Here is a 114,830-nt window from a genome sequence, read left to right as displayed (position 1 = left end):
GCCCAGCTCTCCCGGGGTCCAGCCTCCGCCTCAAGAAAGCGGAGAATCTCCTCGTTGCGGAGTTCCTCTCCTCCCTCGTTCCAAAGCCGCAGCACACAGAGGACGCCCCGGTCCGACGCCTCGCGGCAAAACGCCCAGCACTGCTTGAGGTAGGGGACCATATCCGCGCCGCCGTTGCCCTCAAAGCTGTGGAGGGAGACGGACACCTTGTGAAGCGCCGGCGCGTCCAGCAGCTCTCCCTCCCGGCGGGAGAGCAGCGTACCGTTGGTGGTCAGGCAGACCCGAAAGCCCTCCTGGTCCGCCAGGGCAAGGAACCGTCCCAGCCGGGGATGGAGCAGCGGCTCGCCCATCACGTGGAAATAGAGATAGCGCGTCTTTCCCCTCAGGCGGGAGAGCACCGTGGAAAACTCCCCCTCCTCCATGTCCCGGAGGGGCCGCGCCGTGCCGGGGCAAAACGCGCAGCGGAGGTTGCAGCGGTTGGTGATCTCCACATAAATCCGTTTGAACATGCCGCTCCTTCCCGGCTCCAGCAGCTGGAACCTTTTTGATGCTGTTTTTGATTATATCAAATCCTGAAGTCTTTTTCCATTCGCATTTTCCCTTTTCTCTTTCCCGCCGGTGCGTTGAAGGGCCAAAATCCGGCAATCCGCCGCCTTGGGTCGGTTTTTTCTCAATTTATAAAATTTCTCTTGACCTTCCCCCTTCTGGAAGGTATATAGTTAGGTCAGCCAAGGAGGTGAAGAAGCTGAAGATCAACGAAGTGGAGGCGCTGGTGGGCGTCACAAAGAAAAATATCCGCTTTTACGAACAGGAGGGCCTGCTGACCCCCCGGCGCAACAGTGAAAACGGGTACCGGGACTATCAGGAAGAGGATGTGGAAGCGTTGCAGCGGATTAAGCTGCTGCGGAAGTTAGGCCTGCCCCTGGAAGAAATCCGGAAGATGCAGAGCGGCGCCCACACCCTGAGCGACGGCATGCGCCGCCACCTTGTGACGCTGGAGCGGGAGACCAAAAATCTGGAACAGGCTATGGGGCTGTGCGCCTCATTGCAGGAACAGGACCAGCCTCTGAGCAGTCTGGACGCCGGAGCGCTGCTGGTCCGGCTGGAGCAGATGGAACGGGAGGGAACCACCTTTATGGATAAGCAGAAAAACGATACCAAACGCATCCGCTACGTGGCGCCGGTGGTCATTACGATTTTGATGACCGTCCTGATGGGCGCCCTGGTCTGGCTCTTCGTCTGGGCCGCGGAAACCGATCCCCAGGGCGCGCCGCCCATGCCCCTGCTTGTGCTGTTTATCGCCATCCCCGTGGCGGTGATCTTAGGCGTGGTGCTGGCCATGATTCTGCGCATTCGCGAGATCGGAAAGGGGGAGGAAGACGATGCCAGAAACTATTGAGTCCGCGAAACGCCACCGCCGCCGTCAGGCCGTTTTGTCCACTCTCATCAACGGCTTTTTGCTGCTTTTTTCCGCGTTTGTGCTGCTCATAGTGCGCGGCAGGTTTGACTTAGGCGGCTTTTTATCCGGCCTGCTGGTATTTTTCGCGGCCGTCAACACAATCTGCATCCTTCCGCTGGCGTACAGCCTGCGGGAGAGATTACAGGAAATTCAAGGAGGAGAAGAAGATGAAGCTTGTCACTATTGATTACATTCCCGGCCAGGACTTTGAGGCCATGGACATTGTGAAAGGCACCGTGGTCTACAGCAAAAACTTCGGCCGGGACTTTATGGCCGGCATGAAGACTCTGGTGGGCGGTGAAATCGTGGGCTATACGGAGATGCTCAATGAGGCCCGCCAGATTGCCACCAAGCGCATGGCCGACGCGGCCGAGGCCCTGGGCGCCGACGCCGTGGTCAATGTCCGCTATGCCTCCTCCTCGGTGATGCAGGGCGCCGCCGAGGTGGTGGCCTACGGCACGGCCGTCAGATTCAAATGATCCGCGTCACCTACATCGGCCACTCCGGCTTTCTGGTGGAATGGCCGGAGCAGTACTGGCTCTTTGATTACTACAACGGCACGCTCCCGCCCCTTTTGCCTGATAAGCCCCTGCTGGTCTTTGTCAGCCACCGCCACGCCGATCATTTTAACCCGGCCATCTTCCGGCTGCCCCACCCGGATGTGCGCTATATCCTGTCCAAAGACATCCGCCTGACGGAGCGGAAGCGGGAGGAGTACAGCGTGCCGGAACACGCGGAGATTTTATTTGTAGGCCGAAGGGAGACGGTGAACCTGGGCCCCCTGAGCGTCCGGACCCTCCCCTCCACCGACGAAGGCGCGGCTTTTTTGCTCACCTACAACGGCCGCCGGGTCTACCATGCCGGCGATCTCAACTGGTGGGCCTGGGCCGGGGAGAGCGAAGCTTACAACCACAATATGGAGGCCAACTTCAAGCGCTTCATCGAGCCGCTTCGGGGGACTCATCTTGATCTGTGCTTCGCCCCGCTGGACCCCCGGCAGGAGGGGGACTACGCCCTTGGCCTTGTCTACCTTCTGGAGATAGCCCAGGCCGACCGCGTTTTTCCCATGCATCTCTGGGATGACTACGGCCTGATCGAGACCTTCCGCGCCGACTATCCCCAATTGAGCGCTCCGGTGGCCTCCATCACCCACCGGGGCCAAAGCTGGGACCTGACATAAAAAGAGCCGCCGTGAGTTGTTTCACGGCGGCTCTTTTCTGAGCGGGTCTTTTTTCAAAACGCACTTTACAGGGCGGGGTATGCCCTGCGCACATAGCTGTTGCGGCGCAGCACACCGGTGAGCAGCGTGGCGGCCACCAGACCGAAGGCCCCCTGAAGAAGATTGGCCGGGATGCCCACTGCCGCGCCCAGTCCCTGGCCCAGGAGCGCCGCCTCAAAGAGGAAATAGCCGAACACCATGATGAGCTCGGAGGGCAGTCCGGAGAGGATCAGCCCCGCCTTTTTGTGGCCCACGGCGCGGTACATCAGTCCAGCCGCCAGACCCATGCAGCCCTTGATAATCAGCGTGGCCGGCACCCAGGCCATATAGCCGGCCCAGAAGTCCGCCAGCGCGGAGCCGACGCCCCCGGCTATCATGCCGTACACAGGCCCAAGCAAAAAGGCCGACAGCAGCACAATGGTGTCCCCCAGATTCACATACCCGCCGGTCGGCGTGGGAATCCGGATCACATAGGTGGCCACCATGGTCAGGGCCGCCAGCAGCGCGGTCATCACGATTTTTCTTGTCTTGTTCTCTTCCATTGCAGCGCTCATTCCTTTCCCTGCCCCGGCGTTTAATCGGGGCTGGATCATTTTGGTATGGCTATTTTAGCCCAGATGTGGTATGATTGAAATGCCCACTTTGCAAATATTTTATAAGGTCAGATAAGGAGGCGCGGCAGATGCTGACATATGACATGGACAGCCGGGGGACGGAGACGCTGCAAAACCATCTCTACCGCTGCATCCGGGAGGACATCCGCAGCCGGCGCCTCTCCCCCGACCAGCGGCTGCCCTCCAAGCGCGGCCTGGCCCGCCACCTGCACATCAGCGTCATCACGGTGGAAAACGCCTACGCCCAGCTCTCGTCGGAGGGCTGGATCTACGCCATGCCCCGGAAGGGCTTTTTTGTCTCCCGGGTGGAGCATCCGCCGGAGGACCCCCACTCCTCCCCGCCCGGCGTTGCACCTCAGCCGGCGGCGGAATACCGGCTGGACCTGGGCCGGGGCCGGGTGGATCCCTCCCGCTTCCCCTTTGCCACCTGGTCCCGGCTGATGCGCCAGGTGCTCTCGGAGCAGGACAAAAAGCTGCTTCTCCCCATTCCCAGCCAGGGCGTGGAGGAGCTGCGCGGCGCCATCGCCGCCTACCTTCGCAGCTTCCGGGGCATGGAGGTCTCACCGGAGCAGATCATCGTGGGCGCCGGTACGGAATACCTCTATCAGATGATCACCCTCCTGCTGGGCAGGGACCGCCGCTTTGCCGTGGAGGACCCGGGCTACTCCAAGCCGGAGCGCATCTACCGCAGCAACGGCGTGGACTGCGTCAGCGTGCCCCTGGACGAATGGGGGATGAGCGTCTCAGACCTGAGCCGCTCCGGAGCGCAGGTGGCTCATGTCTCCCCGTCCCACCATTACCCCACCGGCATCTCCATGCCCATCGGACGCCGCCAGGAGCTGCTGCGCTGGGCCGGCGCGGAGCGCTACATCCTGGAGGACGACTACGACAGCGAGTTCCGCTTCACCGGCCGCCCTGTCCAGACTCTCCAGAGCATTGACCGCCAGGGCAGGGTGATCTACCTGAATACCTTTTCCCAGACCATCGCCCCCTCCATGCGCATCAGCTACATGGTGCTGCCCCCCCTGCTGGTGGAGCGCTACCGTCGGGAGTTAGGGTTTTACGCCTGTACCGTGCCCAGTTTTGAACAGTTCGCCCTGGCCAAATTCATCGCCGGCGGATATTTTGAAAAGCACCTGAACAGGATGCGCCTCTTTTACCGCACCCGGCGGGAGCAGGTCCTCTCCGCCTTCCGCTCCAGCCCCTTTGCCCACCGGATCACTCTGACGGAGCGGGGCGCCGGGCTCCACTTCCTGCTCAAGCTCCAGACCGGGCGCAGCGACGGGGAGCTGCGCCGCAGGGCCCTGGCCCTTGGTATCCATCTGAGCTTTCTCTCGGAGTACACCCGCCGGGGCGGCTTTGAGCACACACTGGTGATCAACTACGGCGGCGTGGAGCGCCCGGAGGAGGCGGTATCGGCACTGGCGGAGGTCTTTGAGGAGTGAAAAAAGAGATGCGGAAGCGTTCCGCATCTCTTTTTTATCACTTTGCTTACGGCAGCTCCAGATAGTCTCCGCTCTCCAGCGCCGTCCCCTCCATTACCAGCGTCACCTCATCGGAGACCGCGGCCACGCGCTCTCTCAGCGCCGCCGCCTCTTCCGCGGGAGCCGCAACGTAAATCCTGTCCACTATGGCCGCGGCGTCGCTCAGGGTCTGCCCCGACGCCTGGTCAGACCCGGTGGAGACGGTCTGGGCGCTCAGCTCCACAGAGAGCTTTACGTCATACTCCTTCAGCGCATCCGCCATGCCCTGGAGAAAGAATCTCAGGTTCACGGACTGCTCCGCCGGCCCGTACTCGATCTTGTTCAGCTTTCCCTCGGTGGGATAGCTAAAGTCCGTCAGGAGAATTTCGTCAAAGCCCAGAGCAGCGCACTCCCGGGCGATCTCATAGAGATAGGTCCGGGCGCCCTCCTTGCCGGGGTCCAGCCACTGGGTGTTGTTCCCGTCGTAAAAAATATATCCGCCCGTGTTCTTCAGCCCCGCGCCGTCCATGTTGGCATTGGCATAGAGGCTGTCGTGAAAGCAGGAGAGCCTGGCGATGCCGTAGAACTCCTTGCCGCCCAAAAGCCCCTCCAGAGCGGTCATGGCCTGTTCATTGCCCTTTACGGCGCCGGAGGAGACGGCCGCCTCCACCTTGGAGTCGTACAGCAGCTGTCCGCCCGTGGCCTTCATGGTCACCGCAAAGGCATTCCGGCCGCCCGCACTGAGTGCCGAGACAGCCTGGGTCCAATCGCCTTCCAAAATCCCGTCGGACAGCTGGAGAATATGGAGCTCCTCCACGTCTTTGCTCTCAGGTTCGGAGATGATGATCTGCAGATCCTCGTCGCCATCCGGCGGCAGGACAGAAGAACCGGCCGGCTTCATCCAGGGAAGCTCCAGCCGCATGGCGCCGCTGTCGTCATAGACGATGTACTTTTGGAGGAATAAAAAGGTGCAGGCCGCCAGAAGGATCAGCGTCAGGAGGATACCCAGCGCAATTTTCCAGCGGGGCACCCGTCCCCGGTAACTGCTGTAGCCCTTCGGACCTGCCATAGAATCTCTCCTTTATTCCCCGATGGCGTCCAGTTCCGCTACGCGGCGGGCATGGCGCCCTCCTTCAAATTCCGTGGTCAAAAAGACCTCCACCATCCGCTCGGCCAGATTCCGCCCGGTGAAGCCCGCGCCGATGGCCAGCATGTTGGCGTTGTTGTGGCGGCGGGTCATCTCCGCCTCCAGTGAGTCGGCGCAGTGGGCGCAGCGGATGCCCTTTACCTTGTTGGCGGCAATGGAGATTCCGATGCCGGTGGTGCAGATGACAATGCCCAGTTCGCACTGTCCGGAGGCCACCGCCCGGGCGGCCGCCTCGCCGTAGATGGGGTAGTCGCAGCTCTCGGTGGAGTAGCAGCCGAAATCCTCATAGTCGTAGCCCCATTTTTTCAGCAGCTCCGCGATGTGGCACTTGAGCTCATAGCCGCCGTGGTCAGAACCTAACGCGATCTTCATGTCGGTTTCTCCTTTATTTCTTACACAATGGTTCGTTTTTCCCATTTTATCCGCTTTTTCGGCAATTTGCAAGCAGGATGTTTTTACAGGTCATGCCACTGGGGCCTTCTGCGGGAATAGCAGCAAAAGCGGGTGAACCCGCACGCCTTCAGCAGCTCCTGATTTTGGCGGAGGGCGCAGCCCACATATTCCGGCGTGTGGGCGTCGCTGCCAAGGGTGATGCGCTCGCCCCCCAGACGGCGGTACATCCGCAGCCACTTCTCACCTGGCAGAGGCTCGTTTCCCCGGTTGGTATTCAGCTCAATCCCGCAGCCGTTGGCAATCAGCGCCTGGAAAATAGCCTCCAGGCGCTCTTCAAAGCCGTCAAAGTTCATGTGCATGCCGTGCTTTTCATTGAGATACCGCAGCGGCAGCGTCAGATGGCCCAGCACGTCGAATTGGCCCCACCGGGCCAGCAGCAGCACCTGGTCCAGGTAGTCCCCGATGGCCAGCCGGGCCTCCTCTTCGCTTTCGCAGTCAAAGTAATAAAGGCTCCTCCGGCCGTAGGCCCCGGACAGGGCATGGATGGAACCGATGACAAAATCCAACTCCGGCGACTGGGACATGATCCGCTCCGCCGCGGCAAAATCCGCGTTGGCGCCCCCCAGTTCCGCGCCCAACTTCAAAACAATGGGCTGGCCCTCCATCTCCCGGCGCGCCGCTTCAAAGGAGTCCTCCAGGGCGGACCAGTCGCAGCTGGGCCTGATCTCCCCAATGGGCGCTGTCTCTATGTGATCGGTAAAACACATCTCCTGCACTCCGGCGGCCGCTGCCGCCCTGGCCATATCGGCCATGGAGAAGCGGGCGTCCGGGGAGCACAGGGAATGGGTGTGATAATCTGCAAGGTACATGCCGTTCCTTTCCCGCGTATCCTTCACGCCTGCCCCGCCGCGATCCGCCCTTTCGGGGGAGGGGTCCGGGGGATGCGTTTTCCTGAAGGCCGCGAAAAGACTGGTTCTCTATTTCTTGAACTTCTTGAAGAAGTTCCGGCGCTGTTCGTAGTTGTTCTCCCCAAGGGTGTCGGCAAACTTTTTCAGCGCCTCCTTCTGCTCCCGGTTCAGGTTGCGGGGCGTTTCGATATACACGGTTACGTATTGGTCGCCCCGGCCACGGCCGTTGAGGGAGGGGATGCCCTTGCCCTTCAGCCGGAAGGTGGTGCCGCTCTGAGTTCCCTCGGGCAGGTCGTATTTTACCTTGCCGTCGATGGTGGGAATCTCCAGCTCCGCGCCCATGACCGCCTGGGCAAAGGTGATGGGCGCCTCGCACAGCACGGAGGTCCCCTCCCGGCGGAAGATGGCGTGGGGCTTTACGGTGATGGTGATCAACAGATCGCCGCTGGGGCCGCCGTTTCGGCCCGCGTCGCCCTGACCCCGGATGGAGATGGTCTGGCCGTTGTCGATGCCGGCCGGGATGGTGGCCTCAATGGTCCGGCGCTTGCGCACCATGCCGCTGCCGTGGCACTCCTGACAGGGCTGGTGGATGATCTTGCCCGTGCCGCCGCACTTGGAACAGGGCGACGTGCTGGCAAAGACGCCCATGGGCGTCTGGCGCCGGGTCTGGACCGAGCCGGTGCCGTGGCACTCCGGGCACACCTCCGGCGTGGAGCCCTCGGCGCAGCCGTTGCCGCGGCAGGTGGGGCAGGCCTCCATCCGCTCCGCCGTCACCGCCTTCTGACAGCCAAAGGCCGCCTCTTCAAAGGTAATGGCAACGGACATGCGGATGCTGTCGCCCCGCTGGGGCGCGTTGGGGTTGGTCCGGCGGGCGCCGCCGAACCCTCCGCCGAAAAAGCTGCCGAAGAGATCGCCCAAGTCTCCGAAATCGAATCCCGCGCCGCCATAGCCTCCGCCGCCGGCCCCGAAGTTGGGGTCCACACCGGCGTGGCCGTATTGGTCATACCGACTCTTCTTCTCCGGGTCGGACAGGATTTCGTAAGCCTCATTGATCTCCTTGAACCGAGTCTCCGCCGCCTTGTCCCCAGGGTTCAGGTCGGGGTGGTTCTCCTTGGCTAACTTTCTATATGCCTTTTTGATCTCGGCATCAGAGGCGCCGCGGCCCACGCCCAGCACCTCGTAATAATCTCGTTTTTGTTCTGCCATTTGTCACGCAAGGTCTGCCGCGCGGCCGCTCACACGGAAGCCGCCGCCCGCCTCCCCGCTCCTCCTCTCTGTCCCGGTTCCGCCGCGCTGGGCTTTGGACCGGGAATATACAGGGGATTATGCGGAGCCGCTGACGCGGCTCCGCATAATACATTACTTGTTCTTGTCGTCCTCATCCACGACCTTGTAGTCCGCGTCGTAATACTGACCGCCCTGCGCGCCCGCGCTGGCGTCCTCGCCGCCCGGCTGCGCCCCGGCCGCGCCCTGGGGATTGGCCTGCTGGTACAGCTTCTCGCTGACCGCATAGAAGGTCTGGGTCAGCTCTTCGGTGGCGGCCTTGATGGCGGGGATGTCCGTGCCCTTCAGGGCCTCCTTCAGCTTGTCGATACCCGACTGGACCTTGGCCTTCTCATCGGCGGGGATCTTGTCGCCCATTTCAGAGAGGGTCTTTTCGCTCTGGTAGACCATCTGGTCGGCCTGGTTGCGGGTCTCCACCTCTTCTTTCAGCTTGGCATCCTGAGCCGCGTACTGCTCCGCCTCCTTGACCGCCTTCTCAATGTCATCCTTGGACATGTTGGAGGAGGAGGTGATGGTGATGTGCTGCTCCTTGCCGGTGCCCAGGTCCTTGGCGGAGACGTTGACGATGCCGTTGGCGTCGATATCGAAGGTCACCTCGATCTGGGGCACGCCGCGGCGGGCCGGGGCGATGCCGTCCAGGTGGAAGCGTCCTAAGGATTTGTTGGCCGCGGCCATCTCCCGCTCGCCCTGGAGTACGTTGACCTCCACGGAGGTCTGGTTGTCGGCGGCGGTGGAGAAAATCTGGCTCTTCTTCACGGGGATGGTGGTGTTGCGGTCAATGAGCTTGGTGAACACACCGCCCATGGTTTCAATGCCAAGAGACAGCGGCGTGACGTCCAGCAGCAGCAGGCCCTTCACATCGCCGGTCAGCACGCCGGCCTGGAGGGCGGCGCCCATGGCCACGCACTCATCGGGGTTGATGCCCTTGAAGGGCTCGGAACCGGTGAATTTCTTCACGGCATCCTGCACGGCGGGGATACGGCTGGAGCCGCCCACCAGCAGGACCTTGGAAAGGTCGGCGGGCTTAAGGCCGGCGTCGGACATGGCCTGGCGCACGGGTCCCATGGTGGCGTCCACCAGATGGGCGGTGAGCTCGTTGAACTTGGCCCGGCTCAGCGTCACATCCAGGTGCTTGGGGCCGGTGGCATCGGCGGTGATATAGGGCAGGTTGATATTGGAGGTGGTGACGCCGGAGAGCTCGATCTTGGCCTTCTCGGCGGCCTCCTTCAGGCGCTGCATGGCCACCTTGTCGGTGGAGAGGTCCACCCCGTCGGTGCGCTTGAACTCGCTGACCAGATACTTCATGACGCACTCGTCGAAGTCGTCGCCGCCCAGGCGGTTGTTGCCGGCGGTGGCCAGCACCTCGATGACGCCGTCGTCAATCTCAAGGATGGAGACGTCGAAGGTACCGCCGCCCAAGTCGTAGACCATGATCTTCTGTGCGGACTCCTTGTCCACGCCGTAGGCCAGGGCCGCGGCGGTAGGCTCGTTGATGATGCGCTTGACCTCAAGTCCGGCGATCTTGCCGGCGTCCTTGGTGGCCTGACGCTGGGAGTCGGTGAAATAGGCGGGGACAGTGATGACTGCCTCGGTCACCGGGCTTCCAAGATAGGCCTCCGCGTCAGCCTTCAGCTTCTGCAGGATCATGGCGCTGATCTCCTGGGGGGTGTAGGACTTGCTGTCCACGGTGACTTTATAGTCGCTGCCCATCTCCCTCTTGATGGAGGCGATGGTGCGGTCGGGGTTGGTGATGGCCTGGCGCTTTGCCACCTGGCCCACCATGCGCTCTCCGGTCTTGGAAAACGCCACCACGGACGGCGTGGTGCGGTTGCCCTCAGCGTTGGCGATGACGACGGCCTCGCCGCCCTCCATCACCGCCACGCAGGAATTGGTTGTACCTAAGTCGATGCCGATTACTTTAGACATAGCTGGTTCCTCCTATTTGAATCATATATATTATTCATTTTTCTATTTCAAACTGCCTTTTGAAGGCGGCGGTTAACAAATTCAGTTGGCCACCCGCACCGTGGCAAAGCGGAGCACCCTATCTCCAAGCATGAAGCCGGCCTGGAACACGTCCGCCACCACGTTTTCACCCAGGGACTCGTCGTCGATGTGCATGACCGCGTTGTGCCTGGCCGGGTCAAAGGGCTGGCCCAGGGCCTCGATCTCCGTGACGCCCATGGCCTCCAGGATTCCCTTAAACTGGGCAAAAATCATCTCCATGCCCTTTTTGTGGGGAGAGTCGCTCTGGTCATCGGTCTTCAGTGCCCGCTCCAGATTGTCGTACACGGCCAGGAATTTTTCAATGGTGTCGCCCTTGGCGTCCTGATAGATGGTTTCCTTTTCCCGGGCGGTCCGCTTTCGGTAGTTGTCATACTCGGCGGCCAGCCGTGTGTACTGGTCCTTGGCGGCCTCCAGCTGCTTGGCGGCCAGCTCCATCTGCTCCATCTGTTCCCGGGTCAGGGTGTATTTCTTCTCCTTGCTCTTTTTGGGCTTTGCGGCTTTGGCCTCCTCCTTGGGCTCCTGCGTCTCCTGGCCGCCCTCTTTGCTCTCGGGAGATACCGGCTCCTCCGGCGTCTGGTTCTTGTTCTCTTCACTCATGAGATTTATCCTCCGGTAATTCGTTTTTGCCAAACATCCGGCTCAAGCCGTCGGCAAAACAGCTCAGCCGCGCCGCCACCGTGGCGTAATCCATCCGGGTGGGCCCCACCACGCCGATCAGGCCCCGCATGTTGTCGCCGATGTCATAACTGGCCACCACCACGCTGGTGTCCTGAAGCGCCTCGCTGACATTTTCCGGGCCAATGAGAATTTTCATAGGATCGTCCTCATCCGGCCCCGGCAGGTTTTCCTTGTCCTCCGAGAGGAAGCTCATCAGCTGGTGGGCCTTGTCTGCGTCCCGGAACTCCGGCAGCTTCAGAATCTGGCTGGCGCCTAAAGTCTTGACTTCCTTGCGCACCGCGTCCTCCAGAACACGGGTGGCGTAGGCCACAATCTGGCTCAGCAGCAGGAAAAGCGGCGGCGGCACCTGGTCGGAATCATCCATCAGCCGGCGGTTCATCTCCTCCGGCGAGGCACCGGTAAATCGCTTGTTCAAAAGGTTGACCAGCACCGGCAGCTGATCGCCGCCCACCTTCAGCTGCATGCGCAGCAACTGGGACTTCACCCGGTCGTCGTTGGTCATCAGCACCAGGATGCAGTTGGAATCATCCACGCTCAAAAGGTCGAACCGGCGCACCCGGATCTGGCCTTTGCCGGTGGTGGCCACATAGGCCGGATACCCCTCAAAGGAGGAGACCACCTGGCCCGCCTGGGCGATCACCCGGTCCAGCTCCTCCATCTTGATCTGGAGGGCCTGGTTGATGCGCCGGGTCTCCTGCATGGAGAGGCGGTGCTGCTCCATCAGCTCATTGACGTAAATCCGGTAGCCCCGGGGGGTGGGAATCCGGCCGGCGGAGGTGTGGGGCTGCTCCAGATAGCCTGACTCCACCAGGTCTGAAAGCTCATTGCGGATGGTGGCGGAGCTGACCCGCCCCTCCATCTGGGCCGCAATGGCCTTGGAGCCAACCGGCTCGGCGGAGGCCACATAGTCCTCCACCACGATCTTCAGTATTTGCTTTTTCCGGTCGCTTAACTCCACGGCACTTCCTTCTCTTGCATCAAATTGAATTAGCACTCCATCTTCCTGAGTGCTAAAGTTAATTTACCACCACTTCCCGTCCTTGTCAATGCATGGATATAAACAAATTGTAAACAAAAAACAAGGAAAGCGTGAACATTGCAAAACTGGAAAATAACCCCTTCTTTTGGCCCGCCGGCCAAGGTTTCAGTGGCAATAGCTAAGCGGTTGTGCTACGATAAAGATACCACTCTCCCGCAGGGGGAGCACTTTGATTGAAGGGGGGAACTTCCATGAAACTTGTGGATCTCAACTGCGATCTGGGGGAAAGTTTCGGCGCCTACACCATCGGCGCCGACGAAGAGGTCTTAGGCTGTGTCTCCTCCGCCAACATCGCCTGCGGCTTTCACGCCGGGGACCCGCTGGTGATGGCGCGCACCGTCGCCCTGGCGGGGGAGAGGGGAACGGCCGTGGGCGCCCACCCCGGCTTTCCGGACCTGATGGGCTTTGGCCGGCGGAACATGTCCCTCACGCCCGACGAGGCGGAGGCCTGCGTGGTCTACCAGATCGGCGCCCTCTTGGCATTTGCGCGGCGAGCCGGCCTGCGATTGCAGCACGTAAAGCCCCACGGGGCCCTCTACAACATGGCGGCAAAGGACAACTCCCTGGCGGACGCCATTGCCCGGGCGGTCTCTTCCGTGGACAATGAGCTGATTCTGCTGGGCCAGGGGTGCCTTCTTGACGCGGCCCGCAGGGCGGGTCTCCGGTCCGCCAGCGAGGTCTTTGCCGACCGGGCCTATCAGCGTGACGGCACCCTGGTGCCCCGGAGCCGGGAGGGTGCCGTCATCCACAGCCGGGACGCGGCCATTGCCCGGACCGTCCGCATGGTGGAGGAGGGGCGTGTCACCGCCGTCACCGGAGAGGACATCCCCATCCAGGCCGACTCCATCTGCATCCACGGGGACAGCCCCTCGGCGCTGGAGTTTGCCCGCTCCATCCGCTCCGCTCTGGAGAGCCGGGGCGTGACGGTCGCCCCGCTGAGCCGGGTGGTCTTTTAAGGAGGCGGCGGATGGAACGGTTTTTGCCCGCAGGCGACAGCGCCGTCACCGTGGAGTTGGGCGGCGCCATCTCTTCCAAGGTCAACGCCCGGGTTCGTTCGCTCCAGGCGGCCGTTGAGAGCGCCGGCATTCCCGGCATCCGGGAGACGGTGCCCGCCTACTGCTCCCTCACCGTCCACTACGATCCCTGCCAAATTCTCTTCGGCCCGCTGGTGGCGCGTCTGCGGGAGCTGACCGCCGCCCTGGACGCGGCGGCGGCCACGCCGTACGTGGTGGTGGAGCTGCCGGTGCTCTACGGCGGGGAATTCGGGCCGGACCTTGGCGCCGTGGCCCGGTTCGCCGGAAAGTCGGAGCAGGAGGTCATCGCCCTCCACAGCGAGGTGGAGTATCTCATCTACATGCTGGGCTTCACCCCGGGCTTCCCCTACTTAGGAGGCCTGAACCCGGCCATCGCCGCGCCCAGGCTGGAGACGCCCCGGCTGCGCATTCCGGCCGGCAGCGTGGGCATTGCCGGGAGCCAGACCGGCGTCTACCCCGTGGCCTCCCCCGGCGGATGGCAGCTGATCGGACGCACTCCGGTCTCCCTCTATGATCCCGCCCGGCCGGAGCCCATTTTGCTCCGGGCCGGAGAGTACGTCAAATTCCGGCCCATTGACGGGGAAACCTATCGCAGCATCGCCGCCCAGGGTGCGTCCTATGTCTGCCGCCGCTCCATTTGTGAGGAGGTGGGGCTGTGAGCATCCGTGTGGAACAGGGCGGCCTTTTGACCACGGTGCAGGACATGGGCCGCACCGGCTATCAGCAGTACGGCATGTCCGTTGCCGGCGTGCTGGACCAAAGGGCCGCGGCTTTGGCCAATTTTTTGGTGGGCAACGTGGAAAATGAGGCCGTGCTGGAGGTCTCCCTCCTTGGGCCCCGGCTGCTCTTCACCCAGGACAACTGCATCGCCCTCACCGGCGGCGACCTGGGCGCGGAACTGGACGGCGCGCCGGTGCCCCTGTACGCGGCTGTGGCGGCGAGGAAAGGTCAGATTCTTTCCTTTACCGGTCCCAAAAGCGGCTGTCGGGCCTATCTGGCCTTTGCCGGCGGGCTGGACATCCCGATAGTCATGGGCAGCCGCTCCACCTTCCTCAAGTCACAGTTGGGCGGCTATCAGGGCCGGCAGCTGAGCTCCGGAGACGAGATCGCCTTCCGCGCGCCCAGACCCATCCTGCCTATGATGAGCAGGCGGCGCCTGATGGAGCGGACCGCCTCTTCCTTGCTTCGGGTAGTCCTTGGTCCCCAGGACGATGCCTTCACCCCGGAGGGGCTGGAGACCTTCCTCTCCTCCGAATATACGCTTACCAACCAGTTTGACCGCATGGGCTGCCGGCTGGACGGGCCGGTCATCGCCCATCGGGCCGGGGCGGACATTCTCTCCGACGGCATCTCCTTCGGCGCCGTGCAGGTGCCCTCCAGCGGGAAGCCCATCCTCATGCTGGCGGACCGCCAGACCGTGGGCGGCTACACCAAGATCGCCTGCGTGATCTCCGCCGACTTCTCCGCACTGGCCCAGGCCAAGGCCGGGGACCGGTTCCGCTTTGAAGCGGTGAGCATGGAACAGGCCCAGGCTTTGTACATCGCCCAGCGGCAGGAGCTCAGCGGCATCAACCGCAGCCTCAACGCCGGAGTGTTCCGCCGCCTTTTCCACCGATGAAAGGAGCGATTGGATGGAACAAAATCTCACCCCCCTAAAGGTCCGGCACATGGCCCGCAGCGGCCGCCTGACCTCTCCCACAGCTGGTCTGTGCCCGGGCTACGCCCAGGCCAACCTCATCATCCTGCCCGGCCGGTGGGCCCGGGACTTTCGGGAGTACGCCCGGCGCAACAGCGCCCCCTGCCCGGTCCTTGAGGTGTTGGAGGGCTCTCCCAAAACCCGCCTGATGGCCTCCGACGGGGACATCACCACCGACTTCCCCGCCTACCGCATCTATCGCGGCGGCGTCCTCTGCCAGGAGGAGACGGACGTATCCGCCCTCTGGCAGCCGGACTTTGTGGGCTTTCTCATCGGGTGCAGCTTTTCCTTTGAGGAGGCCCTGCTCCGCGCCGGAATCGAGATGCGCCACATCACCATGGGCCGCAATGTGCCCATGTACAAGACCAGCATCCCGACCCACCCGGCCGGCCCCTTCCGGGGGCCCATGGTGTGCAGCATGCGGCCGATGACCCCGGAGCACGCACGTCTTGCGGCGGAGATCACCGCCCGGTTTCCCCATGTCCACGGCGGCCCGGTACAGATCGACCGCCCGGAGGAGATCGGCATCCCGGATCTCTCCCGCCCGGACTACGGCGACGCGGTGGAGGTTCGGCCCGGAGAGGTGCCGGTCTTCTGGCCCTGCGGCGTGACGCCCCAGGCCGCGGTGGAGGCCGCAAAACCGCCCATCGCCATCACCCACGCCCCGGGCCACATGTTCGTCACCGACGTGAAAAACGAATCGCTGGGCGATCTGCTCTCCGCCCATCAGCCATAAAAAAAGCTCCGGGCCGATCGGCCCGGAGCTTTTTCGCCGGCGCGCTGCCGACTGCAATTTATCATCCGCACAGTGTCTCCTGTTCCTTCAGCAGCTGCATAAGCGCCCTGCGGACCTTCAGGTGCGCGGACAGCTCCAGGCCGTCCACGCTCATGGTCCGCCGTCCGGTGCATCCGTCCACCGCCCCGGCGCCGACGATGGCCCGCAGCAGCTCCGTCTCTCCCTGCTCCGAAAGCATCAGCTCCCGGCCCGTGGCGTGGGACAGCAGCGCCGCAAGGCCGGCCCCCCACCAGTTGGACACCCCGGCCGCCAAAGTGAACTGGGCCGGCTCCACCGCGGCGATCTCCACACCGTGGGGCACATGGGCGCACACCTCACCGTAGAGCGCCCCCATCCCCAACTCGTTGCCGCCGTCGCCGATGGCCACTGTTGTGATGGACCGCTGGCGTGCCAGTTGGAGGCAGCTGTCCGTATCCGCCGTCATGCGGTCGATCACAGCGCCCCGCATGTTGTGGAAGTGGCCGTCCATGCCCTTGCCCGGCCGCTCGATGGCAAGTACCAGGTCGGGCTGACAGCGGTCAAAGAGCCTTCTGATGAACCGCCCTGTCTCCAAAAATGGAACAACCGTCAGCCCCGCCTCTGGCGATGCAAGCTCAAGAGCTTCCTCCACGCTCCGGTAGGACGGCGCATCCGTGGCCACTTCCACCTGGCATCCTATAGCGGTCAGCGCGCCCGCGATCTCCGCCGCGCCGATGGGGCCGTCCGTCTCGCCCGCCACGGTGCCGCAGTCCACCGGGAATCCGGTCAGCACCAGCGCGGAGCGGCTGCGCAGCAGCACCCCGCTCAGCTCCCGCAGCGCCGGCATGGGCGCGCGAAGCCCCCGGCTCCCCTGCCGCAGCTGTTCATACAGCATCTGCTCAAAGTCCATTGCAGAGTCCTCCCTATCGGCGGGCGCAAAAAAAGACCCACCAATTTAAAAATTCGTGGATCTTGTCTACGTCGGGACCAGCCGGGCAGGCGTCCCCATAAACAAAAGAACTGATTCTTCTATTCCTTAGAATACGTCGCCGCCCGCCGTTCGTCAAGTCAAATTTGCGGAGGGCTGTGGAAAATTTTTCTCCTCTGTGGTATGCTGTTTTCATAGGAACGGAACCATGGGAAAGGAGCTTTTTATGCGTTATCCGGAGCAATCCCTCCTGGTGGTGGGGATGGCCAAGCCCAGCCGGGAGGACGCCATCTACGCCACCCACGGGGAGTTTTACATCAGTCTGGTGCTCTGCCGGGAGACAGGGGAGATTCTGGACATGGGCTGCAACACCATCGTGGGCGTCACGGCGGAATTTGTGCGCCAGCTGTTGGTGGGAAAGCGGCTGCCGGAAGAACTTCCGACGCTGGAGCGGGAAATCCGCACCCGTTACTTTGCCCTGACCCAAAAGCCGCTGATCGCCGCGCTGAAGGACGCCTCCAACCGGTATCTCATCGCAAGAGGACAGTAAGTGAAAAGAACGCCCCCGGACGAAAGTCCGGGGGCGTTGCTTATTGCTTGCTTGCAGCTAATCTGAAGTCAGATTACTTAGCGAGCGGTGGCGTCGGTAACGAACAGGTAGGACACCTGGCCAAAGCTGCTGGAGCTGGAGTTGCCGTTGTAGATCACAGCAATCTCAACCTCGGTCAGCTTGCTGTCGTTGCCAGGATCATCGGAAGAGGTCAGGGCATCCTTGATCTCGCCGATGGAGCCCAAGTTGTAATCGGTCAGGTCAATGACCTCAGCCTTGGAGACGTTCAGATCCATATCCTGGCTCTGTGCATCCTGGACCAGGCCAACCAGGTAACGAGTGCCAACAAACTGATCGGCAACAGTGTCCAAAGTCAGGCCAGTAGCCACGGAAGTGGTGTTGGTAGAGCTGGTGTAAGCCTTCAGGGTATAGACGTTATCGTCGCCAGCAGCATAAGTAACGAACTGGCCAGCCAGACCCTGATTCTTGGAGATGACACCCTCAGTCTTCACACCGTCAATATACAGGGTGTAAATGTCAGCAGCCTTGTTGCCCACGCTGGTCTCACCAGTCTTCTTGGAAACGAAGGCCACGTTTGTGCCGGTGGCATCCTCAGCATCGCCGGTAATGACCACATAAGTGATTTCATCATCCTTGTTGAAGACCAGCTTAGCAGACAGGCCGGAAACCTTCTGGACTCCCTCGCGGACGGTGACCTTATCGATCTCGCCGTCATTCACGCTCAGATACACGAACTTCACGCCGGAAGCATAGTAGCCCTTAGAGGGGATGTTGGTGGCGCTGGCGTTCTGAGTCAGGGTCAGGCCGGTATTGTCAACATACTTTCTGCCATCAGAATCATTAGTGGACTCAGCCGTGGTGATCTTATACTCACCGTTGTTCTTGGAGCCGCTGGTGCTGTAGGCATAGATGGTGCCCATGGTCATACCAGCGGGCAGGACACTGGTATCCTCATCATTGGTACCGATGTTCAGGGACACAGCATTGCCCTCCAAGTCATAGCCCTGGGCAACGTGAACCAGCTTGCCATCGACCAGAGTGTTGTACATGCTGCTGTAGATGAAGAAGTCGGTGCCGGTGGTGACATCGGTGATGTACATGGCATAGCCGTACTTATCCAGATACAGAGTGCTGTCCTTGCTGGCGTTGACAACGCTGCCAGCATTCAGATCAGCAAAACCATCGTTGATGGCGCTCAGCTTGTAAGCGGTGCCGTTCAGGGTGACGCCGTTGACATCGCCATTGGTCTTCATGGAGACCTTGGACAGAGCGCCGGAGTCGGTGGTGGCCTTGTAAGCAGCAGCCACTTCCACATCACCGGAAGCAGAAGCCTTAACCGGGGTGATGACCACATAGTCGTCAGCCTTCAGCTGGGACAGGACGGGATAGTAATCGTTGTCCTCGTCAACAGCGACAACGGAAACAACATTGGTATTCTCAGACTCGACCTTCTTCAGGGAGACAGTCTTGGCAGTGGTGCTGACGCGGTTGACCTGCATCAGCTGAGACTTGACAACCACGATATCGGTGATCAGATCAGCGGTATCATCGTCGGTGTAGACCTCAACAACAGTGCCGTTGGCGGTCAGCGCGGGGATGTCAGTCAGCTTGGTAATGCTCTTGTCGTCCAGACGACCGTTGGTATAAGCAGTAAACTGCACGCCATCGGTATCGCTATCCTGGTCAGCCAGCTTGTAGTTCTTCAGGCCCATGTTCTTGACCTTATCAGCAGCATCGTCGCCAGAGGCGGCAGCAGTGTAGGTGAAGGTGGGCTGCTTGGCATAGGTGCCAAAGGTCACGTTCTTGTAGCTCCAGGAGTTGGAGGGACGGCCGAAATCATCGCTGTCGTTGCTGTTGCTGATCTTCAGAGCGCCGAAGTGCTCCTCAGCAAACTGCATGTAGCCGTCATCCTTGATGTTGCCATCAGAGGAACCGTTGTTCTCAACCTTGTAGGCCTTCTGGGAGCCAACGATGACCTGAGCGTCGCCGGTGGTGACGGAAACGGTGGTGCCGTCATAGGTAACCTGGGTAGCCTTCAGCATGTTCAGAGCGTACAGGCAGGCCTCCTCACGGGTGACCTCGCTGTTGCCGCCGAACTCGTCATTGCCGTTGGTCAGGCCGATGCCGTTGGAGACCTTGGCAACGTTCAGGGTCCAGCCGGAGCCGGTGAACTTCTCGGTCTCGGAGCTGTAGCCCAGAGCGGTCAGCAGCATCTTCACGAACTGATAGCCGGTCAGGGTAGCGGTGGGACGGAAGGTGCCATCGCTGTAGCCGTCCAGAATCTTCGCGTTCTTGCAGTAGGAGATGTAGGCGGCGGCCCAGTAATCAGCGGCCACATCCTTAAAGGGAGCGGCGCTGACGGTCAGCTTGTCAGCCGTGGCCTGGGTCAGCAGCAGGCCGCACATGATCTTGGCAGCCTGGGCGCGGTTCAGAGCGGTGTCGGGCTTGAAGGAACCGTCTTCATAGCCGGAGATGATGCCAAGCTTGTTCAGCACGGCAACAGCCTCGGAGTAGGTGATCTCGTCCTTGTCGGTGAGATCCTTGTACTCCGCAGCGCTTGCAACGGTGAACAGGGACAGCGCCATCACCAGAGCAAGTGCCAGAGAAAGGAACTTCTTCATTGGATTTCCTCCTTTAAAATTTACCGGATTCCCGGCGTTTTCGAACATCCGGTTCGCCGCCCCATTCTTTGACACGGCACACATACCGTGGCATGCCGGTCCTGTATCTGTGCCGGGCCCACGGGGTGGTTTCCCCTCTGTTCACGTCGTATCTTACAGGAATCATTTTTGTTTGTAAAGCCTTTTACCTTTACAGACAAAGTACAACAGGTTATAAGGCCACGATTTTTTGACTGCTCAAGTCCCGTGGCTCCGCTCGTATAGCTATAAAAACGCCAATCCATCCCTTGCTGTGAGAGTGACTTTTGCGCGAAAAAGCGCAATATACCTATTTAAAAATCAAGTCGCAAAGGCAGGTGTCCTGAACCGCAAAGAAATAGACCGGATAGGAGAAGCTTGCCGCCAACGGCAAATATGAGGGCTATACCTTTGAGCGTTGCCCATGACTTTTTCCCGCTTCCCGCCCCCGGCCAACTGTATGAGCCGCTGTGTTACAGTTATGTTACAAGTGGGCGAATCCTCTCCATACAAAAAGAACTCCCCGGCAGCAGGGAGTTCTTGGGGTGGTCTATATTCAGATTTTCCATTCAATGCATAGCGTTTCGCTGGTGGCGCGGATGGAGGAGATCAGCAGGTCCACCGTCAGGCGCTTGTCTCCAAAGTCAACGTCTTCCCACTCGCCCAACTGCCGGGCCAGCTCCTCCACCGTCTCCGGCGTGACCGCATCGGCGCTCAGCTGGCTGATTTCCCGGGCCAGTTCCTGGCGGCGGCTGTCCAACTCCGCCACACGGGCGTTCACATAGGAAAGCAGCACGGAGTTGGCCTGGGCAAGAGCGTCCACCAATCGCTCGATCTCCTGCTCCACCCGGAGCCGCTCCGCCTGCAGCGCGGTCATCCGGGGATTGCCCACCCCGGAGGCCTGTCCCTCCCGCCGGACCAGTGCCACCTTTTCCGCCATCTCCTGAAAAATCCGCTGTTCCAGCTCAGCGGTCCGGATTTTCCCGCAGCCCACACAGCTCTTGTTGTCCAGCCGCTTGGTGCAGCGCAGATACTGCACCCCGGTCCGGCCGGTGACGCTGGTGAGGGCGTAGCCGCAGTTGCCGCACTTGATCTTTCCGGCCAGCCAGGTGTGGGTTGCCTTCCGGGCGGATTGAATCTTCATGTTGTTCATCAGCTTTTTCCGGCACCTGAGCCACAGCTCCGCCGGGACAAAGCCCGCGTGGGGCGCCAGGACCAGAAGCTGGCCGTTGAGGTCGTGCAGCTTGTTCCCCTTGGCCTCCCGGCCCTGGTAGAGGTAGCAGCCGTTGACACCCGCAAACTCCTCCGGGTCGTTGGCAATCACGGCCCCCTGAGACTGAAAGAAATTGTAGATGCTCCGGTCCGCCTGGACGTAAACCGGGTTTCGCAGCATCTGGGCCAGGGTGGCCCGGCTGAGCTCCCGGCCATGGAAGAGGACGCCGGAACGGGTGAACTGCCGGGTGATGTCGCCGTAGGAGACCTGGGGCTGGGCATAGAGCTCAAACATCGTGCGGACATGGTCGGCCTCCTCCGGGTTGACCACCAGCTTTTTTGTGTGGATGCCGTCTAAGACAACGGGCTCGGCGTGGAAGCCGTAGGGCGGCTTGCCGCCCATGCGGAAGCCCTTTTGGCCTCGGGAGTAGTAGGCGTCGGTGATGCGCTTCTGGATGGTCTCCCGCTCCAGCTGGGCGAAGACGATGCAGATGTTCAGCATGGCCCGGCCCATTGGCGTGGAGGTGTCGAACTTCTCCGTGGAGGAGACGAACTCCACGTTGTGCTCCTGAAAGAGCTCCATCATGTTGGAAAAGTCCAGGATGGAACGGCTGATTCGGTCCAGCTTGTAGACCACCACCTTGGAGATCAGGCCCCGTTTGATGTCGCCGATCAGCTCCTGGAAGTTGGGGCGGTCGGTGTTTTTGCCGGAGTAGCCCCGGTCCACGTATTCGCGGCAGGAGTCACCCTGCAGCTCGAACCGGCAGAACTCGATCTGGCTCTCGATGGAGATGCTGTCCTTCTTGTCCACGGACTGGCGTGCATAGATGGCGTTGAAGCGGTGATTCATCACTTGGGTTCTCTCCTCCCGGGAAATCCGCCCTTTCCGGCGCGGCGTCAGGACGCGCAAGAAGAGCCGGTTATGGAACTCGCCGTTTTCCGGCTATTATAGCGCATCCGGAAGGGCGCTGACAATCCAATTGTCGAAAAAGGGCGAAAAAGCACCCCGGACGAAAGTCCGGGGTGCTTTTGGGGTTATGCTGGGTGCTAATAGGAAGTTGGATCAGTCGGTAACAACGTTGGTGTCAACCACAAACAGGTAAGACACGGTGTTGTAAGCAGACGCGCTGGTGTTGCCGTTGTAGATATAAGCCAACTGGACATTGTTAACGCTCTCGGTCTTCAGCAGGTCGGCGATATCAGAGATAGAACCGATCTTGTTGTCAGACAGGTCGATGACCTCGGCATCCTTGGCGTTCAGCTCAGTGCTGTTGACGACAACGATGCGGTTGTCGATCAGGGCATCAATCTTACCATCAGAGCTGGTGTCGTCGATCACACCGATATCAACGGAAGTGGTCTTATCGGTAGCGGCGTACACCTTCAGAGTATAGACATTGTCGTCATTGGCAGCATAGGTGACGAACTTGCCTTCCATGCCCAAGTTGGTGGAAATCACGTCCTTGGTCTCGACGCCGTCAATGTACAGGGTGTACACGGCAGCGGCCTTGGTGCCCACCTTGGTGGTGCCGGTCTGAGCGGAGACATAGGCCACGCTGGTGCCGGTTGCGTCGGAAGCCTCGTCAGCGACAACCACGTACTTGACGTAACCGTTCTTGTCGACGATCAGGCTCATATCAGTGTCCTTCACTTCCTGGACGCCATCCTTGACCGTGACAGACTTCACGTCAGTCTTGGCAGTATCGTCCCAATTGATGAAGACGAACTTCACACCGGAGGCAAAGTACTGGCCGTCAATCTTGGTGGCACCGGCAGCAACGTCCTTGACGCTGGTCGCAACATAGTGATCGTCACCCGCTTCGGTGGCCGCAGCGGTCACCACATACTCGCCGTCGTTGACAGGATTCTCGGTGGTGTAGGAATAGACATTGCCCGGATGCAGACTTTCTGCACCGCCTGCATCCTTATCGGTACCGACGTTCAGGGAGACAGCGTTGCCGGCCAGGTCGAAGCCCTGGACAACATGCACGATCTTGCCGTCGGACAGGGAGGAATAGGTGGTGTCATAGACAAAGAAGTTGGCGGAAGCGTCCACGTCCTTGATGTACACGGCGTAGCCGTACTTATCCACATAGACGGTGCAGTCCTTCTTGGAGTTCAGAACGGTGTTGGCCTGATTCAGGTCAACGAAGCAGTTGCCCTTGGTGGCAGCCAGCTTGTAAGCGGTGCCGTTCACGGTGACGCCGTTGGTAGCACCGGAACTGTTCAGGGAAACCTTGGTCAGCAGGCCGGTGTCCGTGGTGGGCTTGTAGGCAGCGGCAACTTTATAGCCATTGCCATCCCGAACGGGAGTGATCATGACATAATCGTCGGCCTTCATCTGGGACAGAACAGCATAGTAGTCATTGTCCTCATCGGCAGCGGCGACAGACTCACCGGCCTCGTTGACCTTCTTCAGGGATACGGTCTTGGCGACAGAGTTGACCTTGTTGATCTGCATCAGCTGAGACTTCACGACAACCACGTCGGTGATCAGGTCGGCGGTATCCTCATCCACATAGACCTCGACCACGGTGCCGTTGCCGGTCTGGGCAGCCAGCTCTTTCATGGTGTTGATCTGGAAGCCGTCCTTGTTAGCAGTATCGCCTGCCCCGGTTACTTCCTGGCCATTGACCACGGCATTGACAGCGGAAGCGTAGGAAGCAGTCTCGCCCTCAGCGGCGATATTGCGGGTAGCGAATTTGTAGCCCTTCAGTCCCAGAGCCTTGGCGTCCTCAGCCTCGGTGTTGTTGGCATAGGAACCAACGCCGGAGGTATAGACGAAGTCAGGCTGCTTGGCAAAGGTGCCAAAGGAAACGTTGCGATAGCTCCAGGTGTTGGAGGGACGGCCGAAATCGTCCTCGTCGTTGCTGTTGCTGATCTTCAGAGCGCCAAAGTGCTCCTCAGCAAACTGCATGTAGCCATCGTCCTTGATGTTGCCGTCGGAATCGCCGTTGTTGACAACATTGTAAGCCTTGGTATTGTTGATGTTCACCTGGGTGTCGCCGGTGGAAACGTCAACAGACAGGCCGTCATAGGTGACCTCGGTGGCCTTCAGCATGTTCAGAGCATACAGGCAGGCCTCCTCACGGGTGACCTCGCTGTTGCCGCCGAACTCCACGTTGCCCTTGGTCAGGCCAACGGTGTTGATCTTGCTGGCAACGTTCAGGGTCCAGCCGCGGCCAACAAAGCCTTCCTTGGCAGAATCATAACCCAGAGCGGTCAGCAGCATCTTGCAGAACTGATAGCCGGTCAGGGTAGCGGTGGGCTTGAAGGTGCCATCGCTGTAGCCGTCCAGGATACCTGCGTTCTTGCAGTAGGAGATGTAGGCAGCGGCCCAGTAGTCGGCGGCCACATCCTTGAAGGGAGCGGCGCTGACGGTCAGCTTGTCAGCTGTAGCCTGGGTCAGCAGCAGGCCGCACATAATCTTGGCAGCCTGGGCGCGGTTCAGAGCGGTGTCGGGCTTGAAGGAACCGTCTTCATAACCCTCGATGATGCCAAGCTTGTTCAGCACGGCAACAGCCTCGGAGTAGGTGATCTCGTCCTTATCGGACAGATCCTTGTACTCCGCAGCGCTTGCAACGGTGAACAGGGACAGAGCCATCACCAGAGCAAGTGCCAGAGAAAGGAACTTCTTCATGGGATTTCCTCCTTTAAAATTTACCGGTTTACCGGCATTTTCGAACATCCGGATCGCCGCCCCATCTTTGACACGGCACACATACCGTGGCATGCCGGTCCTGTATCTGTGCCGGGCCCACGGGGTGGTTCTCCCTCTGTTCACGTCGTATCTTACAGGAAGTGTTTTTGTTTGTAAAGTGATTTCGCCCACTTGTAACATAACTGTAACACAGCGGCTCATACAGTTGGCCGGGGTGACACCTTATTAATAAAAAGGCCGCATTGACAGAACCGCTTCTTTTATGTTAGAGTGATCTCAATTTCTTCCGGCTGCGGCCGCAAGCTTGAGGAGGCGATGGGATCATGTCCTGCTCCTATGAGGACTATCAGGAAATCGCAGCATTTTTAAAACAAAAAATTGACTTCACGCCGGAGGTTGCCTTGGTTTTGGGCACCTCCCTTGGACCCTTTGCCTTGGAGATTGAGAACAGCGTCTGCGTGGATTACGCCGACATCCCCCACTTTCTCCGCTCCACCGCCCCGGGCCACGCCGGAAAGCTGATTTTCGGCACCGTGGCCGGAAAGCGGGTGGTCTGCATGTCGGGCCGCTTCCACTCCTATGAGGGCTACACCTTTGAGCAGCTTGTGCTGCCGGTCCGGGTATTTAAGCTGCTGGGCGCCAAAACCACCATTCTCACCAACGCCGCCGGGGCCGTCAACACGATCTACAAGCCCGGCGACATCATGCTTTTGAAAGACCACATCAAGTTTACCGGGGCAAGCCCTCTGCGGGGGCCCAACCTTGATGCGTTCGGACCCCGGTTTTTCGACACCTCCGGGATGTACACCCCGGAGCTTCGCCAGCTTGCCCTGCGCTGCGCCGAGGGCTCCGGCCTCACCGTCCACGAGGGCGTCTACTTCTTCTACACCGGTCCCCAGTTTGAAACGCCGGCGGAGATCCGGGCGGTGCGCCTGCTTGGCGGCGACGTGGTGGGCATGTCCACCGTCACCGAGGCGCTGACCGCCGCCCACTGCTCCATGCCGCTGCTGGCCATGTCGGTTGTCACCAACATGGCGGCCGGCGTCCTTCCCCAGCGGCTGAGTTCCGAAGAGGTTGAGGCGGCTGCCATGGCTGCGGCGCCAAAATTCAGCGCTTATGTGAAGAAGATCATACAAGCCCTGTAGAAAAGCAGCCGCCTCTTGGGCGGCTGCTTTTTCACATCATTTCGTTAAACCGGGAAAATAGTAACGTTTCCCGGCTTCCGCCTTGGCCCGGTCCCACTCCGTCAGGATGCGGACCGCCTCGGCCCCGGCAAGACACGCGGATTTCTCCGCCTCCGGGTCCTCCTTCCACTCGCCGGTGAGGCGGTGGGAGACCACGGTGGCGCACATGCCCGAGCGCTTTCCGAAAAGGCGGCTGAGGGTGGTGACGGTGGCGCCCTCCATCTCAAAATTCAGCACCCCGGCGGCGCGCATGTCCGCAAACATGGCGTCGCACCAGGAGGGGTAGAAGCCGTTGTACGCCGGGCGGCACTGGCCGGCATAGAATGACCCGCTGGTGCAGCCGGTGCCCACATGGTAGCGCAGCCCCAGGTTTTCGCAGGCTTGGATCAGGGCCAGCACCACCTCATAGGAGGCGGAGGCGGGATACTCATCCCGGACATAGAGGTTGGCGGCCCCGTCCAGCCGGACGTTGGAGTCGTTGATGATGATGTCGCCCACCTGAATGCCCTCCTGAATGGCGCCGGTGGTCCCCACGCGGATCAGCGTGTGGGCGCCCCAGCGGAAGAGGTCCATCAGGGCAAGCTCCGTGCTGGGCCCGCCCATGCCGGTGGAGTAGGCGCCGATGGGCGCGCCGCGGTAGGTGCCGTGGGCGCCCTTCTGCTGCCGGGCCAGGGTGAACACCTCCGCCCCCTCGTCCCACTGGGCGGCCATCCGCTCCACCCGGTTGGGGTCGCCGGGGATCAGAATATAGCCGGGCACCTGCTCCGGCGCGTTTTGATCCACATGGCCGATATCCGCTGCGCAAAGCGTTTTCATCGAATTCCCTCCTTTATTTTGTCTCTTCATTATAAAAGTCCGGACAGGGCCTGTCAATCCGCGGCTTTTCTTCGCAGCCGGGCCGCTGCCCGGGCATACTACAAAAAGGAGTGATCTGATATGAATGAGAAAACACGTCAGGCTGTATACGACACTGTGGCGATCTTGGGCGGCTCTTTGCTGTTGGACGCCGGACTGGTCATATTCACCATCCCCAACAACATCGCCCCGGGTGGCGTCTCCGGTTTGGCCACCGCTCTTGCTCAGCTGCTGCCGCTGTCCATCGGCGTGCTGGCCCTGCTTTTAAACGCGCCGCTGGTCATCGCCGGAGTGATTGTTCTGGGCTGGAAGCCCCTGGCCAAAACACTGGTGGCAACGGTCCTCTGCTCCGTGTTCATCGATGTTCTGACGCCGCTGCTGCCGGTCTACACCAACAATGTGCTCCTGTCGGCGGTCTTGGGCGGCGCCATGATCGGCGGCGGCATAGGGGCCCTCTTTTTGCGGGGACTCAGCTCCGGCGGAACGGACCTTCTCACGCTGATGCTGCAGAAAAAATTTCCCAATCTTCCCCTGGGCATGCTGATGATGTGCATCGACGCCTCTGTGGTGGTGTTCGCCGTTCTGATCTTCAAAGACCTTGAGGTGGCTCTCTACTCGGGCGTCACCATTTTCGTGTGTTCCAAGGTCATCGACAGCGTGATGGAGGGCGTGAACTTTGCCAAAGTGGTCTATATCATCACGGACATGGGTGGCACCATGACCGCGGCTCTCAACGCCCAGCTGGACCGGGGCGTCACCGTGGTCCCCGCCAAGGGCGGCTACAGCGGTCTGGACAAGACCGTTCTGATGACTGTCACCCGCCGCAACGCCCTTGCTCAGACCCTGCGGCTGATCAAGCAGACCGACCCCCACGCCTTTTTGTTCGTGGTCAACGCGGCGGAGGTCCACGGCGAGGGGTTCCGCGCGCTGGAGGGCTGAGCATCCGGTTTCTTTTGGGGAAAACGGAGCATGCTATCCTTATCTCTCATCCGCTGTAAGGGGGGATTCCACTGCATAGAAAACTGAAGTTCACCGCCACCCGGACGCTGTCGCTGGGCTTTGCCGCCATCATCTTGTTTGGTGCGCTGATCCTGATGCTGCCGGTCTGCAACCGCAGTGGAACATGGATTTCCTTTTTTGACGCGCTGTTCACCGCCACTTCCGCCACCTGCGTCACGGGCCTGGTGGTCTTCGACACCTACACACAGTTCACCTGTCTGGGCCAGGCCGTGATCCTCCTGCTCATTCAGGTCGGCGGGCTGGGCTTCATGTCTCTTGCCCTGTTTTTCCCGCTGGTCCTCCGGCGGCGGATCGGCCTCAAGGAGCGTTCCTTTCTGATGGAGGCGCTGAGCACCCAGCAATTAGGCGGCGTGGTCCGGCTGGTGAAGCACCTGCTCTGCGGCACCTTTTTGGTGGAGCTGTTGGGCGCGCTTTTGCTGATGACCCGGTTTGTCCCGGCCTTCGGCCTGCCCCAGGGCGCCTGGTACGCGGTTTTCCACTCCGTCTCCGCCTTTTGCAACGCCGGCTTTGACCTGATGGGCCGGTTTTCCCCCTACGCCTCTCTTGCCCCCTTTGCCGGTGACGCGGTGGTGAACCTGACCATCTGCGCCCTCATCGTCATCGGCGGCATTGGCTTCATCGTCTGGGAGGACGTCCTGCAGCATGGACTTCAACTGCGCAGGTATTCCTTCCACGCCCGGGTGGTGCTGCTGGCCTCCGCCGTGCTGATTCTCTCCGGCACAGCCCTCTTCTATCTGACAGAGCGCCGGGGCCTGCTTGCCGGGCTCCCCCTTGGACAGCAGCTGCTGCGCGCCCTCTTTCTCTCCGTCTCTCCCCGCACCGCCGGATTCAACACGGTGGACATGGGCGCCCTCTCCTCAAGCGGATACCTGCTGACGGTGCTCTTCATGTTCATCGGCGCGGCTCCCGGCTCCACCGGCGGCGGCATCAAGGTCACCACCTTTGTGGTGCTGGGCTGCGCGGTGGCCGCCCATATGCGCGGCTCCTCAGACACGGACCTGCTGGACCGGCGGGTAGACCCTCTCCAGGTGAAAAAGGCCTTCTGCTCTGTGACATGGTATCTGTCCCTGGCGTTCACAGGCTGTTTTCTGATTTCGCTTGAGCGGGACCTGCCCATCCACTCCATTGTTTTCGAATGCTTTTCCGCCATCGGCACCGTCGGACTTTCCACAGGCATTACCCGGATGCTGGCCCCCGCCTCCCGGCTGGTGCTGATATTGCTGATGTTCGCCGGGCGGATCGGCAGCCTGACGGTCTTCATGACCATCACCGAGCGGCAGGAGCGGCGGCTGCGCAACCCTGTGGAAAAAATCATCATCGGTTAACGGAAGGAGCTGATACAATGCGTTCCATGCTGGTCATCGGCTTAGGCCGCTTCGGCAGCAATCTGGCCCTCAAGCTCACGGAGCTTGGGAATGAGGTCATGGTGGTGGATAAGGACGACGCCGTCATCGAAGAAATCGCCCCTCTGGTCACCCGGGCCCAGATCGGGGACTGTATGGACGAGTCCATCCTCCGCTCGTTGGGCGTGCGGAATTTTGATGTGTGCTTTGTCTGCATCTCCGACGATTTCCAGTCCTCCCTTGAGATCACCTCTTTGCTCAAGGACCTGGGCGCGCCCTATGTGGTGGCCAAGGCCAACCGGGACATCCACGCCAAATTCCTGCGCAAGATCGGCGCGGACGAGGTGGTTTACCCGGAGCGGGACATGGCCAAGCGGGCCGCCGTCCGCTTCAGCGTGGCCCACGCCTTTGACTACATTGAGCTGTCGGAGGAGTACGCGCTTTTTGAGTTGGAGGTTCCCTCCTCCTGGGTGGGCAAAACCCTGAAGGACCTGGACATCCGCAGCCGCCACAGCGTCAACGTCATCGGCGTCAGGGAAAACGGGCGCGTCACCCCCATCACCAACGCCGACCGGCCCTTTACCACACAGGAGCACCTGCTGCTGTGCGGCGGCAAGGAGGACGTGCTCCGGCTGACCAGCGGAGCCTCCCGCTGATTTACAATGACAGAGTTTCCATCCGCGGCCCAAAAGGCCGCGGATTTTTTTCAAAAAAACGCTTGACATGCCGTTCATACTGTGTATACTGTATATGAACAGTAAAACAAAAGGAGGCGTCAAGTTGAAGCTTTACATCAGCAATGCCTCCGGCCAGCCCATCTACGATCAGATTTACACCCAGATCAAAGCCAACATCATCTCCGGCGATCTCACCCCGGGCGAAGCGCTGCCCTCCATCCGGTCCCTGGCAAAGGACCTGCGTATTTCCGTCATCACCACCAAGCGGGCCTACGATGAACTGGAGAACGAGGGATTTTTGTACACCGTGGCCGGCAAAGGCAGCTTTGTGGCGGAGCGGAATACGGAACTGATCCGGGAGGAGCACCTCAAGCAGATCGAATCCTGCCTGCAACGGGCAGTGGAGCTGGCCGCCGCATGTAATCTCACTCATTCGGAGTTGGAAGAGATGCTCCGGATCCTACTGAAGGAGGACTAATCATGGAAAACGCATTGGAGTTGCGGGGCGTCAGCCGCGCCTTTAAGGGCTTTGCCCTGCAGGATGTGACGCTGGACCTGCCCGCAGGCACCATCCTGGGCCTGATCGGAGAAAACGGAGCGGGCAAGTCCACCACCATCCGCCTCATTATGAACGCGCTGGCACGGGACAGCGGTGAGATCCATGTGTTGGGCGTGGACAACCGCAGCCGTGAGTTCCTATCGGTGAAGGACGACATCGGCGTGGTGTTGGACGAGGCCCACTTCCCCGAGCTCATCACCGTCCGGCAGGTGAACGCCATCATGAAGGACACCTACCGCCGCTGGGACGAGGCCCTCTATTTCCAGTACATCCAGCGCTTTGAGCTGCCGGAGAAAAAGCCGTTCAAGGACTTTTCCCGGGGCATGACCATGAAGTTAGCCATCGCGGTGGCTCTCTCCCACCACCCCAGGTTTTTGATCCTGGACGAGGCCACCAGCGGCCTGGACCCCATTGTCCGGGACGAGATTCTGGACCTTTTCGCGGAGTTTACCCGGGAGGAAGACCACTCCATTCTGATCTCCTCCCATATCATCAGCGATCTGGAGAAGATCTGCGACTACATCGCTTTCCTTCACCAAGGAAAGCTCCTGTTCTGCGAGGAAAAGGACCGGCTTCTTGAGACCTACGGCATTGTCCAGGGCGAACTGGAGCTGCCGGAGGAAGCGGTGGCGGGGCATCAGCGGGGCAAGTACGGCACCAAGACCCTGGTGCGCCGGGACCTGGTCCCCTCCGCCATTCCCGTGGAGAAGGCCGGCATCGAAGAGATCATTTTGTTTTTGGTAAAGGGGGAGCAGATTCAATGAAGGCTCTTTTGAAAAAAGACTTTTACGTTCTTTCCAAACAGCTGCGCTTTTTCCTGGTAGCCATGGTGGTGTTTGCCGCCCTGCCCAGCAGCTCCACCTCCCTGTTCGCCGTGGTCTACGCCAGCATGCTGCCCTACTCCACCATGGCCTACGACGAGCGGTGCAAATGGGACCGGCTGGCAGCCATGCTGCCCTACTCCACCTGGGACATCGTGCTGTCCAAATACATGTTGGGCTATCTCTGCTGCGGAGGCGTGGCCCTGGTGGCCGTCGCGGCCAAGGTCATTTTTATCACCCTGGGCGTTGCTGCCGGCGGCGATTCCCCGCTGGTCGTGCTTGTGGCCCTGTCCGTGGCCACGATTCTGATGGCCCTGACCCTGCCGCCCATGTTCCGCTTCGGCGTGGAGCGGGGCCGGATGTTCTACATCATTGTCATCGTGGCCATCGCCACCAGTTCCCTCACCATTTTAGACGTTGCGGATACGGCGGCCGCGGCGCCCGCCATGCAGCTGGCCGGGATCGCGGCGCCCATTGCCGCGGTGGTGATCAACGCGGTCTCCATCCTCCTCTCCGTCCGCCTCTATCCCCGCAGGGATGTGTAACAAAGAAGAGCCGCGCCTTCTGGCGCGGCTCTTCTTTGTTTTCTTTTAACCCCACAGGGCGGACAGGGCGGGAATGACCTGCTTTTTCCGGGACATGACTCTGGACAAAAACACGGTGTTGCCCGCGGGCTTGCTGTTGAAGGCCTGCTCGATGGTCTGCTCGTCGCCTAAGAACAGGATCTGGGACCCCTCCCGCAGCACGTCTGTCAGCATCAGCAGCAGCATGTCGTAGCGGCGGCGGGACTTGAGGTCCGCCATCACCTTCAAAAACTCCTCCTTGCGCTCCAGGAGGTGCTTGGAGTCCAGACAGGTGATCTGGCTGACGCCCAGGTAGTGTCCGGCAATGTGGAACTCCTTGAAGTCGGTCTTGAGCATCTCCTCGGCGGACTTCTCGTCGCCGCTGCTTGCGGAGAAAATCTGCTTGCCCAGCTCCTCCAGCGACACGCTGGCAATGCGCGCCAGACGCTGGGCCACCTCCACGTCCCGCTGGGTGCAGGTGGGGGATTTGAACATCACTGTGTCGGACACGATGGCGGAGGCCATCAGCCCGGCCATCTTCTCCGTGGGCATCAGCCCCTTGTCCTGGTACATCCCGGCGATGATGGTGGTGGTGCTGCCCACCGGCTCGTTGCGGACATAGATGGGATTGGCTGTCTGGATGTCCGCCAGACGGTGGTGGTCGATGATCTCCAGAATCTCCGCCTGATCCAAGCCGCGGACCGACTGGGCCGCCTCGTTGTGGTCCACCAGCACCACCCGCTTGCGGCGGGGGCGCAGCAGGTGGAAGCGGGACAGCGTGCCCACCACCTTCTCGCTTTCATCCAGTATGGGATAGGAGCGGAAGCGGCTTTGCAGCACCGCCTCCCGCACATCGTCGATATAGTCGTCCAGATGGAAGCAGACCAAATCTTCCCGTTTGCACACCCGGCTCACCGGCAATGAGTGGCAGATCAGCCGCACCGTGCGGTAGGCGTCGAACGGGGTGGAGATGATGCAGGTATTGCCCGGAAGCTTCAAAAGCTCCTCATCCAACTCCGCCTGGCAGATGATGACGCATCCCACGCCCACCTCAAGGGCGTGGCGGATCATCTCAGGCTGCTCGCCGCAGACCACGATGCTGTCCCTGCTGGAAAAGAGCAGGTTGCGGCGGCTGGTGGGCAGGGCGATGGTCACCTCGCCGGAAACCGTGTCCACCGTGTTGCTTCCCTCATTTAAAATCCGGCCCTCGATGACGGACAGCAGGTTGTACACCGGCACGCCGCTCACATAGGGGTTGCGGACGGAGGACATGTCGTAGGCGGCGATATCTCCGGCGGAGAGCATGCCGTAGAGGGTTCCATCCTCATTGGCCACCGGGATGGCGGAGATGTGGTCGTCGCCGTGGATGGTGTGCCAGGCCCGGCTGACGGTGACTCCGGCGCTGAGGGTGGGGGGCGTATCGTAGTCCAGGTCCCGCACCTGGGTACGGACATTCTCGATCAGCTTGGGGGGGCGGAAGCCGAACCGGTCCAGCACGGCCTGGGTCTCGTCACTGAGCCGGCCGAGACAGGCGGCCTGGTACTCCCGGCTACCCAGGGCGTTCTTCAGCGCCGCATAGGCCATGGCCGATACCACGGAGTCCGTGTCCGGGTTGCGGTGTCCTGTAATGTAAATGGTATCCATCGTTCCTCTCCCTTTTTGAAAGATGCACTCCGATTATGGGGCCAAATGTCCGCCTTGTCAATAAATTCCGCCGCATTTGAAGAAAAACCCCCTGTTTTTCTCCTCCGTGTTTCCGCCTGAGCCGAAAAACCCGCGGCGGCGCGGCCCCAAGTCAGGGCCGCGCCGTACGTGCTTACAGAATGGTCAGTTCCCGGGGCGCGCGGGTCAGGTCCCGGCAGCCGTCCTCCGTCAGCACCAGAAGGTCCTCGATCCGCACTCCCATTTTTCCGGGCAGGTAGATGCCCGGCTCCGCCGAGATCACCGCGCCGGCGCTCAGGGGCGTCTTTGCACTGGGGGAGGCGTTTGGCGATTCGTGAATTTCCACGCCCACGCCGTGGCCAAAGCTGTGGCCGAAGTACTCGCCATAGCCCGCCCCGGAGATGACCCTGCGGGCGGCTCCGTCCACCTCCGCGCCGGTGACGCCGGCCCTGGCCGCGGCGATTCCCGCCCGCTGGGCCTCAAGCACCGTCTGGTACACCTTCTGCATCTCGCCGGTGGCGTAGCCCACCGCCACCGTCCGGGTCATGTCGGAGCAGTACCCCCGGCAGACGCAGCCAAAGTCCATGGTGACAAACTCCCCCTCGCCGATCCGGCGGTCCGTGGGCACGCCATGGGGCAGCGAGCCATTGGGTCCGGAGACCACGATGGGGTCAAAGGACATCTTCTCCGCGCCGAAGTGCAGCATCAAATACTGCAGCCGCGCGGCAATCTCCTGTTCGCTGACACCGGCGCGGACCTCCTCCACAATCTGGGCAAAGGCCCGCTCCGTGATCCGCTGGGCCTCGGTGATGGCGTCGATCTCCGCCTCGTCTTTCACCCTGCGCAGCTCCAGCAGCAGCCGGGTGGCCGGCGCCAGTTCGCAGGAGAGCTTTTCCCCGTAAAAGCGCCAGTCCGCCACCGTCATATAGGCGTCGTCGAAACCCATGCGGCGGATGCCGTGTCCGTCGATCACCTCGCCGATGAGGTCGGTGTAGCTGCGGCCCCGCCCCATCAGCGCCACCTCGGCCCCCTCCACCTGCCGCTCAGCGGACTCGATATACCGCGAATCGGTAAAATAGTAGGCCCTGTCCAAAGTCACCAATGCCACGCCGTCGGTGCCGGAAGAGTGAAAGCCGGAGGCATAGAAGCGGTTGGCCTCCTCGGTGAGGAGCATGGCGTCCAGGCCCTGGGACGAAAGGGCGGCGCGGATTTTTTTAAAGTGATTCATAGTTCTCCTTTTTCAATCCCGGGCGCGGCACTCTGCCGCCGCGCGCACAAATCCGAAAAACAGCGGGTGGGGACGGTCTGGGCGGCTCTTGAATTCCGGGTGGAACTGGACGCCCACAAACCAGGGGTGGCCGGGCAGCTCCACAATCTCCACCAGCGCCCCCGACGGGGAAAGGCCAGCCGGCACCAGGCCCTTTTCCGCAAAGAGCTGGCGGTAGCTGTTGTTGAACTCAAAGCGGTGGCGGTGGCGCTCGGAGATCTCCGCCACACTGTAGAGCTCCCGGGAACGGGTGCCCTCGGCCAGCATGCAGGGGTATCTGCCAAGGCGCATGGTGCCACCCTTGGCCGTGACGCCCACCTGGTCGCTCATCAGGTGGATCACCGGGTTGCGGGTGGTCTCGGAGAACTCCGCGGAGTTGGCGTCAGGGAGGCCGGCCACATAGCGGGCAAACTCGATCACAGCCACCTGCATGCCCAGGCAGATGCCAAAATAGGGGACCTTGTGCTCCCGGGCATAGCGCACGGCGCAGATCATGCCCTCGATGCCCCGGTCGCCGAATCCGCCGGGCACCAGAATGCCGCCGCAGCCTGAGAGCTTTTCCGCCGCGTTTTCCCCGCTCAGCTCCTCGGAGTCCACCCAGCGGATGGAGACCACCGCGTCGTTGGCGGTGCCCGCGTGGGCCAGGGACTCCACCACGGAGAGATAGGCGTCGTGGAGCTGGGTGTATTTGCCCACCAGGGCGATCTCCACCTTCCGGTGAGCATGTTTCGTCCGCTCCACCATCTTGGTCCAGGCGGTCAAATCCGGCTCCGGCGTATGCAGGTTCAGCTTGCGGCACACCACCCGGTCCAGTCCCTCCCGGGCCAGCAGCAGCGGCACCTCATAGAGGGTGGAGGCGGTGGCGTTCTGGATCACGCAGTCCATCTCCACGTTGCAGAAGAGGGCGATCTTCCTTTTGATCTCCTCAGAGATGGGTTCGTCGGAGCGGCACACCAGCACGTCGGGCTGGATGCCAAGGCTCAGCAGCTCCTTGACGGAGTGCTGGGTGGGCTTGGACTTCATCTCCCCGGAGCCGGGAATCCGGACGATGAGGGGCACGTGGATGAAGAGCACGCCCTCCCGCTCCGAGGCCACCTGCCGGATGGCCTCAAGGAAGGGCTGGGACTCAATATCTCCCACCGTGCCGCCGATTTCGCAGATGACCACATCCACATCCGGCGACTCCATGGAGTAGATGCGGCTTTTGATCTCGTTGGTGATGTGGGGGATAATCTGGATGGTGGCCCCCAGATAGTCGCCCCGGCGCTCCCGGTTCAGCACCTCCCAGTAGACCTTGCCGGAGCTGACGGAGGAGTTGCCGGAGAGGTTTTCATCCACAAAGCGCTCATAGTGGCCCAGGTCCAGATCGGTCTCGGCCCCGTCCTCGGTGACAAACACCTCCCCGTGCTGGTAGGGACTCATGGTGCCGGGGTCCACGTTGATGTACGGATCAAACTTCTGATTGCGTACCCGAAGCCCACGCTGCTTCAGCAGCCGGCCCAGGGACGCCGCGCAGATCCCCTTGCCAAGGCCCGAGACCACGCCGCCTGTGATGAAAATAAATTTTGTCGCCATACGCACCCATCCTTCTCTATTGTAAACTGTAATATCCCTCTTTTGCCACAAAATCATTCGCAGAATACGGCGGCTGCACCGGAAAAACAAAAACACCGCCGGACCTCTTTTGCGGCGAAAAGCCCCTTGGGGCCCTTTCGCTGCGATCCGCGGTGTCGCTTCTATTGACGCTTTTCCGTGCGGCCTTCACGCCGCAAATCGCCGCCATGGTACCTGGAAAAAACATGTAGGTATTATAAGACCCCCTTTTCCAAAAGTCAATTGTCCGGTCCATCAAAATTCAGCTCATTATTTTTTCCTTTTTATGGAGAAATTTTGCGTTTTTTCCCTCATGTTGACATTCTGCACAGAGCTCTCCAGTTTTTTCTTGTTTTTCCTTTGTCACTTTGTGCACAATGCTACTTGACTTTAGCCCTTTAAAGTTCTATACTCCTAAACAAGATCAACCGGAAGGGAAAGGGGCGGTATTGCATGGCGCTGTTTCAGGAGAACATCTGCCGTATGGGTTCCTATCGCCGCCAGGTCCGCTCTTTTTTTGCGGGCCGCTCCTTTTACGCCTATTTTTACTTTAGAGGCACGAAAGATGGCCGGCTGACGGACGCGCAGACGCTCTGACTTTGGACAGGAAGCGGCTCCGCCTGGCAGGCGGGGCCGCTTTTTATCAACTGAAAACAAGCATGAAAAGGAGAATTTGTATGAAAAAGAAGATCCTTGCATTGGCCCTGACCGTCGTTATGGCGCTTGGGCTGGCCGCCTGCGGCAACAGCGGAAGCTCCTCCAGCAGCGGAAGCGGCAGTGCCTCCGGCTCCGGCGCGGAGGGTGCCACCTACACCGTGGGCATCTGCCAGTTCGCTCCCCACCCCGCGCTGGACGCCGCCACCCAGGGCTTCATGGACGCGCTGAACGAGGCCATGGGCGAGGGCGTTGTGGAATTTAAGAAGCAGAATGCCTCCGGCGAAATCCCCAACTGCACCCCCATTGTCAACGAGTTCGTCTCCGCCGGCGTGGACCTGATCCTGGCCAACGCCACCGCTCCCCTCCAGGCCGCCGCGGCCGCCACCACGGAAATTCCCATCCTTGGCACCTCCGTCACCGACTACGGCTCCGCCCTGGAACTGAGCGACTGGGACGGCAAGGTGATCGGCTCCAACGTCTCCGGCACCTCTGACCTGGCTCCGCTGGACCAGCAGGCCGCCATGATCCAGGAGCTGTTCCCCAACGTGGAGAAGGTGGGCCTCCTGTACTGCTCCGCCGAGGCCAACAGCCAGTATCAGGTGGATGAGATGACCAAATATCTCACCGATCTGGGCTACACCTGCACCCCCTATGCCTTCACCGACTCCAACGACGTGGCCTCCGTGGCCCAGACCGCCTGCGACGGCTCCGACGTGCTCTACATCCCCACCGACAACACCGCCGCCAACAACACCGAGGCCATTGCCAACGTGGTGCTGCCCGCCGGCACGCCGGTCATCGCCGGCGAGCAGGGCATCTGCTCCGGCTGCGGCGTGGCCACGCTGTCCATCGACTACTATGAGCTGGGTCAGATCACCGGCCAGATGGCCGCCAAGATCCTCAAGGGCGAGGCCCAGGTCTCCGGGATGGCCCTGGAGTACGCTCCCAACGTGACCAAGATGTTCAACGCCGACAATGCCGACGCCCTTGGTGTCTCCATTCCCGACGGCTACACCGCCATTGAGGCCGAATAACTTTCCCTCCGCCGAAAAAGTTGAAAAAGGAGCGAAAAAGGGCTTCCCTTTTTCGCTCCTTTTTGATAGACTAATGACGTATATCGGCTTTTGTCCGAATAGTTGGAGGGAAGAATCGCTATGGATTTCTTAACGTCGCTGCTCAATGCCATGCCCGGTGCCGTGGCTCAGGGTCTGATCTGGGGACTGATGGCCATCGGCGTCTATCTCACGTTCCGCATCCTTGATGTGGCCGATCTGACGGTGGACGGCTCCCTTGCCACCGGCGGCGCGGTGTGCGTGATGCTGATCCGCTCCGGGTGGAGCCCGTGGATCGCCCTGCTGGGCGCCTTCTGTGCCGGCCTTGCCGCGGGACTGGTCACCGGAGTCTTCCATACCCGCTGCGGCATCCCGGCCATCCTGGCCGGCATCCTGACCCAGCTGGCTCTATATTCCGTCAATCTGCGGATTATGGACAGCAAGTCCAACCAGCCGGTCAGTGTGGATAAATACGACCTGCTGACCTCCCAGCGGTATGTCCGGAACCTGAGCCTGGATAATCCTTTGCCGCTGCTGCTGGTCTTTACGGCTGTGCTGGTGCTTGCGCTCTACTGGTTTTTCGGCACGGAGCTTGGCAGCTCCATCCGCGCCACCGGCGCCAACCCCCACATGGCCAGGGCCCAGGGAATCAACACGGACTCCAACATCGTGCTGGGCCTGATGCTCTCCAACGGTCTGGTGGCCCTGTCCGGCGGTCTTCTGGCCCAATTCCAGGGCGCCTCCGACGTGAACATGGGCCGCGGCGCCATTGTCATCGGCCTGGCTGCCGTCATCATCGGCGAGGTGGTGTTTGGCAAGCTGTTCCACAACTTCGCCCTGACGCTGCTCAGCGTCTCCTTAGGCGCCATCATCTACTATATGGTCATTCAGGTGGTGCTGAAACTGGGCCTGAACACCAACGACCTGAAGCTCATCACCGCCCTGGTGGTGGCGCTGTTCCTCTCCGTCCCCTACTGGAAGAGCAGGCACTTCCACGGGAAGGTAAAGCCTGTGCCGGCGGCGGAGGGTGCAAATGGAGGGAACGAACATGCTTGAGCTCAAACATATCTATAAGACCTTCAACCCCGGCACTGTCAACGCCAAGACCGCTCTGTGCGATTTGAGCCTGACCCTTGCGGAGGGCGATTTTGTCACGGTCATCGGCGGCAACGGCGCCGGAAAGTCCACCATGCTCAACGCGGTGGCCGGCGCCTTCTCAGTGGACGAGGGCACCATCCTCATCGACGGCCAGGACGTGACCCGTCTTCCGGAATACAGGCGCGCCTCCTTCATCGGCCGGGTGTTCCAGGACCCCATGATGGGCACCGCCGCCACCATGCAGATCGAGGAGAACCTGGCCCTGGCTGCCCGCCGGGGCCAGCGCCGGGGCCTCAGGTGGGGCATCTCCAAGACTGAGCGGGGCGACTACAGGGAGCTGCTGCGGACACTGGACCTGGGGCTGGAGGACCGGATGACTTCCAAGGTGGGCCTGCTCTCCGGCGGACAGCGCCAGGCAGTCACGCTGCTCATGGCCGCCCTGAAGCAGCCCAAGCTCCTGCTGTTGGATGAGCACACCGCGGCCCTGGACCCCAAGACCGCCGCCAAGGTGCTTGCCCTCTCCGACCAGATCGTGGAGGAAAACCACCTGACCACACTGATGGTCACCCACAATATGAAGGACGCCATTGCCCACGGCAACCGCCTTGTCATGATGAACGCCGGCAAGGTGGTTCTGGACATCGCCGGGGAGGAGAAGAAGAAGCTGACCGTGGAGGACCTTCTGGAGCGGTTTTCCGCGGCCTCCGGCGGGGAGATGCTCTCCGACCGGGCCATCCTTTCCTGATTGGACGCAAAGCGCCGGAGAATCCTTCTCCGGCGCTTTTTCCGCCCGACTGAACCGGTTTACTTCTCTTGCGCAAACGCGTACAATACCCCTGAACAGACTTTTCAAAAAGGAGGATTTCCTTATGAAACTTGTCACCTTCCGCTCCGGCTCCAACACCCAGGTGGGCATTTGGGACAAGACCGGCGTACAGCCTCTGTCCTGCTCCGATATGATGGAGTTGATCGAGCGGGACGGTCTGCCCGCTCCGGTCGGCGCGCCGGTGCCCCTTGACCAGGTGGAGCTGCTGGCCCCCATCCCCCGCCCCCGGCAGGATGTGATCTGTCTTGGAATCAACTACCAGTCCCACGCCGACGAGACGGGAAAGACCTTTACGGACGGGGCGCCGGTGCCCATCTTCTTTTCCAAGCGGGTCAACGAGGCGGTGGCCCCGGAGGGCCGGATCGACAGCCACCCCGGCTTTGTGGAGGAGCTGGACTATGAGGCGGAGCTGGCGGTCATCATCGGCCGCGCGGCCAAACACGTATCCCCGGAGGACGCGTCGAAGTATATTTTTGGCTACACCATCCTCAACGACGTGTCGGCCCGAAAGATCCAGACCCGCCACAAGCAGTGGTATTTCGGCAAGAGCCTGGACGGTTTCACGCCCATGGGCCCCTGCATCGTCACCGCGGACGAAATCGCCTTCCCGCCCGCCCTGACCATCCGCTCCTATGTAAACGGAGAGCTGCGCCAGGAGTCCAACACATCGCTGCTGCTGACCGACATCGCCCACATCATCAGCACCCTGTCCCAGGGCATGACGCTGCTGCCGGGCACCATTCTCTCCACCGGCACCCCCTCCGGCGTGGGCCTCGGCTTTGACCCGCCCCGCTACATGCACCCGGGCGACGTGGTGGAGTGCGAAATCGAGGGCATCGGCCGACTGCGCAACCGGGTCCAATGAACGGGCTGTCCGGGACCGGCGCTTTTTGAGCCTTTGCGGCCCGTGAAAGCCCCCCTTGCCGGTTCGTGAAATGCATCTTGGATCAAAAAAGGACTCCTGAATTCAGGCAATGTCATTAAGTTAAGATAAAAAAGGTACCCCCGCCTGTTTGCAAGGAACAGGTGGGGATAGCCATGTTTATCGAAAAATCCCGCTATGTCTGCCGCAAAAGGCCGGGGGATTGTGCCAAAATCGCTTAACTTAACGGCACTTTCCCCATTTCCCGTTAAGTTAAGGTTTTGTTTTCCCCCCTTGACAAAGCCGCTCTGCCTGTTGTATCATAAAATCACAGCAGAAAAGCACACAAAGGAAGTCGAAATTCGGCAAAGTCACCGCTAAAATTGCAAAAAAGTACATTTTAGGACACGCCATCTATCTCTACAAATAAGGAAGTTGAAAGAAGAGTGCAGTAAACGCCGTGGGCGTTGCTGTACTCTGTTGTTTTTTCACGCTGAATATCAAGGCATTGGAGAAAACAGCTATGGCCTATCCTGAAATCGTATTGTCTAATTTAGATGAAATCATCAATTATGTAGAAAAAAACAGTACCTTTGCCCGGTCGGACAAACCTGAACGAAACCGCAAGGTTTCCCGGGCGGACATCATCAAGGCCCTGATTTTCATGCAGGGCGGCAGTCTGCAAAAGGAACTGCATGAGTTGGGGCTGGACATCAGCGCGTCCGCCTTTGTCCAGCGCCGCCGTCAAGTCAACGCCGAAATGATGGCGGATATTCTCACCGAGCTGTACGCCCGCTATGACGCCCCTAAGACCTATCAGGGCTATCGGGTGCTTGCGATGGACGGAACCACCGTCAATATGGCCTATGACCTAAACTCCCCCTGTCTCGTCAGCAATCCAAGCACACCAAAGGGCTACTGCCAACTACACGCCACTCCACTCTATGACATTCTCAATAAAAGCTATATGTGCTGTACGATACAGCCCCAGCCGCAGCAGGACGAAATCGGCGCATTGGACGGTCTGCTGGCGTGGTATGACTTTGACGAAAAGACACTTCTCGTGGGCGATAGAGGCTTTGCCAGCTATCACCTGTTTGCCACGATACAGCAAAAGCCCAACGCGGATTTTCTGATACGGGTCAAGCAGGGGCGTGGAGCCATGCGGGAAGTAGCCAAACTCCCCATAAAAGAACTGGATACGGAAATCAGCTTTACCATCACGACGACGCAGACAAAGGAGGATAAAGAAAAGGGATATATCTTTCTGCAAACGAGAAAGAAGAAAGACCGCATATACAGCGCCAACACACGGGCGGGGCGGTGGAGCTATCATTCCCCTTATCCTATGAAACTGCGAATCGTACGCGTCCTACTGGATACTGGGGAATATGAGACGCTGGCGACCTCTCTGCCGCCCAGCTTTACGGCTCAGCAGATCAAAGAGCTGTACCACGCCCGCTGGGGGATAGAGACAGCCTTCCGGGAGCTGAAATACAATTACGGCCTTGTCAATCTCCACGGGCGGAGCGAGAAGTTTGCCCGGCAGGAGATTTACGCGTCCATGATTACCGCGTCGCTCTGTTCTCGTATCATCAGCCAAGCGGTCATTGAACAGCACACAGGAGCGGCACACCTCTATCAGGTCAATCAGAAAATGGCAGTCTACCTCTGCAAAAAGTTTTTCAGGACACCCGGCGCAGACGGAGAAAAACTCATGCGGGAGATTGCAAAATATATCGAGCCAGTCAGGCCGGGGCGGCAGGACAAGCGGAATATCAGGGCGAAATCCTTTGCCGGGTTTCTTTACCGGGTGGCGGCGTAAACACGGAAATACGGGCTTGGGGATTACACGATTTTTCCCATAGGAACAGGCCGTCCTCTGTCCACCTCACCGAAAATCAAATTTGCGGCGTATATTTCTTTTTCGGGACAGCGGTAAAAACCCCCGGAAATAGCGGCTTACAGAGGTTAACCGAATCAAAAAACAACAAAACCCACGATTTTTGTGTACACGATTTTAAAATCTACCCACTAAAATAAGAGAAAAAAAGCACACGATTTTTCTCTAATCAAGTGATTTTCGTATAGACTTGTTGAGATTTTTGCCTATTGCGCTTTTTGAAGTTTGCCGCAGATTTTTAGGACATGGCCGGGACAAGTTGAAAAAAGTACCCCGTCATTCCAAATGGCGGGGTACTCGTGTCGTTTTATCGCTGTTACTTGGCGGGCAGGACGATGACCTGACCTTCATAGATGGTGTTGGCGTTCTTCAGGCGGTCGTTGTTGCGCTCGAAGATGGCCTTGTACTTCATCACATCGCCATAGGTGGCTTTGGCGATAGCGCCGAGGGTATCTCCGGCCTTGACGGTGTAGAGGGTTTCACCCTCACCAGCCACGGGGGCGGCAATCAGGACGGCCTTCCCCAACTTTTCGGGCAGGACAATGCTCTTACCGGCGTCCAGTTTGACGAACTTGTTGGCCTTCTGCAAAGCGTAACGCTGGGCGTTGTCGCCGTAGAAGTTGGTGCAAATGCTGCCCCAAGTGTCGCCCTTCTTCACGGTGTAATTACCGGGGGCGGTGGGCTGAGCGGGTTGCTCAGGCTGAACAGAAGTGGCAGGCTTCTCCGGCTGAGTCGGAGTAGCAGGCTTTTCAGGCTGGGCAGGGGTGGTGGGCGTAGAAGGTTCGCCGCTGTCACCCAATTTCAGATAGATTGCATCGGAATAGCTTAGCTCAAGAATAAGTTTGTAGATGTCATAACCTACAAAAGCATCATCTACCACCCCGGTGCTAATGCCATCACCGGTCGGCTTCATGCCATAATTGCCACTTTCATACAATTCGTATGTGTAAGCACTATAGAAGTCATTTGATACTGTGACCTTAGAGCCGGGCTTCAGATAAAGCACGGTAACCTCTCGGGTTTCCGGGTCACCTTCCATCTGAGCAAATGTAAGTGTTTCTTTTGCGGCAGAAGCAGCCTCAAAGGTTATAGTCACATCTTCTCCTGTATCAATATTTTTCCCATTATAGGTATAGGAACTATACTCCGCCGCAAATGCGGGAACAGCCAGCCCCATGCACAGGGTCAGCGCCAAAAACAGGCTTGCTAATTTTTTCATATTATGGACTTCCTTTCCTTATATTTGGTGTGCCGATTTACGAGCCTTTTCTCCTTTCTCTCCGGGCCTATCTCCCACGGCACAGCAAATATTATTCAGGTCAGCCCGTATATTTCCGACGGACGGGCCTTGCGTGGCGGGGGAAAATCCCCCGCCACAGGCTCTCCGCCGGAAACATAAAAAGCGGTGTTGAGCGTATAACTCAACACCGCCTGACTGTATATCAATCAAAGCGTAACACACAACTTCCAAATTCCGCTGTTTATACTTGAAAAGCAAGCGTCACAACGGTATAATGGAAAGTACGGTGCGGATTAAACCGTGGTGTTGAGTGGCATAGACACTCTTCATCGGAGCATAGCGAGTTCGCACCTCGCTATGCTCTGCCGCTATTTATGTTTCCAATCCAATTTTAACCGATTGCGTACAGAAAAGCAAGTGCTTTTCGACAACATATTGCAAAAGCTACCCCCGGCCATTTCACCAAATGACCGGGGGTGTCTTTTTTTCGCAAATAAGGCCTTAACTTAATGACATTGTGAATTCAGGAGTCCTTTTTTTCCACCTCCCGGACCGTGAGTACGTCCCGGTCCACCGAGAATTTGACCTCCAGACCGCCGAAGGCAAATCCATAGACCCGGTCCGCCCTGCGCTGATAGGCCGGCCGGGGGTCGTGGGACAACACGCCCAAAAGAGCCTGGCGCTTCTCCTCCGGCACCTGCTCCAACAGGGGCTGGGGAAAGTCCACCTCCAAAAGAAGGGGCGGGGCCTGGTCTGCAAAGCCGCCCACAGCCTCCGGGCGGCAGTCCGCGTAGGGCAGGTAGGGCTTGATGTCATAGATGGGGCTGCCATCCATCAGATCGGCGCCGGAGACCACCAGCGTCGGACCCTCCGCCGTCTGCTCCACCGCCTCAAGCCGCACGCAGGAGAGGCCCACGGCGTTGGGCCGGAAGGGCGAGCGGGTGGCAAACACGCCAAGCCGCGTGTTGCCCCCCAGCCGGGGTGGGCGCACCGTCGGAGACCACTCCCGGCGCACCGCGCCGGAAAACTGCCAGATCAGCCACAGGTGGGAAAACCCCTCGATGCCCCGCAGCGCCGAGGCGCTGCGGTACTCCGGCTCGAACACCACCCGGGCGCGGAGCTGATCCACTATCCCGCTCTGGCGGGGGATGCCGAACTTGGTGGGAAAATCGCTGCGGATGCGGGCGATCACCCGGATGGTGTGCTGTTCCATGGCTGTTCCTCCCTGTGCGGCGCACCGCGATTTGATGTTTAGTGTAGCACCGGCGCTCCAAAAAGGCAAGACGCCGTAAAAGCAAAAAGTGCCGCTGCGCGGCATGCCTGAGCTACGGGCAGCTGCCGTGCGGCGGCTTGTTTTACGCGGACATACCATGGGCCCACAGCGGGCGCAGACCCGCCTTGCCGGCGGCGCATTACACGCTTCCTTCAGGGCTGTATCAAAAACGGGGCTCTGCCCCGCGCACTGATCAAACATGCCGGAAAAAACAAAAAACCCACGCTACCTCAATAGCGTGGCCTTCTCTTTTTGCTGCTTACCGCTCGCTGGGCTTCAACTTCGCGTCGCCGAAAATCATGTCGTCCAGGTCGGTGCCGATGTACTTGTCGTTCATCATCATTACGCTATCACTTCCTTTCTTCTGTTTTTACAAGTATTAGTATAGCAGGGCTCTGTCCATTTTGCAAGCGCATTTTTGACAAAAATCACAAAAATTTACGTTTAATTTATGTAAAATAGACACAATTATTTTTGTTTTTTTGGTTGCAGAGCACCATAGCGCCGCGTATAATACACACTATGAACTACTTTTGCACAGGAGAGGAGCGGCTGTATGGAAGTTTTGGCACTGCGGGAGGCGCTGATCCGCTCCCTTGGGGATATCTACCGCCTGGAGGCCTTTTCCGCCCTGGGCGACCTGCTGCAGGGCGAGTCCATGGTGCTCCATTTTCTGCTGGCCGCCAGGGGGGCCCCGATGTTTCCCTCCGCCTTGAGCCAGGAGCTCCGGCTGTCCCGCTCCCGGATTACCGCCGCGGTCAACTCCCTGCGGCGCAAGGGGCTTGTCGCGACCGAACCCTGCCGGGAGGATCGGCGTATGGTGCTGGTCTCCCTGACGGAGAAGGGCCGGGAGCTGATTGTGGAAAAAGAAGGGCGCATGGCGTCCTATTTTGACCGGATGATCAAGGGGCTGGGCCCCGCCGATACCCAGCGGCTGATCGAACTGATCCACCGCTGCGTCGACGTGATGGGAGGGCAGGAGCAATGAGCGCCTTTGTCACATTTGAAGAGGTATCCAAGGTCTACCGCATGGGAGAAATCACCATACGGGCGGTGGACAACGTCAGCTTCTCCATTGAAAAAGGGGAGTTTGCCGTGATTGTGGGCCCCTCCGGTGCCGGTAAGACCACGGTTTTGAATATGCTTGGCGGCATGGACGGCTGCTCCGGCGGCACCATTCGGGTGGACGGCAGCCTTATCAGCGGCATGACGTCCCGGCAGCTGACCGCCTACCGCCGCCACGACATCGGCTTTGTCTTTCAATTTTATAACCTGGTGCAGAACCTGACCGCCCTGGAAAATGTGGAGCTGGCCTCCCAGATCTGCCGCCAGCCCCTGGACGCGGCCACAGTGCTTCAGGAGGTGGGGCTGGGGGAGCGGATGAACAATTTCCCGGCCCAGCTCTCCGGCGGCGAGCAGCAGCGGGTGGCCATCGCCCGGGCCCTGGCCAAAAATCCCAAGCTGCTGCTGTGCGACGAGCCTACCGGCGCGCTGGACTATCAGACGGGAAAGTCTATCCTGAAGCTGCTTCAGGACACCTGCCGGCAAAAGGGCGTCACCGTGGTGGTCATCACCCACAACAGCGCCCTGACACCCATGGCGGACCGGGTGATCCGCATCAAAAACGGCACCGTGGCGGATATGCGGTGCTGCCGTCAGCCCACACCGGTGGAGCAGATCGAATGGTGAGTCTGCGCATCTGTTGACAGGAGGAGGTGAACGCAGTGAAGGCCATCACAAGGGACTTTACCCGGGAGGTCCGCAACACCCGCAGCCGCTTTTTGTCCATTTTGATTCTGGTGGCCCTGGCGGTGGCGTTTCTCTCCGGTCTGCGTTCCACCGCCCCGGACATGAAGGCCACCTGCGACGCCTATATGGACGGCCACCAGGTGATGGACATTCAGATTCTCTCCACCCTTGGCCTTACGGAGGAGGACCTTCAGACCTTGCTCATGGAGGATGGAATCTCCGGCGGCGAGGGCGCCTATGTCATCGACGCCTTTGCCTCCTCGGCGGAATTGGACATTGTGGTCAAGGCCTATTCCCTGCCCCAGCAGCTGAACCTCCTCCAGCTGGACCAGGGGCGGCTGCCCCGGTCGGAGGATGAGTGCGCCGTGGACCGGAACATTCTTGACATTCTTGGTCTTGACATAGGGGACTCCCTGTCGCTGAAGACCGAAGGGGACTACAAGGACGCGCTGCTCCGGCGCAGCTTCACCATTGTGGGCGTGGTCACCAGCCCCCTGTACATCAGCGTGGAGCGGGGGGCCTCCACCCTTGGCACCGGCAAGGTCTCCGCCTATCTCTACCTCCCACGGGAGGCCTTTGACATGGACTACTACACCGCCATCTACCTTCAGGTGGAGGGCGCGGAGGCGGAAACCGCCTTTTACGACGGGTACGAAACCAAGGTGGACGGCGTCATCGACAACCTGGAGCCCCTGGCGGACCAGCGGGCGGTGCTGCGGCGGGAGGGTCTGGTGGACGAGGCCAACGACAAGCTGAGCGAGGCCCAGCAGGAGTTGGACGACGCAAAGGAAGAGGCCCAGGAGGAATTGGACGACGCCTGGGCGGAGCTTGTCAGCGGACGGCGGGAGTTGAACGACGGATGGGGTGAGCTGCGCCGTGCCAAGGCCACTCTGGCCGATGAAACCGCCGATGCCCAGCGCCAGATCGACGACGCCAAATCGGACCTGACGGATGCCCAGATCAAGTTGGACGACGGCGAGCAGGAATACGCCGAAGGGTATTTTGCCTATGAGGACGCGATAGAGGACTACAACGACGGCGTGGCGGAGTATGAAGATGGTCTTGCGGACTATGAGGAGGGCCTTGCGGAGTACGCCAAGGGCAAAAAGGAGCTGGACGACGCCTGGGCGGAGCTGAGCGCCGGCGGAGACGCCCTCTCCGACGCCAAGCACCTTTTGGCCACCAGCCAGGCCCAGTTTGACGCGCTGATGGAGGCACTGGTGCCTCTGGTGAGCCAGGCCACCGGCATGGCCTTTGAAAGTGGCGACGAGCTGCTTGCCGCCATGGCCGATGAGGAGGAGGGCTTTGTTCTCTGCGCCGCGGTGGACAACGTGCTCTCCCAGATTTACGGCCTGACCTCCCTCTCCTCCGCTGAGCTTCTGGCCCTGGCCGCCGGCGGTGACGGAGCGCAGGCGTATCTGGCCGCCTCCATGGTGTTGGGCGGTGTGAACTCCGCTCTTGCGGAGCAGGGCATGTACTTCTCCGACGCGGGGGAGCTGCTTGCCGCCATGGCCGATCCCCAGACGGGCCCCGTGGTCTGCGCCGTGGTGGACGCGGTGATGCCCAAAATTCATGAGAGCTTTACCGACGCGGACTCCGGCGGCCCCATCGGCTCGGAGTATCTTCTGGACGCCAAGCACCAGTTGGACAGCGGCCGGGACCGCTACGAAAGCGGCGTGGAGGAGTTCCAGGCCGGCGAGGCCCAATACCTGGCCGGCAAGAAGAAATTGGAGGAGTCCTGGGCGCAGCTGGAGGACGCCAAGGCGCAGTTGGACGATGCAAAGAAGCAGTTGGACGAGGGCGCCGAGGAACTGGACGACGCCAAGGCGGCGCTCATCAGCGCCCGGATGGACCTGGACAACGGCTGGGAGGAGTTTGAGGACGGACTCCAGGAGGTGGCCGACGCCGAGCAGGAGCTGGCGGAGCAAGTGGCCGACGCCAACGCGGAGATCGCCGACGCCCAGCGGGAGCTGATGAGCGGCGAGGCCGACTACAACGACGGTCTGGCCAAATACTACGACGGCAAGGCGGAGGCGGAGGATAAGATTGCCGATGCCCAGCGGGAGCTGGCCGACGCCCGGCGGAAGGTGGCCGACATCGGGACCTGTGAGTGGTACGTGCTCAGCCGGGACTCCAATCCAGGCTACCTTGGCTTCGGCCAGGACGCGGACCGTATGGGAAACCTGGCCTCCGTGTTCCCGCTGCTCTTTTTTCTGGTGGCCGCGCTGGTGTGCCTCACCACCATGACCCGCATGGTGGAGGATCAGCGCACCCAGATCGGCTGTCTGAAGGCCCTGGGCTACGGCCGAATGGCCATCTCCCGCAAGTATCTGGGCTACGGGCTGCTGCCCGCTCTGATCGGCGGCATTCTGGGCCTGGTCATGGGGTACACGCTGTTTCCCAAGATGATTTTCACCGCCTATCAGATCATGTATCAGATGCCGGATATCCTGCTGCGGCAGTATCCCTCCATCAGCGTCTTCTCCCTGCTCTCCGCCGTGGCCTGCACCTCTCTTGCCTCCTGCGCCGCCTGCCTCTCCACCTTGGCGCTCACCCCGGCCAATTTGATGCGGCCCAAGTCGCCGAAACCGGGCAAGCGGGTGATTCTTGAGTACATCCGGCCCCTTTGGCGCCGCATGAGCTTCCAGCGCAAGGTCACGGCGCGGAACCTGCTGCGCTATAAGAAGCGGTTCTTCATGACCGTCATCGGCATCGGCGGCTGCACCGCGCTGATCATCGCCGGGTTCGGCCTGCGCTCTTCGCTGATGGTGACCATGAACCGCCAGTACCAGGATATCTACCACTATACTGCTCAGGCGGCGCTGGCCGGCAATGTCCTTGAGGAGGAGAAGGCGGACATTGACCGCTACCTGGGCGCTGAGGCAGACATCGTGGACTTCATGCCCTGCCGGCTGGGCAACGCCACCGCTGAATCCAGCGTCTACAGCACCACCGCCTATGTGGAGGTGGTGGACCCGGAGGAAATCGCCGGCTTTGTGGAGCTGCGGGACTATCGCACCGGCGAGCCCCTGCAAGTGCCGGAGGACGGCGTCATCATCGACCAGAAGCTTTCGGAGCTGCTGCACGTGGGCGTGGGCGACTCCTTCACCCTGGACGGAGACTCCAGGGCCACGGTCACGGTCCGGGCCGTCAACGAACACTACCTGGCCCACTTTGTCTACATGACCCCGGCCTATTATGAGGAGGTCTTCCGCCAGTCCTATGCGGAGAACGCCTACCTTTTGACGTTCACTGAGGACACGGAGCAGCTGTGCGACCGGATTTTTTCCGATCTGATGAGCCTCCACGGCGTGGCCTCCGTGTCCCGCATCGCCGAGACCCGCAACACCTACCTTCACTCCATGGAGCGGATTGACTTCGTGGTGGTCATCGTCATTCTCTCCGCCGCCGCCCTGGCGCTGGTGGTGCTCTACAACCTCTCCAACATCAACATCACCGAGCGTAAGCGGGAGCTGGCCACCATCAAGGTCCTGGGCTTTTTCGACCGGGAGGTCTCCGCCTATGTGAACCGGGAGAACGTGGTGCTGACGGCGGCGGGCATCGGCCTTGGCATCCTGTCGGGCCATTATCTCCACACCTGGCTGGTGAAGTCGGTGGAAATCGACCTCATGATGTTCGGTCGGGAGACCGACCCCATGGCCTATCTCTGGGCCGCTGTGCTCACCGCGGGCTTCTCCATCCTGGTCAACCTCATGTCCCACCGGAAGATGAAAAAAATCGACATGGTGGAATCCCTCAAGAGCGCGGAGTAACGCGCGCCGCGCAGGGCCGCCCCGGCTGGCGGCCCTGCGCTTTTTTTGCGGAAAGGGCGATTTTTGTCTCACTTTTTCTCGCCATTTCACTCTTCTTTGTGGTATACTAATCGTTATATCACAGAAGGAGCAAATCATGGCAAGACATCCTCATCCCGCCCGCCGTTTTTTTAAAGCGGCCATCCCTGTCCTGATCGTCGGCGCGGCCTTCCTCTGGTGGAGCAGCAACAGCCTGCAGACCGACGCCTTCACCTTTTCCTCCTCCCGGCTGCCGGAGTCATTTGAGGGCTTGCGGATCGTGCTGCTGTCCGATCTCCACGGCAAGGAGTTCGGGAAGGGAAATAATTCTCTGCTGAAGGCCGTTCGGGAGCAGGCGCCGGATCTGATCGCCGTCACCGGCGACATCCTGGATCGGTTCCGCCAGACGCCGGTCTCCTATGCGGGTGACTTGGGCGCCGCCCTGGCCGCCATCGCGCCCACCTATTTTGTCACAGGAAACCACGACTGGGCCATGGGCACCAGCGTGGCGGAGGAGCTGAAGACCGCCCTGCGAAATGGGGGCGTGACCGTGCTCTCCGACGAGACGGTCCCTTTTGAGAGAAACGGACAGCGCATCCTTCTCTCCGGCGTGGACGACCCCAACGGCTATGCCGACCAGCCCACACCGGAGGATGTGGCCCTGTCTTTAATAGAGCGGTACGGCAAGAACGACTTCCGGCTGCTGCTGGCCCACCGCAACGACCGCTTTGCCTCGGAGTATTACCGGCTGGGCTACGACCTGACCCTCTCCGGCCACGGCCACGGCGGCCTTTTCCGCCTGCCCTTCACCGACGGCCTGGTGGGCACCAATCACGACCTCTTCCCCTCCTACACCGCGGGATTTTATGAGGTGGAGGGCCGGCGGGTGCTGGTCTCCCGGGGGCTTGGCAACTCCGGCCCTACCTTCCGGCTCTTCAACCGTCCGGAGATCGTGGTGCTGACTCTGACACGGGGCTGAGCGCTTTTATTCCATGTATTCGAGGAACTGAGTATGCAGACCTTTCACGCAGGAGAATTTGATATCGCGGTGATCGGCGCCGGCCACGCGGGCATTGAGGCCGGACTGGCCGCCGCCCGGCTGGGCTGCCGGGTGGTGGTGTTCACCATCAACTTGGACGCAGTGGGCAACATGCCCTGCAACCCCGCCATCGGCGGCACCGGCAAGGGCCAGCTGGTGCGGGAGTTGGACGCCCTGGGCGGCGAAATGGCCCGGGCTGCGGACCAGTGCTGCATCCAGTATCGGCTTTTAAACCGGGGCAAAGGCCCTGCGGTCCATTCCCTCCGGGCCCAGGCGGACCGGCGGAAGTACCAGGACGTGATGAAGCACACTCTGGAACGGCAGGAAAATCTGACGCTCCGCCAGGGCGAGGTGGTGGACATCGGCGTGGAGGACGGCGCGGTCCGCTCCGTGACCCTCTCCACCGGTGCCCGGTTCCGCGTCCAGGCGGCGATCCTGGCCACCGGCACCTTCCTCTCGGGCCGCACACTGGTGGGCGAGTGCGTCCAGGACTCCGGTCCCGATGGCATGCATGCCTCCCTTGTCCTCTCGGACTGCCTGCGGGCCCTGAACCTTCCCCTGCGTCGGTTCAAAACCGGCACCCCGCCCCGGATCAACGCCCGCAGCGTGGATTTCTCAAGGATGGAGCTTCAGGTGGGGGACGAGCTGCCGGTCCCCTTCTCCTACTCCACCCGGGAGGTCCCCCGGAACAGGGCCGTGTGCCACCTCACCTACACCAATGAGCAGACCCGCCGGGCCGTGCTGGAAAACCTGGACCGCTCCCCCATCTACTCCGGCGTCATCGAAGGGGTGGGACCCCGGTACTGCCCCTCCTTTGAGACCAAGGTCATGCGCTTTCCGGACAAACAGCGCCACCAGCTGTTCATCGAGCCCATGGGGCTGGACACGGAGGAGCTGTACGTCCAGGGCTTCTCCTCCTCCATGCCGGAGGAGGTGCAGCTCAAAATGCTCCACTCCATCCCCGGCCTGGAGCACGCGGAGATCATGCGCCCGGCCTACGCCATCGAATACGACTGCATCGACCCGCTGGCCCTGAAGCCCACGCTGGAGCTGAAGGCTATCTCCGGGCTGTACGGGGCCGGGCAGTTCAACGGCTCCTCCGGTTATGAGGAGGCCGCGGTCCAGGGGTTTTTAGCCGGCGTCAATGCCGCAAGAAGCCTTCAGGGTAAGGAGGGCGTGGTGCTCTCCCGGTCAGACTCCTACATCGGCACCCTCATCGACGACCTGGTGACCAAGGGCACCAACGAGCCCTACCGCATGATGACCTCCCGCAGCGAATACCGCCTGGTCCTGCGCCAGGACAACGCCGACCAGCGGCTCACCCGGATCGGTCACGAGATCGGGCTGGTCAGCCGGGAGCGGCTGCGGGAAGTGGAGGAGAAGTACGCGGCGGTAAACGCTGAAATCCAGCGGCTGGCCCACGCGGGGATCGGGCCCTCGCCGGAGCTCTCCGCCTTTTTAAACGAGCGGAATTCCGCCGATGTCACCGACGGCTGCCGCCTGCTGGACCTGCTGCGCCGGCCCGGCATCCGCTATGAGGACCTGGCCGCCTTTGACTCCGCCTTCCCCCATCTGCGCCGGGACATCGCCGAGCAGGTGGAGATATCCGTCAAGTACGAGGGCTACATCCGGCGCCAGCTGCGCCAGGTGGCGGAGTTCGACCAATTGGAGAAAAAACGGCTGCCGCCGGAGCTTGATTACTCTGCCATCAAGGGGCTGCGGCTGGAGGCCCGGGAAAAGCTCAATGAAATCCGGCCGGCAAACCTGGGGCAGGCCTCCCGCATCTCCGGTGTATCCCCGGCGGACATCGCCGTGCTGATGGTATACTTAAGCCGCTGAGCCCACTGAATAAGGAGGACATATGATCCTTGATCTGACACATTTGATTGCAGGCGGCATGCCGGTCTATCCCGGCACCGATTCCCCGGACCTCTCCCCCGCCGCCACCCTAAAGGAGAACGGCTGCCGTGAGACGATGCTCCGCATGACCTCCCACACCGGCACCCATATGGACGCGCCGGCCCACATGCTCCCCGGCGGGGCCACATTGGACGCCCTGCCTGTCTCCCGGTTCTGCGGCCGGGCGCTGGTGATTGACTGCACCCTTCTCCGGGGTCCCCAGGTGACCCGGGAGGTGCTGCGCCCCTATGAGCGGGAGATTGAGCGGGCGGACTTCCTGCTGCTGCGCACGGGCTTTGAGGCCCTGTGGGGCACGCCAGAGTACTACGGCGACTTTGCCGTTCCGGACCGGGAAGCCATGGCCTATCTCACCGGCCGCGATTTGAAGGGCATCGGCACCGACGCCATCTCCATCGACTTGCTGCCGGAGACGGACTTTTCCAACCACATGCTGCTCTTCGGCGCTGGGATGGTGAGCATCGAAAATCTGCGGCTTGCCGCGGCGCCGGAGGGCGTGCTGATCCCCTTTTGCGCCCTGCCGCTGCATTTTCACGACTCGGACGGCGCGCCGGTGCGGGCCATTGCCCGGTTGGATTAAGAGAAAGGAAGGACATTCATGCGTAAATTTCTGGCCATTCTTGTGTGCAAATTGGGCCGGGCTGTGGGCAAGTTAGTCGGGAAGGGCAGCTCCATGCCAGGCAAGGTGGCCTTAAAGCTCTGCCCGGATATTTTGAGCCGGATACGGCTGCCCAAGTATATCATCGCGGTGACGGGCAGCAACGGCAAGACCTCCACCGTGGAGATGATCGCCTCCATCCTCCGCGCCGACGGACGGTCGGTGGTCTACAACGAGGAGGGCTCCAACCAGATCGAGGGCGTAACCACCATGGTGCTGACCCACTCCACCTTCGGCGGGACGGTAAACGCCGATGTGCTGCTCATCGAATCCGACGAGCGCTATGCCGCCCACAGCTTTCGCTTTTTCCACCCCACCCACTTTGTCATCACCAACCTTTACCGGGACCAGCTGACCCGCAACGGCCACCCCGAGTGGGTCTATCACGCCATTGAGCCGGCCATCCATCCGGAAACCACCCTGGTGCTCAACGCCGACGACCCCCTGGTCTCCTGCTTTGCCTTGCACCATGAAAAGGTCAAATGGTTTGGGCTGGACCACGTGGCCTCCGACACGGAGGAGCCGGTGGGTATGTACCGGGATGGCGCCTTCTGCCCGGTGTGCAAGCGCCCCATGGAATACGACTACTACCACTATAACCACATCGGCCGCTACCACTGTCCCTCCTGCGGCCACCACCGCCACGAAACGGACTTCACCGCCACCGCCCTGGACCTCTCTTGCGGCCTTTTGACCATAGACGGCCAGGCGGAGGTGCAGCTGGCCTTCCGCAGCATTTACAATGTGTACAACATCCTGGCCGCCTACTCCGTCTGCTCTCTGGTGGGCGTGGGGCAGGAGACGGCGGTGCAGGTCATCAACAACTATATTCTGAAAAACGGCCGCATGGTCCGCTTCACCCTGGGCGGCCACCACGGCATGCTGCTGACCAGCAAGCATGAGAACAGCGTGGCCTATGACACCAACTTAAGCTATATCCGCTCCACCGACGCGCCCTGCACCGTGGTGATCATTGTGGACGCCGTGTCCCGGAAGTACTTCACCAGCGAGACCAGCTGGCTGTGGGATATCAACTTCGACCTGCTCAACTGCGGCCATGTGGAGCGGGTGGTGCTTGCCGGCCGGTACGTCAACGACCTGGCGGAGCGTTTCCTCTACACGGAGGTGCCCCAGGATAAGATTCAGCTGTACCCGGACATCCATGCTGCCAGCGACTGCCTGAAGGCCTCCGGAAGCGAGGACGTATACGTGGTGACCTGCTTCTCCGACCGGGAGAAGATTCTCTCCACCGTGGAAAAGGAGGCCGAATAAATGAAATTAGTGCATCTGTACCCGGACCTGTGCAGCCTGTACGGCGACTGGGCCAATGTGGCGGTGGTGCAGCGCCATCTCACGGATCTGGGCCTGGAGGTCCAGGTGGAGCGCTGTGCTTCCTGCCGGCAGTCGGACTTTTCCGGAGCGGACTTCGTCTTCATGGGCGCCTCCACAGAGAAGAGCCAGAAGGCCGTGCTGGAGGACTTCCGGTGCTGCGGCGACGCTCTGCGGCGGGCCGCGGAAGACGGCGTGCCCATGCTTTTCACCGGCTGCTCCTTTGAGCTGCTGGGAGAGGACGTCACCGACGCCTCCGGCAGCGTCCACTCCTGTTTGGGGCTGAGCCCGTTCCACTCGGTGGAGGGCACAAAGCGAATCGTGGGCGATGTGTACGGCGCCACCGGGCTTTACGACGCGCCGGTGGTGGGCTTTATGAACAAGTGCAGCCGCATCACCGGTGTGGAGACGCCGCTGCTGACCGGCCTTTCTCTGGGCTTTGGCAACAGCGACGACCTGGGGCCGGAGGGCCTGCTGCTCCGTCATGTGGCTGGCACCCACCTCACCGGCCCGGTGCTGGTGAAAAATCCCCGCCTGCTGCGCTGGTTTTTGGAGACCATCTGCCAGCGGGCCGGGGCCGAGCTCCCCGATGAGTGGCCGATCTACCCCTACGAAGAACAGGGCTACGACATCACCGTCCGGGAGCTGCGCAAGCGGTTTGAGAAGTGAAGCGCCTTACCGGCAAGGGACCTTTTGTCCTTTGCCGGCTTGTTTTTTATAGCTGTTTTAGCTAACTTAGCTATTGACATTTTAGCAAATTATGCTTATTCTATTGTTGGAGAAAGGGGTGGGAAAATGCTCATCAAGCCCGCGTCAGCCCTGATAGAGGATTACGATGGGTTTTCCCAGCTTGCCCACGCAGTGAATGAGCCGGTTTTTTTAACTAAAGAAGGAGAGGGAGACCTTGTCCTTATGAGCATTCAGTATTATGAAGCGCATTTTGTGAACGCGGGGCGCCCGGCTGTGCCGGCCGCTGCGGCCGGCACAGGGAGGCCGGGGAAGGGAGATTCGGTTATGACGGAAGGCCTGTTGGGATTGGTATTGAAGGAGCTGTATCAGCGGGCCCCCCGGGGCCTGCAGGTGGCGGGCATCCATGTGTTTGCCATCCATTATGCCGAGGCGATCGAATCCGGGCGATTGAACAAGAAGGAGATTCTACGGGTTGCCGGCCTGCCGGAATCCTACCAGACCGAGCTTTCCAAGGGAGTCAACCTGGCGCGGTACGTCTGCGTGAAGGAGGACATGGCCCGGCAAATTCACCAAATTCAGAGCTCTCTTGAGCCAATTGGATAAAAACATCCCCGCCCTGCTTTCGCAGGGCGGGGATGTTTTTTATTTCAGCAGCTTCATAGGGGTCAGCGCCAGGTAATCCTCCAGCGTGCCGTCGCTCAGGCAGCACTCGATGATCTGGCGGCCCAGAGGGTCCAGGTCGTCGGTGAGGAACTGGCTGATCTCCTGCTTGAAGAAATCCATCAGGATTCTGGCGCCCTGATCGTAGCCCTCGGTCCCCAATTTGGACTGGGTCTCCGGCCGGAGGAAGGTCTGGCGGATGAACTGGCCATCCAACTTCATATCCACCAGGGCATAGCCAAAGAGGGGGCAACGGGCCGGTGTCAGATGCTTTGCCTTCACCTGCCCGCCCACCCGGGCCAAATACTCCCGGGCCAGCCACTCGCCCATGAAGCCCACGTGATAGGCGCCGATGTGCTGGTTGGGGATCAGGACATTGAGCGTGTTGGGGCAGCCCAGAATCTGCTTAAGCAGCAGATTGGCCTGGGTCACCTTCTTGCCGGTGGCAAAGGGCCAGTAGGACCCCACGCCCTCGCCCTTGAGGCCGTCGGAGCCCACGATGGAGGGGTTCTTAAAGCCCCGGGGCGACACCAGCCGCCACAGCCACGCCAGGGATTGGGGCACCACCTGGAGCATGCCCATAACGCCGTAGTTGGGGCTCGTAGCGGTGGAGGGCGGCATCCGGACGCCGAAGCTGCGCACATCCACCTCCTGGGGCTCGGAGTCGGGGACAATGTTCTCAATCATGTCCCGGGGAATGATGACCCGGGGATTGCTGCAGGGCTGGCCGTTGGACTCCAGCACGTGCTCCCAGATAAGGCAGGTGGCGCCGGGCACGCCGTCCATGTTGAAAAACTCCAGGGGCCGGGACGGATGAATGGAGATTTTCTCGTAAAGCGGGCTGTTTCCATAGGCGTTCATGCCGTCCATACGCAAAAACCAGCCGTCCTCCGCGTCCATAATGGAGAGCTTCCCTGTCTCCGGGTCCTGAATCTTGTTGTAGGCCACCGCCATATCATCGCAGATGGGGTGGATTTTGCAGGATTCGCGCAGGGTCATGTAGTACTTTTCGCCGGTGACCGTGTGGGTGGCAATGAGCAGGCGGCTGTCCTCCTCCCGGCGGAACTCCTCCAGCATCTCGCTCTTGCCGCCGCCGGAGGCGCCTTCATGCATGAACACGGTCTCCAACTCATAGGGGGACTCCAGCGTGGCGGCGGAGGCGTGGCAGCAGACCCACCCCTCCTGCTCGCCGATGTCCAGGAGGATGGAGAACACGCCCTTTTTGGCGCTGGGGCCGGGATAGAGGTTGTAGGCAAACACCTCGTGAAGCTCTGCGGAGCGGTTATGTACCACCACCTGTTTGCCCTCAAAGTGGGTGTGGCGGAAGGGCGGCGCCACGTAGATGATGGACCGGGGCTTGTAGCCGTGGGGAATGTCCTTGATGCTGACAAAGGCCTGCATATCCGCAAGGCCCAGGGCAAAAAAGGCGGCGTTTAGCGGGCAGACCATCAGGCTGTCATAGCCGTAAATCCGGTCGCCGGCACGGAAGGGCAGCAGCACCAGGCTCTGCTCGCTGAGCCAGTCCAGGGTCTGCTGACGCAGCGTGGAGAACTCGTAGCCATAGCGGTCCCTGAACCGGGGCTTGTCGCTGGGCAGGTCGTCGCCGATGGCCATGCAGTTGGGGTCCCGACGGCGCATGTAGTCCTCCATAAAGTTGACCACAGCGCCGTTTTTACACCGGATGACCTCTGCCTCCTTCACCATGCGGCCCTCGATCTGATACGTCACGTCGTACCGGGAGGTATGGGTCGGCCCGTAGACCATTTCATCCAATTCCTCTTTGGTCTCAGCATAGGCGATGCAGGGGCTTTTCCGCAGGGCCTCCTCCACTTCTTTCGGGAGAATCAGCTTGTTAAAATAACTGTCCGTAAACATGGGATTCCTCCATTTCGCAATTCAGGCGCTCACAGTCCGCTGTACTCGGCTCAATTTAAAAATCAGTATAGCCGACCGCAGTTGGGAAAGCAATACGAATCTTTGGAAAAATTCCAATTTGCACCGGCATTTGGTTCGGAAAAACGCGGTTAAATCCAACGTCTGTTTGCGCAACACGGAAAAATGCAAAAAATGTGACCAATTTGAAAAGAAATGCAAGGAAAAAGCCGGGAAACAGGCGGACCGGCTTGACAGTTTTCCCCGTTCCCGTTATAATTTTTGTGGTCCATTGGACCGGGATGACAGATTCCGACGGAGCCGTGGCCGCCCCGTTTTAAGAAAAAGGAGAAGAAAGGAAGAATTCCATATGATCTATTCCACCGAAGTGCAGCATATGTGCCCCGTCGCCAAGGGCGCATATCATGGTCCCGCCCCCATTCCCGAGGAGGGCAAATGGGTCCAGGCAAAGGAAATCAAGGACATCAGCGGCTTTACCCATGGTGTGGGCTGGTGCGCCCCTCAGCAGGGCGCCTGCAAGCTGACGCTGAATGTGAAAAACGGCGTGATCGAAGAGGCGCTGGTGGAGACTCTGGGCTGCTCCGGCATGACCCACTCCGCCGCCATGGCCTCTGAAATTCTTATCGGCAAGACCATCCTGGAGGCGCTGAACACCGACCTGGTGTGCGACGCCATCAACACCGCCATGCGGGAGCTCTTTTTGCAGATCGTCTACGGCCGCACCCAGTCCGCCTTCTCCGAGGACGGCCTGGCGGTGGGCGCCTCTTTGGAGGACCTGGGCAAGGGACTGCGTTCTCAGGTGGGCACCATGTTCGCCACCCGTGAAAAGGGACCCCGCTATCTTGAGATGGCCGAGGGCTACTGCACCCGCGTGGCCCTGAACAAGGACGACGAGATTGTGGGCTATGAGTTCGTCAACTTAGGCAAGATGATGGACTTCATCAAGGGCGGCATGGACGCCAACGAGGCCATGGAGAAGGCCAAGGGCCACTATGGCCAGTTTGACGGCGCCGCCAAGTACATCGACCCCCGCCACGAGTAATAGAGGAGGACAAAGAAAATGGCTCTGTTTGAAAGCTACGAAAGAAGAATCGACAAGATCAACGGTGTCCTCGCTCAGTATGGCATCGGCTCTGTGGAGGAGTGTCGGGAAATCTGCAAAAACGCCGGCTTTGACCCCTATGAGATTGTCAAGGGCATCCAGCCCATCTGTTTTGAAAACGCCTGCTGGGCGTACTGTGTGGGCGCCGCCATCGCCATCAAGGCCGGCGCCAAGAACGCCGCCGAGGCGGCCAAGCTCATCGGCGTGGGACTTCAGTCCTTCTGCATCGACGGCTCCGTGGCCGAGGACCGCAAGGTGGGCCTGGGCCATGGCAACTTAGGCGCCATGCTGCTGAGCGACGAGTCCAAGTGCTTTGCCTTCCTGGCTGGTCACGAGTCCTTTGCCGCCGCCGAAGGCGCCATCGGCATTGTGAAGAACGCCAACAAGGCCCGCAAGGAGCCCCTGCGGGTGATCCTCAATGGCCTGGGCAAGGACGCAGCCCAGATCATCAGCCGCATCAACGGCTTCACCTATGTCCAGACCCAGTTTGACTACTACACCAGCGATCTGAAGATCGTCCGTGAGATCCGCTACAGCGAGGGCGAGCGGGCCAACGTCCGCTGCTACGGCGCCGACGACGTCCGTGAGGGCGTGGCCATCATGCACCACGAGGGCGTGGATGTGTCCATCACCGGCAACTCCACCAACCCCACCCGCTTCCAGCACCCTGTGGCTGGCACCTATAAAAAAGAGTGCATCGAGCAGGGCAAGAAGTACTTCTCCGTGGCCTCCGGCGGCGGCACCGGCCGCACGCTGCACCCGGACAACATGGCCGCCGGCCCCGCCTCCTACGGCATGACCGACACCATGGGCCGCATGCACTCCGACGCCCAGTTCGCAGGGTCCTCCTCCGTCCCCGCCCACGTGGAGATGATGGGCTTCCTTGGCATGGGCAACAACCCCATGGTGGGCGCCACTGTCGCCGTGGCCGTCGCCGTGTCGGAATCCATGAAATAAGACTCCCCTGATTGTAAAGCCGCCCCGGAGCAAATGCTCCGGGGCGGCTATTTTTATGATCCCTAAGGACGCCGCATTGATTCAGATCAGCATCACCAGCGTGCCGGCGGTGATGAGCCCAAGGCCGGCGCCGGCCTTTGCCGTCAGCTTTTCATGAAAGACCACGGCGGAAAAGGCGATGGTCACCAGAATGCTCAGCTTGTCGATGGGCACCACCACGCTGGCGGGCCCCTCCTGCAGCGCCCGATAGTAGCACAGCCAGGACGCTCCGGTGGCCAGGCCTGAGAGGCAGATAAACCCCAACTCTCCCCGGGGCACCTTTGCCACCTCACGGATCTTCCCCGTGACAAGCACCACCACCCAGGCCATGACCAGCACCACCCCATTGCGGATGGCCGTGCCCAGGTTGGACTCCACGCCGCTGATGCCCACCTTTCCCAAAATGGAGGTCAGGCTGGCAAAGACAGCGGAACAGGCGGCGTAGATCAGCGCCTTCCCCTCTTCCTTTCCACGGGGCGCGTCATTCTTCTTCTGGATCATCAGATAGGTCCCCGCGCCAATGGCCACAAGCCCCACGGCCTTGCTCACGGAGATCGGCTCCCGAAGGAAGAGGAAGGCCAGCACAATGGTGAGGATGATGCTGGACTTGTCGATGGGCACCACCTTGTTCACATCCCCAAGCTGCAGCGCCCGGAAGTAGCACAGCCAGGACGCCCCGGTGGCCAGGCCCGACAGCACCAAAAACGTCAGCGTCCCCGCACTGATCTCATGGATGCCGCTATAAGACCCCGCCACTATCACCATCACCCAGCCCATGACCAGCACCACCACGGTGCGGATGGCCGTGGCCACGTTGGAATCCGTCCGGCGGATGCCGCACTTGGCAAGGATGGAAGTGACGCCGGCAAAAAACGCCGACCCGAACGCAAATAGAACCCACATACAGCTCTCTCCTTAATGGACTGTCAGCGTATACCCCTCCGGCAGCGCGGCGCCAAGCAGCGCCTTCACACTCTGGCCCGCCTTTTCCCCAGCCTCTTCTATCAGCCCCTTCTCCAGCGCCCTGCGCTCCATCTCCTGCTGCTGGTCCTGGCGGAAGGCAGTAAAATCCTCCACCGTAAAGGGATTGAAGATGCTGGTCTTTTCGTCAAAGACCTCCACGCTGTCCTCGTCAATGGAGTGGGAGAGGATGACCGCCTCCGGCAGCTCCACGCTCACCTCCGTGCCCTTGAGCTCCACCCGGGCAAGGGACAGGTCCACTCCCGCCTTGATCTCCCCGTCATAGGTGAGGATGAATTTCTTGGTGGTGAAGGGCACCTTCATGCCATAGAAGTCGTTGCTGCTCTCAAACTGGGCCATGTTGGTGTAGGAATAGGTGACGGAGGCCAGCTCGCTGATGGCCGTCAGCCGGTTTTCCAGCACCACAGCCGAAAGCGTCTCCTGTTTCCCTCCGGCGCTGAATCGGCCGCCCAAAAAGCAGCCCAGTCCCACCAGCAGGCACAGCGCCGCCGCTGCCGCTCCCCGCCTCAGCGTGCGGAAGGGCCGCTTCTTCTCTTTTTCTATTGTTTCCATGGAAGCCTCCTCTTATCATGTCTTTTTCTATTAAATTGTAGCATGCGCAGTGAAAAATACAAGACACGTCTACGTAAATCGTCCAGCAATATTTTCCTTGACAGCCCGGTCATTTTGTATTACTGTATTGTTGTACTAAATAATAAGTACAATTTGCGTGAAAATGGAAAGAGAGGAACAAGTATGACTCACATACACAGCTGGAGACGGTTGTTCTGCCTGTGCCTTGCACTGATGATGCTGCTGACCGCCGGGGCAACGGCGGCCGAAAGCGACGCGTCCTCCCGGCAGGCGGATCTGGACTTCCTGTACGAGACGCTGTCCACCTATCATCCCAACCTCTTCGCCAATACGCCGGAATCCGTCTTTTTGGAGCGCAAGGCGGAGATTCAGCGGCGGCTGGCCACGGTGAGCGACGTGGAGTTCGCCATGGACCTTCAGAGCCTGACCGCCCTGGCGAGGGACTCCCACACCTCGCTGGCCCTGGGGGGCAGCCTGGCGGAGCAGATGCACTTCTATCCCATGGCCCTTACCTGGATAGACGGCAAGTGGTATCTCAGCGCCGCGGAGTCCGAGACTCTTCTGGGCCGGCAGGTGACGGCCGTCAACGGACGCGCCATGGAGGAGGTGGTGGATTCCTTCCGCCGGCTGCTCAGCGCGGACAACAACGTGAAGCTGCGGCGGCAGTACCGCCAGTCCTGCAATGTGGCGGAGTTCTACGAGTATCTGGAGCTTGCGGAGCAGGGCCGGCCCCTGGTGCTGACCTTCTCCGACGGGGCTTCTTTGTCCCTTCAGGCTGTGGACACGGCCGCCCTTTCCAAGATGACAGTAAACCGGCTTTCAGACCGGCGCTCCGCTGCGCCGGAGACCGAGGCCGCCAACGCATACTATTGGTCCAAATTCCTGAGAGACGGCAGCTGCTACATCCAGTACAACACCTGTCAGGAGGACCCGGAGCTGCCCATGGAGACCTTCGCCGGCCAGGTCCGAAGCGATCTGGACGCCCAGCCGGTCCAGCGTGTGATCCTGGACCTGCGCAACAACGGCGGGGGCTCCGACGGGGTCATCTGGCCCCTTTTTGCCGCGCTGAGGAACTTTCCCGGCCAGCTGATCTGCCTCATCGGAGAGTCCACCTTCTCCTCCGGCATCATCAACGCCGTGGAGCTCCAGGAGATGGGCGCGGTGCTCCTGGGCGAGGACACCTCCGGCAGCGTCAGCCACTTCGCCTCCGTGAAGAGCTTCAGCCTGCCGGGCTCCGGTCTCCGGGGCGGCATGTCCTCCAAATACATTGACCTCAATACGCTGCTGGACGCGGGGGCCGGACGGCAGGTGGTCCCTCTGGAACCGGACGTGGCGGTTCCCCAGACCCTGGACGACTATCTGGCGGGCAGGGACTCCTGCATCGAGTACCTCTATGCCCATCCGGAGCGGCTCTCACAGGCACAGCATCCGGACGCACCCCTGACCCGGGGCCGCTTCATAGGGCAGATTCACCAGACGGCGGAGCCCCTTTTTGACTCTGGCACCATATCCGACGGCTCCTGGGACGATCCGCCCTTCACCGACCTTTTTGGCATCGAATGGTTCCGCCATCCCCTGAACTGGGCCTATCAGTCCGGCGTGGCCAAGGGCAACGGCGACGGCACCTTCTCCGCCGCAAGGGTCCTGACCTGGCAGGAGGCGGCCGTGTTCCTGGTCCGCTCCGCCGGCGCCCTCAACCTGAAGCCGGAGACGGTCCGGAGCTCCCCCCTGCCCGCCCAGCTTGCCGCGCCTGCCTGGGCGCAGCGGGAGCTGAACCAGGCATGGGCCTGGGGGCTGCTGCCGGAGGATGGGGACTTTGCAGCGTCTCCCACCCGCGCCCAGGGACTCTCCATGGCACAGGCGCTGGTATCCCGCGGCTGATCCGCGCACCTGTTCCCGCCCGCGCGGGAACAGGTTTTTTTATAGGTTGAAGAAAACTGCACTCCGCTCCCGTTTTCTCAGGTGAGAACGGTCACTGAACAAAAGGAAAGAAGCGTGTTATGAAATCATCCCACATCTGCCCCAAGTGCGGCGGAGGGAACATCCTCCGCATCCCGGACCGCCCAGGCCGCCACGTTAGCGGCAACAACATCTACACCACTACCTTCACCCTGATGGGTAAAATCCCCGTCATCCGCTATGTCTGCTGCGACTGCGGATACGTGGAGCACTATGTGGAACAGCGCCGGGAGCTGGAGGAGCTTCGGCGTACCTTTGGATAGAAAAAGGCCACGGGAATTCCCGTGGCCTTTTCTGATTGAGATGGAGCGATCAGCCCTCGTACATGGCCTTGAGCTTGAGCAGGTGCTCATAGCGGGCCTTGGCCGCCTCCTCGGACTTGGCAAACAGCTCGGAAGCGCGGTCCGGGAACTCCCGGGTCAGACGGCTGTAGCGGGCCTCGTTCATCAGGAACTCCTGATAGCCGCCCGCAGGCGCCTTGGAATCCAAGGTGAACTTGGAGCCCTCCGCCGCCGGGTTGAAGCGGAACATATTCCAGTAGCCGCAATCCACAGCTCGCTTCATTTCCTTCTGGCAGTTGACCATGCCGCCCTTGATGGAGTGCATCTCGCAGGGAGCGTAGCCAATGATGAGGGACGGGCCGTGATAGGCCTCGGCCTCGGTGATGGCCTTCAGGGTCTGGGCGGGGTTGGCGCCCATGGCCACCTGGGCCACATAGATGTAGCCGTAGCTCATGGCAATCTCGGCAAGGCTCTTCTTCTTGATCTCCTTACCGGCGGCGGCAAACTGAGCCACCTGGCCGATGTTGGAGGCCTTGGAGGCCTGGCCGCCGGTGTTGGAGTACACCTCGGTGTCGAAGACGAAGACGTTGACGTCGTTGCCGGAAGCAAGGACGTGGTCCAATCCGCCGAAGCCGATGTCGTAGGCCCAGCCGTCGCCGCCGAAGATCCACATGGACTTCTTGGCCAGGTACTCCTTCTTGGAGAGAATCTCCTCCGCCAGGGCACAGGCGTCGCAGTCGCAGTACGCCTTGCCGGCAGCCTTCAGGGCCTGGGCATGGGCCTTCATCTCAGCCTGCTTGTCGCCGAAGGTCGCCTTGCCGGCGGGGCTGTCGATGAATGCCAAGCAGCCGTCCACCGTCGTGAGGCCCTCTTCAAGGGCCGCAATATATGCCTTGGTGGCCTCCGCGTTGGCCTCGCCGTCCTCCATGGTATCCAGCCACTTCTGAGCGGCCTCCTTCAGGCCGGACCAAGCGTGGGGCACGGCAATCAGGGCGCGGGTCTTCTCAGCCAAGCTCTGACGGACGGCGTTCTGGCCCAGATACATGCCCAGGCCGTGCTCGGCGTTGTCCTCAAAGAGGGAGTTGGACCAAGCGGGGCCGTGGCCGGCCTTGTTGGTGCAGTAGGGGGAGGTGGCAGCCGGTCCGCCCCAGATGGAGGAGCAGCCGGTGGCGTTGGAGATGTACATGCGCTCGCCGTAGAGCTGGGTGACGAGACGGGCATAGCTGGTCTCGGCGCAGCCGGCGCAGGAGCCGGAGAACTCCAGCATGGGCTGCTTGAACTGGCTGCCCTTGACCGTGTTGTCCTGCATGTCCTTCTTCTCGGAAACCTTGTCGACGCAGTAGTTGAACACTTCCTGCTGGGCGGCCTCCTCTTCCTGGGAAACCATGGTCAGGGCGTTCACCGGGCACTGGCCCACGCACACGCCGCAGCCCATGCAGTCCAGCGGAGAGATGGCCATGGTGTATTTGTAGACGCCCTTGCCCTTGCCGGCCTTGACATCCACAATCTTGGCCGCCGCGGGAGCGGCCTTGGCCTCCTCCTCGGTGAGTGCGTAGGGACGGATGGTAGCGTGGGGGCAGACATAGGCGCAGTTGTTGCACTGGATGCACTTGGTGGAATCCCAAGTGGGCACGCTGACGGCCACGCCGCGCTTTTCATAGGCAGCGGCGCCCTGCTCGAACTGGCCGTCCACATGGGGCAGGAACGCGGAGACGGGCAGGCTGTCGCCGTCCATCTTGGAGACGGGGAACAGGATGTTCCTGACCTGCTCCACCAGCTCGGCCTTGCCATCAAGCTGCTGGGTCGCGGAGGCATCCTGGGCGGAGGCCCAGTCGGCGGGCACGTCGAACTTCTTGAAGGCGCTGGCGCCCATGTCGATGGCCTTGTGGTTCATGTCCACAATATCCTGGCCCTTCTTCAGGTAGGAGTGGGTGGCGGCGTCCTTCATGTACTTCACAGCGTCTTCCTGGGGCATGACCTTGGCCAGGGCGAAGAAGGCGGACTGCAAAATGGTGTTGGTGCGCTTGCCCATGCCGATCTTGGCGGCCAGGTCAATGGCGTCGATAGTGTAGACCTGGATGTTGTTTTCAGCGATGTAGCGCTTGGAGGCGGCGTCCAGATGCTCGCTCAGCTCCTTGGTATCCCACTGGCAGTTGATGAGGAAGGTGCCGCCGGGCTTCACGTCGCGGACGATGGGGAAGCTCTTGGTGATGTAGGCGGGCACGTGGCAGGCCACGAAGTCGGCCTTGTTGATGTAGTACGGGCTCTTGATGGGCTTGTCGCCGAACCGCAGGTGGCTAATGGTCACGCCGCCGGTCTTCTTGGAGTCGTACTGGAAGTAGGCCTGGATGTACTTATCGGTGTGGTCGCCGATGATCTTGATGGAGTTCTTGTTGGCGCCGACGGTGCCGTCGCCGCCCAGCCCCCAGAACTTGCAGGCGATGGTGCCCTCGGGCGCGGTGTTGGGGGCGGCCTTCTCCTCCAGGCTCAGATGGGTCACGTCGTCCACGATGCCGATGGTGAACTGGCGCTTGGGAGCGGCCTTGCTCAGCTCCTCATACACGGCGAACACGCTGCGGGGCGGGGTGTCCTTGGAGCCCAAGCCGTAGCGGCCGCCGATGACGGTCACATCGCCGCGGCCGGCGTTGGCAAGCGCCGTGACCACGTCCAGATAGAGGGGCTCGCCCTGGGCGCCGGGCTCCTTGGTGCGGTCCAGCACCGCGATCTTCTTGGCGGTGGCGGGAATGGCCTCGAGCAGCTTGTCGGCGGCGAAGGGACGGTACAGACGGACCTTGATGAGGCCCACCTTCTCGCCGTGGGCGTTCAGGTAATCGATGACTTCCTCGCTCACGTCGCAGATGGAACCCATGGCGATGATGACGCGGTCGGCGTCGGGAGCGCCATAGTAGTTGAACAGTTTGTAGTCGGTGCCCAACTTGGCATTGACCTTGTCCATGTACTTCTCCACCACGGCGGGCAGAGCGTCATAGTACTTGTTGCAGGCCTCGCGGTGCTGGAAGAAGATGTCGCCGTTTTCGTGGCTGCCGCGCATCTGGGGATGCTCGGGATTCAGGGCGTGCTTGCGGAAGGACTCCACAGAGTCCATATCGCACATGTCCTTCAGGTCGTCGTAATCCCACACGGCCACTTTCTGGATCTCGTGGGAGGTGCGGAAGCCGTCGAAGAAGTTGACGAAGGGCACGCGGCCCTCAATGGCGGCCAGATGGGCCACGGCGGAGAGGTCCATGACCTCCTGGACGTTGCCCTCGCAGAGCATGGCAAAGCCGGTCTGGCGGCAGGCCATGACGTCGGAGTGGTCACCGAAAATGTTCAGCGCGTGGGTGGAGACGGTACGCGCGGACACATGGAACACGCAGGGCAGCAGCTCGCCGGCGATCTTATACATGTTGGGGATCATCAGCAGCAGACCCTGGGAAGCGGTATAAGTGGTGGTCAGGGCGCCGGCGGCCAGGGAGCCGTGGACGGTGCCGGAAGCGCCGGCCTCGGACTGCATCTCGCAGACCTTCACCGTGTTTCCGAAGATATTCTTCTGGCCGGCGGCGGACCACTGGTCGACCAGGTCTGCCATGGGGGAGGACGGAGTGATCGGATAGATCCCCGCCACTTCGGTAAACGCGTAGCTGACATATGCGGCCGCGTTGTTACCGTCCATGGACTTAAACTTTCTTGCCATAAACTAACCTCCTATTTTTTCTTGCTGCCTTGCGCAGCATCGGTTTGCATCAGATAGGCTTTCTGCATACAGGTATTATTATAACACCCGGAATTCGCGCTGTAAATGCAGGCTCGTTATTTTTTACACAAATTTTTTCTTTTCTGCGGAAAGCCCAAAAAGGAATCGTTTTTTTGCGCACTTTTATAAAAAAGTTGTGCCAGTTTTTCAATTTTCTGCATAATAACTTGCAGATTTTTCCGAAGTGGTCCGGGATATGAAAGGAATCCTTGTTTTTACGGGAAAGCCGCGTTTCCAAGCGCCCTCTGAACGCCGGACGGATCACGCTAAAAAAATTTTTCTTGACAGCGGGCGGCGCTTGTGCTAAACTGCAAAAAACCGTTGAGGAAGAGCAAGTACGCGCAGTCACTCCGTTTCAGAGAGCCGCAGTTTGGTGGGATGCGGTGCGGCGGACGGCGCCGAATGGGCTTCTGAGGGCAAACCGAAGGGATGGATATTCCCGCGTAGGTGAGCCGGAGTTGGGCACTCCGTTACGAACAGCCGGCGTATACAAGGGTGTACGCGCTAAGTGGACGCAAAACGCGTCAAGCCGGGTGGCACCGCAGGAGTTTACCGCTCTTGTCCCAGCAAGTATTGCAGGGGACAGGGGCGATTTTTTATACCCTTTCCCCAGTCAGAAAGGAGAAATTACCATGGCAAACGAAAAAATCCCTTACAAAATCTATCTGACCGAAGAGGAGATGCCCAAGAGCTGGTACAACGTCCGCGCGGACATGAAGAATAAGCCCGCCCCCCTGCTCAACCCCGGCACCCTCCAGCCCATGGGCTTTGAGGACCTGCGCGGCGTGTTCTGCGACGAGCTGATCCGCCAGGAGTTAGACAACGACACCGCCTACTTCCCCATTCCCGAGGAAATCCGCAGCTTCTATAAGATGTACCGCCCCTCTCCCCTGGTCCGGGCCTATTGCCTGGAGGAAAAGCTCCAGACCCCGGCCAAAATTTACTATAAGTTCGAGGGCAACAACACCTCCGGTTCCCACAAGCTCAACAGCGCCATCGCCCAGGCGTACTACGCCAAGGAGCAGGGACTCAAGGGCGTGACCACCGAGACCGGAGCCGGCCAGTGGGGCACGGCGCTGTCCATGGCCTGCGGATACCTGGGGCTGGACTGCAAGGTCTATATGGTGAAGTGCTCCTATGAGCAAAAGCCCTTCCGCCGGGAGGTCATGCGCACCTACGGCGCCAGCGTCACGCCGTCCCCCAGCGACACCACCGCCGTGGGCCGGAAGATCCTCTCCGAGCACCCCGGCACCACAGGATCCCTTGGCTGCGCCATCTCCGAGGCCGTGGAGGTCGCCACCTCCAACCCCGGCTACCGCTACGTGTTGGGCAGCGTGCTGAACCAGGTGCTGCTCCACCAGAGCGTCATCGGACTGGAGACCAAGGCCGCCCTGGATAAGTACGGCATTGTGCCCGACGTCATCATTGGCTGCGCCGGAGGCGGCTCCAACTTGGGCGGCCTGATCGCGCCCTTCATGGGCCAGGAACTACGGGGCGAGGCCAAGTACCGCTTCATCGCCGTGGAGCCCGCCAGCTGCCCCAGCCTCACCCGGGGCCGGTACGCCTACGACTTCTGCGACACGGGCATGGTCTGCCCCCTGGCAAAGATGTATACCCTTGGGTCCAACTTCATCCCCTCGGCCAACCACGCCGGCGGACTGCGCTATCACGGCATGAGCTCCATCCTGTCCCAGCTCTATCACGACGGCTACATGGAGGCCCGGTCCGTGGAGCAGACCTCCGTCTTTGAGGCGGCGGAGCTGTTCGCCCGGGTGGAGGGCATCCTCCCCGCCCCGGAGTCCAGCCACGCCATCCGGGTGGCCATCGACGAGGCGGAAAAGTGCAAGGAGACCGGCGAGGAGAAGACCATCGTCTTCGGCCTCACCGGCACGGGCTATTTCGATCTGGTGGCCTATCAGAAGTTCCACGACGGCGAGATGACCGACGTGATCCCCACGGACGCGGAGCTGGAGGAGAGCTTTGCCCAGCTGCCTCCCCAGCCGGAGAATCTGTAAGTCGCGTTTTTAAGGCTTCTCTTTTGGATCATCGCAGGCGGAGCCCCGGCAGTTGCCGGGGCTCCGCTTATTTCTATACAAAAACTCAATTGAATACTATTTAGTGTTCAAATGCACAAAAGTAATTGCAAATGATCTAAAATAGCAGTAATTACGCCTATGCGTATGCATGTATTTCGTTAACAGTTATAATAGACCTTAATCCTCAATCAATCTCCCTTCTTCTTGTGCTCCTCCGGAGCAAACTTCACGTAAAGGGATTCCGCCTCCTCCAATGCGTCCTTCAGCATCGCCCTCGCCTTGCTGGGCTGGCCCTTGTCTATCGCTTCAATTGCGTCGGAGGCCCCTGAACAAACCGTGGCATACATTACAAGATACACCCGGAACATGAGAGAAATTTCGTCCACCAATTTCACCGCCCTTTCATCTGTTTCTCTTAGCTTATTGGAACGAACCGCCTTTGTCAATCGCCCGGAGGCCCTCAAGCGGTAGCACTTTGTGACACTTGGTGGCAAGTTGTGGCAGGTTGTGGGAATTGGTGGGAAAACTCGGAATTTTATAGGAGATTGTGCTACTTTAAATCCGGGGTGATTGGGATGTACAAGACGAAACCGATTAAAGTAAAAGTCAGCGTAACGTTGGATGAGGATCTGGTAGAGCAGCTGCGCAAGCTGGCAGCTGAAGATGACCGCCAGCTTTCCAGCTACATCAACATTGCGCTGCGCAATCACCTCCGTCATCTCCAATCGTCCAAAGTGGAATAAAAGCCTCCGGCTGCTGGCCGGAGGCTTTTATTATCTTCCAAGATATGTCCTTGTAAACGCGCCAAGCTGTTCACAGCCCCGGACGATGTCCTCGTCCGCGGGGGTGGAGAAATTCACCCGGAAGCTCCGGCAGGGCGCGCCCTCATCGGCGGCAAAGGCGCTGCCCGGCACCACGGCCACGTGGGCCTCCGCCGCCAGGCGGTCGCAGTAGTCAAGCATGTCGGCCCCCTCGGGCAGGGTGCACCAGAGGAACATGCCGCCGTCGATGGGCAGGTAGGAAATGCCGGAGGGAACCGCCTCCCGGTCCAGGCACTCCATCATCAGCCGGGCCTTGCGCCGGTAAACCTGCTTCAGGCTCGTCAGGTGAGCCGCAAAATCCGTCTCCTCCAAAAAGCGCTGGCAGAGAATCTGAGGCAGGGCGCTGGTGTGCACATCGTCGCCGGCCTTGTCCCGGCTCATGCGGGTGACAAGCTCCCGGTTGGCCACGGCGTAGGCCACCCGCAGCCCCGGCGCCACCACCTTGGAAAAGCTGCCGCAGTAGATGACCCGTCCCTCCTCGTCCAGCGTCTTGATGGGCGGCAGGTCCTCCCCCTGGAACCGCAGCTCGCCGTAGGGGTCGTCCTCCAGAACCACGATGCCGTACCGGCAGGCCAGGCGGTACACCTCCCGCCGCTTCTCAGCGCTGAGGGTGACGCCGGTGGGGTTTTGGAAGTTGGGGATAGTGTAGAGAAAGCGGGCGTTGGGATGGGCCTTGAGCTTGCGCTCCAGGTCGCCGATGCTCATGCCGTCCGGCTCCATGGCCACGCCCACCGTGTCCGCCCCGCAGGAGCGGAAGGAGTTGAGCGCGCCTAAGAAGCTGAACTCCTCGCACAGCACCACGTCGCCGGGGTCGCACAGCGCCCGGGCGGTGAGGAGCATGCCCTGCTGGGAGCCGGTGGTGATGAGGACCTCGTCCTCCCCGCCGCCCACGCCATAGCGCTCCCGAACCCAGCGCTTTACCGTATCCCGCAGGGCGGGATAGCCGCTGGAGTAGTTATACTGCAGCGCCGCCACCGGCTGCTCGGCGAAAATCCGGCCGCACAGGGCCGAAAGCTCCGCCACCGGGAAGGCCTCCGGCGCCGGGTTTCCCCCGGAAAAGGGGATCATGGCCGGGTCGTTGGTGTTTTTCAGCAGCTTTTCCACGCTGTCGCTCTGGCGGCTCATGAGGTTTGAAAAATGGTAGTTCACTGCGCGCCCCCCCTCTGTTCCAACGTCCGGATGGCCTCAAGATACCCCTCCAGGCCCATGCCCTTGATGGTGCGGACGCACCCAAGGGAGATGTAGGACACCTGACGAAACGGCTCACGGCTGTCCACATCGGAGATGTGGACCTCCACCGTGGGGAGGTTCACGGCCTTCACCGCGTCCAGAAGCGCCACGCTGGTGTGGGTGTAGGCGCCGGGGTTGATGACGATGCCGTCGCACTTTCCGTAGGCCTCCTGAATCCAGTCCACCAGGTCCCCCTCGTGGTTGCTCTGGCGGAGAATCAGCTCATGGCCGTGGGCGGCGGCGTAGTCCGCTATCAGCTTCAAAAGCCCCTCATAGCTGACGGAGCCGTAAATCCCCGGCTCCCGGATGCCCAGCATATTGAGGTTGGGGCCGTTGAGCACCATGATCTTCATAGGCTTTGCCACTCCTTTGCAATGATCGCGGCGGCCTCCTCCGTGCCGCGTGCGGAGCAGTCCACGCTTACGTCGGCCATAGACTGGTAGACCTCCCTGCGCTCTTCATAGAGGGCGCGGATGGCCTCGGGGCTCTTGGATAGGGGCCGTCCCTCGCCGGAGAGGACCTCAAGGGGACGCTGGAGATAGTAGACACGGCCGTTCTGGCGTATGAAATAGCGGTTCTCCTCCCGCACCGCCGTGCCGCCTCCCAGGGCCAGCACGATGCCGTGGCGGGCGCTGACCTGGCGCAGCACCTGGGACTCTATGGTCCGGAAGGCTTCCTCCCCGCCGGAGTCGAAAATCTCCGCGATGGGCTTGCCCGCGGTGCGGACGATCTCCTCGTCCAAATCCACGAAGGGCCGGCCCAGGCGCTTGCCTAATATGGCGCCCACCGTGCTCTTTCCGCTGCCGGGCATACCCATCAGCACCAGGTTGGTCTGCTCCGCCGTGATGCGGCGCAGCGCGGCCTCCGCCGACGCGTCGGAGATGCGCCGCCCGGAGAAGTGCTCTCCCGCCCGCTGGGCCTGGATCACCAGCATGGGCAGCCCGCAGGTGGCGGGAATCCCCCGCTGCCGGGCCTGATCCACCAGGTAAGTGGTCAGGGGATTGTAGACCGCGTCCACCACGCCCTGGAGCTTGGGGAAGATGCCGATGTCCACCGCCGCCGCGCCCGCGGAGGGATACATGCCCACCGGCGTGGTGTTGATGAGGATTTCCGCGCCCGCGTGGCGGCGGATGTTCTCATAGTTGTCCGGGCCCGAGCGGGAGATGGTGACGATCTCCTCCGCGCCCATGTCCTCCGCCACCGCGCGGGCGGTGCGGGAGGTGCCGCCGGTGCCAAGGATCAGCACCCTGCGGCCCAGAAGGCTGATCCCCGCCCGGCGGATGCAGGCGGAGAGGCCGTCGTAGTCCGTGTTGTAGCCGTAGAGCCGTCCGCCCCGGTTCACCACCGTGTTCACCGCGCCGATCCGCTCCGCCCGGTCGTCCACCTCGTCGCACAGCCTCAATGCCAGCTGCTTGTAGGGGATGGTGACGTTGACGCCGTCAAAGGCGCGCTGGGTGAAAAACCGTTCCGCCGCGTCCTCGTCCATGGGGAGGAGCCGGTACTCACAGCCCCACATCCAGCGGTGGAGCTGGGGGGAAAAGCTGTGGCCCAGTGTCTTTCCGATGAGCCCGTACATGGTTACGCCTCGGAGTAGGCGCCTAAGAAGGTCATCTCCTCAGTGCAGCGGGTCAGGTCGCACAGCATCTTCACCGTCTGCTCCTCCCGGCAGTCCGCGTCCACGTCGGCGTAGAAGAGGAAGTCAAAGTCGTGACCGGGGATGGGGCGGCTCTCCAGCTTGGAGACGTTGACGCCCACGGTGGCAAAGGTGGAGAGCACCTCGTAGAGGGAGCCGGGGCGGTGGGGCACGCGGAAGAGGATGCTGACCTTATTGACTCCCTCCAGAATCTGGAGGTTCCTTGCGATGCAGATGAAGCGGGTGTAGTTGTTGTCGCTGTTCTGGATGTCCCGGTGGAGCTGCTTGAGGCCGTAAAGCTCGCTGCACTCAGCGGAGCAGATGGCGGCCGTGTCGGAGCGGTCGGACTGGGCCACCCGCTTGGCCGCCATGGCCGTGTTCTCGCAGATGGTGACCTTGGCGTTGGGATACTTCTTCAAAAACTCGCTGCACTGGCCGATGGCCTGCTCGTGGGAGAAAATCTCCCGGATGTCGCCGCCCTTTGTCTCCGGCTTCACCACCAAAGAGTGGTTGATGCGCAGCTTGATGGAGCGGACGATATAGAAGCTGTGCCTGCGCATCAGGTCATAGACCTCGTTGACGGAGCCGTAGAGGTTGTTTTCAATGGGCAATATGCCGTAGTCGCAAAGGCCGCTGCCCACCGCCCGGGCCACGCCCTCAAAGCTGTCCATGAACATGACGCCGGCGGAGGCGAACAGCTTGTCGCAGGCGATCTGGGAGTAGGCGCCCTCCACGCCCTGGCAGGCCACGGTGACGTTCTGGGGGAGCTTTCGGGGGGAGGACTCAAGGGCGGATTTGATCTGCTCCTCCAGCTGCTGGCTCTCGCCCATGCGGGCGGACTGATAGGCCCGGCTCATGTCAAAAAGGGTCTTGAACAGCATCCGGGTGTAGTTTGCCAGGTCCGGGTCCTGGTCCGCCGTCAGACGGGCCAGAATCTCCCGCTCCCGGGTGCGGTCCAGGATGGGCAGCTTGTTGGCCCGCTTATAGTCCGCGATCTGGCTGGACAGGTCCATGCGCCGGGTGAAGAGCTCCCGGATCTGATTGTCAACGGCGTCGATTCCGGCGCGCAATTCCTGAATGTCCATAGTAAGCAGTCTCCTTTATTCTCATTCAATATAAGCTTGGTTCAGTTGTTGTCGTACAAAAGGTCCAGCAGCACAATGGCCGTCACCGCCTCCGCCACCGGCACCGCCCTGGGGACGATACAGGGGTCGTGGCGGCCGTGGATCGTAAGCTCCGTCTCCTCCATGGCGGAAAGGTCCACGGATTGCTGGGGCTTTGCAATGGAAGGCGTGGGCTTGACGCCGACGCGGAAAACAAGGGGCATGCCGCTGGTCATTCCGCCCAGGACGCCGCCGTGGTCGTTTTTCGTGGTGACCACCCGCCCCTCCCGCAGGCGGAAGGGGTCGTTATTTTCGCTGCCCCGGCGGCCGCAGCCCGCAAAGCCGCTGCCGAACTCCACGCCCCGGACGGCGGGGATTCCGAAAAGGGCGGCGCTGAGGCGGTTTTCCACCCCGCCGAACATGTGGCTGCCCAGCCCCACGGGAAGTCCCACGGCCACGCACTCGATGACGCCGCCCACGCTGTCGCCCTCCCCCTTGGCCTGGGCGATGGCGGAGCGCATTTCCTTGCCGGCCGCGTCGGAGAGGGTGGGAAACTCCTTTTCCGCCACGGCGCGCAGCGCGTCAAGGTCCGGGCAGCAGGGGTCTATGGCCGCGTCCTCCATTCCGGCGACGGAGCGGATGTGGGCAAAGACCTCGATGCCCCGCTCCCGGAGGAGCTGAAGGCACAGCGCGCCGGCAAAGCACAGCGGCGCGGTCATCCGGCCGGAGAAGGCCCCGCCGCCCCGAACGTCGTTTTTGCCGCCGTACTTCACATAGGCCGGAAAGTCGGCGTGGCCCGGACGGGGCACGGTCAGGACATTGGCATAGTCGCCGCTGCGCACGTTTTCGTTGCGGATGACGGCGCACACCGGCGCGCCGGTGGTACAGCCGTCTACCAGCCCGGAGAGCACCTCCGGCCGGTCCGCTTCGCGGCGCGCGGTGGAAAAGCCGTTCTTCCCCGGGGCGCGCCGCCCCATAAATCGGAAGACCTCATCCAGGTCGATCCGTTTTCCGGCGGGCAGGCCGTCCACCACGGCGCCGATGGCGTCGGCGTGGGACTGGCCGAAGACCTGCACGGTGAAGTTTCGTCCAAGCTCAAAGGATGTCATCCACAATCCCTCCCAAGGCGCGGAAGTCTGCAAAAAACTGGGGATAGGACTTATTCACCGCCTCCGCGCCCGTGACGGTGACATCTTCGCTGCACAAGAGGGAACCGATGGCGGCGGCCATGACGATGCGGTGGTCGCCGCACCCATCCACCGTCCCGCCCCGCAGCGCGCCGCTCCCCAAAATGCTGAGGCTGTCGGGCCCGGCCTCGGCGCTGCCGCCCAAGGCACAGATCATCCGGCGGCAGGACTCGATCCGGTCGCTCTCCTTCAGCCGGAGGCGGGAGGCCCCGGTGAAGGTGGTCTTTCCCCGCCGGGCACAGGCCAGAATGGACAGCGCCGGCACCAGGTCCGGAATCTCCTCCACCCGGATGGAGAGGTCGCCCTCCTGGCCCATGCGGCGGATCACCTCCACCACCGCCCGGTCGCCCTGGACGCTCCAGCCGTTGAGGCCGGTGACCTCCAGGCGGTTTTCGCCCATGGCGGCGGCGCAGAACCAGAACGCGGCGTTGGACCAGTCCCCCTCCGAGCGCAGGTCGTCAGGCGGCGTAAAGGTCTGGTTCCCGGGTACAAAAAAGCCCCGGTCCCTTTTTTCCACCCGAACGCCGAAGGACTCCAGCACCTCAAGGGTGATGTCCACATAGGCCCGGGACTGAAGGGGCGTGGTCAGGCAGATGGCGCTGTCCCCATCCAAATTGGGTAAAGCCAGCAGCAGCCCCGTCACATATTGGGAGCTCACATCTCCCGGCAGCCGGTAGGTCCCGCTGCGCAGGCGGCCCTCCACCGTCAGGGGCAGATGGTCGCCGGAGACGGTGCAGCCGTTCTCCTCCATGGCCCGGACCAGGTCCGCCATGGGCCGGCAGGGAAGTCTCCCCTCTCCGGTCATGGAAAACCCCTCCGTGACCGCGGCGGCCACCGGCAGGAGGAAGCGGGCCGTGGAGCCGGACTCGCCGCAATCCAACAGCGGCCGATGCGCAATCCCCTCCGCCGGGCGCAGGCGGATGGCGGTCTCGCTGAGCTCCACCGCGCACCCCAGCGCCCGGGCACACCGGGCGGTGGCCTCCACGTCCCGGGAGAGGCCGCGGCAGGCGATGGCGGTCTCCCGCCGTGAAAGGAGGGCGCAGATCATCTGGCGGTGGAGGCAGGATTTGGAGGAGATGGCCTCCACCGAGCCCCGGAGGGTGTTGGGGGGGATGCGGACGTTCATACCCCCGCCCCCTTGCTGATCCACCGGTCCAGTTCCTCCATGGTCATCTTCCGGCGGACGGCGGCGCCCAGCCGCTCCGGCACCACAATGGTGATCCCCTTGCCCGAGCGCTTTTTATCCATGTGGGAGGCCTCGCACAGCGTCTCCACCGGCAGATCGGTGGAAGTGGGCAGGCCGTAGCGCTGCAAAATGGCGATGAGCCGCTCCGTAATTCCCTCCTCGGCGGCGCCTGACCGCTCGCTGGCGCGGGCCATGAGCACCATGCCGATGGCCACGGCGTAGCCGTGGGGCAGGGTGAAACGGGAGGTACGCTCGATGCCGTGGCCGATGGTGTGGCCGAAGTTGAGGAGCTGGCGCAGCCCCAGGTCCCGCTCGTCCTCCTCCACCACGGAGCGCTTAAGCGCACAGCAGCGGGCCACCACAGCCTCGATCTTGTCACGGATGTCGCAGCGCTCCAGCTGTTCAAAGAGGGTTTTATCCAAGATGGCGCCGGTCTTGATGGTCTCCGCCATGCCGCAGGCAAACACCTCCGGCGTCAGCGTGTCGAATACGTCCGGGTCGCAGATCACGGCCCTTGGCTGCCAGAAGCAGCCGGCCATATTTTTGCCGCAGGGCAGGTCCACCGCCGTTTTGCCGCCCACGGAGGAGTCCACCGCCGCAAGCAGCGTGGTGGGGATCTGAACAAAGTCGATGCCCCGCTGGAACACCGCCGCGGCAAAGCCGCCCATGTCGCCACAGACGCCGCCGCCCAAGGCGGCCAGCAGGTCCGTGCGGGTGAAGCCCTCCTCGCCCAAGCGGTTCAGGATTTCCCCCAGCACGGTCAGGTTCTTGCTCTCTTCCCCGGCGGGAAAGACATGATGCTTCACCTCATACCCGGCGGCGGCAAAGGAGCGCTCCACCCGGTCGGCGTACAGAGGCTCCACGTTGGTGTCGCACAGCACCAGCACGCGGCAGGGCTCCTTCACCGGGCGGGTCAGTTCCCCGCATTGATCCAAAAGACCCCGGCCGATGTGGATGTCATATTCGGGCTTGGTATGCACATGGATGGTGGGCATGGTCCTCTCTCCTTCCGGCGCTTATTCGATCTCCTCGCGGCAGCGGTACGGCAGCACGTCCCGAACGCACTTGGCCACGTCGGCAAAGGTCTCGGGCGTGATGGACTGCTGGCCGTCGCACCAGGCCTTTTCCGGGTGGTTGTGGACCTCCACCATCAGTCCGTCCGCCCCGATGATGGCGCTGGCCAGGGCCATGGGCTTCACCAGGGAGCGGATGCCGGTGCCGTGGCTGGGATCCACGATGATGGGCAGATGGGTCATCCGGCGCAGCAGGGGGATGGCGGAGAGATCCAGGGTGTTGCGGGTGTCGGTGGCAAAGGTGCGGATGCCCCGCTCGCAGAGGATCACCTTCTCGTTGCCGCCGGCCATAATGTACTCGGCGCTCATCAAAAGCTCGGTCAGCGTGGCGGAAAACCCCCGCTTGAGGAGGATGGGCTTGTCGGTCCTGCCCAACTCCTTGAGGAGCTCAAAGTTCTGCATGTTCCGGGCGCCCACCTGGATCACGTCCACATCCTCGAAGTAGGGCAGCTGGGAGATGTCCATGATCTCGGTGACCACCGGCATCCCGGCCTGGCGGCTGGCCTTGATAAGCATTTCCAGGCCCTTTTCCCGCAGGCCCTGGAAGGCGTAAGGAGAGGTGCGGGGCTTGAAGGCGCCGCCACGGAGGATGCTGGCTCCGGCGGCCTTCACAGCCACTGCGATCTCGCTGATCTGCTCCTCGCTCTCAATGGAGCAGGGGCCGGCCATGATCTGGAAGGAGCCCCCGCCAATCTTCACGCCGCCCACATCGATGACCGTGTCGGTCTGGTGCATTTTCCGGTTGGCGCACTTATAGGGCTCCTGGACGCGCTGCACGTCCTGGACGATGCTCATGGCCCGGAGCATCTCCGTGTCCACGGCGGTGGTGTCGCCCACCAGGCCCAGGACGGTGTTGTTGACGCCCAGGGAATCATGGACGGTCAGGTTCTGGTCGGAAAGCCACTTCTTCAGGGCCTCTAACTGTTTTTGATCGGGATTGGGCTTGAGTACGATAATCATGAGTATTCTCCTTACGTCGAAAAAATAAAGACCGCAGTGTGCTACACTGCGGTCTTGCCATTACGAAATTCCTTCAGCAAAACTCGGAACCTTTACCGGCTCTGTGCAGCACAAATATGCTTATTAATAAAGTAATAAGCATAAAAAAAGCTGTATTCGACGGTAAAGGAGAAGCTACGCATATAAATTCGGCATCCTTTCCTAAGTTCCCTGATTGTGTCTCAGTATACCACCCAAGCTTCATTTGTCAACTTCGTTTTCTTTGCCGGACGGAAATTCCGGTGAATTTGTCAAATCCCATTTCCCCATCCGTTAATTTATGGTAAAATACGCACAAGCATTCAGGCGCCGCGCCCAAAGACCGCGGCCGCCGCCGTTCTTTCGCCGCGTCAGGCGGCAATTTTCAGAAATTCGAGGTGTGTCCTGATGGTGGTCAGCGTGCGATCCCTGGGTCTTTCCGGCGTGTCGGGCTATGAGGTCAGCGTGGAGTGCTTCCTCTCCGGCGGCCTGCCCGCCTTTGATATTGTGGGGCTGCCCGACGCCGCCGTCCGGGAGGCCCGGGAGCGGGTGCGCTCAGCGGTGAAAAACTGCGGCGCCAGATTCCCCGTCTCCCGCATCACCGTGAATCTGGCTCCGGCCAATCAGAAAAAGGCCGGGACGGTGTACGACCTGCCCATCTTCGTCGGTCTGCTGGCCGCCTCGGGCGAGGTGCCCGCCCTGCCGGCGGACGCCGCCTTCCTTGGCGAGCTCTCCTTAAGCGGCGCAACCCGGGGCGTCTCCGGCGTGCTTCCCATGGCCCTGGCCGCGGTGAAGGCTGGAGTGCGTACCCTCTTCTGCCCCGCCGGCAACGCCGCCGAGGCCACGCTGGCCGAAGGACTCACGGTCTACGGCGTGCAGGATGTCTCCGCCCTGGTGCGCCACCTCCGGGGTGAAGAGCTCCTCTCCCCCCGCCCGCGGTGGACGCCCGAGCCGGAGACGGAGCCCCTTCCGGACCTTGAGGACATCATGGGCCAGGAAAACGCCAAGCGGGCCATGGAGATCGCCGCCGCGGGCGGTCACAACCTATTGCTCATCGGCTCGCCCGGCGCGGGCAAATCCATGCTGGCCCGCTCGCTCCCCTCCATCCTTCCGGACCTGACGCCCCAGGAGGCCCTGGAGGTCTCAGGCATCTACTCCGTGGCCGGTCTGACGGACCCGGAGCACCCGCTTTTGACCCGCCGGCCCTTCCGCAGCCCCCATCACACCGCCTCCGCCGCGGCCCTCACCGGAGGCGGACCGGCCCTGCGGCCCGGGGAGATTTCCCTGGCCCACCGGGGCGTGCTCTTTTTGGACGAGCTGCCCGAGTTCCACCGGGACGTGCTGGAGGCGCTGCGCCAGCCTCTTGAGGAAGGGGAGGTCACGGTGGTCCGGGCCGGAGGCGCCCTCCGCATGCCCAGCGGCTTCATGCTTGTGTGCGCCATGAACCCCTGCCGCTGCGGCTGGCGGGGCCATCCCTCCGGGAGGTGCACCTGCTCCGACCGGGAGGTGGAGCGGTACGTTCAGAAGATCTCCGGACCTCTGCTGGACCGTATTGACCTCCATGTGTCGGTACCGTCGGTGGAGTACGAGGCCATGCGCCGCAGGGAGACGCCGGAGCCCTCCGCCGCCGTGAAGGCCCGGGTGGAGGCGGCCCGCCTCATCCAGCGCCGCCGCTTCGCGTCGGAGGGCATCTCCTGCAACGCTGCGATGCCCCCTGCCATGATCGGCCGGTACTGCGCCCTGGACGGCCGCTGCGAACAGTTGATGAAGTCCGCCTTTGAGCGCATGGGTCTCACCGCCCGCTCCCACGACCGTATTTTGCGCATGAGCCGCACCATCGCCGATCTGGACGGAAGCGAGTCCATTGGCCCCCACCACCTGGCGGAGGCCATCCAGTACCGCAACACGGACATCCTGAAAGGGTAGTCAAAAAGCGTCGCCAACCCGTGGGTTGGCGGCGCTTTCTATTCATCAGCGGTTTTGTACCTCTTCTTTCGCCGCCCGGCGCTGGGCCAGCAGGGGCGGCAGCAGATTGCTCAACGACCCGGCCAGCATCAGCGCAATGCCGATCCAGCGGTTGGGGGCGATCTGCTCGTTCAGGATGAGAAGGGCCAGAATGGGCGCCAGAATGGGCTTGAAGAAAAATACCAGCGACACCGTGTTGGCCGGCGCGTACTCCATGGCGAGAAAATAGCTGCAAAAGCCCACGCCGGTGACGCACACGCTGACATAGAGGAAGGTGGGCAGCGTGGCGGCGGAGTGGCCGGCGAAAAAGGGGATGCGTACAAACATGTCCAGCCCCAGCCGGCCCATGGCGTCCGCCACGGGTCCGATATAGGTCAACAGCGACAGGGCCATCAGCTCCAGACTGCCGAAAAGGAAGCTGAAGCAGGCGTTGACCGTTCCGCCGTAGCGCTGGCTCTGGCGCTTGCCCATGACGCCATAGAGCGCAAAGGTCAGGCAGGCCAGCAGCGTCAGAATCACCCCCGAGGGGGAGAGCTCCATGTGGATGGGGTCGATCACAAAGAGGATGCCCACGATCTCCAGTCCCAGGGCCAGGAGGTTTCGCCTGTAGATGGGCTCGCCCAGCAGCAGGTAGGCAAACAGCAGCACGAACAGCGGATTGCTGGAAAAGAGCACCGCCACCACCGACGCCTCCGTGCGGGTGACCGCCAGCTGGTAGAGCGTCATGCTCACCGTCATGCCCACAAAGCCGATGCCCACAAAGGGCGTCAGGTCCTTCCACCTCAGGGTGATCCCCCGGTTTTTCAGGGCCCGAAGGGCAAAGGGCAGCAAAATAAGGCCGCCGATGAAAAAGCGGCTGAAGGTCATCTGCAACGGGTTGAACACGCCGGCGACCGTCTTCAGCGCGATCTCCATGGTGGAAAACAAAACCGTGGCAATGGCAATGAATACATATCCCTTTTTCATATGCTCCTCCCTCTTTTGGCGGATTCCGCCTCCTTTATCTTATGGCAGATCGGGAAAAAAGGCAAGGAAAACCATTCAAAATCATGGCTTCCCCTTTTTATCCGGGCGAAAATACGATATAATGATCCCTGTATCTGGATTCCCATACCATCCGGCCTCCCGTTTACGGCGCTGCCCTGGAAGTGATCGGAAGGATACTTTTTATTTTCGCGCCCAAGGGCGCATGGAGGGGTTTTATGAACGAGACAACCGCCCAGGAGATGTTCCTTCTGAAGTTGGGCGAGGTGGTGCTCAAGGGGCTCAACCGCCGCAGCTTTGAGGACAAGCTCCTGTCCAACGTCCGCCGCCGGGTCCGCCGCTGCGGCAGCTTCAACGTCTACTCCCGCCAGAGCACCATCTATGTGGAGCCCTTGGAGGCGGAGTGCGACCTGGAGGGCGCCTACGCCGCCTGCCGGCAGGTGTTCGGCGTCATCGCCGTGGCACGGGCCATGCCCTGCGAAAAAAGCAGGGAGGCGGTTCTAAAGACCGCCAAAACCTATCTTGGAGACGCGCTGCGCCAGGCACAGAGCTTCAAGGTGGAGACCAAGCGGGCGGACAAGCGCTTCCCCATGACCTCCATCCAGCTGAGCCAGTGGGTGGGCGGCGAGCTCCACGACGCCTTCCCCCACCTGAGCGTGGATGTCCACAGCCCGGACCTCACAGTCTACGTGGAAATCCGGGAAAACGCGGCCTATGTCCACGCCCCGGCCGAGAGCGGCGCCGGCGGGCTGCCCATCGGCATGGGCGGCACGGCTGTTTCTCTTCTCTCCGGCGGCATCGACTCCCCCGTCTCCTCCTACATGATGGCCAAGCGGGGCTGCCAGCTGGAGATGGTCCACTTCATCAGCCCGCCCTACACCTCCGACGCGGCCCGGGACAAGGTGCTGGAGCTTGCTCGGCTGCTGACGCCGTGGACGGGCCGGCTGGTGGTGCATCTGGTGCCCTTCACCCACATCCAGGAGGAAATTCGCCGCGGCTGTCCGGAGGAGTACTTTACGCTGATTATGCGCCGCTTTATGATGCGCATCGCCCAGCGCCTTGCCCAACGCGTGGGCGCCCACGCCCTGGTCACCGGCGAGTCGCTGGGCCAGGTGGCCAGCCAGACCATGCAGGCCCTGGCCGTCACCGAGGACGCGGTCTCGCTGCCCATCCTGCGCCCGGTGATCGGCATGGACAAGGAGGAGATCGTCAAAATCGCACGGAAGATCGGCACCTTCGACACCTCCATATTGCCCTATGAGGATTGCTGCACCGTCTTCACCCCCCGCCATCCCCGCACCCGGCCCACCGTGGAGGAGGTCAGGGAGGTGGAATCCGCCCTGGACGTGGACGCCCTGGTGGCGGAGGCCATGGCCGACTCCACCTGGGTGCGCGTCAAATACGAGGACGGAAGGAGGATCACCGGATGAAGGATTGGCGCTTCTTTGCCGCCGCGGCTGCCGCGGTTTTTGCAGCCACGCTGTTTTTAGGCGCCCTTTGTCTGGAGAATCTGCCCTTTGGCTATCTGGAGTGCGCCCTTTTGTACCTTTCCGCCGTGATCGCGGTCAGCGCCCTTTGGATCGGCTGGAAGAAATAGGCACACCCATTCAAAATAAGGAGATGGAATCATGGCACATACCGCTGAACTGATCGCCGTGGGCACGGAGCTGCTGCTTGGCAGCGTGGCCAACCTGGACGCCCAGATCCTCTCGGAGGGTCTCAGCGCCCTGGGCATCAACGTCTACTACCACACCGTGGTGGGCGACAACCCGGAGCGGCTCTCCGCCGCCCTTGAGACCGCCCGCCGCCGCTCGGACATCATCCTCACCACCGGCGGTCTGGGACCCACCTATGACGATCTGACAAAGCAGACCATCTGCCGCGTCTTCGGCCGGGAGCTGGAACTGCACCAGGACATCGTGGACGCCCTGCGGGACATGTTCATGCGCAGCTTCCACAAGCCCATGACCGAGAACAACATCCAGCAGGCCATGCTGCCCGTGGGCTGCACGGTGTTCGACAACCCCATCGGCACCGCCCCGGGCTGCGCCTTCTGCGAAGGCGGCGTCCACGTGCTGATGCTGCCCGGCCCGCCCCATGAGTGCGAGTTCATGTTCCGCCGCCACGCCGTGCCCTATCTGAAGAGCCTTTCAAGGGACGTGATCGTGTCCCACGACCTGCGGATTTTCGGCATGGGCGAGTCCGAGGTGGAGCAGATTCTGCGGGAGCGGATGAAATCCCTCACCAATCCCACCCTGGCCCCCTACGCCAAGCGCAGCGAAATGCTGCTGCGCTGCACGGCCAAGGCCGCCACCGAAGAGGAGGCGGAGGCCATGCTCTCCCCGGTGATGGAGGAGGTGCGGCAAATCCTTGGAGACGTGATCTACGGCGTGGACGTGGGGAGCCTGGAAGAGGTGTGCATGGCGCGGCTCAAGGAGCGGTCGTTGACCTTTGCCACCGCCGAATCCTGCACCGGCGGCATGATTGCCCAGCGGATCACAGAGCTCTCCGGCGCCTCCGCCGTGTTCCGGGGCGGCGTGGTCTCCTACTGGAGCGAGGTGAAAGCCGGCGTTCTTGGGGTGCCCCGGCAGCTCCTGGACGAATACGGCGCCGTGTCCGAGCCTGTGGCAAAGGCCATGGCGGAGGGCGCCCGGGCCATCACCGGGGCGGACATCGGCCTTTCGGTCACCGGCGTGGCCGGGCCGGACAGGGACGAACGGGGCAACGAGGTGGGCACCGTGTTCGTGGGCCTGGCCGCGCCCGACGGCGTGTGGTGCAAGGCCCTCTCCTATGGCGCCAAGCGCCGGGACCGCATCCGGGGCAACGCCTCCAACGTGGCCTTTGACCTGCTGCGCCGCTATCTCACGGGCCTGCCCCTCTAACAAAAAAGCAAGAAGGACGCCTCCAAATTGGAGGCGTCCCTCTTTTGAATCAGTGTTCGGCGTAGGCCATGACCTCCCGGGCCAGGGCGCGGTAGAACCGGTCGTATTCCTCCCGGCTCAGCTCATGGGGCCAGCTCATGACGATGAGCTCATGGGGCGCGTTGGCCCTGCGGTAGGGCGGATGGGCGTGGGGCCAGGGGTTGGCGCAAAAGCCGAGCCGCTCGTAAAAGCCCTTGCGGCGGCGGGAGATTTCGTCCACCAGCGGGTCGATCTCCAAAACCACCTTTCCCTCTCTTTGGCAGAACTCCCGGAGGATTTTGGAGCCCAGGCCGCCGCCCCGCAGGGCGGGGTTCACCGCGTAGTGCTCCACATAGCAGAGGTCCTCCAGCCGCCAGGAGAACAGCAGCGCCAGCAGCTCTCCGTTTTCCCACACGCTCTCGCAGAAAAACCTTGGATCGCCCATGGCCTGGGCCTGATGGGCGGCAAAGCGCTGCTCATGGAGGGGAAAGCTCTGTTCATAGAGGGCAAAGACCGATGCAAAGGGCGCCTCGTCCATATCGGTGTGGCGGATCCATTCCATCCACGTTCAACTCCTTTTTCGCGGCGGCCCAGCCGCCAGCAGCATTTCAGCAGAAATTGCTCTTATTCTACTATGCCTCAGGCTGCTTTTCAAGCCTCCTCTTGCTTTTCTCCGAACTTGTGATATCATGTGTTGTAAGTGAATCGACTCATATAGTTTCGCATGCTTGGCGCGAAAGTTTCTACGGAGCCGCCTGAGGCTCCCGCTATGAGTGTCTGCCCGGGATCAAACACCGGGGCGGACACTTATTTTCTTTTTTTGCTCAAAGGAGGCTTATCTATGGCAACTGAAATTTTGAAGGGCCACATCGCCGACTTCCCTTCCCTTGGGGAACTGCGCATCACTGAAAACGGGTATCTGGTGTTGGAGGACGGGGTTATTCAGGGCGTATACAGCCGCCTGCCCCCATGCTATGCCGCCTGCCCGGTCGTCGACTACGGCAACCGGATTGTGATGCAGTCCTTTGCGGACCTGCACCTCCACGCGCCCCAGTACCCCATGTTGGGCATGGGCATGGACCTGCCGCTTCTTGAGTGGCTCCAGACCTACACCTTCCAGACCGAGGCCCGCTTCGCGGACACGGACTTTGCCCGGACCGTCTACCGCCGGCTGGCCCGGGAGCTGATTGAACACGGCACCACCCGGGTGTGCATGTTCTCCTCCCTCCACACCGACGCAACCCTCATTCTGATGGAGGAGCTGAGCCGGGCCGGGATCACGGGCTATGTGGGCAAGGTGAACATGGACCGCCGCGGCGTCCCCGGCGTATTGGAGGAAACCACTGAGGAGTCCATCCGGGAGACGCTGCGCTGGCTGGAGAGCTGCGGGGGCATCAGCGGCATCGCGCCCATCCTCACCCCACGCTTCACACCCTCCTGCACCGACAAGCTGATGGCTTTTTTGGGCTCCGCCGCGGCGGAGCGGAACCTGCGCGTCCAGTCCCATCTCTCCGAAAACCTGCAGGAGATGGAACTGGTCCGCTCCCTCCATCCGGACTGCCAGCGCTACTACCAGTCCTATGAAAAGTTCGGCCTTTGGAAGGACCACACGGTGATGGCCCACTGCGTCCACTCCGACCGGGCCGAGCGGGACGCCATGCGCCGGGCAAATGTCCTGGCCGTCCACTGCGCTGACTCCAACGTGGCGCTGTGCTCCGGCATCGCCCCGGTCCGCGCCATGCTGGACGAGGGTGTCTGGGTGGCCCTTGGCTCCGACATGGCCGGCAGCACCATGCTCCACATGCTGGACGTTGTGGCCTCCACCATCCGCTCCTCCAAGGTCCGGCGCATCCACTCCCAGTGGCAGGAGCCTTTCCTCACCGTGGAGGAGGCCCTCTACCTGGGCACCACCGCCGGCCACAGGTGGTTCGGCGCCGGGGACGGCTTTGCCGTGGGCGACAGGCTCCACGCCATTGTGCTGGAGGATTCCGAACTGCCCTCCGTGCGGCCCCTGAGCGTCCGGGAGCGGGTGGAGCGCTGCGTCTACCGCCGTCAGGAGCGCTGCATCAGCGCTGTCTGGGCGGACGGACATCAGGTCTTATAGCGACGTAAAACGGGAAGGCCGGCGGAATTCCGCCGGCCTTCCCGTTTCTTAAATTTACTCCAGGTTCAGATGCTTTTTCAGCATCAGCGTGGTGATGACATAGAACACCGCTCCGTAGAGCGCCACGGCCGCAATGGCGATCCCCATGCCCACATGGACGGCGGTCACACCGCTCATCTCCCAGGAGAGGTTCAGATCGTCAATGCCGAAGAGCCCCATGGTGCCTAAAATCTGCATGGCGAACTGGAAGGCAAAGAAGAATACCACGGACAGCAGCGTCTTGTGGTTGGCAAAGCTGTGGCCCACGGCCATGGCCGCGTAGAACTGCAGGCAGGCGGCCGCGCATCCCACCACGGTCAGCGCCAGAAACTCCGCGAAAAACGCCGCGCCGTTGACCGCGTAGTATGCGGTCAGCTGGCTCATGGCCTCGGAGAGGAGGCGCAGAAAGTCCGTCACCATGCCCACCTGGTACGCCATGATGAAAAAGGAGAGCATCACCGCGATGCCGGTGGCCACAAACCACACGGTGGAGACCAGGATTTTGGACCACACCAGCTGGTGGACCGAGGCGGGCAGGGTGAACATCACATACCCCTCGTCCCCCATCAGGTTGGTGCGGAAGCGGTTGATCATCAGCACAAGACTCATGATGCAGGCCGCGCTGATGGCCACCACAAAAGCCATCATCAGCAAAAACGCCAGCACATTCAAAAGCCTGCTTTGAGCGCCCTCCATCAGCCGGATGGAGATGTTGGCGCCGACGGACGTGGCCAGCAGCACCAGATACAGCGGGCCCATGATCCGGCCCGTGGCACGGAATTCATGCTTCAACAGTTTTCCTAACATTTGAATACCTCCCGGAACAGGGCGTCCACACTCATGTTGTTGCGCTCCCGGATCTCGTCCACAGAGGATTGCAGCACCACCTGGCCCTGATTGATAAAGATCACGTCGTCCAGCACCTTCTCCACATCCGCGATCAGGTGGGTGGAGATCACCACCGCCGCATCGGGGCTGTAGTTGCCGATGATGGTGTTAAGGATGTAATCCCGGGTGGCGGGGTCCACGCCGCCGATGGGCTCATCCAGGAGATAGAGGCTGGCCTGGCGGCTCATGACCATGATGAGCTGCACCTTCTCCCGGGTACCCTTGGACATCTGCTTGATGCGCTGGTTCAGGCGGATGCCCAGGTGCTGGAGCATCTCCATGGCCGCCTCCCGGCGGAAGTCGGGGTAAAAGTCCTTATAGAAGTCCAGCAGCTGCTGCGTGCTCATCCACAGCGGGATGCAGGTGCGCTCCGGCAGGTAGGAAACAAGGGAGTGGGTAATTCTGCCGGGCCGCTCGTCACAGACCAAAAGCTCTCCCTCGCTGGGCGTCAGCAGGCCGTTGGCCAGCTTGATCAGCGTGGTCTTGCCGCTGCCGTTGGGCCCCAGGAGCCCCACAATCCGTCCGGCCTCCACCGTCAGGTTGACATGGTTCAGCGCCGGGACGGCGCCATAGTTTTTGCTCAAATCCTTACACGCTAAGATCGACATGGCCTCTCTCCTCCTTTGCACTGTCTCTCACCAGCGACACTATCTCCTCCCGGCCATAGCCCAACCGGTCCATGGCCTCCAAAAAGCGCTGGATATGTCCCTCTGCCAGGGCGCGCTTCGCCGTTTCAATCATTTTTTTGTCCTCCGTCACAAATCTGCCCGCGGTCCGCTGGCTGTACACCAGACCGTCCCGCTCCAGCTCCGTCAGCGCCCGCTGCATGGTGTTGGGGTTGACTTTGGCCTCCGTAGCCAGGTCCCGCACCGATGGCAGCCGCTCCCCCGCCGGGAAGGAGCCCGACACAATTCCCTGCGTGATCTGGCTGATCAGCTGGGTATAGATAGGGGCGTCGTTTCGAAATTGCCACTCCATTGGAACACCTCCTGTGTTGTTGTCTTAAGCAAGTAATACAGTAATACATCCATACAGATTTGTCAAGACTTTTTTCAAACTTTTTTTATTGGCCTGAAACTGACGCTGGAAAAGACTTCCCTTGCCTTTTCCCCGCGGCTCTGATAGGATAAGGCGGAGAGTCCGTTTTATGAGAAGGGGGATGCAGACATGGTACATCTGGTGTATTGCGACAACGCGGGAAAACAGGGGGAGCGCGTGTTGGACAGGATTTTGTCCGGCAGGAAGACCATGGTGGTCCGGGGCGCGGCGGGGCGTAAAATTCCCCACAGCCGGGTATTTGCAGGGGAAACGCTGTACTTTATGGAAAAGGGGTCCGGCCTGATCTCCGCCCGGGCCACGGCGGTGCGGGTTGAAAACTATGTGAAGCTGACGGAGGAGGAGATCGGCCAGGTGCTGCGCGTCAACCAGGAAAAGCTCAGCCTGACGGAAAAGCAGGCCCAGCGCTGGCACAAAAAATGCCTCTGCCTGGTGGAATTCCAGGGAGTGGAACAGTTGGACCCTCCTCTTGCCTTTGACCACCAGGGGAACATGGACGACTGGCTGATCGTAGAGAAGATTGAGGATGTGGTGGTTGGGACAAGCATCCCCTACAACTACGATCATTCCCGGTTTTAAAGCAAAGCCGGGGAGACGCAGCAGCGTCTCCCCGGCTTTTGACTGTTCCTCAGTATTTTTGATCCAGAATCTCCACCACGTCCGCCAGGGCCCCCTCGGCGGCGGTGCACACCAGCCGGGCCCCGGAGGCGCGGATCTCGGCCACGCAGTTGGCGGGGGCAAAGGGAATGGCGGAGGCCCCCAGCAGCGCAAGGTCGTTGAGGTGGTCGCCGATGCCGTAGGTGTTCTCCGGAGCGGCGCCCACATGGGCGGCCAGGGTCCGGAGCATGTCGCCCTTGTTGGCGCCCCTGGCCGTCACCTCCAACAGCCACTGGCTGGAGGTGACGATCTCGTATTCATCGCCCCAGCCCCGATCTATCATGTATCGCCGGGCCTGGTTTAGCATCTCCGGAGTCCCCTCCAGCAGCAGCTTGGAGCAGGGGCCCGGCGCATCCAGAAGGTTTTCCACCTCCTCGCAGGGCGCGTGGGTCAGGTGCTTGTGACGGCGGGTGACCTCGTTGGGGTTCATGCAGTGGACCTCCATACCGTCGTGATACAGCTCACAGGCGAGGCCCGGCACCGCCGCAAGGATCTCATTGCCCCGCTCCCGGATGGAGTCGTCCAAAAACGCGGTGAGCACATAGGCCTTCTTCCGGGTGTCGTAGAGCGCCGCGCCGTTGCTCAAAATGCAGGGGGCATTCATGGGCACGCCGTCGGCAAAGGGCACAAAGGCCGGCAGCGCCCGGCCGGTGGCCACGGTGAAGCGGCCGCCGTTGTCCATGAAATAGCGCAGCGCTTCCACGTTCCGCTCCGGGACGGGCGGCAGCGGGGACTCGCTTCTCTCCGCGCCGTCAGTGTCCACCAGTGTGTTGTCAAAGTCGCTGGCCAGCAAAACGCCGTCAAATTTCCCCATGGTTCTTCTCCTCACTCTGTAGAAAATAGCGGGGAGAGACTCTCCCCGCCAGTTGGATCAGGATTCGCTCTGCGGCGCGGCTCCGCCCTCGCCGCGGTGGCCACGGCGGCGTCCGCCCCTGTGTCTTGGACGGCGGCGCGCCTCTGCGCCCTCCCCGTTCTGCGGCCGCTCCGCCTTCGCCTCTTTGTGCCTGGGCGGCTGCTCGGACCGCCGCTCGCCCTCAGGCCGCTTTTCAGCGCCCTTCTGGGGCTTCGGCGCCTCTTTCTTTTTCTCTCCGGCGGGGCGCTCGCCGCCTCCGCCCCGGCTGCCCCGGCGCCTCGGCCGGCGGCGGCTCTTCTCCTCAGGAGGCGCGATCTTCTCCCGGGTAGGGGTGTCCACGTCCTCAAAGGATGGGGCAATGGGCCTCATCACCGGCATCTCCGACTCCCTGCTCTCCTCCACGTAGCGCTCCGGGCGCTCCGTGGGAATCTCGATGCCCTCCCGGCTGCCCTTTCCGTTGCGCAGTACACAGACCTCGCAGTTGTGGTAGCAGCGGCCGCAGTTGCTGCTCTCGGAGTCCAGGTTCACCTTCACCGTCTCCTTGAGCAGGTTCACCTGGCTCACATTGCCTGTCCCATCCGGGGTCATGACAAAGGAGTCCTGCTTGGGCATGCGGCGGGTGGCGTCCTCATAGGCCTCCTGCTCATATTTCAAACAGCACATCAGCCGGCCGCAGGTGCCGGAGATTTTGGCCGGATTCAGGCTCAGGCTCTGGGTCTTGGCCATTTTGATGGACACGGGCAGGAAGCTGTCCAAAAACTGAGAGCAGCAAAAGGGCCTGCCGCAGATGCCAAGGCCGCCAAGCATCTTGGCCTCGTCCCGGACGCCGATCTGGCGCAGCTCGATGCGGGCCCGAAACACGGAGGCCAGGTCCTTTACCAGCTCCCGGAAGTCCACCCGGCCGTCGGCGGTGAAAAAGAAAATGATCTTGCTGCCGTCAAAGCTGCACGACACGCTGACCAGCTTCATCTCCAGCCCATGGTCGGCGATCTTCTTCTGGCAGATGCCAAAGGCCTCTTTTTCCCGCTTTTCGTTGTAGGCCAGGGTCTTGCGGTCGTTCTCCGTGGCCACGCGGACCACCGGACACAGGGGCTGCACCACCTGCTCGTCCTCCACGGCATGGTTGCCCTCGGTGCATGTGGCGAAGGCCGTGCCCTGGCTGGTCTCTACAATCACATCGGTCCCCGGCGCGATCTCCGCGCCTTTGGGATCAAAGTCATACTCCTTACATCCGCTGCGAAAGCGGACACTGATTACTTCTGTCAAAGGATTCCCTCCAATTCGGCGGCCAGCGCGCCCAGGACGTGGCCCACGCCGACGTTCCATTCGCACTCCTGCCGATAAGTCTGCAACACCTCTATTGTGCGCATCAATTGCGGTTTTGTCAAGTTTTCGCGCAATTTTCCGGTGATTTCCTGTCTGTCCGGCGGAGCGCTCCGGCCGTAGCATTCCAGCAGCGCCTGGGCGCACAGGGCGCGGCTCTGCTCCAAAAAGCGGCCCAGCTCCTCCCGGCTGGGTTTGGAATGCTCCATTCCTGTCAAAAATTCCACCAATGCGGCCGCCTTTTTCCCGCTGAGCACGCTGCACAGCTCCCGGGCCCGGGAGTCGTCCTCCTCTGTCTCCTCCTCCGGGTTGGGCGCCGTTTTCCACTCCACGCAGCGCGAGCGCAGCGTGGGCAGCAGCGCGGCGCTATTGGCGGCGCAGAACAGGAAGGCCGCGTAGGGCGGCCCCTCCTCCACGGTTTTGAGCAGCAGGTTCTGGCACCGCTCGTCTAACTGGGCGCAGTCGTCGAAGAGGTACACCTTGCGCCTGCCCTCGTTGGGGCGGATATAGACGTCGGAGCGGACGGCGCGCAGCAGATCCACGGCCATGATCTTGTGGTCGGAGTCGTGGACGGTGATGACGTCCGGATGGATGCCCGCAAACACCTTCCGGCAGGCCTCGCACCGGCCGCAGGGCTCGTCCTGGCCGGCGGTGCACTCCATGGCCGCCGCGGCGCAGCGCGCCGCCTCCACCCGGTCGCCGGGGCCGCTGAAGATGATGGCATGTGAAAGAGCGCCGCTCCGGGCCGCCCGGCGGATGCGCGCATGGATATCCACGCTTTCCCCTCCCTCTCAACAGGTGTAAAATTGAAATCAGTATATCATAATTTTGCGTTTAGATGGGGTGAAATGTGAAAAATTCCCCTCAAATACCGCATTTTTGTAGGAAACGTGCAAAGGCTTGTCTCAATTTTCACAACTTGGGGCAAAAAAATATCAAAATGTGGATTGTCAACGGGGAAAATTGCGTTTATAATCTTATTCTGCGACGATTATTATTTATAAATGTTTATTGTTGAGAAAGAATGAACGGAGGAAATCAAAACATGGGAAAAAAGTTCGTGTACATGTTCAGCGAAGGCAGCGGAAGCATGCGTGAGCTGCTTGGTGGAAAGGGCGCCAACCTGGCTGAGATGACCAGCCTGGGCATGCCGGTTCCCCAGGGCTTTACCATCACCACCGAGGCCTGTACACAATACTATGCCGACGGCCAGCAGATCAACAAGGAGATCCAGGCTGAGATCATGTCCTACATCACCAAACTGGAGGTGATCGCCGGCAAGAAGTTCGGTGATCTGAAAAACCCCCTGCTGGTGTCTGTGCGCTCCGGCGCCAGAGCTTCCATGCCCGGCATGATGGACACCATTTTGAACCTGGGCCTGAACGATCAGGTGGTGGAGGCCTTTGCCAAAAAGACCAACAACCCCCGCTTTGCCTATGACAGCTATCGCCGGTTCATCCAGATGTACTCCGATGTGGTTATGGAAGTGGGCAAGAAGTACTTTGAACAGCTCATCGACGAGATGAAGGAAAAGCGCGGCGTCAAGTTAGACACCGAGCTCACCGCCGCCGACCTGAAGAAGCTGGCCGAGCAGTTCAAGGCCGAATACAAGGCCAAGATCGGCGAGGACTTCCCCCAGGATCCCAAAGAGCAGCTGATGGGCGCCATCCGCGCCGTGTTCCGCTCCTGGGACAACCCCCGCGCCATCTACTACCGCCGCATGAACGACATCCCCAGCGACTGGGGCACTGCCGTCAACGTCCAGATGATGGTCTTCGGCAACATGGGCGACACCTCCGGCACCGGCGTGGCCTTCACCCGCAACCCCGCCACCGGCGAGAAGAAGCTCTTCGGTGAGTTTTTGATGAACGCCCAGGGCGAGGACGTGGTCGCCGGCGTGCGCACCCCCCAGCCCATCCAGAAGCTGGCCGAGACCATGCCTGAGGCCTATGCCCAGTTCGTGGACATCTGCAACAAGCTGGAGTTCCATTACCGCGACATGCAGGACATGGAGTTCACCATTGAGGACAAGAAGCTCTTTATGCTCCAGACCCGCAACGGCAAGCGCACCGCCGCCGCCGCGCTGAAGATCGCCTGCGACCTGGTGGACGAGGGCATGATCTCCCAGGAAGAGGCCGTCAGCATGATCGACCCCAAGAGCCTGGATTCCCTGCTGCATCCCCAGTTCGATCCCGCCGCCCTGAAGGCCGCCAAGCCTGTGGGCCAGGGTCTGGCCGCCTCCCCCGGCGCCGCCGCCGGCAAGATCGTCTTCACCGCTGAGGACGCCACCGAGTGGGCCAAGAACGGCGAAAAGGTGGTCCTGGTCCGCCTCGAGACCTCTCCCGAGGACATCGAGGGTATGCACTATGCCCAGGGCATCCTGACCGTCCGCGGCGGCATGACCTCCCACGCGGCCGTTGTGGCCCGCGGCATGGGCACCTGCTGCGTCTCCGGCTGCGGCGACATCAAGATCGACGAAACCGCCAAGACCTTTGATCTGGGCGGCAAGCACTTCAAGGAGGGCGACTTCCTCTCCATCGACGGCTCCACCGGCAACATCTACGCCGGCAACATCCCCACCGTGGACGCCGAGATCGGCGGTGAGTTCGGCCGCATCATGTCCTGGGCCGACCAGAACCGCAAGCTGCGCGTGCGCACCAACGCCGACACCCCCAGAGACGCCGCTCAGGCCTTTAAGTTCGGCGCCGAGGGCATCGGCCTGTGCCGCACCGAGCACATGTTCTTTGACCCCGCCCGCATCGCGGCCATCCGCCAGATGATCGTCTCCGAGACCGTGGAGCAGCGCGAGCGCGCCCTGGCCAAGTTGGAGCCCATGCAGCAGAGCGACTTCGAGGGCATCTACGAGGCCATGAAGGGCCAGCCCGTCACCATCCGCCTGCTGGATCCCCCCCTGCATGAGTTCCTGCCCACCGACGAGGAGGACATCAAGACCCTGGCCAAGGAGATGAAGATGACCGTCAACGATCTGAAGGCCGTCATCGCCTCCCTCCATGAGTTCAACCCCATGATGGGCCACCGCGGCTGCCGTCTCGCCGTCACCTACCCCGAGATTGCCGCCATGCAGACCTCCGCCATCATCAAGGCCGCCCTCGCTGTGCGCAGCCGCCGTCCCGCCTGGAAGATCGTGCCTGAGATCATGATCCCCCTGGTCGGCGAGGTGAAGGAGCTGGCCTATGTGAAGGAAGTGGTCACCAAGACCGCCGACGCCATCATTGCCCAGACCAACGATAAGATGCAGTACAAGGTGGGCACCATGATCGAGATCCCCCGCGCGGCCCTGACCGCCGACGAGATCGCCAAGGAGGCCGACTTCTTCTCCTTCGGCACCAACGACCTGACCCAGATGACCTTCGGCTTCAGCCGCGACGACGCCGGCAAGTTCTTAGGCGCCTACTACGACAAGAAGATCTACGAGTTCGATCCCTTCGCCAAGCTGGATCAGGTGGGCGTGGGCCGTCTGGTGAAGATGGCCGCCGACTTGGGCCGTCAGACCCGCCCGGACATCAAGTTGGGCATCTGCGGCGAGCACGGCGGCGATCCCTCCACCGTGGAGTTCTGCCACAAGGTGGGCCTGACCTATGTGTCCTGCTCCCCCTTCCGTGTGCCCATCGCGCGTCTGGCCGCCGCTCAGGCCGCCATCAAGGACGCCAAGAAATAACATTATCCATCGCAAGAGGCCCCTGCTCCAAAGAGCAGGGGCCTCTTTTACTTGATTGGGGCGCACCCCCGGCGGTACGCCTCATCCTGGGGAATCCATTAGGGCAGGCGGCCTACCCGGCTGACCACGCCCATGCGGGGCGGGAGTCCATGCGTTTTCGGCTGTCAGCTTTCATACAGGGCGCAGGCCACATAGTGCTGGCTGCCCATGTCCTTCAATACGGGCTGGCGGTTCATGCACGCCTCCGTGCAGTGGTTGCAGCGGGGCGCAAACCGGCAGCGCGCCGGAGGCTCGATGGGATCGGACACCTCGCCCCGGATGCTGTGCACCAGCCTGTGCTCCGGCTTTAAGTCCGGAATGGGGATGGCGCGGATCAGCTCCTTGGTATAGGGGTGGAGCGGATTGGAGAACAGCTCCTTAGACGGCGCACGCTCCACCACCACGCCCAGGTACATAACCATGATCTCATCCGAAATATGGCGGACCACGGAGAGGTCGTGGGTGATGAAGAGGTAAGTCAGGCCGTGGCTCTGCTGGAGGTCCATCAGCAGGTTCAAAATCTGGGCCTGGATGGACACGTCCAGAGCGGAGACCGGCTCGTCGCAGACGATGAACTCCGGCTGGAGCACCAGCGACCGGGCGATGCCGATGCGCTGGCGGCGGCCGCCGTCCAGCTCGTGGGGATAGGACTGAGCGAACCGCTCCGCAAGGCCCACCGTGGCCATGATCTCGGAGACAATCCGGTTGCGCTCCGCCTTGGGCACCTGGTACACCTTCAGCGGGTCGGCGATCAGGTCCTTCACCGTTTTGCGGGGATTCAAACTGGCATAGGGGTCCTGGAAGATGATCTGCATTTTGCGGCGCATCTCCCGCATCTGGGCCGGGGTGTATTTTTCAATGTTGGCCCCTTTGTACAGGATTTCTCCCTCGGTGGGCTCGATCAGCTTGAGGATGGTCCGGCCCAGGGTGGACTTGCCGCAGCCGGATTCGCCCACCACGCCCAGCGTTTTGTTCGCCGGGATGCTCAGATCCACGTGGTCCACCGCGTGGAGCAGGCCCCGGGGCGTCCGGAAGTATTTTGTAAGGGACTTGGTCTGTAAGATCGCCTGTTCAGCACGCTTTTCTTCCATCATTGCGCCTCCTCACCGCCGGTCTGGCGCGGTTCATACAAAAAGCAGGAAATGGTATGGCTGTCTGAAACCGCATAGCTGCCGGGGATTTCGCACTTGCACCGGTCCGTGCTGTGGGGGCAGCGGTCACTGAAGGGGCAGCCCTCCTGCAGGATCATGGGGTCGGGCATCAGTCCGGGGATGGGCGCCAACCGGTCGGAGTCCTTGTTCATCTCCGGGATGGAGTGGAACAGGCCCACCGTATAGGGGTGGTGATCCTCCGACTCATAGATGTCCTGGACCGTGCCGTTTTCCACGATCCGCCCCGCATACATGATCGCCACCTTGTCGCAGGTCTGGGCCACCACGCCCAGGTCGTGGGTGATGAGAATCATACCGGTGTTGAATTTCTTTTTCAGGTCATTCATCATCTGAAGCACCTGGGCCTGAATGGTCACGTCCAGTGCGGTGGTGGGCTCATCCGCCAGCAGCAGCTCCGGGTTGCAGGCCAGGGCGATGGCGATGACGATGCGCTGCTTCATGCCGCCGGAGAACTGGTGGGGGTACTCGTTTTTCCGGGAGGGCTGGAGGCCGACGGCCGTCAGCATCTCGTCCACCCGCTTCTCCCGCTCCGCCTTGCTCAGGTCCGTATGGAGCAGCACGGCCTCCCCGATCTGCTGACCCACCGGCAAAATGGGGTTCAGGGATGTCATGGGGTCCTGAAAGATCATGGAGACCTTATTGCCCCGGATGTCGCGCATGTGCGCCTCGCTCACCTGCGTGATCTCCTCGCCGTCCAATATCACCTGCCCGCTCTTGATCTGACCGATGCGGTCCGGCAGCAGGCGCAGAATGCTCAGGGCGGTGGTGGTCTTTCCGGCGCCGGTCTCGCCCACGAGGCCCAGGGTCTCGCCCTTGCCAAGGGTCAGATTCACGCCGTTGACCGCGTAGACGATGCCGTCGTGGGTCTTATACTGAACATGCAGGTCTTTGATTTCCAATAAATTGTCCATATTGTCCCCCTCAGTTCTTCAGTTTGGGGTCAAGGGCGTCGCGCAGGCCGTCGCCGATCAGATTGATGGAGAGGACGGTCACTGCAATGGCGATGCCGGGGATAATGACCTGCCACGGCTGATAGCGCATCTGGGCCTTGCTCTCCGCCAGCATGGTGCCCCACTCCGGCTGGGGAGAGGGAACGCCCAGGCCGATGAAGCCCAGCGCCGCCACGGAGAGGAGCACGGAGGCCAGGTTCAGTGTCGCCTGCACGATGATGGGGCCGATGGCGTTGGGCAGGACATGGGTCAATATGATGCGCATGTCCCTGGTCCCATAGGCCAGCGCGGCCTCTATGTAGTCTGAGCCCTTCACCTGGAGGACCGCCGAGCGGACAATCCGCACAAAGGGCGGCACCATGGAGATGGTCAGCGCAATGATGAGGTTTGTGGTGCTTGTGCCCAGGGCGGCCACCACGGTCACGGCCATCAGCGTCATGGGCAGGGCCAGGAAGATGTCCACAATGCGCATGGTGATCGCGTCCAGCCAGCCGCCGTAGTAGGCGCACAGGGAGCCCAGCAGGCAGCCGATGACCAGAGAGGCGCCCACCGTGGACAATGAGATCAGCAGCGAGAGCCGGGCGCCGAAGATGATCCGGGCAAAGAGGTCCCGCCCGTAGGCGTCCATGCCAAGGATGTGCTCACTGGAAGGCGGCGCAAACTTTTCGTACACGTTCTGCTTGATCGCCTCTTCTTCGTAATTTGCAAAAAGGGGCGCGGAGATCGCAAAAAAGAGCACGATCAAAAACACCACCAGGCCCAGCATGGCCATCCGGTTGCGGCTGAAGCGGTAGCAGATGGAGGCAAACTGGCCTTTTCTGTTAGGGGCTTGAAGCCGTTCTTCTTTTCCTTTCACGCTCAGCCCTCCTCAGTTTTTCACGAATTGACTGCGCAGGCGGGGATCGATGTACATATAGAGGATGTCGATCAGCAGATTGATGACACCGATCACAGCCGCGATGAACAGCACGCCGATCATCACCACCGGCATATCGTATTTGAAAATCCCCTGCAGCAGGTATGTGCCGACGCCGGGCAGCGCGAAGATGGTCTCTGTGACGATCGCTCCGCCCAGAGTCTGCCCAAGGATGATGCCGATCACGGTGACCATGGGCAGCAGGGCGTTGCGCAGCTCGTGGATCATCACGACCCGCATGGGCTTGGCACCCTTTGCCCGGGCGGTCTGCACATAGTCGGCCCGGATGACCTCCAGCATGGTGGAGCGGGTCATGCGGATCATCTGTGCAGCCATGGCTGCCGAAAGCGTGATCCAGGGCAGCACATAGTGGGAAATCGACCCGCCGCCGGTGGCGGGGAACCAGTTGAGATCCAGCGAGAATTTCAGGATCAGCAAAAGCCCCAGCCAGAAAGCGGGCAGCGACGTGAGCAGCATGGCCAGCAGACGGGAAATGTTGTCGAAAATACTGTATTGCTTGATTGCGGACAGGATTCCCACCGGGACGCCCAGGAGAATGACCAGTACGATCGTTCCCGCCGTAAGCGCCATGGTGGAGGGGATGCGCTGCAAAAACTCTGTTTTAATGGGCGTGTTGGAGGACCAGGAGACGCCGGGGTCCCCGGTCAGAAGGCCCCCCATATAGTTCACATATCGCTCCAGAAACGGGTCGTTCAGCCCGTGTTCCTCGTTCCATTTTTCAATTCCCTCCGGGGTGGCGGAAACGCCTAACTGCACGGAAGCCACATCGGCCGGCATCATGGCCAGTATCCCAAACACCAAAAATGAAACGCCAAGGAGCACTGGAATTAAAATGAGCAGCCGTTTTCCAATGTACTTCAGCATATCGCGTATACTCCTCTCTGCGCTTGAGTCTTCCGCCGTGCCGTGTGGAGCGATGCTCCACACGGCACGGCGCTCTATATCAGGAATCGCAGCTGCGGAACTTACCAGGACCAGTCGTAGACAAAGTGACAGTAGATGTCGTTCTCCTTGTCCACGCCCTTCAAAGAGGCGCTGTAGGCCACCGCGTTGGCGGGCTGGAGCAGAGGCACGCAGATGGCTTCATCGTCGATGATCTGCTGAACCTGGGTGTAGAGCTCCTTACGGGCCTCGGGATCGGAGGTGACGCGGGCCTCGTCCAGAACCCGATCCAGTTCGTCGTTGAAGGCCATGAAGTAGTGCTGGCCGGAGGTGCTGTAGAAATACAGGTAATTGCCGTCGCAGTCGTTGACCGGCCAGGACGTACCGGTGACGGCCAGCTGATAGCTGCCGGCATAGACGGAAGACCAGTACGTGGCGCGGTCGATTTGCTCGGTGGTGACGTTGAAGCCCACCTCGCGGAGCATGCCCTCCACCGTGATGGCGGGGTAGAGGTACATGGGGGTGTCGGGCGCCAGGATCGTAATATCCACAGAGTCCACGCCGGCTTCCTTCTTATACTGCTCCAGGTACTCCTTGGCCTTTTCCACATCATAGGTATAAGGCTGCTCATAGTCGTCCTCGGGAGAGCAGGGCACGCTGGAGGGGAACACCGTCTTCATGGTGGCGCCCAGGCCCTCGGAGCCGCCCACCAGAACCGCGTCCTTGTCGATGGCGTACTGGGCGGCCTTTCTTGCAAGGATATTGTCAAAGGGAGGCTTGTTCTGGCAGAAGCTCAGCCAGTTGTTGCCGCGGAACAGGGTTTCCTGCCAGACCAGGTTGCTGTCGCCCTCCACCGTGGCCTTGGCGGAGAGGCTACAGTGGGTCAAAAAGTCGATCTCACCCTTTTGCAGCGCGGCGATCTGGGTGGTGGGATCGGTGATGATCTTGAAGTTCAGGTCCTTGATGGTGGCCTCGCCCAGGTAATACTGGTCAAAGGCAACTAATTTGATGCTGTCGCCGGAGTTTCTTGAGACAAACTTATAGGGTCCGCTGCCGATGGGGGCGGACTCATAGTCCGTGGTGTTGGCGCTGGACACCCGGCCGTATGTAGAGAGAATCTCATAGACGCCGGCAAAGGGGGCGTTCATGTGGATTTCAACCGTCTTGTCGTCCACGACCACGCACTCTTTCATGTTGGTCATGGAGGCACCGACAGCAGCGGACTCAATGGCCCGGTTGACGGAATACGCCACATCATCAGCGGTCATCTTGTTGCCGTCATGGAAGACCACGTCGTCGCGCAGGTGGAAGGTGTAGGTCATCTCATCCTCGGAGAGCTCCCAGGACTCAGCCAGCTTGGGCGCCCACTCGCCGTCCGGACCCTTTACGATCAGGGTATCGTAGAGCTGGCGGTACAAAATCGTGCTGATCTGGTCCGTGGTATAGACGGGATCCAGCGAGGCGATGTCGCTGGACAGGCCGTAGTTCACATCCGTGCGGCCCGCGTTGTCCGCTCCGCCGCCGGAGCTTCCTCCGGAGCCTCCCTGCCCGCCGCCTCCGCATGCGGCAAGGGAGCTCAGCAAGAGGACAGCCAAAAGAAGAGACAGGGACTTTTTCAACCAATTTCTTTGCATTTGTGATACCTCCTATATTTTTTCCCTCTCGGGGCGATGCATTGATTTACCGCGGGGCAAGCCGCATTGACCGGGACAATCGCAGGTCTATTTCTTTCTCCAGGTCTGCTCAAACACCCGCAGGTAGTTTTCGCCCATCACCTTCTTGATGTCCGCTTCACTGAAGCCCCGCTTCAGCATGTGATCGACGATGTTGACGATGTTGGCCAGGCTGTGCAGTCCCTCGGGGAATGCGCTGCGCTTGCCTCGGCCTCCGGCGGCGGCCGCCAGATAGACGTCCCGGTTGGGATGGTTCAGCTCCATCAGGTGGCGGGTGTCGTGCCGGTCATAGGCGCTGGGCTCCGCGTTGGAGTCGATGCCGATGCCCACGTGGTCGATGCCCACCAGGTCCCCATAGTAGGCGATGGCATCCACAAAGTCATCGATGCAGGGCAGATGCTCATGGTTCCAGAGAATGGGGAGGTAGGAGCATACGCCGATTACTCCGCCCATGTCCGCGCACTTCTTGGCGGCCTCGTCGGAAATGTTTCTTGGATGGTCAAAGAGCTTTCTGGGGTTGGAGTGGCTGAAGATGGGAGTCTTGGTGCACACATCCATGGCCTCCATGGCGGAGCGGGGGGAGATGTGGCTGAGGTCCACGGTGATCCCCGCCTTTTCCAGACCCTGGATCAGCTTGCGGCCCATAGGGGAGAGTCCGCCGTCGGTTTCGCACAGGCAGCCGTCCGTGGCAAAGGTCCGCTGGTTGTAGCCGATCTGGATGATGCGCATGCCAAGTCTTGCAAAGGCCTCGGTGGAGGCTTCCAGGTTCGCATGCTCCACAAAGCGGGGGTTCTGCGCGCCCAAGATCATGGCGATCTTGCCCTCCTTCTTGGCGGTGCGGATGTCATCCGCGGTCTCCGCCAGCAGGAAGTGATCGGAGTTGTTGGCAATGGCCTCGTAGTGGTCGATGATGGAATTGACGGCGCTTCCCGTCCCGGCCAGGTTCTGCGGGACCGTCAGGTTCAGCGCCGTGGCCCCCGACTCCTTCAGATGCCAGTTGTAGGACTCAAGGTAAAAGCTGCACGTATCAATCACGGTAGCCTCCCGGTGGATCCGCACCGCCTCAGGAGAGACGCCGGCGTTGATGCCCAGTACATACGCCTTGATTTCAGGATCATCCGTACTGTAGTAGGTCATAATCGCATCCTTGGCAATATGGACCTGTTCAAGCTCTGTCATGACTTTACTTCCTCCCATTTGAATTGTCCACCCAGTGGATATCTGTAAATATAAACTACATCATTTTTTGAAACGTGTCAATATAATAAATATATAATTTTACAATTCTATTATGTGAATACTATACAAACAATAATACGATTTAATTTATCTGTTTGACTTGCGGAGTAAACTACTTTATTCTATAATAAAATCAACAAAATTTCCCAGACCGTTCAAACCGGCGTTCAAAAATCGGAGGTCACATGATTACTGTAAAAGATATTGCCAAGCTTGCCGGCGTATCCCAGGGCACTGTTTCCAATGTCTTGAATAACCGGGGAAATGTCAGCGCGGAAAAAATTCAGCGCGTGACGGAGGCCGCAAAGCAGCTGGGGTACGTGGCAAACGCCCAGGCAAAGCAGCTGCGCCGGGACATCCCCCTTTCCTCTCATGTCGCCATCATCCTGCCCAACATCGACGAAAAGCGCTACTGCTCCTTTTTCAGCGGCATCAAGCTGCTGCTTGAGGAGCGGGGATACACGCCGCTGCTGTTTGTCACGGATGATTCTCCCTACAAGGAGGAGCAGATCGCAAAGCACGTGGCGGAAATGCGGGTTTCGGGCGTCATCACCGTCACCAGTTCTATTTCCCACGTGGATATCTATCAGGACGCCCTGAGCAGCGGCGCGGAGGTGCTGTACGCCTTCCGCTCCGTGAACCAGTCCCACAATTTCATCGGCTTCGACTTTTACTCCATCGGCCGGGAGATCGGCACCTACGTTTTAAAGCAGGGCTACCTCCGGGTGGCGGTCATCAGTGACCCGGAGTGCTATCCGGAGAACCGGGACTTCATCAGCGGACTGCGGGAGACGATCCAGACCGCCCAGAGTCCCCGCCGGCTCCAGATCGAAACGGCGGACTGGCTGAATATCTCCGTGTCGCCCTTTGACTTTTTTGAGGGGAACCAGGAGGCGCCGGACGTGATCATCCTCACCAACTCCTTTTTCCTGCCAAAGGTTCAGCTGGCCTTTTCCGTGGCCTCCGTCCAGGGCTGTCCCCCCATCATTGCCATCTCCGGGGACAGCATCGCCGTGGAGAACCCCAACGTGACCCGCTACTCCCTGGACTACCTGCACGCGGGGATGCGGGCCGCCCAATGCCTGCTGTCCAATCTGTCGGCCAAGGATCCCAAGCGGGAGCAGCGGGAGATCTTAGGCGTCAGCGGGTTTCGTCAGGCCCCCTGTCAAATGGGGACGTCCCACTCCGGCACAAAGCTGCGCATTCTGCTGTCCAAGAGCCAGTCCAGCGCCGCGCTTCAGCGGATTACGCCGGGATTTGTGCGCAGGACCGGGATTGCGGTGGAGTTTGTGGAGCTCCTTCCCTCGGAGGTGTTTCCCGAAACCATCCGGGCTTCTCAAAGCGGCGAATTCGACCTGGTGCGCAGCAACATGAGCTGCCTTCCCCTGTTTCCAGACGACCTCTTCCACACCTTCACCGATGAGGAATTCCATCAGATCACCCATGGGATGATTCCCCGGGTCGTCAAGGACTTCTCCTACATCCACGGCAAGCCCCAGGCCATCCCCTTTGATATCGGCATCGACATGTTGGTCTACCGCAAGGACCTCTTTGAAAACCAGCTGCTCAAGCGGATGTACTTTGAGCAGACCGGCGAGGACCTCAGCGTACCCGCCACCTTTGACCAGTATGAGCGCATCATCCGCTTTTTCAGCCGGGACGGCAACCCCCAGTCCCCGGTCCAGGCCGGCACGGGCATGAACTGGGACTCCCCCACGGAGCTGAGTTCCTCCTTCTTCCTACGGTATCTCAACTACATGAAGGGCGACACCTTCCGGCGCGGCGAGACCGCCGTGGAGGAAGCCGCGGTTTTGCAGACGCTGAAAAATATGTACACCTGCGGGCAGTATGCCCTGCCCGTCCAGGGCAAGCGCTGGGTGGGCGCCACGCTTGACAACTTCATCTACGGCCAGACCGCCATGGAGCTGGTGTTTCTGAACTATGCGTCCAATATTGCCCACCTCCAGAAAAACATCTACGGCGGAAAGGTGGGCTATACCACCGTGCCGGGGGGCATCTCCTACATAACCGGCGGCTCCTTCTCCATCTTCCGGACCTCCTCCCAGATTGAGGCCACCAAGGAGTTCATCCGCTGGGTCTCCTCCTTCCCCCAAACGGAGCTGCTCACCCTCTACGGCGGCCTCTCGCCCTACGCGGAGGTGTATCGCAGCAGCGAAATCCTCATGCAGTACCCCTGGTACAGCCACCTCCTTGAAAATCTGGAATCCGCCCGGGGCCGGGAGGTCTGGGACGTGTTTGACCAGAACCGGAGCTCCCTTTTGCAGCTGCCGCTGCTTCAGAGCGTTGTCCAGGGCCAGCGGACGCCGGAGGACGCCCTGCCCCAGATGATGGACATTCTTGACTCCGCCCTCCTCAGGGACTGATCGAATACAAAAAAAGCCCCGGGCCCCTAAGGGTCCGGGGTTTTTCCGCCTGTAAACGCTCCGCCGGCCGCTCTCCTTCGCTTCTCTCCCGCCCGGCTGTAAATTTCCACTAGACAAGCGCGGCAAAATCCGCTATAATGGAGAGACTGAAGATAACTGGAGAGATCATATGGATCATTTTTTCATCAAGCTGCTGCACCAGTCCTCTGAAGACCTGTCCGCCCTGCCTGCGGGGTCTGTGGACCTGGTGGTCACATCGCCGCCCTACCCCATGATCGGGATGTGGGACGAGTGCTTTGCCGATCAGTGCGGCGGGGTGGGCGAGGCCATGGCCCAGGGCGACTGGGACGGAGCGTACGGAGAGATGCACCGCCTGCTGGACCAAGTCTGGCTCCAGTGCGACCGGGTGCTGCGCCCCAGCGGGTTCGTCTGCATCAACATCGGCGACGCCACCCGCACTCTGGGCGGAACCTTCCGCCTCTTTTCCAACCACGCCCGGATCATCCGGGCCTTTGAGTCCATGGGCTACAGCGTGCTGCCGGACATTCTCTGGCGCAAGCAGTCCAACTCCCCCAACAAGTTCATGGGGTCCGGGATGTACCCCGCCGGGGCCTACGTCACCTATGAGCACGAGTATATCCTGGTCTTCCGCAAGGGTGCCAAGCGCCGCTTTTCCGGCGAGGAGCGGCAGAGGCGCAGGGAGAGCGCCTACTTCTGGGAGGAGCGGAACCTCTGGTTCTCCGACCTGTGGGAGTTCAAGGGCACGGCCCAGCAGCTTGACGCCAGCGCCGCCCGGCAGAGGAGCGGTTCCTTTCCACTGGAGCTGCCGCTGCGGCTGGTGGCCATGTACTCCATCTACGGCGACACGGTGCTGGACCCCTTCGGCGGCCTGGGCACCACGGCCCTTGCCTGCGCGTCGCTCCAGCGCAGCTGCGTCTGCTGCGAGCGGGAGGAATCCCTCTGGTCCCTGTCCCTGTCCCGCCTAACCCATCATCCGGCCGGGGCCTTCTCCGGCCAGCGGCTCAGCTGCCACCTGAGCTTCATTGAACAGCTCAGCGACGAGGAACGGCAGCGGTGCTATGTAAACCTCCCCCACGGCGTCCCGGTCAAGACCCGGCAGGAGACGGAGCTGCGCCTCTACCAAACCACCGGCTTTACCGCACCCGCGCCCGGCGAGTTCCGCTTTACTTGCGCCCCCCTTTGAGCTATTCCTCCACCTCAAACACCAGCTCCCCGGCGGCGTTTTTGCGGTAGAAAACCATCTTTCCGTGGAGCGTCTCGGGAAGCCGGTCCATGGACTTGTAGGTGGAGGGCTTCACCGAGTAGGCCTGGTCCCCCACGTAGCCGTCCACGCCCTGGGCCTCTTCCTCCGGCGTGGCCAGCCGCCAGGGCTCTCCCCGCTCCGCGGCGATCTCCTCCAGGATGAGCTGCTGGTAATAAAGGCCCTGGTAGGTCTTGAATATCACCAAATCCTCCACCCAATTACGGATCATGTCCCGGTCAATGAGGCCAATGGCCTCCCTGAGGCGGTCAATATGATGGCATATCTTGTCCGTGGCCCGGTCGATGGTATCGGGATTCCGCTCCAGGTACCACTTCTCCCACCCCTCAACGGAGGGTTCCTCCGTGCTCCGTCGATACTCCGGGTACAGCTCTGACATCTGGCCCACCATCTTGGGGATCGTTCCCTTGACAGTCTGGTTGGCCAGGTTCATCAGCTGGGTCGTATACTTGGGAAAAGTTACGCTCCTCCGCGCGTCGGGTGAAATCTTTTTCTTCATGGCGTTCCCTCTTTTCTGAATCTGCCGCCCGCCGCCGCGCGAGGCGGCAGTTTTCCCCATTGTACGGTGCGCCGCCCCGGCTGTCAATCGCCTGTTTCAAACCGGGGATTGTTTCTCCCCGGTTTGTTTTGTTTTTCATCCATTTTATCCATAATAAATTGTAAAGATTCTGATAAGATTCCGTCTTTCCCGTTGTTCCCCCCTCCCTTTTCCCGTATAATGGGATATAAGAAGAATGCATCCTATGGTTTTGGAAACGGAGGGAAGTCCACGATTTGAACAAGAAATTACGGGAAAAAATTATGGAATCCGTGGCGGCGGTGCTCCCCATCACCGCCATCGTGCTGCTGGTGACGGTGGCGGCGGTGCCCCTGGAGGTGGGCACGGTGCTGCTGTTCCTCACGGGCGCGGTGCTGCTGATCGTCGGCATGGGGCTTTTTCAGCTGGGCGCGGAGATGTCCATGACGCCGTTGGGCGAGGGCATCGGCACCCAGCTCTTTAAAACACGCAGCCTGCCGCTGACGGTGGGACTGTGCTTTTTGATGGGCGCCATCATCACCATCGCCGAGCCGGACCTCCAGGTCCTGGCCAACCAGGTGCCCTCGGTGCCCAATGAGGTGCTGATCTGGACCGTGGCGGTGGGCGTGGGCCTCTTCCTTGTGGCGGCGGCGCTGCGCATTTTGTTCCGCATCCCCCTTCCCCGGCTGCTGTGCATTTTGTATCTGGCGCTGTTCGCCCTCTCCTTTGTGACTCCGGCGGACTTTGTGCCCGTGGCCTTCGACTCCGGCGGCGTCACCACCGGCCCCATGACCGTGCCCTTCATCATGGCCATGGGCATCGGCCTCTCCGCCGCCCGAAGCGACAAAAACGGCGCGGACGACAGCTTCGGCCTGGTGGCCTTTTCCAGCATCGGCCCCATTTTGATGGTGCTGCTCCTGGGCATCTTCTATCATCCCGACGGCAGCTCCTACGCCACGGTGGACATCGCCCAGGTGGAGACCACCCGGGATGTGGCGGCGGCCTTTGCCGTCCAGCTGCCCCATTTTGGCCGGGAGGTCCTCTCCTCCATGGCGCCGGTGCTTGCGGTATTTCTGCTTTTCCAGCTCTTCACCCACCGCTACCACCGGGGCCAGCTTCTGCGGATGATCGTGGGCTTCACCTACACCATCGTAGGCCTCATTTTGTTCCTCACCGGGGTCAACGTGGGCTTTGCCCCGGTGGGCAGCCTCTTGGGCAGCCGCATGGCCGACCACCTGTGGCTTCTGGTGCCGGTGGGCGCGGTGATCGGCTACTGCATCGTCAAGGCGGAGCCGGCGGTACAGATTCTCAACCACCAGGTGGAAGACCTGACCAACGGCGCCATCTCCCGCAAGTCCATGAATCTGTGCCTCTCCTTAGGCGTGTCCGCGGCGGTGGGGCTGGCCATGGTGCGGGTGGTGACGGGCATCCACATCTACTGGATTCTGATCCCCGGCTATCTCATCGCCCTGATTCTTACCTACTTCGTGCCCCGGGTGTTCGTGGGCATCGCCTTTGACTCCGGCGGTGTGGCCTCCGGCCCCATGACCTCCACCTTTTTGCTGCCGCTGTCCATCGGCGCGTGCACCGGCGCCGGCGGCAACGTGGTCACTGACGCCTTCGGCGTGGTGGCCCTGGTGGCCCTGGCCCCGCTGATCGCGGTGCAGGCCATGGGCGTGGTCTACGCCCGCAAGCTCCGCTTTGCCCCGGAGGAGGCCCCCGCCGCGCCGGAGGAAGAGGACTACATCGTTGATCTGGAAGAGGAGGTGTGCGCATGAGCGAGCCCCGCCTTTTATTCGTCATCAGCGACGCGGATAACGCCGTGCAGGTGTCAGCGCTGTTGAAGCAGGGCTTTGTCCCCCTCCAGTACCAGTGCCGGGGAAAGGGCACCGCCAGCTCGGAGATCCTGCGGCTGAGCGGCCTGGGCGAATCCGACAAGGCCGTCAGCCTGGCCATGATCCGCCGTGAGGAGGCCCCGGGGCTGCTGCGGCAGCTGAACCGGGCGCTGCACCTGAAGCACCACGGCACGGGCATCGCCGTGACCATCCCCATCAGCGGCCTTCAGTCCAGCGTGCTGCGCCTGCTGGATCGGCCCATTCCCAAAAAAGAGGAGGAAGATCCGCCTATGGCTTCACAATCCGCATACGCCATGATTTTAGCCGCCGTCAACCAGGGCTTCAGCGACGAGGTGATGGACGCGGCCCGGAGCGCCGGGGCCACCGGCGGCACGGTGCTGCGTGGCCGCCGCCGGGGTCTGGAGGAGCCCATGCGCTTTTTCGGCATCTCCCTCCAGGAGGAGCAGGAGCTGATTTTGATCGTGTCCTCCCGGAAGAAGAAGGTGGAGATCATGGACGCGATCCACAAGGGCTTCGGCCCCAAGAGTCCGGCCCAGGGCGTGGTGCTGTCCATGCCGGTGGAGGACGTGATGGGCCTCGAGTGAGAAAAAGAGCGCGCGGCGGTTGCCGCGCGCTCTTTCTGTTATGCGTTACTTCCCTTTTGGATAAGGCTCTTGAATATCCGTCAGGCCCAAAATGTAATCCGTGCTTGTCTTGTAGAAGCTCGCCAGTTTGATGAGTGCCCAGACTGGTATTTCATGAATCCCCTTTTCATATCGCCGATACACTTCCCTTTTACAATCCAGTATATCAGCAATGTCCTCTTGGGTTTTATCCGCATCTATCCTTAAATCTTCTAACCGCTGGAAAACCATAATAGCATCACTCCTTATGGAGAAATGCTATTATTTTGTTGCATCTCGCGTCTGAATATGCCACAATATTGTGGTGTATTATGTTCTTTTTCTTCTGTTTTAGTCCTGCTCCCGCTTGTTTGTCAGGCCCAGAATATAGTCCGTGCTTGTCTTGTAGAAGTCTGCCAGTTTGATGAGTGCCCAGACTGGTATTTCTTGAATTCCCTTTTCATATCGCCGATACACTTCCCTTTTGCAATTCAGTATTTTGGCGATGTCTTCTTGCGTCTTATCCGCATCTATTCTCAAATCTTCTAACCGCTGAAAAACCATAGCAGCATCACTCCTCACAAGTAAATGCTACTATTTTGTTGCATATCACATTTGAATGTGCTACAATATTGTGGCAATGTATAAATGGTGAGGTGATAAAAATGATCCCGTATAAAAAGATGTATGCTCTCTTAATGGGCGCGGTTTCCGATGCATTGGATTCCATAGACGCTGGAAATGCCTCTCAGGCCAAAAAACAGCTGCTGACCGCAGTAGACGGAATAGAAAACCTCTACATTGAAACCGCCTTGAGCATAGAAGACGCGCACGACGAATAACCGTCGTGCGCGTCTCTTTATTTTCTCCGTCTGCGGCGGCTTTTTCTGTTTTGCGCCGCCTTAATAGCGGACTGTGCCCTCAAAGACCTTTTTCGCGTCGCCGGTGAGGGTGATCCCCTCGTCCGTATAGCGGACGATCAGATCGCCGCCCCGGACCTTGACGGTGATGTCCGCGTCCTTCTGGCAAAGGCCGTTGGCCACCGCCGCCACAACGGCCGCGCAGGCGCCGGAGCCGCAGGCCATGGTCTCGCCGCTGCCCCGCTCCCACACACGCATCTTGATGGTGTTGGGGTTGACCACGCGGATGAACTCGGTGTTGATCCGCTCCGGGAAGATGGGGGCCCACTCGAACTGGGGCCCCACCTGGGGCAGGTCCACCGCGTCCACCCGGTCGCAGAAGACCACGCAGTGGGGATTGCCCAGATCCACGCAGGTGATGCGCCACTGTTTGCCGCCGATCTCCACGGGGTAGTCCACCAACCGCGGCTCGGCCAGGGTGGTGGGCAGGCGGGAGGCGTCCAGACTGGCCTTGCCCATGGACACGCAGGCGGATGTCACCTTTCCGTTGGTGGTGTAGAGGGTGATCTGATGGGCGCCGCTGATGGTTTCCACGCTGACCATGTGGCGGTGGATGAGCCCCCGGTCGAAGAGGTACTTGCCCACGCACCGCAGGGCGTTGCCCGCCACGGCGCCCTCGGAGCCGTCGTTGTTGAACATGCGCATCTTCACGTCCGCGCGGCTGGAGGGCTCAAGGAGCACCAATCCGTCGGCCCCCACGCCGCAGTGGCGGTCGCACAGGGTGAGCGCCAGGGACTCGGGGCACTCCACGGTGCCGTCAAAGTTCTCGATGATGATGCAGTCGTTGCCGCTGGTCTGCATCTTTACAAAGCGCAGCTCCTGCTTCCACTTGCGCAGGTGGGCGATGTCCACCAGCTCCGTGTTCTGCTGGGTGTAGCGGGAGGAGAGGATGTCCGTCAGGGCCGCCGCCGTGTCAAGGGAGGTGAGGCAGGGGATGCCCAACTGCACGCAGCGGTGGTTTAAGTGGATGAAGTCCCGGATGTAATCCGGCTCGGTGGAGCCGGTGAGGATGATATAGTCGATCTTGCCGGATTCAAGGAGGCCGAATACCCGGTTGTCCTGGCCCAACTTGCCCACCACTTCCACATCGGTGCCCAACTGGGAAATCTCCCGGGCGGTGCGCTCGGTGGCATAGAGCTTGTAGCCCAAATCGTCCAACTTCCGGGCGATGTGGACCACCTCCGGCTGGTCCCGGCGGTTGACGGAGATCAGGATGCCGCCCCGGCGCTCCCGCTCCACATGGAATCCGGCGCTGACCAGGCCCTTGAAGAGGGCCTCCTGAAGGGTCTTGCCCACGCCCAACACCTCACCGGTGGACTTCATCTCCGGGGAGAGGGAGGCGTTTGCGTCGGTGATCTTTTCAAAGGAGAAGACCGGCACCTTCACGGTGACATAGGGGGGCGTGTCGTAAAGGCCCGTTCCGTAGCCAAGGGAGGCAAGGGACTGGCCCACCATGACCCGGGTGGCCAAGTCCACCATGGGCACGCCGGACACCTTGGAAATGTAAGGCACGGTGCGGCTGGCCCGGGGGTTGACCTCAATGACGTAGAGCTCGCCCTGGTAGATGAGGTACTGGATGTTGATGAGGCCCTTGGTGCCAAGGGACAGCGCCAGTTTGGTGGAGCACTCCACAATGGTGTCGCGCATCTTGTCGCTGATGGAATAGGGCGGGTAGACGGCCATGGAGTCGCCGCTGTGGATGCCCGCCCGCTCGATGTGCTGCATGATGCCGGGGATCAGCACGTCCTTGCCGTCGGAGATCACATCCACCTCCAGCTCGCTGCCCTGGAGGTACTGGTCCACCAGGACGGGGTTCTCGATCCTGCCGGAGAGGATGACGTCCATATAGCGGCGGACTTCCTCGTCGTTGTGGGCGATGACCATGTTCTGTCCGCCAATCACATAGCTGGGCCGCAGCAGCACGGGGTAGCCCAGTTCAGCCGCCGCCTTCAGCGCGCCCTCCATGCCGGTGACGCCGCAGCCCCGGGGCCGCTTGATCTCAAACTGCTCCAACAATGCGTCGAAGCGCTCCCGGTCCTCGGCCATGTCGATGGACTCGGCGCTGGTGCCCAGGATGGGGATGCCCCGCTCGTTCAAAAACTTTGCAAGGGAGATGGCGGTCTGGCCGCCGAAGGCCACCACCACGCCCACGGGCTTCTCCACGTCGATGATGTCCATCACATCCTCGGGGCACAGGGGCTCAAAGTACAGCCGGTCGGCGGTGTCGTAGTCGGTGGACACGGTCTCCGGGTTGTTGTTGATGATGACCACCTCGTAGCCCAACTCCTTCAGCGTCCACACGCAGTGGACGGAGGAGTAGTCGAACTCGATGCCCTGGCCGATGCGGATGGGCCCGGAGCCAAGGACGATGATCACCGGCTTGCCGGACCGGGGGAAGGTGCGTGACTCGCACACGCTGTCGGCGGTGGAGTAGAAGTAGGGCGTCTCGGCGTCGAACTCCGCCCCGCAGGTGTCCACCATCTTGTAGACAAACTTGCGGTGCAGGGGAAGACCCTTGCCGCTGAGGCGGCGCAGCGCCCCGTCGGGATAGCCCATGCGCTTGCCCCGGAGATACAGTTCCTCCGTCATGGGGCCTTTGGCGATGCGCTGTTCAAACTCCGCCATGCCGGAGAGCTTGGAGAGGAACCAGCGGTCGATCTTTGTGATCTTGTGGAGCGCATCCACGCTGTAGCCCGCCTTCAGCGCCTCAAAGAGGGTAAAGAGGCGCCGGTCGTCCACCCGGTGGAGCCGGCTTTCCAGAGGCGCGTCGTCCAGTGGCTTGGCGTTTAGGGTGTCCAGGGAGATGGCCGCGCCCCGGACCGCCTTCATCAGGGCCGATTCAAAGGAGGGCGCGATGGACATGACCTCGCCGGTGGCCTTCATCTGGGTGCCCAAGGTGCGGGCCGCGTCGGCGAACTTGTCAAAGGGCCACTTGGGCACCTTCACCACCACATAGTCCAGCGTGGGCTCAAAGCAGGCGCAGGTCTTGCCGGTGATGTCGTTTCTGATCTCATCCAAGGTATAGCCCAGGGCGATCTTGGTGGTGATCTTGGCAATGGGGTAGCCTGTGGCCTTGGAGGCCAGAGCCGAGGAGCGGGACACACGGGGATTCACCTCGATGACCGCGTACTCAAAGCTGTCCGGGTTCAGCGCTAACTGGCAGTTGCACCCGCCCACGATGCCAAGGGAGGAGATGATGTCCAGCGAGGCGCTGCGGAGCATCTGGTACTCCTTATCTGAAAGGGTCAGGGCCGGGGCCACCACGATGGAGTCGCCGGTGTGGACGCCCACGGGGTCAAAATTTTCCATGGAGCACACGGCGATCACGTTGCCGGCGCTGTCCCGCATGGTCTCAAATTCGATTTCCTTCCAGCCGAAGATGGCCTTTTCCACCAGGATCTGGCGGATGGGGGAGGCGTCCAGGCCGGTGCCGGCGATGATGCGCAGCTCCTCCGCGTTGCTGGCCGCGCCGCCGCCCGCGCCGCCTAAAGTGAAGGCGGGCCGGACGATCACGGGATAGCCGATGCGCTCCGCCACACTGAGGGCGGTCTCCACGTCCTCGGCGATGTCCGAGGGGATCACCGGCTGGCCGATGCGCTCCATGGTCTCCTTGAAGAGCTCCCGGTCCTCCGCCTGGGAGATGGCGTCGGCGTCGGTGCCCAAAAGCCGCACGCCCCGGCTCTTGAGAAAGCCGTCCTTGGCCAGTTGCATGGCCAGGGTCAGGCCCGTCTGGCCGCCTAAGGAGGCCAGCATGCTGTCGGGCCGCTCCTTGTCGATGATGCGCTTGATGGTCTCCTTGGTAAGGGGCTCCAGGTAGATATTGTCCGCCATGGCCTTGTCGGTCATGATGGTGGCGGGGTTGGAGTTGCACAGCACCACGCTGACCCCCGCCTCCTTCAGCACCCGGCAGGCCTGGGCCCCGGCGTAGTCGAATTCGGCGGCCTGGCCGATGACAATGGGGCCGGAGCCGATGACCAGCACCTTTTTGATCGTGGTATCAAGAGGCATTACCGCTCACCTCCCATCAGATTCATAAAGCGGTCGAAGAGGAATGAAGTGTCCTTTGGCCCGGAGCAGGCCTCCGGGTGGAACTGGACGGTGAAGCACCTGAGCTCCGGATAGTCGATGCCCTCGCAGGTGCCGTCGTTG

Annotated in this window: 100 protein-coding genes (2 of these 100 running past the window's edge); 49 read left to right on the top strand and 51 right to left on the bottom strand. The window is 61.1% G+C overall.

What is annotated here, in order from left to right:
- Window positions 1-509, bottom strand: partial view of a radical SAM/SPASM domain-containing protein gene (locus tag KQI82_RS03195; RefSeq protein WP_216558655.1) — the 5' portion only. Its footprint begins 325 nt before the window's first position; the window shows 509 of its 834 coding nt (coding positions 1-509); its start codon is at window positions 507-509; the stop codon falls past the left edge of the window.
- Between the two features lie 227 nt (window positions 510-736).
- Here KQI82_RS03195 and KQI82_RS03190 point away from each other — a divergent pair, with 227 nt between their 5' ends.
- The 4 genes from KQI82_RS03190 to KQI82_RS03175 are packed head-to-tail and all read left to right on the top strand — an operon-like array spanning window position 737 to window position 2,639.
- A complete protein-coding gene (locus KQI82_RS03190) occupies window positions 737-1,399 on the top strand; it encodes a MerR family transcriptional regulator (protein WP_338148937.1) in 663 nt (220 codons plus the stop codon).
- Window positions 1,383-1,646 carry a hypothetical protein gene (locus KQI82_RS03185; RefSeq protein ID WP_216558652.1) on the top strand — a complete coding sequence of 88 codons (264 nt, stop codon included), beginning with the start codon at window positions 1,383-1,385 and terminating at the stop codon, window positions 1,644-1,646. The genes KQI82_RS03190 and KQI82_RS03185 overlap by 17 nt, the downstream gene beginning before the upstream one ends.
- Window positions 1,627-1,938, top strand: coding sequence for a YbjQ family protein (locus KQI82_RS03180; protein ID WP_216558649.1), 312 nt, complete (start codon window positions 1,627-1,629; stop codon window positions 1,936-1,938). Before KQI82_RS03185 ends, KQI82_RS03180 begins: the two co-directional genes overlap by 20 nt.
- Window positions 1,935-2,639, top strand: coding sequence for an MBL fold metallo-hydrolase (locus KQI82_RS03175; protein ID WP_241426598.1), 705 nt, complete (start codon window positions 1,935-1,937; stop codon window positions 2,637-2,639). Before KQI82_RS03180 ends, KQI82_RS03175 begins: the two co-directional genes overlap by 4 nt.
- A gap of 65 nt (window positions 2,640-2,704) precedes the next feature.
- Here KQI82_RS03175 and KQI82_RS03170 read toward each other — a convergent pair whose 3' ends face one another.
- A complete protein-coding gene (locus tag KQI82_RS03170) occupies window positions 2,705-3,220 on the bottom strand; it encodes an ECF transporter S component (RefSeq protein WP_241426597.1) in 516 nt (171 codons plus the stop codon).
- A gap of 140 nt (window positions 3,221-3,360) precedes the next feature.
- Between KQI82_RS03170 and pdxR the strand changes: the two genes are divergently transcribed.
- Window positions 3,361-4,737, top strand: coding sequence for a MocR-like pyridoxine biosynthesis transcription factor PdxR (pdxR, locus tag KQI82_RS03165; RefSeq protein ID WP_216558642.1), 1,377 nt, complete (start codon window positions 3,361-3,363; stop codon window positions 4,735-4,737).
- A 46-nt stretch (window positions 4,738-4,783) separates the two neighbouring features.
- On the opposite strand, the gene KQI82_RS03160 is transcribed toward pdxR, so the two are convergent.
- The 7 genes from KQI82_RS03160 to hrcA form a co-directional block, all read right to left on the bottom strand.
- Window positions 4,784-5,824 (bottom strand): putative glycoside hydrolase, encoded by a 1,041-nt coding sequence (locus tag KQI82_RS03160; RefSeq protein ID WP_216558639.1) that lies wholly within the window; start codon window positions 5,822-5,824, stop codon window positions 4,784-4,786.
- A 12-nt stretch (window positions 5,825-5,836) separates the two neighbouring features.
- Complete coding sequence (gene rpiB / locus KQI82_RS03155) at window positions 5,837-6,274, bottom strand: ribose 5-phosphate isomerase B (protein WP_216558636.1); 438 nt, start codon at window positions 6,272-6,274, stop codon at window positions 5,837-5,839.
- An 83-nt stretch (window positions 6,275-6,357) separates the two neighbouring features.
- Window positions 6,358-7,191, bottom strand: a complete 834-nt coding sequence (locus tag KQI82_RS03150; RefSeq protein WP_338148936.1) for a histidinol-phosphatase HisJ family protein — start codon at window positions 7,189-7,191, stop codon at window positions 6,358-6,360.
- A gap of 81 nt (window positions 7,192-7,272) precedes the next feature.
- On the bottom strand, window positions 7,273-8,409 hold the full coding sequence (gene dnaJ, locus KQI82_RS03145) for a molecular chaperone DnaJ (RefSeq protein ID WP_216558631.1): 1,137 nt from the start codon (window positions 8,407-8,409) through the stop codon (window positions 7,273-7,275).
- 153 nt (window positions 8,410-8,562) lie between these two features.
- Entirely contained in the window at window positions 8,563-10,413 is a 1,851-nt protein-coding gene (gene dnaK / locus KQI82_RS03140) for a molecular chaperone DnaK (protein WP_216558628.1), read from the bottom strand.
- Between the two features lie 81 nt (window positions 10,414-10,494).
- On the bottom strand, window positions 10,495-11,091 hold the full coding sequence (locus tag KQI82_RS03135; protein WP_216558626.1) for a nucleotide exchange factor GrpE: 597 nt from the start codon (window positions 11,089-11,091) through the stop codon (window positions 10,495-10,497).
- The gene (gene hrcA / locus KQI82_RS03130) at window positions 11,084-12,130 is read right to left on the bottom strand and encodes a heat-inducible transcriptional repressor HrcA (RefSeq protein WP_216558623.1); all 1,047 of its coding nucleotides are present in this window, start codon (window positions 12,128-12,130) and stop codon (window positions 11,084-11,086) included. Before hrcA ends, KQI82_RS03135 begins: the two co-directional genes overlap by 8 nt.
- Window positions 12,131-12,402: 272 nt before the next feature.
- Between hrcA and KQI82_RS03125 the strand changes: the two genes are divergently transcribed.
- The 4 genes from KQI82_RS03125 to KQI82_RS03110 are packed head-to-tail and all read left to right on the top strand — an operon-like array spanning window position 12,403 to window position 15,677.
- The gene (locus tag KQI82_RS03125) at window positions 12,403-13,167 is read left to right on the top strand and encodes a LamB/YcsF family protein (RefSeq protein ID WP_216558622.1); all 765 of its coding nucleotides are present in this window, start codon (window positions 12,403-12,405) and stop codon (window positions 13,165-13,167) included.
- Window positions 13,168-13,178: 11 nt separating this feature from the next.
- Window positions 13,179-13,904 carry a 5-oxoprolinase subunit PxpB gene (gene pxpB, locus KQI82_RS03120; protein WP_216558619.1) on the top strand — a complete coding sequence of 242 codons (726 nt, stop codon included), beginning with the start codon at window positions 13,179-13,181 and terminating at the stop codon, window positions 13,902-13,904.
- On the top strand, window positions 13,901-14,863 hold the full coding sequence (locus KQI82_RS03115) for a 5-oxoprolinase subunit C family protein (protein ID WP_216558617.1): 963 nt from the start codon (window positions 13,901-13,903) through the stop codon (window positions 14,861-14,863). The genes pxpB and KQI82_RS03115 overlap by 4 nt, the downstream gene beginning before the upstream one ends.
- Before the next feature lie 13 nt (window positions 14,864-14,876).
- Window positions 14,877-15,677, top strand: a complete 801-nt coding sequence (locus tag KQI82_RS03110; protein ID WP_216558615.1) for a putative hydro-lyase — start codon at window positions 14,877-14,879, stop codon at window positions 15,675-15,677.
- A gap of 61 nt (window positions 15,678-15,738) precedes the next feature.
- On the opposite strand, the gene KQI82_RS03105 is transcribed toward KQI82_RS03110, so the two are convergent.
- On the bottom strand, window positions 15,739-16,605 hold the full coding sequence (locus tag KQI82_RS03105; RefSeq protein ID WP_216558612.1) for a DUF4392 domain-containing protein: 867 nt from the start codon (window positions 16,603-16,605) through the stop codon (window positions 15,739-15,741).
- A 244-nt stretch (window positions 16,606-16,849) separates the two neighbouring features.
- Here KQI82_RS03105 and KQI82_RS03100 point away from each other — a divergent pair, with 244 nt between their 5' ends.
- On the top strand, window positions 16,850-17,173 hold the full coding sequence (locus tag KQI82_RS03100) for a DUF3870 domain-containing protein (protein WP_216558609.1): 324 nt from the start codon (window positions 16,850-16,852) through the stop codon (window positions 17,171-17,173).
- Between the two features lie 77 nt (window positions 17,174-17,250).
- Here KQI82_RS03100 and KQI82_RS03095 read toward each other — a convergent pair whose 3' ends face one another.
- The 3 genes from KQI82_RS03095 to KQI82_RS03085 all read right to left on the bottom strand — a co-directional run bounded on the left by KQI82_RS03095 (window position 17,251) and on the right by KQI82_RS03085 (window position 24,685).
- Window positions 17,251-19,815 (bottom strand): S-layer homology domain-containing protein, encoded by a 2,565-nt coding sequence (locus KQI82_RS03095; RefSeq protein WP_216558606.1) that lies wholly within the window; start codon window positions 19,813-19,815, stop codon window positions 17,251-17,253.
- Window positions 19,816-20,389: 574 nt separating this feature from the next.
- Complete coding sequence (locus KQI82_RS03090) at window positions 20,390-21,895, bottom strand: recombinase family protein (RefSeq protein ID WP_216633600.1); 1,506 nt, start codon at window positions 21,893-21,895, stop codon at window positions 20,390-20,392.
- A 213-nt stretch (window positions 21,896-22,108) separates the two neighbouring features.
- On the bottom strand, window positions 22,109-24,685 hold the full coding sequence (locus KQI82_RS03085; RefSeq protein WP_216558602.1) for an S-layer homology domain-containing protein: 2,577 nt from the start codon (window positions 24,683-24,685) through the stop codon (window positions 22,109-22,111).
- 344 nt (window positions 24,686-25,029) lie between these two features.
- On the opposite strand from KQI82_RS03085, the gene KQI82_RS03080 reads away from it, so the two are divergent.
- Complete coding sequence (locus tag KQI82_RS03080; RefSeq protein ID WP_216558599.1) at window positions 25,030-25,851, top strand: purine-nucleoside phosphorylase; 822 nt, start codon at window positions 25,030-25,032, stop codon at window positions 25,849-25,851.
- A 36-nt stretch (window positions 25,852-25,887) separates the two neighbouring features.
- On the opposite strand, the gene KQI82_RS03075 is transcribed toward KQI82_RS03080, so the two are convergent.
- On the bottom strand, window positions 25,888-26,706 hold the full coding sequence (locus KQI82_RS03075; protein WP_216558597.1) for a nucleoside phosphorylase: 819 nt from the start codon (window positions 26,704-26,706) through the stop codon (window positions 25,888-25,890).
- Between the two features lie 120 nt (window positions 26,707-26,826).
- Here KQI82_RS03075 and KQI82_RS03070 point away from each other — a divergent pair, with 120 nt between their 5' ends.
- The 6 genes from KQI82_RS03070 (at window position 26,827) to KQI82_RS03045 (ending at window position 31,710) form a co-directional block, all read left to right on the top strand.
- Entirely contained in the window at window positions 26,827-27,684 is an 858-nt protein-coding gene (locus KQI82_RS03070) for a YitT family protein (RefSeq protein ID WP_216558595.1), read from the top strand.
- A gap of 134 nt (window positions 27,685-27,818) precedes the next feature.
- A complete protein-coding gene (locus KQI82_RS03065) occupies window positions 27,819-29,090 on the top strand; it encodes a TrkH family potassium uptake protein (RefSeq protein WP_241426596.1) in 1,272 nt (423 codons plus the stop codon).
- Window positions 29,091-29,107: 17 nt separating this feature from the next.
- Complete coding sequence (locus tag KQI82_RS03060; RefSeq protein ID WP_216558593.1) at window positions 29,108-29,764, top strand: potassium channel family protein; 657 nt, start codon at window positions 29,108-29,110, stop codon at window positions 29,762-29,764.
- 124 nt (window positions 29,765-29,888) lie between these two features.
- Entirely contained in the window at window positions 29,889-30,263 is a 375-nt protein-coding gene (locus KQI82_RS03055) for a GntR family transcriptional regulator (protein WP_216558590.1), read from the top strand.
- A gap of 2 nt (window positions 30,264-30,265) precedes the next feature.
- Complete coding sequence (locus KQI82_RS03050; protein WP_216558588.1) at window positions 30,266-31,108, top strand: ABC transporter ATP-binding protein; 843 nt, start codon at window positions 30,266-30,268, stop codon at window positions 31,106-31,108.
- Window positions 31,109-31,116: 8 nt separating this feature from the next.
- Window positions 31,117-31,710, top strand: coding sequence for an ABC-2 transporter permease (locus KQI82_RS03045; protein WP_216558584.1), 594 nt, complete (start codon window positions 31,117-31,119; stop codon window positions 31,708-31,710).
- A 45-nt stretch (window positions 31,711-31,755) separates the two neighbouring features.
- Here KQI82_RS03045 and KQI82_RS03040 read toward each other — a convergent pair whose 3' ends face one another.
- From KQI82_RS03040 to KQI82_RS03030, 3 genes are all read right to left on the bottom strand, one after another.
- Complete coding sequence (locus KQI82_RS03040) at window positions 31,756-33,372, bottom strand: putative manganese-dependent inorganic diphosphatase (protein ID WP_216558581.1); 1,617 nt, start codon at window positions 33,370-33,372, stop codon at window positions 31,756-31,758.
- Between the two features lie 172 nt (window positions 33,373-33,544).
- Window positions 33,545-34,618: a M24 family metallopeptidase gene (locus KQI82_RS03035; RefSeq protein ID WP_216558578.1), complete on the bottom strand. Its 1,074-nt coding sequence runs from the start codon at window positions 34,616-34,618 to the stop codon at window positions 33,545-33,547.
- A 12-nt stretch (window positions 34,619-34,630) separates the two neighbouring features.
- Window positions 34,631-36,232 (bottom strand): CTP synthase, encoded by a 1,602-nt coding sequence (locus KQI82_RS03030; protein WP_216558575.1) that lies wholly within the window; start codon window positions 36,230-36,232, stop codon window positions 34,631-34,633.
- A gap of 471 nt (window positions 36,233-36,703) precedes the next feature.
- Here KQI82_RS03030 and KQI82_RS03025 point away from each other — a divergent pair, with 471 nt between their 5' ends.
- From KQI82_RS03025 to KQI82_RS03000, 6 genes are all read left to right on the top strand, one after another.
- Window positions 36,704-36,847 (top strand): hypothetical protein, encoded by a 144-nt coding sequence (locus KQI82_RS03025; protein ID WP_216558572.1) that lies wholly within the window; start codon window positions 36,704-36,706, stop codon window positions 36,845-36,847.
- Window positions 36,848-36,927: 80 nt separating this feature from the next.
- On the top strand, window positions 36,928-37,941 hold the full coding sequence (locus KQI82_RS03020) for an ABC transporter substrate-binding protein (protein ID WP_216558569.1): 1,014 nt from the start codon (window positions 36,928-36,930) through the stop codon (window positions 37,939-37,941).
- Between the two features lie 120 nt (window positions 37,942-38,061).
- On the top strand, window positions 38,062-39,015 hold the full coding sequence (locus tag KQI82_RS03015; protein WP_216558567.1) for an ABC transporter permease: 954 nt from the start codon (window positions 38,062-38,064) through the stop codon (window positions 39,013-39,015).
- Complete coding sequence (locus tag KQI82_RS03010; RefSeq protein ID WP_216558564.1) at window positions 39,008-39,802, top strand: ABC transporter ATP-binding protein; 795 nt, start codon at window positions 39,008-39,010, stop codon at window positions 39,800-39,802. The genes KQI82_RS03015 and KQI82_RS03010 overlap by 8 nt, the downstream gene beginning before the upstream one ends.
- Before the next feature lie 124 nt (window positions 39,803-39,926).
- A complete protein-coding gene (locus tag KQI82_RS03005) occupies window positions 39,927-40,748 on the top strand; it encodes a fumarylacetoacetate hydrolase family protein (RefSeq protein WP_216558561.1) in 822 nt (273 codons plus the stop codon).
- A 520-nt stretch (window positions 40,749-41,268) separates the two neighbouring features.
- Complete coding sequence (locus KQI82_RS03000) at window positions 41,269-42,570, top strand: IS4 family transposase (RefSeq protein ID WP_216558558.1); 1,302 nt, start codon at window positions 41,269-41,271, stop codon at window positions 42,568-42,570.
- A gap of 394 nt (window positions 42,571-42,964) precedes the next feature.
- Here the strand turns inward: KQI82_RS03000 and KQI82_RS02995 are convergent, their stop codons facing one another.
- Both KQI82_RS02995 and tsaA read right to left on the bottom strand, forming a co-directional pair.
- Entirely contained in the window at window positions 42,965-43,867 is a 903-nt protein-coding gene (locus KQI82_RS02995) for a LysM peptidoglycan-binding domain-containing protein (protein ID WP_216558555.1), read from the bottom strand.
- 544 nt (window positions 43,868-44,411) lie between these two features.
- Window positions 44,412-45,101 (bottom strand): tRNA (N6-threonylcarbamoyladenosine(37)-N6)-methyltransferase TrmO, encoded by a 690-nt coding sequence (tsaA, locus tag KQI82_RS02990; protein WP_216558552.1) that lies wholly within the window; start codon window positions 45,099-45,101, stop codon window positions 44,412-44,414.
- A gap of 616 nt (window positions 45,102-45,717) precedes the next feature.
- Here tsaA and KQI82_RS02985 point away from each other — a divergent pair.
- The 9 genes from KQI82_RS02985 to KQI82_RS02945 all read left to right on the top strand — a co-directional run bounded on the left by KQI82_RS02985 (window position 45,718) and on the right by KQI82_RS02945 (window position 56,937).
- Window positions 45,718-46,149 (top strand): MarR family winged helix-turn-helix transcriptional regulator, encoded by a 432-nt coding sequence (locus tag KQI82_RS02985; protein ID WP_216558549.1) that lies wholly within the window; start codon window positions 45,718-45,720, stop codon window positions 46,147-46,149.
- A complete protein-coding gene (locus KQI82_RS02980; protein ID WP_216558546.1) occupies window positions 46,146-46,850 on the top strand; it encodes an ABC transporter ATP-binding protein in 705 nt (234 codons plus the stop codon). The genes KQI82_RS02985 and KQI82_RS02980 overlap by 4 nt, the downstream gene beginning before the upstream one ends.
- Before the next feature lie 35 nt (window positions 46,851-46,885).
- Complete coding sequence (locus tag KQI82_RS15860; protein WP_216558543.1) at window positions 46,886-50,683, top strand: FtsX-like permease family protein; 3,798 nt, start codon at window positions 46,886-46,888, stop codon at window positions 50,681-50,683.
- A 136-nt stretch (window positions 50,684-50,819) separates the two neighbouring features.
- The gene (locus KQI82_RS02970; protein WP_216558540.1) at window positions 50,820-51,680 is read left to right on the top strand and encodes a metallophosphoesterase; all 861 of its coding nucleotides are present in this window, start codon (window positions 50,820-50,822) and stop codon (window positions 51,678-51,680) included.
- Window positions 51,681-51,713: 33 nt separating this feature from the next.
- On the top strand, window positions 51,714-53,579 hold the full coding sequence (gene mnmG, locus KQI82_RS02965; RefSeq protein WP_216558537.1) for a tRNA uridine-5-carboxymethylaminomethyl(34) synthesis enzyme MnmG: 1,866 nt from the start codon (window positions 51,714-51,716) through the stop codon (window positions 53,577-53,579).
- A gap of 22 nt (window positions 53,580-53,601) precedes the next feature.
- Window positions 53,602-54,237: a cyclase family protein gene (locus KQI82_RS02960; RefSeq protein ID WP_216558535.1), complete on the top strand. Its 636-nt coding sequence runs from the start codon at window positions 53,602-53,604 to the stop codon at window positions 54,235-54,237.
- Between the two features lie 18 nt (window positions 54,238-54,255).
- Window positions 54,256-55,587 (top strand): Mur ligase family protein, encoded by a 1,332-nt coding sequence (locus KQI82_RS02955; RefSeq protein ID WP_216558532.1) that lies wholly within the window; start codon window positions 54,256-54,258, stop codon window positions 55,585-55,587.
- A complete protein-coding gene (locus tag KQI82_RS02950) occupies window positions 55,588-56,313 on the top strand; it encodes a type 1 glutamine amidotransferase (protein WP_216558529.1) in 726 nt (241 codons plus the stop codon).
- 24 nt (window positions 56,314-56,337) lie between these two features.
- Window positions 56,338-56,937, top strand: coding sequence for an HTH-like domain-containing protein (locus KQI82_RS02945; RefSeq protein ID WP_216558526.1), 600 nt, complete (start codon window positions 56,338-56,340; stop codon window positions 56,935-56,937).
- Window positions 56,938-56,976: 39 nt separating this feature from the next.
- On the opposite strand, the gene KQI82_RS02940 is transcribed toward KQI82_RS02945, so the two are convergent.
- The gene (locus KQI82_RS02940; protein ID WP_216558523.1) at window positions 56,977-58,869 is read right to left on the bottom strand and encodes a DUF4914 family protein; all 1,893 of its coding nucleotides are present in this window, start codon (window positions 58,867-58,869) and stop codon (window positions 56,977-56,979) included.
- A 367-nt stretch (window positions 58,870-59,236) separates the two neighbouring features.
- Here KQI82_RS02940 and KQI82_RS02935 point away from each other — a divergent pair, with 367 nt between their 5' ends.
- Together KQI82_RS02935 and KQI82_RS02930 are read left to right on the top strand one after the other, a co-directional pair.
- Window positions 59,237-59,929, top strand: coding sequence for an iron-sulfur cluster assembly scaffold protein (locus KQI82_RS02935; protein ID WP_187332916.1), 693 nt, complete (start codon window positions 59,237-59,239; stop codon window positions 59,927-59,929).
- Between the two features lie 18 nt (window positions 59,930-59,947).
- On the top strand, window positions 59,948-60,946 hold the full coding sequence (locus tag KQI82_RS02930; protein ID WP_216558520.1) for a GGGtGRT protein: 999 nt from the start codon (window positions 59,948-59,950) through the stop codon (window positions 60,944-60,946).
- Between the two features lie 81 nt (window positions 60,947-61,027).
- Here KQI82_RS02930 and KQI82_RS02925 read toward each other — a convergent pair whose 3' ends face one another.
- Both KQI82_RS02925 and KQI82_RS02920 read right to left on the bottom strand, forming a co-directional pair.
- Window positions 61,028-61,888, bottom strand: coding sequence for an EamA family transporter (locus KQI82_RS02925; protein WP_216558517.1), 861 nt, complete (start codon window positions 61,886-61,888; stop codon window positions 61,028-61,030).
- 12 nt (window positions 61,889-61,900) lie between these two features.
- Window positions 61,901-62,518, bottom strand: coding sequence for a DUF4230 domain-containing protein (locus tag KQI82_RS02920; RefSeq protein WP_216558514.1), 618 nt, complete (start codon window positions 62,516-62,518; stop codon window positions 61,901-61,903).
- A 183-nt stretch (window positions 62,519-62,701) separates the two neighbouring features.
- On the opposite strand from KQI82_RS02920, the gene KQI82_RS02915 reads away from it, so the two are divergent.
- Both KQI82_RS02915 and KQI82_RS02910 read left to right on the top strand, forming a co-directional pair.
- On the top strand, window positions 62,702-64,420 hold the full coding sequence (locus KQI82_RS02915) for an S-layer homology domain-containing protein (RefSeq protein ID WP_216558511.1): 1,719 nt from the start codon (window positions 62,702-62,704) through the stop codon (window positions 64,418-64,420).
- A gap of 119 nt (window positions 64,421-64,539) precedes the next feature.
- Window positions 64,540-64,761: a hypothetical protein gene (locus KQI82_RS02910; protein WP_216558507.1), complete on the top strand. Its 222-nt coding sequence runs from the start codon at window positions 64,540-64,542 to the stop codon at window positions 64,759-64,761.
- Between the two features lie 49 nt (window positions 64,762-64,810).
- Here KQI82_RS02910 and nifJ read toward each other — a convergent pair whose 3' ends face one another.
- Window positions 64,811-68,473: a pyruvate:ferredoxin (flavodoxin) oxidoreductase gene (gene nifJ / locus KQI82_RS02905; protein ID WP_216558504.1), complete on the bottom strand. Its 3,663-nt coding sequence runs from the start codon at window positions 68,471-68,473 to the stop codon at window positions 64,811-64,813.
- 692 nt (window positions 68,474-69,165) lie between these two features.
- Between nifJ and KQI82_RS02900 the strand changes: the two genes are divergently transcribed.
- Window positions 69,166-70,548, top strand: coding sequence for a TrpB-like pyridoxal phosphate-dependent enzyme (locus tag KQI82_RS02900; RefSeq protein WP_216558501.1), 1,383 nt, complete (start codon window positions 69,166-69,168; stop codon window positions 70,546-70,548).
- Between the two features lie 209 nt (window positions 70,549-70,757).
- Here KQI82_RS02900 and KQI82_RS15855 read toward each other — a convergent pair whose 3' ends face one another.
- From KQI82_RS15855 to aroF, 9 genes are read right to left on the bottom strand one after another with little or no spacing between them, the layout of a single operon-like run.
- Window positions 70,758-71,288: a hypothetical protein gene (locus KQI82_RS15855; RefSeq protein ID WP_216558499.1), complete on the bottom strand. Its 531-nt coding sequence runs from the start codon at window positions 71,286-71,288 to the stop codon at window positions 70,758-70,760.
- 54 nt (window positions 71,289-71,342) lie between these two features.
- A complete protein-coding gene (locus KQI82_RS02890) occupies window positions 71,343-72,539 on the bottom strand; it encodes an aminotransferase-like domain-containing protein (RefSeq protein ID WP_216558497.1) in 1,197 nt (398 codons plus the stop codon).
- Window positions 72,536-72,973: a type II 3-dehydroquinate dehydratase gene (gene aroQ / locus KQI82_RS02885; protein WP_216558494.1), complete on the bottom strand. Its 438-nt coding sequence runs from the start codon at window positions 72,971-72,973 to the stop codon at window positions 72,536-72,538. The genes KQI82_RS02890 and aroQ overlap by 4 nt, the downstream gene beginning before the upstream one ends.
- Complete coding sequence (locus tag KQI82_RS02880) at window positions 72,970-74,196, bottom strand: shikimate kinase (protein ID WP_216558491.1); 1,227 nt, start codon at window positions 74,194-74,196, stop codon at window positions 72,970-72,972. Before KQI82_RS02880 ends, aroQ begins: the two co-directional genes overlap by 4 nt.
- Window positions 74,197-74,198: 2 nt before the next feature.
- Window positions 74,199-75,338, bottom strand: coding sequence for a bifunctional chorismate mutase/prephenate dehydratase (locus tag KQI82_RS02875; RefSeq protein WP_216558489.1), 1,140 nt, complete (start codon window positions 75,336-75,338; stop codon window positions 74,199-74,201).
- 41 nt (window positions 75,339-75,379) lie between these two features.
- Entirely contained in the window at window positions 75,380-76,465 is a 1,086-nt protein-coding gene (aroC, locus tag KQI82_RS02870; protein ID WP_216558486.1) for a chorismate synthase, read from the bottom strand.
- A complete protein-coding gene (aroA, locus tag KQI82_RS02865) occupies window positions 76,452-77,669 on the bottom strand; it encodes a 3-phosphoshikimate 1-carboxyvinyltransferase (RefSeq protein ID WP_216558483.1) in 1,218 nt (405 codons plus the stop codon). The genes aroC and aroA overlap by 14 nt, the downstream gene beginning before the upstream one ends.
- On the bottom strand, window positions 77,666-78,724 hold the full coding sequence (aroB, locus tag KQI82_RS02860) for a 3-dehydroquinate synthase (protein ID WP_216558482.1): 1,059 nt from the start codon (window positions 78,722-78,724) through the stop codon (window positions 77,666-77,668). The genes aroA and aroB overlap by 4 nt, the downstream gene beginning before the upstream one ends.
- 21 nt (window positions 78,725-78,745) lie before the next feature.
- Window positions 78,746-79,762, bottom strand: coding sequence for a 3-deoxy-7-phosphoheptulonate synthase (gene aroF / locus KQI82_RS02855; RefSeq protein WP_216558479.1), 1,017 nt, complete (start codon window positions 79,760-79,762; stop codon window positions 78,746-78,748).
- 426 nt (window positions 79,763-80,188) lie between these two features.
- Here aroF and KQI82_RS02850 point away from each other — a divergent pair, with 426 nt between their 5' ends.
- Window positions 80,189-81,706 carry a YifB family Mg chelatase-like AAA ATPase gene (locus KQI82_RS02850; RefSeq protein ID WP_216558477.1) on the top strand — a complete coding sequence of 506 codons (1,518 nt, stop codon included), beginning with the start codon at window positions 80,189-80,191 and terminating at the stop codon, window positions 81,704-81,706.
- A gap of 45 nt (window positions 81,707-81,751) precedes the next feature.
- Here KQI82_RS02850 and KQI82_RS02845 read toward each other — a convergent pair whose 3' ends face one another.
- The gene (locus tag KQI82_RS02845; RefSeq protein WP_216558474.1) at window positions 81,752-82,711 is read right to left on the bottom strand and encodes a DMT family transporter; all 960 of its coding nucleotides are present in this window, start codon (window positions 82,709-82,711) and stop codon (window positions 81,752-81,754) included.
- Window positions 82,712-82,947: 236 nt separating this feature from the next.
- Here KQI82_RS02845 and thiI point away from each other — a divergent pair, with 236 nt between their 5' ends.
- The 3 genes from thiI to KQI82_RS02830 are packed head-to-tail and all read left to right on the top strand — an operon-like array spanning window position 82,948 to window position 85,611.
- Window positions 82,948-84,159: a tRNA uracil 4-sulfurtransferase ThiI gene (thiI, locus tag KQI82_RS02840; RefSeq protein WP_216558471.1), complete on the top strand. Its 1,212-nt coding sequence runs from the start codon at window positions 82,948-82,950 to the stop codon at window positions 84,157-84,159.
- On the top strand, window positions 84,156-84,326 hold the full coding sequence (locus KQI82_RS02835) for a hypothetical protein (protein ID WP_216558468.1): 171 nt from the start codon (window positions 84,156-84,158) through the stop codon (window positions 84,324-84,326). The genes thiI and KQI82_RS02835 overlap by 4 nt, the downstream gene beginning before the upstream one ends.
- Window positions 84,327-84,357: 31 nt before the next feature.
- Window positions 84,358-85,611, top strand: a complete 1,254-nt coding sequence (locus tag KQI82_RS02830) for a competence/damage-inducible protein A (RefSeq protein WP_216558465.1) — start codon at window positions 84,358-84,360, stop codon at window positions 85,609-85,611.
- 49 nt (window positions 85,612-85,660) lie between these two features.
- Here the strand turns inward: KQI82_RS02830 and KQI82_RS02825 are convergent, their stop codons facing one another.
- On the bottom strand, window positions 85,661-86,191 hold the full coding sequence (locus KQI82_RS02825; RefSeq protein ID WP_216558462.1) for a GNAT family N-acetyltransferase: 531 nt from the start codon (window positions 86,189-86,191) through the stop codon (window positions 85,661-85,663).
- 279 nt (window positions 86,192-86,470) lie between these two features.
- Between KQI82_RS02825 and KQI82_RS02820 the strand changes: the two genes are divergently transcribed.
- Window positions 86,471-87,733 (top strand): amidohydrolase family protein, encoded by a 1,263-nt coding sequence (locus tag KQI82_RS02820; protein WP_216558457.1) that lies wholly within the window; start codon window positions 86,471-86,473, stop codon window positions 87,731-87,733.
- A gap of 54 nt (window positions 87,734-87,787) precedes the next feature.
- Here the strand turns inward: KQI82_RS02820 and KQI82_RS02815 are convergent, their stop codons facing one another.
- Genes KQI82_RS02815 through KQI82_RS02805 form a run of 3 tightly spaced genes read right to left on the bottom strand, consistent with a single transcriptional unit; the run spans window position 87,788 to window position 89,638 of the window.
- Window positions 87,788-88,579, bottom strand: a complete 792-nt coding sequence (locus KQI82_RS02815; RefSeq protein WP_216558454.1) for a hypothetical protein — start codon at window positions 88,577-88,579, stop codon at window positions 87,788-87,790.
- A complete protein-coding gene (locus tag KQI82_RS02810; RefSeq protein WP_216558451.1) occupies window positions 88,573-89,268 on the bottom strand; it encodes an ABC transporter ATP-binding protein in 696 nt (231 codons plus the stop codon). Before KQI82_RS02810 ends, KQI82_RS02815 begins: the two co-directional genes overlap by 7 nt.
- Window positions 89,249-89,638, bottom strand: coding sequence for a GntR family transcriptional regulator (locus KQI82_RS02805; RefSeq protein ID WP_216558448.1), 390 nt, complete (start codon window positions 89,636-89,638; stop codon window positions 89,249-89,251). The genes KQI82_RS02810 and KQI82_RS02805 overlap by 20 nt, the downstream gene beginning before the upstream one ends.
- Window positions 89,639-89,827: 189 nt before the next feature.
- On the opposite strand from KQI82_RS02805, the gene KQI82_RS02800 reads away from it, so the two are divergent.
- A complete protein-coding gene (locus KQI82_RS02800; protein WP_216558445.1) occupies window positions 89,828-90,295 on the top strand; it encodes a hypothetical protein in 468 nt (155 codons plus the stop codon).
- Window positions 90,296-90,344: 49 nt separating this feature from the next.
- Here KQI82_RS02800 and KQI82_RS02795 read toward each other — a convergent pair whose 3' ends face one another.
- Genes KQI82_RS02795 through KQI82_RS02785 form a run of 3 tightly spaced genes read right to left on the bottom strand, consistent with a single transcriptional unit; the run spans window position 90,345 to window position 93,325 of the window.
- Entirely contained in the window at window positions 90,345-91,187 is an 843-nt protein-coding gene (locus KQI82_RS02795; RefSeq protein WP_216558442.1) for an HAD-IIB family hydrolase, read from the bottom strand.
- A 57-nt stretch (window positions 91,188-91,244) separates the two neighbouring features.
- Complete coding sequence (locus KQI82_RS02790; RefSeq protein WP_216558440.1) at window positions 91,245-92,492, bottom strand: PSP1 domain-containing protein; 1,248 nt, start codon at window positions 92,490-92,492, stop codon at window positions 91,245-91,247.
- Entirely contained in the window at window positions 92,489-93,325 is an 837-nt protein-coding gene (locus KQI82_RS02785; RefSeq protein WP_216558437.1) for a DNA polymerase III subunit delta', read from the bottom strand. The genes KQI82_RS02790 and KQI82_RS02785 overlap by 4 nt, the downstream gene beginning before the upstream one ends.
- A 269-nt stretch (window positions 93,326-93,594) precedes the next feature.
- Here KQI82_RS02785 and ppdK point away from each other — a divergent pair, with 269 nt between their 5' ends.
- Window positions 93,595-96,228: a pyruvate, phosphate dikinase gene (ppdK, locus tag KQI82_RS02780; protein ID WP_216558434.1), complete on the top strand. Its 2,634-nt coding sequence runs from the start codon at window positions 93,595-93,597 to the stop codon at window positions 96,226-96,228.
- Window positions 96,229-96,392: 164 nt separating this feature from the next.
- Here ppdK and KQI82_RS02775 read toward each other — a convergent pair whose 3' ends face one another.
- From KQI82_RS02775 to KQI82_RS02750, 6 genes are all read right to left on the bottom strand, one after another.
- A complete protein-coding gene (locus KQI82_RS02775) occupies window positions 96,393-97,358 on the bottom strand; it encodes an ABC transporter ATP-binding protein (protein WP_216633598.1) in 966 nt (321 codons plus the stop codon).
- Window positions 97,358-98,350, bottom strand: coding sequence for an ABC transporter ATP-binding protein (locus KQI82_RS02770; RefSeq protein WP_216558431.1), 993 nt, complete (start codon window positions 98,348-98,350; stop codon window positions 97,358-97,360). The genes KQI82_RS02775 and KQI82_RS02770 overlap by 1 nt, the downstream gene beginning before the upstream one ends.
- A gap of 10 nt (window positions 98,351-98,360) precedes the next feature.
- Window positions 98,361-99,245, bottom strand: a complete 885-nt coding sequence (locus tag KQI82_RS02765) for an ABC transporter permease (protein ID WP_338148935.1) — start codon at window positions 99,243-99,245, stop codon at window positions 98,361-98,363.
- 12 nt (window positions 99,246-99,257) lie between these two features.
- Window positions 99,258-100,190 (bottom strand): ABC transporter permease, encoded by a 933-nt coding sequence (locus KQI82_RS02760; protein ID WP_216558428.1) that lies wholly within the window; start codon window positions 100,188-100,190, stop codon window positions 99,258-99,260.
- A gap of 101 nt (window positions 100,191-100,291) precedes the next feature.
- Entirely contained in the window at window positions 100,292-101,842 is a 1,551-nt protein-coding gene (locus tag KQI82_RS02755; protein ID WP_216558425.1) for an ABC transporter substrate-binding protein, read from the bottom strand.
- Window positions 101,843-101,929: 87 nt separating this feature from the next.
- Window positions 101,930-103,060: a dipeptidase gene (locus tag KQI82_RS02750; RefSeq protein ID WP_216558422.1), complete on the bottom strand. Its 1,131-nt coding sequence runs from the start codon at window positions 103,058-103,060 to the stop codon at window positions 101,930-101,932.
- A gap of 245 nt (window positions 103,061-103,305) precedes the next feature.
- Here KQI82_RS02750 and KQI82_RS02745 point away from each other — a divergent pair, with 245 nt between their 5' ends.
- Both KQI82_RS02745 and KQI82_RS02740 read left to right on the top strand, forming a co-directional pair.
- On the top strand, window positions 103,306-105,504 hold the full coding sequence (locus tag KQI82_RS02745; protein WP_216558419.1) for an extracellular solute-binding protein: 2,199 nt from the start codon (window positions 103,306-103,308) through the stop codon (window positions 105,502-105,504).
- A 169-nt stretch (window positions 105,505-105,673) separates the two neighbouring features.
- Window positions 105,674-106,708 carry a DNA-methyltransferase gene (locus tag KQI82_RS02740; RefSeq protein WP_216558416.1) on the top strand — a complete coding sequence of 345 codons (1,035 nt, stop codon included), beginning with the start codon at window positions 105,674-105,676 and terminating at the stop codon, window positions 106,706-106,708.
- Between the two features lies 1 nt (window position 106,709).
- On the opposite strand, the gene KQI82_RS02735 is transcribed toward KQI82_RS02740, so the two are convergent.
- Complete coding sequence (locus KQI82_RS02735) at window positions 106,710-107,285, bottom strand: MjaI family restriction endonuclease (RefSeq protein ID WP_216558412.1); 576 nt, start codon at window positions 107,283-107,285, stop codon at window positions 106,710-106,712.
- A gap of 275 nt (window positions 107,286-107,560) precedes the next feature.
- Here KQI82_RS02735 and KQI82_RS02730 point away from each other — a divergent pair, with 275 nt between their 5' ends.
- Complete coding sequence (locus KQI82_RS02730; protein ID WP_216558409.1) at window positions 107,561-109,081, top strand: DUF1538 domain-containing protein; 1,521 nt, start codon at window positions 107,561-107,563, stop codon at window positions 109,079-109,081.
- Window positions 109,078-109,743, top strand: a complete 666-nt coding sequence (locus tag KQI82_RS02725) for a P-II family nitrogen regulator (protein WP_216558406.1) — start codon at window positions 109,078-109,080, stop codon at window positions 109,741-109,743. Before KQI82_RS02730 ends, KQI82_RS02725 begins: the two co-directional genes overlap by 4 nt.
- Before the next feature lie 45 nt (window positions 109,744-109,788).
- Here the strand turns inward: KQI82_RS02725 and KQI82_RS02720 are convergent, their stop codons facing one another.
- Together KQI82_RS02720 and KQI82_RS02715 are read right to left on the bottom strand one after the other, a co-directional pair.
- A complete protein-coding gene (locus KQI82_RS02720) occupies window positions 109,789-110,013 on the bottom strand; it encodes a helix-turn-helix domain-containing protein (RefSeq protein ID WP_216558403.1) in 225 nt (74 codons plus the stop codon).
- A gap of 99 nt (window positions 110,014-110,112) precedes the next feature.
- Window positions 110,113-110,325, bottom strand: coding sequence for a helix-turn-helix domain-containing protein (locus KQI82_RS02715; RefSeq protein ID WP_216558400.1), 213 nt, complete (start codon window positions 110,323-110,325; stop codon window positions 110,113-110,115).
- Between the two features lie 101 nt (window positions 110,326-110,426).
- On the opposite strand from KQI82_RS02715, the gene KQI82_RS02710 reads away from it, so the two are divergent.
- Window positions 110,427-110,603: a hypothetical protein gene (locus KQI82_RS02710; protein WP_216558397.1), complete on the top strand. Its 177-nt coding sequence runs from the start codon at window positions 110,427-110,429 to the stop codon at window positions 110,601-110,603.
- Window positions 110,604-110,663: 60 nt separating this feature from the next.
- Here KQI82_RS02710 and carB read toward each other — a convergent pair whose 3' ends face one another.
- Entirely contained in the window at window positions 110,664-114,689 is a 4,026-nt protein-coding gene (gene carB, locus KQI82_RS02705) for a carbamoyl-phosphate synthase large subunit (RefSeq protein WP_216558394.1), read from the bottom strand.
- On the bottom strand, window positions 114,689-114,830 hold the end of the coding sequence (locus KQI82_RS02700; protein WP_216558381.1) for a carbamoyl phosphate synthase small subunit. It continues 920 nt past the right edge of the window; the window shows 142 of its 1,062 coding nt (coding positions 921-1,062); its start codon lies beyond the right edge, outside the window; the stop codon is at window positions 114,689-114,691. Before KQI82_RS02700 ends, carB begins: the two co-directional genes overlap by 1 nt.

Source organism: Dysosmobacter acutus (genome assembly GCF_018919205.1).
In the GTDB taxonomy this organism is placed as follows: domain Bacteria; phylum Bacillota; class Clostridia; order Oscillospirales; family Oscillospiraceae; genus Oscillibacter; species Oscillibacter acutus.
The sequence above is the reverse complement of the archived record's forward strand: the minus strand, read 5'-3'. Positions and strand labels throughout refer to the sequence as shown.

Excerpts from the sequence above, each read along its gene's own strand:
- KQI82_RS03185 (WP_216558652.1), top strand. The coding sequence starts at position 1,383 with ATGCCAGAAACTATTGAGTCCGCGAAACGCCACCGCCGCCGTCAGGCC.
- KQI82_RS03180 (WP_216558649.1), top strand. The coding sequence starts at position 1,627 with ATGAAGCTTGTCACTATTGATTACATTCCCGGCCAGGACTTTGAGGCC.
- KQI82_RS03175 (WP_241426598.1), top strand. The coding sequence starts at position 1,935 with ATGATCCGCGTCACCTACATCGGCCACTCCGGCTTTCTGGTGGAATGG.
- KQI82_RS03170 (WP_241426597.1), bottom strand. The coding sequence starts at position 3,220 with ATGGAAGAGAACAAGACAAGAAAAATCGTGATGACCGCGCTGCTGGCG.
- pdxR (WP_216558642.1), top strand. The coding sequence starts at position 3,361 with ATGCTGACATATGACATGGACAGCCGGGGGACGGAGACGCTGCAAAAC.
- KQI82_RS03160 (WP_216558639.1), bottom strand. The coding sequence starts at position 5,824 with ATGGCAGGTCCGAAGGGCTACAGCAGTTACCGGGGACGGGTGCCCCGC.
- rpiB (WP_216558636.1), bottom strand. The coding sequence starts at position 6,274 with ATGAAGATCGCGTTAGGTTCTGACCACGGCGGCTATGAGCTCAAGTGC.
- dnaJ (WP_216558631.1), bottom strand. The coding sequence starts at position 8,409 with ATGGCAGAACAAAAACGAGATTATTACGAGGTGCTGGGCGTGGGCCGC.
- dnaK (WP_216558628.1), bottom strand. The coding sequence starts at position 10,413 with ATGTCTAAAGTAATCGGCATCGACTTAGGTACAACCAATTCCTGCGTG.
- KQI82_RS03135 (WP_216558626.1), bottom strand. The coding sequence starts at position 11,091 with ATGAGTGAAGAGAACAAGAACCAGACGCCGGAGGAGCCGGTATCTCCC.
- KQI82_RS03125 (WP_216558622.1), top strand. The coding sequence starts at position 12,403 with ATGAAACTTGTGGATCTCAACTGCGATCTGGGGGAAAGTTTCGGCGCC.
- pxpB (WP_216558619.1), top strand. The coding sequence starts at position 13,179 with ATGGAACGGTTTTTGCCCGCAGGCGACAGCGCCGTCACCGTGGAGTTG.
- KQI82_RS03110 (WP_216558615.1), top strand. The coding sequence starts at position 14,877 with ATGGAACAAAATCTCACCCCCCTAAAGGTCCGGCACATGGCCCGCAGC.
- KQI82_RS03105 (WP_216558612.1), bottom strand. The coding sequence starts at position 16,605 with ATGGACTTTGAGCAGATGCTGTATGAACAGCTGCGGCAGGGGAGCCGG.
- KQI82_RS03100 (WP_216558609.1), top strand. The coding sequence starts at position 16,850 with ATGCGTTATCCGGAGCAATCCCTCCTGGTGGTGGGGATGGCCAAGCCC.
- KQI82_RS03095 (WP_216558606.1), bottom strand. The coding sequence starts at position 19,815 with ATGAAGAAGTTCCTTTCTCTGGCACTTGCTCTGGTGATGGCGCTGTCC.
- KQI82_RS03090 (WP_216633600.1), bottom strand. The coding sequence starts at position 21,895 with ATGAATCACCGCTTCAACGCCATCTATGCACGCCAGTCCGTGGACAAG.
- KQI82_RS03085 (WP_216558602.1), bottom strand. The coding sequence starts at position 24,685 with ATGAAGAAGTTCCTTTCTCTGGCACTTGCTCTGGTGATGGCTCTGTCC.
- KQI82_RS03080 (WP_216558599.1), top strand. The coding sequence starts at position 25,030 with ATGTCCTGCTCCTATGAGGACTATCAGGAAATCGCAGCATTTTTAAAA.
- KQI82_RS03075 (WP_216558597.1), bottom strand. The coding sequence starts at position 26,706 with ATGAAAACGCTTTGCGCAGCGGATATCGGCCATGTGGATCAAAACGCG.
- KQI82_RS03070 (WP_216558595.1), top strand. The coding sequence starts at position 26,827 with ATGAATGAGAAAACACGTCAGGCTGTATACGACACTGTGGCGATCTTG.
- KQI82_RS03060 (WP_216558593.1), top strand. The coding sequence starts at position 29,108 with ATGCGTTCCATGCTGGTCATCGGCTTAGGCCGCTTCGGCAGCAATCTG.
- KQI82_RS03050 (WP_216558588.1), top strand. The coding sequence starts at position 30,266 with ATGGAAAACGCATTGGAGTTGCGGGGCGTCAGCCGCGCCTTTAAGGGC.
- KQI82_RS03040 (WP_216558581.1), bottom strand. The coding sequence starts at position 33,372 with ATGGATACCATTTACATTACAGGACACCGCAACCCGGACACGGACTCC.
- KQI82_RS03035 (WP_216558578.1), bottom strand. The coding sequence starts at position 34,618 with ATGAATCACTTTAAAAAAATCCGCGCCGCCCTTTCGTCCCAGGGCCTG.
- KQI82_RS03030 (WP_216558575.1), bottom strand. The coding sequence starts at position 36,232 with ATGGCGACAAAATTTATTTTCATCACAGGCGGCGTGGTCTCGGGCCTT.
- KQI82_RS03025 (WP_216558572.1), top strand. The coding sequence starts at position 36,704 with ATGGCGCTGTTTCAGGAGAACATCTGCCGTATGGGTTCCTATCGCCGC.
- KQI82_RS03020 (WP_216558569.1), top strand. The coding sequence starts at position 36,928 with ATGAAAAAGAAGATCCTTGCATTGGCCCTGACCGTCGTTATGGCGCTT.
- KQI82_RS03015 (WP_216558567.1), top strand. The coding sequence starts at position 38,062 with ATGGATTTCTTAACGTCGCTGCTCAATGCCATGCCCGGTGCCGTGGCT.
- KQI82_RS03010 (WP_216558564.1), top strand. The coding sequence starts at position 39,008 with ATGCTTGAGCTCAAACATATCTATAAGACCTTCAACCCCGGCACTGTC.
- KQI82_RS03005 (WP_216558561.1), top strand. The coding sequence starts at position 39,927 with ATGAAACTTGTCACCTTCCGCTCCGGCTCCAACACCCAGGTGGGCATT.
- KQI82_RS03000 (WP_216558558.1), top strand. The coding sequence starts at position 41,269 with ATGGCCTATCCTGAAATCGTATTGTCTAATTTAGATGAAATCATCAAT.
- KQI82_RS02995 (WP_216558555.1), bottom strand. The coding sequence starts at position 43,867 with ATGAAAAAATTAGCAAGCCTGTTTTTGGCGCTGACCCTGTGCATGGGG.
- tsaA (WP_216558552.1), bottom strand. The coding sequence starts at position 45,101 with ATGGAACAGCACACCATCCGGGTGATCGCCCGCATCCGCAGCGATTTT.
- KQI82_RS02985 (WP_216558549.1), top strand. The coding sequence starts at position 45,718 with ATGGAAGTTTTGGCACTGCGGGAGGCGCTGATCCGCTCCCTTGGGGAT.
- KQI82_RS02980 (WP_216558546.1), top strand. The coding sequence starts at position 46,146 with ATGAGCGCCTTTGTCACATTTGAAGAGGTATCCAAGGTCTACCGCATG.
- KQI82_RS02970 (WP_216558540.1), top strand. The coding sequence starts at position 50,820 with ATGGCAAGACATCCTCATCCCGCCCGCCGTTTTTTTAAAGCGGCCATC.
- mnmG (WP_216558537.1), top strand. The coding sequence starts at position 51,714 with ATGCAGACCTTTCACGCAGGAGAATTTGATATCGCGGTGATCGGCGCC.
- KQI82_RS02960 (WP_216558535.1), top strand. The coding sequence starts at position 53,602 with ATGATCCTTGATCTGACACATTTGATTGCAGGCGGCATGCCGGTCTAT.
- KQI82_RS02955 (WP_216558532.1), top strand. The coding sequence starts at position 54,256 with ATGCGTAAATTTCTGGCCATTCTTGTGTGCAAATTGGGCCGGGCTGTG.
- KQI82_RS02950 (WP_216558529.1), top strand. The coding sequence starts at position 55,588 with ATGAAATTAGTGCATCTGTACCCGGACCTGTGCAGCCTGTACGGCGAC.
- KQI82_RS02940 (WP_216558523.1), bottom strand. The coding sequence starts at position 58,869 with ATGTTTACGGACAGTTATTTTAACAAGCTGATTCTCCCGAAAGAAGTG.
- KQI82_RS02935 (WP_187332916.1), top strand. The coding sequence starts at position 59,237 with ATGATCTATTCCACCGAAGTGCAGCATATGTGCCCCGTCGCCAAGGGC.
- KQI82_RS02930 (WP_216558520.1), top strand. The coding sequence starts at position 59,948 with ATGGCTCTGTTTGAAAGCTACGAAAGAAGAATCGACAAGATCAACGGT.
- KQI82_RS02925 (WP_216558517.1), bottom strand. The coding sequence starts at position 61,888 with ATGTGGGTTCTATTTGCGTTCGGGTCGGCGTTTTTTGCCGGCGTCACT.
- KQI82_RS02920 (WP_216558514.1), bottom strand. The coding sequence starts at position 62,518 with ATGGAAACAATAGAAAAAGAGAAGAAGCGGCCCTTCCGCACGCTGAGG.
- KQI82_RS02915 (WP_216558511.1), top strand. The coding sequence starts at position 62,702 with ATGACTCACATACACAGCTGGAGACGGTTGTTCTGCCTGTGCCTTGCA.
- KQI82_RS02910 (WP_216558507.1), top strand. The coding sequence starts at position 64,540 with ATGAAATCATCCCACATCTGCCCCAAGTGCGGCGGAGGGAACATCCTC.
- nifJ (WP_216558504.1), bottom strand. The coding sequence starts at position 68,473 with ATGGCAAGAAAGTTTAAGTCCATGGACGGTAACAACGCGGCCGCATAT.
- KQI82_RS02900 (WP_216558501.1), top strand. The coding sequence starts at position 69,166 with ATGGCAAACGAAAAAATCCCTTACAAAATCTATCTGACCGAAGAGGAG.
- KQI82_RS15855 (WP_216558499.1), bottom strand. The coding sequence starts at position 71,288 with ATGACGGAGGTGATTGCGCAGCGCAATGTTGATGTAGCTGGAAAGCTG.
- aroQ (WP_216558494.1), bottom strand. The coding sequence starts at position 72,973 with ATGAAGATCATGGTGCTCAACGGCCCCAACCTCAATATGCTGGGCATC.
- KQI82_RS02880 (WP_216558491.1), bottom strand. The coding sequence starts at position 74,196 with ATGTACGGGCTCATCGGAAAGACACTGGGCCACAGCTTTTCCCCCCAG.
- KQI82_RS02875 (WP_216558489.1), bottom strand. The coding sequence starts at position 75,338 with ATGGACATTCAGGAATTGCGCGCCGGAATCGACGCCGTTGACAATCAG.
- aroC (WP_216558486.1), bottom strand. The coding sequence starts at position 76,465 with ATGACATCCTTTGAGCTTGGACGAAACTTCACCGTGCAGGTCTTCGGC.
- aroA (WP_216558483.1), bottom strand. The coding sequence starts at position 77,669 with ATGAACGTCCGCATCCCCCCCAACACCCTCCGGGGCTCGGTGGAGGCC.
- aroB (WP_216558482.1), bottom strand. The coding sequence starts at position 78,724 with ATGCCCACCATCCATGTGCATACCAAGCCCGAATATGACATCCACATC.
- aroF (WP_216558479.1), bottom strand. The coding sequence starts at position 79,762 with ATGATTATCGTACTCAAGCCCAATCCCGATCAAAAACAGTTAGAGGCC.
- KQI82_RS02850 (WP_216558477.1), top strand. The coding sequence starts at position 80,189 with ATGGTGGTCAGCGTGCGATCCCTGGGTCTTTCCGGCGTGTCGGGCTAT.
- KQI82_RS02845 (WP_216558474.1), bottom strand. The coding sequence starts at position 82,711 with ATGAAAAAGGGATATGTATTCATTGCCATTGCCACGGTTTTGTTTTCC.
- thiI (WP_216558471.1), top strand. The coding sequence starts at position 82,948 with ATGAACGAGACAACCGCCCAGGAGATGTTCCTTCTGAAGTTGGGCGAG.
- KQI82_RS02835 (WP_216558468.1), top strand. The coding sequence starts at position 84,156 with ATGAAGGATTGGCGCTTCTTTGCCGCCGCGGCTGCCGCGGTTTTTGCA.
- KQI82_RS02830 (WP_216558465.1), top strand. The coding sequence starts at position 84,358 with ATGGCACATACCGCTGAACTGATCGCCGTGGGCACGGAGCTGCTGCTT.
- KQI82_RS02825 (WP_216558462.1), bottom strand. The coding sequence starts at position 86,191 with ATGGAATGGATCCGCCACACCGATATGGACGAGGCGCCCTTTGCATCG.
- KQI82_RS02820 (WP_216558457.1), top strand. The coding sequence starts at position 86,471 with ATGGCAACTGAAATTTTGAAGGGCCACATCGCCGACTTCCCTTCCCTT.
- KQI82_RS02815 (WP_216558454.1), bottom strand. The coding sequence starts at position 88,579 with ATGTTAGGAAAACTGTTGAAGCATGAATTCCGTGCCACGGGCCGGATC.
- KQI82_RS02810 (WP_216558451.1), bottom strand. The coding sequence starts at position 89,268 with ATGTCGATCTTAGCGTGTAAGGATTTGAGCAAAAACTATGGCGCCGTC.
- KQI82_RS02805 (WP_216558448.1), bottom strand. The coding sequence starts at position 89,638 with ATGGAGTGGCAATTTCGAAACGACGCCCCTATCTATACCCAGCTGATC.
- KQI82_RS02800 (WP_216558445.1), top strand. The coding sequence starts at position 89,828 with ATGGTACATCTGGTGTATTGCGACAACGCGGGAAAACAGGGGGAGCGC.
- KQI82_RS02795 (WP_216558442.1), bottom strand. The coding sequence starts at position 91,187 with ATGGGGAAATTTGACGGCGTTTTGCTGGCCAGCGACTTTGACAACACA.
- ppdK (WP_216558434.1), top strand. The coding sequence starts at position 93,595 with ATGGGAAAAAAGTTCGTGTACATGTTCAGCGAAGGCAGCGGAAGCATG.
- KQI82_RS02775 (WP_216633598.1), bottom strand. The coding sequence starts at position 97,358 with ATGGAAGAAAAGCGTGCTGAACAGGCGATCTTACAGACCAAGTCCCTT.
- KQI82_RS02770 (WP_216558431.1), bottom strand. The coding sequence starts at position 98,350 with ATGGACAATTTATTGGAAATCAAAGACCTGCATGTTCAGTATAAGACC.
- KQI82_RS02760 (WP_216558428.1), bottom strand. The coding sequence starts at position 100,190 with ATGCTGAAGTACATTGGAAAACGGCTGCTCATTTTAATTCCAGTGCTC.
- KQI82_RS02755 (WP_216558425.1), bottom strand. The coding sequence starts at position 101,842 with ATGCAAAGAAATTGGTTGAAAAAGTCCCTGTCTCTTCTTTTGGCTGTC.
- KQI82_RS02750 (WP_216558422.1), bottom strand. The coding sequence starts at position 103,060 with ATGACAGAGCTTGAACAGGTCCATATTGCCAAGGATGCGATTATGACC.
- KQI82_RS02745 (WP_216558419.1), top strand. The coding sequence starts at position 103,306 with ATGATTACTGTAAAAGATATTGCCAAGCTTGCCGGCGTATCCCAGGGC.
- KQI82_RS02740 (WP_216558416.1), top strand. The coding sequence starts at position 105,674 with ATGGATCATTTTTTCATCAAGCTGCTGCACCAGTCCTCTGAAGACCTG.
- KQI82_RS02735 (WP_216558412.1), bottom strand. The coding sequence starts at position 107,285 with ATGAAGAAAAAGATTTCACCCGACGCGCGGAGGAGCGTAACTTTTCCC.
- KQI82_RS02725 (WP_216558406.1), top strand. The coding sequence starts at position 109,078 with ATGAGCGAGCCCCGCCTTTTATTCGTCATCAGCGACGCGGATAACGCC.
- KQI82_RS02720 (WP_216558403.1), bottom strand. The coding sequence starts at position 110,013 with ATGGTTTTCCAGCGGTTAGAAGATTTAAGGATAGATGCGGATAAAACC.
- KQI82_RS02715 (WP_216558400.1), bottom strand. The coding sequence starts at position 110,325 with ATGGTTTTTCAGCGGTTAGAAGATTTGAGAATAGATGCGGATAAGACG.
- KQI82_RS02710 (WP_216558397.1), top strand. The coding sequence starts at position 110,427 with ATGATCCCGTATAAAAAGATGTATGCTCTCTTAATGGGCGCGGTTTCC.
- carB (WP_216558394.1), bottom strand. The coding sequence starts at position 114,689 with ATGCCTCTTGATACCACGATCAAAAAGGTGCTGGTCATCGGCTCCGGC.